The sequence below is a fragment of the Rhodococcus erythropolis NBRC 15567 genome (assembly GCF_001552595.1).
In the GTDB taxonomy this organism is placed as follows: Bacteria; Actinomycetota; Actinomycetes; order Mycobacteriales; family Mycobacteriaceae; genus Rhodococcus_F; species Rhodococcus_F erythropolis.
The window spans coordinates 1,260,477-1,368,266 of the sequence record NZ_BCRM01000001.1 but is presented as its reverse complement, the minus strand read 5'-3'; the positions used below and the strand labels follow the sequence as shown (position 1 = coordinate 1,368,266).

The following is a 107,790-nucleotide window of genomic DNA, read 5'->3' as shown; positions in this document are numbered from 1 at the left end:
CATCAACGGTGAATTCGTCGCCTCGGCCGCGACGGAAACACTCGACCTGATCAACCCCGTGGACGAGAGTGTGGTCGGGCGTACGCCGGTCTCCACCAAGGAAGACGTCGACGCCGCCGTCGAAGCAGCACAGCGCGCATTCGAGACCTGGGGTAAGACGACACCAAGCGTGCGGCAGGCCGCACTCCTCAAACTCGCCGACGCCATCGAAGCGCACAGCGACGAAATCGTCGCAGCCGAAAGCGCCAACACCGGCCAGGCCCACCAGATGATCGCCGACGAAGAGGTCAAGGTCGGAGCCGATCAGATGCGGTTCTTCGCCGGGGCCGCACGACTTCTCGAGGGCAAGGCGGCCGGAGAGTACATGGAGGGTTTCACCTCCTACGTCCGTCGTGAGCCGATCGGCGTCGTCGGTCAGGTCACTCCCTGGAACTACCCGTTCATGATGGCGCTGTGGAAGATCGGGCCCGCCCTCGCGGCCGGCAACACGATCGTCCTCAAGCCCAGCGACACCACACCGGGCAGCACGCTGGTCCTGGCGAAGCTCTCGAAGGGCATCCTGCCGGACGGCGTGTTCAACGTCGTGCTCGGCAACGGCGGAACCGGCGCGACGTTGGTGGAGAACCCGGCCCTCGGTCTCGTCTCGATCACCGGTTCGGTGCGGGCGGGCATCGCTGTCGCCGTGTCCGCAGCGCAGCAACTCAAGCGCGCGCACCTCGAACTGGGCGGCAAAGCGCCGGCGATCGTCTTCAGCGACGTCGACATCGAGAAGACCGCCACCGGCATTGCCGAGGCAGCGTTCTTCAACGGTGGCCAAGATTGCACCGCGGCCACTCGCGTGATCGTTCACGAGTCCATCCACGATCAGCTCGTCGAAGCCCTCGTCCGGAACGCCGAGAAGCTGCGCCCCGGCGCGCCTTCCGATCCTGATGCTTTCTACGGCCCGCTCAACAACATCAACCACTTCAACGCCGTGAGCGACAAGATCGCGAACCTGCCGGCGTCGGCCAAGATCGTTACCGGCGGAAAGCGTTCGGGCGAAACCGGATTCTTCTTCGAGCCGACCGTCATCACCGGCGTCGCGCAATCGGACGACATCGTGCAGGAAGAGACTTTCGGTCCCATCCTCACCGTCCAGAGCTTCTCCGACGAGAAGGAGGCGATCACGCTTGCCAACGACGTTCGGTTCGGCCTGGCCTCGAGCATCTGGACCAAGGATCACGGTGTCACGCAACGCGTCTCCGCCGCTCTCGACTTCGGTGCGGTGTGGATCAACTGCCACATCCCACTCGTTGCCGAGATGCCGCACGGCGGCTTCAAGTACTCCGGCTACGGCAAAGATCTCTCGGCATACGGAGTCGAGGACTACACCCGCCTCAAGCACGTCATGAGTTCGCACGACTGAGTTGCCGCCCCTCTTGCTGTGCGCCTTTATCAACCCCCCGCGGTTAATAAAGGCGCACAGCAGATTCCTCCAATCCGGAAAAGAGCCACCATGCGCCTTATCGTCGGATACCTCGCCACACCCAGCGGTAAAGACGGGCTGGTCCTCGGGGCCCAGCTCGCGCGCAGTCTCGGCGCGCAACTCGACATCTGCATGGTCCTCCCACCGGATCGGACACTGCCGGCCAAGGTTCCCTCGGAAGCCGGCTACGACGACATTCTCGCCGCACGTGCACACGACTGGCTCGCCGAGGCGAAAGCATCGGTGCCCGAGGACATCCAGGTGGAAGTACACCTGAGCTTCCACGAGTCGTTTGCTCAGGGCCTGCTCGACGAGGTTGACCGACTGAGCGCGCTGGCGATCGTGGTGGGAGCTTCCGGCGACGGTCTGCTCGGCCGTCACGCGATAGGTTCGGTCTCGACCGAACTGCTGCACTCCGCCCACGTCCCGGTAGCACTGGCGCCTCGGGGAACGCGGCATTCGGCGGCTACCGCAATACGAGAGGTCACCTGCGCGCTCGGTACCCGCGTCGGCGCCGACGTCGTCTTGAACACCGCCGTACGTACCAGTGAACTGATGCAGGTTCCGCTGCGACTGGTCTCGCTCGTGGCACTCGACCCCCAGAACGATCTGCGCGATCACCGCGACACCGCCGAGTCCGCCAGGGAGCGTGCACGAAATCACGCTCAGGACACGCTTGATATCGCAAGAGCGGCGCTCCCCGCCGAGTTCCCCATCGAGGTCATCATCGCCGACGGTTCAACAGTGGAATCCGCAGTGCGTCAACTCGACTGGCAGGACGGCGACCTCGTGATGGTCGGTTCCAGTCGTCTCGCACAGCCCCGCAAACTCTTCCTGGGCTCCACCGCCGCCAAGATGCTGCGCGTGCTGCCCGTTCCCATGGTCGTAGTGCCCAAGCACGAATTCACCCAGCCGGAGGCACTGTCATGACCAGCACCGAACTGAGTTCCAAAGGCCTCGCCACCGGCAAGATCGGCATGATCTCCGGTGCCGTACTCGGAATCTCCTCCGTGGCACCGGGTTACACCCTGACCGCCAGCATCGGATTGATCGTCGCCGCGGTCGGCCTCAAGATGCCCGCCATCTTCATCGCCGGCTTCATCCCGATGTTCCTCACTGCGTACGCGTACCGTGAACTGAACTCGGACACTCCTGATTGCGGGGCGTCGTTCACGTGGTCCACCAAGGCATTCGGGCCGTACGTCGGTTGGATGTGCGGCTGGGGCATGGTGATCGCCACCATCATCGTGCTCTCGAACCTTGCTGCCATTGCCGTCGACTTCTTCTATCTGTTCATCGCGCGGGTGGTCGACAATCCGTCGATCGCCGATCTGCCGGGCAACAAATTTGTCAATGTCGGCACCACACTCGTCTTCATCGCCCTGGCCACGTGGATAGCGAGTAGAGGAATCACCACCAGCGAGCGCGTGCAGTTCGCGCTCGTCGGCTTCCAGATGGTGCTGCTGGTCGTCTTCGCCGTCGTTGCACTGGTTCACGTTGGCGCCGGCGATGCCCCGGCCGGATTGTCCTTCGACCTGAGTTGGTTCAACCCGTTCAGCGGACTCGCCATCGGTGCGTTTGTCATCGGACTCACCGGATCGATCTTCGCGTTCTGGGGCTGGGATACCTGTCTCACGCTGGGCGAGGAGTCGAAGAACCCCAAGAAGACCCCGGGCCGCGCCGGTTTGCTCTGTGTCGCAACCATTCTCCTGACCTACCTGCTGGTCGCCGTTGCCGCGATGATGTACGCCGGCGTCGGCGAGGAAGGCCTCGGTCTCGGCAATCCCGACAACTCCGAGAACGTCTTCGGCGCTCTGGCCGACCCGGTCCTGGGCAACTGGGGCGGAATGCTCCTCTTCCTCGCAGTCTTCGTCTCTTCCGTTGCGAGCCTGCAGACCACGTTCCTGCCCGCCGCACGAACCATGCTCGCCATGGGCGCATACGGAGCTTTCCCCAAGAAGCTCGCCGAGGTCTCGCCTCGATTCCTGGTGCCGTCGTACGCCACCGTCGTGGCCGGCGCGGTGACGGCAGTGTTCTACAGCGTCGTCACATTCCTCTCCGAAAGTGCGCTGCTCGACACGATCGCCGCACTCGGCATCATGATCTGCTGGTACTACGGCATCACGGCATTCGCGTGCGTGTGGTACTTCCGCAAGACGCTCTTCGAAAGCGTACGAAACTTCGTCTTCCGGCTCGCGTTCCCACTCATCGGTGGTCTCATGCTGCTTGCGGTGTTCGTCATTTCGGTCCAGGAGAGTATGAATCCGGACAACGCCAGCGGAGCATCCATCGGCGGCATCGGCCTGGTCTTCTTCCTCGGCTTCGGAATCCTCATCCTCGGCGCGGTACTGATGATGGTCATGCGAGTGCGCAATCCCGAGTTCTTCGAGGGCAAGACCCTCAACCGCGACACGGAGGCTCTGCGCGACGAGAACGACCTCAGCGTGTCCTAGGAGACAGTAGGTTCGGGGGCCTGCGCGATCAGGCCCGCCATCAATACACGCAAGCCGAATTCGAAGGCGGCGTCGGCACGTTCGGGATTTTTCCCGGATGTTGCCAACGCCGCCTTCATCGCGTCGTTAGCCTCGGGCCCCGACGCCCACTGGACATCTGGCGCCGCCAGATCCAACGCCGAACCGAGAACAAAACTGTCGACGGTTGTGATTGCGTGCAGCGTTTGAGCCGGGTCGAAGCCACCATCGGCGAATGCCTGCGCCAACGCGTTGTACAGGGTGAACGCCACACCGGCCTGCACCGTCTGGGCGGTGAAGAGCGGAATCAGGCGAGGATGTGCTGCGTAGCTTCGCCGGTACTCGGCTGCCAGCGCAGAGACGGTCTCGCTCCAGGATCCCGAGGCCGACTCCACGTCGATTCCCGCCATCAGCTGAGCCCTCATCAGTTCGACGATCTCGGCCCGTCCGGAAACGTGGTTGTAGAGCGACGACGGTCGCACCTTCAGTCGTGCGGCGAGTCCCGGCATGGTGAAGTCGCCGGATTCGTCCACCGACTCGATCGCTGCCTCGGTGATGATCGCCGGTGAGAGCAGTCGTTGCGATGGCCGCGGCATATGTCCTCCTGTAATGATCCACACCGTTCGGGGCGCCGCAAAAAACAATTCCTCGAAAGTCCTTGATCAATCAGCGCTCACCCACCATACTTAACGAATCACATTCGTTTTACGTTGAACGTCGAATACCCGAGCACCGAGGAAACCCCATGCTGACGATCACCGCCCTCACCCCACCCGAGTCTCTGGCCGCGACTACGCCGTCCACGTCCACACCTCTGCGTGTAGGTCTCGTGCAACATCGCTGGCACGAGGACCAAGACGACCTCTACACCGAATTGAGCGAGGGCATTGCGTCCGCAGCGAAGCTGGGCGCTTCCGTGGTCTTTCTTCCGGAGCTGACGCTCAGCCGCTACCCCGCCTCCACCCCGGCCGGCGACAATCCCGGACGCGAAGCGGAAGACCTGCTCACCGGACCCACTCTCGCCTTCGCCGCCAAAGCCGCCGCCGAGAACCAGGTCCTCGTCCACGCATCGCTGTACGAGCGCAGTGAGGCCGAGGACGGACTGGGGTTCAACACCGCGATCCTCGTCTCGCCCGAAGGTGAGCTTCTCGCCAGAACCCGCAAGCTCCACATTCCGGTGACGGCCGGATACTACGAGGACACGTACTTCCGCGGCGGTCCGGCGCAGGACGCATACCCCGTCCACGAGGCACTCGGCGCGAAGTTCGGCCTCCCGACATGCTGGGACGAGTGGTTCCCGGAGGTCGCACGTGCATACTCCCTCGCCGGTGCCCAGGTTCTGGTGTACCCGACGGCGATCGGCTCCGAGCCCGATCACCCGAACTTCGACACCCAACCGCTGTGGCAGCAGGTGATCGTCGGAAACGGTATCGCCAACGGCACCTTCATGGTTGTTCCCAATCGCCACGGCAGTGAAGGTCTCATCACCTTCTACGGTTCTTCCTTCATCTCGGATCCGTACGGACGCATCCTCGTTCAGGCTCCCCGCGACGAATCAGCAGTGCTGGTCGCCGATCTCGATCTTCGGCAACGTGAAGACTGGCTTGCGCTGTTCCCGTTCCTGTCCACTCGCCGACCCGACACCTACTCGGCCCTGACCGCACCGGTGAACACTGCAGGAGCCAACCGATGACCTGGCGCATGCCCGCGGAAAGTGAACCGCACGAACGTACCTGGATGGCGTACCCCAGCGCCGGATACTCCCTCGGCGACACCGCCGAGGAACAGCACGAAGCGCGCTCGACGTGGGCGGCCGTCGCCCACGCCGTCGCCGAATTCGAGCCGGTCACCGTCGTCGTCGATCCCGCCGAAGTCGAAGAAGCACGAAAGTATCTGTCCGAGAAGGTCGACATCGTCGAGGCGCCTCTCAACGACGCGTGGATGCGCGACATCGGGCCGACGTTCGTCCTGTCCGACGAAGGCCGTCTCGGCGGAGTCGACTGGGTGTTCAACGGCTGGGGCGCACAGGGGTGGGCGCAGTGGGACAAGGACTCGAAGATCGGCGCATTTGTCGTCGAACAATCCGGTGCCCAGTTGATCGACTCACCAATCGTCAACGAGGGCGGCGGTATTCAGGTCGACGGTCTCGGCACCGTCTTGGTCACCGAAACCGTCCAACTCGATCCGGGGCGCAATCCCGACCTGACGAAGGCCGACATCGAGGCCGAACTCGCCCGCACGATCGGCGCCAAGCACGTGATCTGGCTTCCCCGCGGGTTGACTCGCGATCAGGAGACCTATGGAACGCGCGGACACGTCGACATCGTCGCTGCCATCTCTTCCCCCGGAGTGGTACTCGTCCATGACCAACGCAATCCGGTGCACCCCGACTACGCCGTCAGCAAGACGATCATCGAGTTGTTCGAAAGCTCGACGGACGTCGGCGGCCGGCCGTGGAAGGTAATTCGGGTGCCTGCACCCGAAATCCTGCGCGACGACGAGGGATTCGTCGACTACAGCTACATCAACCATCTCGTGGTCAACCGTGGAGTGATCGCCTGCAGCTTCGACGATCCTGCCGACGCCGAAGCAGCCCGGATCCTGTCAGCCGCTTACCCCGGACGCACTGTCGTCACCGTCGACGCCAGACCGCTGTTCGAACGTGGCGGCGGCATCCACTGCATCACCCAGCACCAGCCCGCTGAACAAGACTGACGGCGGGAGAATTAACGGCGACCTCGCATGTAGTCACTCACAACGGCTGCGCCGAGGCCGTCCAGGTCCGGCGCGATGACGCGTCCACCCACCCGGTGCGCCATCCGGTCGACCACCCTGGCCAGACCTGGATCCTCACCGAGGCGGAAGAACGTGACCTTGGCGCCCAGCCTGGCCACGGCGTCGAGTGCTCGAACCGTCAAACCGAGGGTTCGCGCACTCGGCGGGTAGTCGAACCTGGCTTCTCCGTCCGCTTCGAGATGAGCCGTCGGCTCACCGTCGGTGACGATCAACACCACCGGCTGCGCATTGGAATGGCGTCGAAGGTGTCTGGCCGCCAACAACAGTGCGTGGTGCAGGTTGGTTCCCTGGTCCCACGCGCCGTCCAAACCGGCGAGCTCCGACGGGCTCAGTACGTGCGCGTGGCGTCCGAAGGCGATCAACTGCAGCTCGTCGCTGCGAAACCTCGTGCTCACCAGATGATTGAGTGCCAGAGCGGTGCGCTTCATCGGCACCCAGCGATCCTCCATCACCATCGAGAACGACGTGTCCACCAACAGAGCCACAGCAGCCTGACTACGCTGTTCGGTTTCGGCCACCTCGACATCGACGACGCTCAGCCGCACCGGCATTCGGCCCGGGTCACGTAGGACGGCGTTGGTGACGGTTCTCGTGACGTCCCACGGTTCGGTGTCCCCGAACTCCCATTCGCGGGAAGCTCCGGTCGGTTCGCCCATCGCACCTGCCCGACGCGTATCGCGTTGACCGGTTCGCGACGACAGTTGCCCGGCGACGTCACGCAGAGCGGTCTGTCCGAGCTGTCGCATGGCTTTGGGCGACAAGCGCCATTGACCGTCTGGTGCGCGATCGAAGAAACCCTGTTCCTGCAAAGCCTTTTCGAGATCGGCCAGAGTGCGAGCATCAGCGGCGGCTTCGTCGCCGAGTTGCCGCGCGAGTAGCTCGGGGTCGATGTCGTCGAGCGCTGCGCCGGCATACTGCTGCGACAGTTGATCTGCCAGCGATTCCAGCTCGGCGATGTCCTGCAGGGCACCGGTCCCCTCACCCAACCCCATTCCGTTGTCGCCGCGGAACTGTTGCGAACCTTCCCAGTCCTCACCCGGCCGAGCCGCCTGAAGGAACTGGTCGAGTTGACTCAGCTCACTCATCAGGCTCGGATCGCCGAACGCCTGCTGCGCCAACGCATCCAACTCGTCACGCTGCTCCTGCGAGAGCGAGTTACGCAATCGTTGTGCGGCCGCCGCGCGCTGCGCCAACGAATCCAGAAGTTCGTCGACGTTGCGCGGGTTGTCCGGGAAATACTGCCCGTGATTGTCCATGAACTCCGCAAACTGCTCCGGAGTGTCGACGCCCCGAGAGTGCGCATCGAGCAGTTGATTCAGATCTGCCAGCATCTGGCGAATCTGCTCACGATCCTCGTCGGTAGCGCCCTCGAGTGCCTGCTTCATTCCCGAGAAGCGTTGATCGAGGACCTCACGTCCGAGCAGATCACGAATCTTCTCGTAATCCGCGCGAGCCTGTTCGCTGCGCCAGTTGTAGTCGGCCAGATCTTGCACGGCCTGAGCTGTCGACGGTGGCAACTCCTCGATCCGCATTTCGTTGAATCGTGCGTCGTCGTCGAGAGCACGTGCCAGTTCTTTGCGCTCTTCGAGCACCGCCTTGTCGAGAAGCTTACGAACCTCGTCGAGCGTTCCGTCGAGATTGTTGCGGCGTAGCAACTCACGTCGACGCCGGTTCGCCTGGGCAGCAAGGTCGTCGAGCCCGCGCATGTCTCGGTTTCCGCGGCGCAGGAGTTCCCGGAGGGCATGGCGCGGCGACGTGCCTGACAACACGTCGTCGCCGATTGCTGCCAAGGCATCGCGCAGATCTACCGGAGGCGCCAGCGGATCGGGACCACCGTCGTACGGCCCGTACCGCGGATTGTGGATCATCACTGCCCCTTACGAATACACCGAGCGGCCGCCCGGGCCTTGATCTTTGGAGATCCGGCGCGCGAGGTAAAGCCCTTCGAGGGCAAGTTCGGCACCGGCAGCACGCTCGCCGTCGGATTGCGCGCCGAGGCGTTCGGCTACTTCGTCCAGGACCTCGAGGTCCGGAAGCTCGTCGAGAAACGCCTTGGCCGTGACAGATTCACCGGTGACGATCGTATTGCCCGTCTCCACAGCAGCAACCAACATCCCGAGGTCGATTCCGCCGAGTCGTATCCGAACCGTATCGGCGGTCGCGCGACGCAGCAGGTGCTCGAGCACCTCCAGTTCCCGTCCCTCTTCACCGGATTCGAACTCGACCTTGCCGCGAAGAACCTCGACCACGGACTCGAGATCGACGGGCCGTGCAACAGGATCGGCCTCGCCGAGCACCGCCGCGCGTCGTACCGCCGCTGCACTGACGGTTTCCGCGCCGGCGACGGCAAATCGTGCCGACACACCCGATCGCTGATCCACCGAGGTGGATTCGCGTAGCAAGCGCGTGAACCTGGCAAGAATTTCGAGAAGGTAGTCAGGCACCTCCGCGGCCAGGTGCGCCTCCTGCTCGATCACCGCGATCTCGCCCGCCAACTCGACGGGGTAGTGGGTGCGGATTTCGGCGCCGAAGCGGTCCTTGAGCGGTGTGATGATGCGCCCGCGGTTGGTGTAGTCCTCAGGATTTGCGCTCGCGACCAGAAGGACGTCCAACGGAAGCCGAAGCGTGTACCCGCGGACCTGGATGTCCCGCTCTTCCATCACGTTGAGCAACGAGACCTGGATGCGCTCGGCGAGGTCGGGAAGCTCGTTGATGGCCACGATTCCGCGATGCGCGCGGGGCACGAGACCGAAGTGAATGGTCTCCGGATCGCCGAGGCTCCTACCCTCGGCCACCTTGACCGGGTCGACGTCTCCGATCAGGTCGGCGACCGAGGTGTCCGGCGTTGCCAGTTTCTCGGAGTACCGCTCGCTGCGGTGTCGCCAGGCGATCGGGAGGTCGTCACCCAGTTCCTTGGCTCGACGTATCGAAGCCGGTGTGATCGGCTCGTACGGGTGCTCCCCCAGTTCCGAGCCTTCGATGACGGGCGTCCACTCGTCGAGCAGGAGCCCGAGAGTGCGAAGCAACCTCGTCTTTCCTTGACCTCGTTCGCCGAGCAGAACCACGTCGTGGCCGGCGATCAGCGCCCGCTCGAGTTGCGGGGCGACCGTGTCCTCGAACCCGACTATCCCGGGCCAGGGGTCACGGCCGTCCCGCAACGCGGCGAGAAGGTTCTCTCGTAGTTCTTCCTTGACACTTCGCTGTACGTGTCCGGAGGCGCGTAGCTCTCCGAGGGTTTTTGCGACAGTCACCACTCCACGCTACGAGTGTTTGCGGGGTTTCGCCTCTCGCCGAGGAAGTTCGGTCGCTCAGCCCTCGATGTTCTCGGGATTCATCCAGATGATTTCCCAGATGTGGCCGTCGGGATCCTGGAAGCTGCGGCTGTACATGAAACCGTGATCCTGCGTCGCGTTTCCTTCGGAACCGCCGGTCGCGAGTGCCTTGTCGACGAGGGCGTCGACGGCCTCACGGGTCTCGGCCGAGAGACCGAGCAGCGCTTCCGTCGACGTCGAGGTGTCGGCGATGCCCTTGGTGGTGAAGGTCTTGAAGAAGGGCTCGGCCAACAGCATCACGACGATGGTGTCACTGATGACCATCGACGACGCATTCTCGTCGGAGAACTGCGTGTTCTTGGAGTATCCGAGGCCCTCGTAGAAGGTGGTGGCCTTGCCGAGGTCCTTGACGGGCAGGTTGAGGAAGAACATCGGCTGCGGGTTTGTCGCCATGAAAGGTCCTTTCCGAGACTTTGCTGTGCGCCCTTATTAACCGCCGGCGGTTAATAAAGGCGCACAGTAGACCTAAACTCCACCCATGGATACCTGGGTGTTGCCCGCCATGCTCGGTCTCGGACTCGCCGCAGCGTCCGGAATGCGAACCTTCCTGCCGCTGCTGATGCTCAGCGCTGCCGTCCACTTCGAACTGTTCGGAATCACCGTCGGCGAGTCGATGCGGTGGGTCGGATCCACCGGCGCGCTGGTGGCATTGGCAATAGCCGCGGTGGTCGAACTGGGTGCCGACCTCATTCCCTTCGTGGACAACGCACTCTCGGTGATCGGGAACGTCACCGGACCCATCGCCGGAGTGATCGCGGCCTGGGCGGCCTTCAGCCATCTCGACCCTGCGATGGCCGCGTTGGCGGGCATCATCGTCGGAGCGCCGACGGCGCTGACATTCAGCGCCGCCCAGACAGGCACTCGCGCGGTCAGTACGGCCACTACCGGTGGACTGGCGAATCCCGTCGTCTCCGTCATCGAGGATGTGCTGACTTTCTTCACCTCCATGATCGCGATGATCTTGCCGCTCCTGATCATTCCGCTGCTCGCCGCACTCTTGTGGTTCAGCTGGCGCGGATGGCGACGTGTCCGGAGTCTGCGCACCGCCTGAACCTGTGGACCTGGTAGACAAGTCGTCATGTCCGACACCGAGATCTCGTTCCAATCCGGCGACGTCACCCTGTACGGGAGTCTTCGCCTGGCAGCCTCACCCGACTCCTCGGCGCCGGCCGCGCTGATTCTGGCCGGCAGTGGCCCCACCGATCGCAACGGCGACAGCGCACTCCTCGAAGGCGACATCGGAACTCTGCGGTTCATCGCGGATCTTCTTGAAAATCAAGGCATTTCAAGCCTACGTTACGACAAGCTCGGCAGCGGCGAAACCGCCCTCGGCGACTACGAGATCGAGGACATCGCCGATCTCGGCTTCAACACATTCGTCGACGCCGCCTCCGACGGACTTGACTACCTCGCCGGACAACCCGGCGTCGATCCCGAGCGCTTGTTCGTCGTCGGACACAGCGACGGCGCCGTCGTCGCGCTGGCACTTGCCACGGCGAAAGAGGGCACAAGAGTCAGCGCCCTCGCACTGCTCGAGCCACTGAGTGTCCGGCTTCTCGATCTACTCACGACGCAGATTCACCGCCAGCTCGACGCCGTCGTCGGCGCCGGACAGTTGCCGGTCGAACTGGCTGACGAACTGCGCGTCGCGCTCGCCGACGCCGTCGAGTCTCTTCGATCCGAGGGCACGGTTCCGGATGATCTACCCGAACCGCTGCAGAACGCGGGACTCGTTCACGCCAATGCCAAGGCACTCGCCGAGGAAGACGCGCTGGACCCGGTTGCGCTCGTAGCGGCGCTGCCGGCAGGCATGCCCGTTCTCACCAGCTGCTCGGACAAGGACATCCAAGTAATTCCCTCCGACGTCGCGGCACTCGACGCCGCGCTCTCACATACCGCGCTGACTTCAGTGCGGATGCGCAACGCCAACTTCGTACTCAAGGACATCGGCGAAGAACAGTCCACCGGGGCCGACTACGTCGCGCCGCTTCCGTACTCGGCAGAGTTCTCGGAGCCCTTCACAGCGTGGGTCCGCTCGTTCTCCAAATGACGTACAGACCGAACGTCCTCTTTTTCGGGTAGAAAGTTCCCTCCGCGAACCATCGCGGAGGGACTTCTGCTTTCTACGCCTGACCTGCAACAAAGGCTCTCTCAATCCAGCGAACCCGGGGACAGAAGTCACCCGGAGTTTACGTTCGCGGCGCTTTTTATTGGTGCGAACCCTCGATCCGTGCTGTACGGTCATCCATTAACCAGCAACGCCACACAGAAAGGAACGGACGTCATGTCGCTACACCCGAACTTTGCATCCGTACCTTCGTGGCGCAGCTGCACCGCAGGCAAGCACATTTTTTCGGCCGCAATGTCGGCCAAGCACATGGGCAACAAGCGCGGTGTACCCCGAGAATGATCCCCAGTTTCACCGGATTCGTTCTCGGGCACCCAGGGCAAACGCCTCGGGTGCCTTTTCTTTTACCTTTCACACGCAGGAGCACCAGATGAAACTTCGAGTCAACCAACTGTCCATCGCGCCGCCGTATGTCGATCTGCCCGGTGACCTCACCGGATACGCCGTCACCCTGGATCTTTCGCACTCCGATGCTGCCCACGAAGCCACCCTCGGCGCACTGATCAGCGAGATCCGCAGTCGCGGAGCCTCACGCGTGGTCATCACCGGCTCACCCCGCGAACTCCAGGGCACCCACAGCAGCGCAGCCTGAAAGAACCGGGCCGGCCTGAATGCAGAACGGGCCCCGAGCTCCCGTTGAGGAGTCGAGGCCCGCTACCGAAGCAGAAAGTCAGTGCGCGAAGTGGCGCGCACCGGTCAGATAAAGAGTGACACCGGCTTCCTTGGCCGCGGCAATCACCTCGTTGTCGCGAACCGAACCACCCGGCTGCACAACAGCCTTGACGCCGGCGTTGAGAAGAACCTGCAGACCGTCGGGGAACGGGAAGAACGCGTCCGAGGCCGCAACCGAACCTACGACGCGGTCACCGGCTCGCTGAACAGCAAGATGCGCTGCATCGACGCGGTTGACCTGGCCCATACCGACGCCGACGGACGCGCCGCCGGAGGCCAGCAGGATCGCGTTTGACTTCACCGATCGGCTGGCACGCCAAGCAAATTCGAGGTCAGCGAGAGTCTCGGCATCTGCAGCCTCACCGTTGGCGAGAGTCCAGTTGGCCGGGTTGTCGCCGTCAGCGTCCAGAACGTCGCGCTGCTGGAGCAAGGTACCGCCAGAGATCGGACGCAGTTCGATTCCGGTAGCGGTCGGAGCCGCAGCCTTCAGAACACGAATGTTCTTCTTACGCTGCAGAACCTCGACAGCCCCGTCTTCGTACGAGGGCGCGATGACAACCTCGGTGAAGATATCGGCGATCTGCTCTGCCAGTTCGACGGTGACCTCACGGTTGGCTGCGATGACACCACCGAAAGCACTGACCGGATCGCAAGCATGCGCCTTGCGGTGAGCGTCGGCAATGTCGGTGCCGATGGCGATGCCACACGGGTTGGCGTGCTTGATGATTGCGACGGCCGGATCAGTGAAGTCGTAAGCTGCACGCCACGCTGCGTCGGAGTCCGTGTAGTTGTTGTACGACATCTCCTTGCCGTGCAACTGCTCCGCCTGAGCCAAACCTGCAGGCGCAGCCGGGTTTTCGTACAACGCAGCATCCTGGTGCGGGTTCTCGCCGTAGCGAAGGACAGCGCTGCGGTTCCAGGTAGCACCGACCCAGGCCGGGAACAGCGAACCGTCCTCGTCAGCTGCGATCGTGCCCGTCATCCAGCTCGCAACAGCGACGTCGTACGACGCAGTGTGCTGGAACGCCTGCGCCGCAAGCACAGTGCGCTCACGCAAGGTGAATCCGCCACCGGCAACGGCAGTCAGGACATCGGCGTAACGAGCCGGATCGACCACGACGGCAACCGACGGATGGTTCTTGGCTGCAGCACGAACCATCGACGGGCCACCGATGTCGATCTGCTCGACGCACTCGTCCGGGCTAGCGCCCGAGGCAACCGTCTCGGTGAAGGGGTACAGGTTCACGACGACCAATTCGAAGGTCGCGATGCCGAGTTCCTCGAGCTGAGCGAGGTGATCCGGCTTGCGGGTATCGGCGAGAACGCCGGCATGGACGCGCGGATGCAGCGTCTTCACGCGGCCTTCGAGGCATTCCGGGAATCCGGTCAGAGCCTCGACCGGCGTCACGGGGATTCCGGCGTCGGCAATCTTCGACGCGGTCGAACCGGTCGAGACCAACTCGACACCGGCCTCGTGCAGGCCCGTGGCCAGCTCGATCAGACCACTCTTGTCGTAGACGCTGACAAGTGCACGGCGCACAGCCTTGCGTTCACTCACTGGGGATCACGGCCTTTCGTCCATCGGAAACCACTCCGCGCGTAGCAACAGCGGCGATGACGTCCGCCAACAACCGTCGCTCCACAATTTTGATGCGTTCATGCAACGAAGACTCGGTGTCGTCGTCATGCACCGGCACAGCTTCCTGCGCCAAGATCGGCCCGGTATCAACTCCGCCGTCGACGAGATGCACCGTGGAACCGGTGACCTTCACGCCGTACGCCAGAGCGTCGGGAACCGCGTGCGCGCCGGGAAAGGCAGGCAGCAACGCGGGATGAGTGTTGATGATTCGGCCGCCGAAACGCGCGAGAAAGCTGGGGCCGAGGATTTTCATGAAACCTGCACTGACCACGAGATCGGGTTCGTGCTCGGCCACCGCTGCTGTCAGCGCCTCGTCCCAGGCGGCACGATTTTCATAAGTCTTGATCGAGACTTTGAAGGACTGGATCTTCGAATCCGCAGCGTGCTCGGCGGCGAGGCAGTCACGATCTACCCCGACGGCAACGATCTCGGCGGGGTATCCCTCGGCGTGCGAAGCCTCGATCAGCGAAGTCAACAGGGTTCCCGCGCCGGAAGCGAGTACGACTACCCGCGCGATCGAGTCGCGAAATTGGACCCCGTCGGGCATTGTCGGCTGCGGATTGTCGGCCGAGGCAGTCAGCGCACTACTCCTGAGAACTGGAAGATGATGCGGCCGGAGTATCGGCCGCATGACAGCCTAGTCGCTGGACTTCTGCGGCTTCGAGGGCAGGTCGGTCTCCGGCTCGGCCCCGGCTGCGGAGTCGGCTGTGGGGTCCGCCTCGGGTGCCGCGACAACCTCGGCGTCGACTACTTCGATCTCGACGGTTTCCTCTGTCACTACCTGCACGGGTTCGCCTGATTCCTCGACGATTTCCGCTTCGACGACCTTGGTGACAACGACCGCAGATTCCTGGGCCAGCACTTCGCCCGAGTTCTCGTCGTCCTCGTCTTCCGGTGTGGCCGCAGCCGTGATCGCAAGTTCGGGCTCGACTGTTCGAGCCGGTTCAGCCGTCGGGGGCGCAACCTCGTCCTTCATGTGTCCGCGGTGTGAGAACCACATCGCGAACAGCGCCGAGACCGTTCCGAACAATCCCAGCCACGCAAAGGTCAGAAGACCGAAGCCCCACCACAGGACCTCGACGGTGCCGAACTGCCCGAGGTCTCCCCCGGCAGCAAGAGCGAGCAGCGCCATGACGACGCCGGCTCCGGCAGCTGCCGTCAGCACTGCGAGCACACTGTCCTGCCCGGCGATGCGTCGAGCGCAATCACGGCCGAGCATCATGCCCACCGCTGCCGGAACGATCAACAACACGGGCCAGATTCCACCGGCGACGCCTTCCGGAATCGCTCCGAGAAGGGGCAAGGGTGGCAGGTCACCGCCGATGTTGCCGAACACGCTGATGGAGACATTGCCGAAATCGGCCGTCGATCCCGTCATCACCGCGGCTGCGCCGACCACGAGGTTCGGCAGATAGAGCAGCGACAACACCGTTAATCCCAGTACGCCGACAAACCCGTTGCCGCGCGCGAGTAGGTCACCGACCGTCGACCACGACACGAGTAGTGACACCACGACGGCCACGGCGCCCGCAGCCAACAGCGCTGCCGACGCAGCCGTTGCCGGTCGAACAGCAGCAGATGCCCACGGCGGAATCTCGGCGACGACCCGATCCCAGTGCGCAGCAGCAACACCGACGGACGCGGCGATCAGGTGAATCCCGGCGACCCAGCCGAAAGCAGCCAACGTGTTGGGGCTAGACAGCGGAATGGCTGCGGAGGCGTCGGCAACCACGGCGAGAGCGATTGCCGTGATAGTCAACGGTCCGGCCACCGCGGCCCCCACCAGGCGGAGGGTGTCGTCACGGGAGTCGGTGTGCACCGCAGTCGACGCGCATCGGCGTGCAACCACCCACATCATGACGGCCGTCGGAAGCAATGGCAGTACACCGAGTTGGACGCCGCTGATAGTCGCCGGCACCTGGTGGATGACCAACCATGTGGTGGCAATGGCGCCGAAGGTTCCGGTCAGGTCGCTGCTCGCCGATACCAAGGTGACCACAACGACAGCCGCGATCAGCAGCATCGTCAGACCCGACGGCCGGAAGGCGACCGTCAGCAGCTTGCGCGCCAGGTCCGGGTTCGGTGCCGGGCGACCGCCGCCGACGCGGCCGCCGCCAGTACGACCACGTCCGGGTCGTGAGGACGCGGGACGGGACCGGGTGCCATCAATCAAAGAACTCATCCCCTCGAGGGTTTCACTCGATAGTGCGCCGCGCACTCAGGCGCGCCGTCGGGCTCACGGAATGTGGCCTCCACCCGCAGCGGGTCGGAGGCCACATTCATGTTCGTGAAACGAAGTAGTACTACTGCTGACGCTCGTCGGGGTTCTGCGAGCCGAAGACCTTGGTCTCGGCCGCGGAATCGCTGCTGCCCTGGTCAGGCTCAGCAGACGGCGTCGGCGCTTCGAAAGTGGGCGGCTCGAAGCCCGTCGGCTGCTCGGTCGAGCCAGTCTGCTGCTGGTTGTACGGCTGGCCGTAACCGCGCGGGGCGGTGAACTGATCCGACGAGTAACTCGGGTTCGGCTGACTCGCGGGCTGCGAGGTCAGCGGATAGTAAGACGACGTCGTCGCGGCCGACGAGTCGGTCTGCGCGGGATTCTGCACCGGGTTCTGACCGTAGGGAGACGCAGTCTGGCCGTAAGGCGGCTGCGAAGCAGTCGGGTCGGCGGGGGCGGCGTGCGCTCCCCCGTATCCCTGCTGCTGCGCCTGCCCGTACTGCGGGTTCTGCTGGTACTGGCCCGGCTGCTGAGCCTGCTGCGGCTGGCCGTACTGAGCCTGTCCGTATCCCTGTGGCTGACCTGGCGCCTGCCCCGGCGCCTGGCCCTGGGGCTGGCCCTGGTGCTGGCCATAGCCCTGCGGCTGACCGTACTGCTGAGCTACCGGACGCGGCGCGGGAGCCTTCAGGATTCCGATCTCGAACAACAACGCGGCGACTGCGACGACCGTCTGCACGAACGAGAGGATCAGCACGATGATCAGACCCCAACCGAGGCTGATGTCGACGTAGTCGCTGGTACCTACGGAGAACGCGGCGAACACCAAAGCGAAGAAACCCGTGAGGGTGAGCGCTGCGGCAATGCCTGCATACGACTGCTTCGGGAGGAGCGATACGCCTGCGACCACACCGCCGGCGAAAACGAATCCGAGGCCGTAGATGCTCGACTCGAAGAAGCTCGAACTGGTGTCCAGACCGCTACCGATGCCGCTGCTGCTTCCACTGATCGACGTGAAAGGCGCAAAACCGAGTAGGAAATTGATCAGGCCGAGTGCCGCGACGGCGATGAGCAGGATGAATCCGAGATTCTTGGTTCCACCGCCCGCTGCCGGCTGATTCGGTGGCCCGAAGCTGGGCCCTTGCGGCGTGAACGTCATGACTTCTCCTCGTAGACGGTCTTCGATGGTTACCAGCGTATGTGTCTCGACTTCGCACGCTAACACCGACAGGAGACAATGGGCAGATGCCCTTCACCCTCGCGCCCGGCGCCGACCATGTCGTCGAAACCGAGGTGAAGCACTCACGATTCATCGCCGCGCTTCGCCGGATCGACGACGCCGAAGCCGCCACGGAGTTCGTCGCGGAGCAGAAGTCGCTGTATCCCGATGCGCGCCATCATTGTTCGGCTTTCGTGATCGGATACGAAGCGAACTCACGCGTCGAGCGTGCACACGACGACGGCGAACCAGGCGGGACAGCTGGGGTGCCGATGCTTCAGGTTCTCAAGTCTCGAGATCTGGTCGATGTGATTGTTGTCGTCACGCGCTACTTCGGCGGAATCAAGCTCGGCGCCGGTGGATTGGTCCGCGCGTATTCGGGAGCCGTCTCGGTTGCTCTCGATTCGGCCGAGCTTGTGGCCAGGGAGAGGATGATCCTGCGCACTTTGGCGATCCGGCACTCAGAGGCCGGTCGGGTGGAAGCGGAACTGAGAGCGCGGGGCGTCTCGGTGCTCGGAACTGCGTATGGATCGAAGGCGGTGATGACGCTCGCCGCCGGTGACGCCGACGATCTCGACTCGATCGTCGCATCCATCACATCCGGTGCCGGGCAGTTGGAACCTGCCGGGTCGATGTGGGTCGATACCACTGTGCGTGGTTAAGGAGTCCGGAGACTCCCTAACCACGCACGGGGGCGAAGCCCCTTACAGGGACTGAAGAATCTCGCGAGCGAGAGCAGCAGTGGCGGACGGCGTCTTGCCGACCTTCACGCCTGCAGCTTCGAGAGCTTCCTGCTTTGCCTGAGCCGTTCCCGAGGAACCGGAGACGATGGCGCCTGCGTGGCCCATGGTCTTGCCTTCGGGAGCGGTGAAGCCAGCCACGTAGCCGACGACCGGCTTGGTGACGTTGGCCTTGATGTAATCGGCTGCACGCTCTTCCGCGTCGCCACCGATTTCACCGATCATCACGATGACCTTGGTCTCGGGATCCTTCTCGAACGCCTCGATGGCGTCGATGTGGGTGGTTCCGATGACCGGGTCGCCGCCGATGCCGATGGCGGTGGAGAAGCCGAAGTCACGGAGTTCGTACATCATCTGGTAGGTCAGGGTGCCCGACTTGGAGACCAGGCCGATGGGGCCGGTGCCTGCAATGTTGGCGGGCGTGATGCCGACGAGGGCCTCACCCGGGGTGATGATGCCGGGGCAGTTCGGTCCGATGATGCGCGTCTTCTTGCCCTTGGACTCGTTGTACGCCCAAGCGTAAGCGGAGTCCTGAACCGGGATGCCCTCGGTGATGACCACGAGGAGCGGGATCTCCGCGTCGATGGCCTCGACGATGGCGTCCTTCGAGAAGGCCGGGGGAACGAATGCGATGGAGACGTCTGCGCCGGTCTCCTTGATTGCCTCTTCGACCGTCGCGAAGACGGGGAGCTCGACAGGGGAACCGTCAGCAGCAACGTGCGAGACCGTGGTGCCGGCCTTGCGAGCGTTGACGCCGCCGACGACCTGGGTGCCGGCCTTGAGCATCAGAGCGGTGTGCTTGGTGCCCTCGCCGCCGGTGATGCCCTGGACGATGACCTTTGAATCCTTGGTGAGGAAGATTGCCATTGTTCTGTGAGTCCCTTACTTCGCTGCGTGAGCGAGTTCGGCGGCCTTGTCGGCGGCCTCGTCCATGGTTGCGACGACCGTGACCAGCGGGTGGTTGGCCTCGGCGAGGATGCGACGACCCTCTTCGACGTTGTTTCCGTCCAGGCGAACGACGAGCGGCTTGTTGGCCTCGTCGCCCAGGGTCTTCAGTGCGCCGACGATGCCGTTGGCAACTGCGTCACACGCGGTGATGCCGCCGAAGACGTTGACGAACACGCTCTTGACCTGTGCGTCGTTCAGGATGACGTCGAGGCCGGCAGCCATGACTGCAGCGGAAGCTCCGCCGCCGATGTCGAGGAAGTTGGCGGGCTTGACGCCACCGTGGTTCTCGCCGGCGTATGCGACGACGTCCAGGGTGGACATGACCAGGCCTGCGCCGTTGCCGATGATTCCGACCTCACCGTCGAGCTTGACGTAGTTGAGGTCGTTTTCCTTGGCCTTGAGCTCGAGGGGATCGGTAGCGTCGCGATCCTCGAATGCCTCGTGGCCGGGCTGACGGAACGCTGCGTTCTCATCGAGGGTGACCTTGCCGTCGAGGGCGAGGATCTGATCGTCAGGCGTGCGAACGAGGGGGTTGACCTCGACGAGGAGTGCGTCCTCGTTGATGAAGACCTCCCACAGCTTCTGGATCGTGACGGCCGCTGCGTCGAGCACCTCTGCGGGCAGCTTTCCTGCCTCGGCGATGCTGCGCGCGAACGCGAGGTCGACGCCCTTGACTGCGTCGACGGGGATCTTGGCGAGAGCGTCGGGGTTCTCCTCGGCGGTGACCTCGATCTCGACGCCACCCTCTACCGAGCACATGGCCAGGTAGGTGCGGTTGGTGCGGTCGAGCAGGAAGGAGATGTAGTACTCCTCGGCAATGTCACTTGCCTCTGCGACCAGCAGCTTCTTGACGACATGGCCCTTGATGTCCAGGCCCAGGATTGCCTCGGCGTTTGCCACTGCGGCATCCACGTCGGGCGAGTACTTGACGCCACCGGCCTTGCCGCGGCCGCCTACCTTGACCTGTGCCTTCACCATCACGGGCTTACCGATTTCTTCGGCAATCTCGCGTGCGCCGGCGACTGTGTCTGTAACACGTCCAGCCGAAGTCGGCACTCCGTGCTTGGCGAAGAGTTCCTTCGCCTGGTATTCGAAGAGATCCATCTGCTCACCGTCTCGTCTGCGTTGTCACCCGCTCGAGGGGTAGGAGCGGGTCTGTTCTGGACTTTAACCAGTTGCCGCGTTCGGTTTGCGCCCGCACTGATGCTATGTGGCCCAAGTCACGCGCAAATGCGCAATGAGGCACGCCTCACCGATCGAGCAAGGTGGCCACACCGAATTTGTCAAGCATCAGTCTCACTGATTCTTGCGCTCGAGAACGCTGCAACGAGAAGCAACACTATGCCCGTGGCCGCTGTGATCGCACCCACCCCCACGGTTGCGTCCGATATGCGCGATGACGTGAGCGGCCACTCACTGACGTACACCAGAGCTGCCACGGCAGATCCGATCAGCAATGCCGCGCCTCGAGCCGGCCGCGCAGACGCTGCGATCACAGCGGCGATCACGACGGTGACGCCGACGAGCAGTTGCCCCCAGACGTCAATTCCCCACGGCCACTCCAGAACTGACGCCGCTGTGTAGGCATCACCCCGATAGAGGGGAAGCGCGGTCCCGATCAGGACTGCGACTGCGCCGATCCCACCGACGAGAAGCACCAGCCCTCTCGAACCGCCGTCTACCGACGTGTCGACGTCTTCACGTTCTGCGCTTCCCGCCAGCCAGACGAGCAGTCCCGTCGCCGCAGCGAGGAGAGCCGCGCCACAAAGAACGAAGGCGCCGGCACCTAACCCGACGCCTGGAACGTCCGTCGCGATGACCGCCGACTGCATGACAGCCGCGACGCCCATCACGACGGTGGTCCACAGCACTCCGACGGCCGGACGCACCACGGCGGCGCGGCCCGGGGCAAACAGGCCCAGCGCGGCGAGGAGCAATACGGCAGCCGCGAGCAGGACAACTCGAGACGACAGCATCGACGGCTCCGGGATTCCATCCGGCAACGACAGGACAGGCAAAGCCGAGCCGACGCCCGCAACAGCCGCAGTGATGATTGCGGCGGTACCGGCAACGCGGTGAAGTCTGTTCACCCGCGCTTGCGCCGCCCGGGACTGAGCCACCATCGCTGCCTTGAGCGCACCCTTTGTTGTCTTCGCAGGCGCGCGGACCACACTTTCAGCGGGAATCGCATCCGTTTCACGCCTGGATGCGAGGTAAGGCGCTGAAACTCCGATCACGACGATGACCACGGCGGCCAGTGCCCCGACCACGGATCCCGAACCGACGCCGATTCGATCGCCGGCCGCGAACCCAGCCATCACCCTGGTTCCACTGACTGCGAGTGCGCCGAGACCGACACCGATCAAGGCGCCGCAGCCCACCGGTAGGGAGATGGACGTCAATGCCGCCGCGACCGCAACGAGCACCGCGACGCCGACCAATCCTGTACCGACGGCAGTGGCCGACGCAGAGTCGACGAGCGGTTTGACCAGAAAGATCGGATCCTGCGAACTGAAGGAAGGACCGAACAGGGAGAGGACGAAAATCACAGCAGCCAGAATCAGCAGCGCTGTCGGCCACGCGCCGATCCGTCCGCCAACCGATCGCCCGTCGAATTCCGCGGCGCGAGCGCTGCCGTATCCGTCCCGTTCCGATTCACGATGGACGGCGACAAGTCCGAGCACCCCGGACAGGACAAGAAGGCAGTGTCCCGCGAGCGCGAGATAAGCGCCAGGACCCGCATCGATCGAACCCGCCGAAATCGGACGGAAAAGGTCCAAGCGGTTTGCATCGATTGCGTCGACGAACAACTGGACGTCGAGAATTGCCGCTCCGAGCGACACCGCCCCGATACCGGCCAGGAGTCCACCGGCCAAGGCGGGCCTGCGGCCCGAGGTGAGCACTGCAACCAACGGCACGATGATCGTGCAGACGGCCGCGAAGAGAGCGGCAGAAGCAAGAGCCCCCGTCGTGTCGACCCCGCGGCCACTCCCGACTCCGACGACGGGACTGGCCGCCACTCCGACGGCACCGAGCAGTCCGATTACCGCCGCGAGTGGCGCCCCGGACTTCACTCCGGGGTCGTCGAAACGCGCCTGCGACGTAGTTCCAGGTGTTGTGGACACTCGATCGACGGTAGTGCCTGAATGGACCGGTGATCCGGTTGTGACACGCGTGATCACGAAACGAGATGATTCGTCCGTTTTGCCCGTATCGACATATTCCCAGGTCAAGCTGTGAGGCACGTCACATAATCGGACAGGTTTCCGCTACGGCTTGCGCCCATCGCAATCATTTCGTTACCGTCAGTCGGTCTAAGTCACGGGCTGATCACGAACTCGAGGAGAGAACCGGCATATGCATCACCGCAGCCAGTTCACCGCTAGTAGGTTCTCGAACTCAGCTCCAGACGAGGTCACGACCACTTATCCAACGCACTCGGCCAGGCGTTACACCGAGACCAAAAGTTCTGAGATCTCTACCGATATGTTCACTCGAAATTCATCCTCCACGTCGTCAGATTCCGACTCTCACGAGTTCGTCGAGTCCGACGTGATCAGCACCCCCACTTACGCCTCTTCCGCACCGACAGTCGATGTCGAATCTCCGGTTCGCCGCAGCGGTGCTCACCGACTCCCCACCCCTCCCTCTGCTCTCAAGGGCCGCGCCGCCGTTCTGGCAGTTGCAGCCGGCGCAGTTGTCGCCGCGGGCCAGGCAGTTGTCAACGACGGTTCCTCTTCCGCCGCCGACCACTCGGAAGTTGCACTCGCCAACGAGTCCTCCGCGATCGGCACCACCGCAGAACCGCAGGCCGCTCAGTTCGCTCCGGCCACCTCCACGGCAGCCACCACCGAGGCCGACGCTCCCCAGGTCCTCAACGTCGCAGCACCGACCGACCTCTCCCAGTTCAGCAACCTGCTTGCCAAGGGCCAGCGTTTCAGTGACGAGCGCGCAGCACGCGAAGCAGCTGCCCGTCGCCCGCTGTTCGTCCTGCCGGCAGTCGGCACGTTCACGTCCAACTTCGGCACCCGCTGGGGCACCCTGCACGCCGGCGTCGACATCGCCGCCCCGATCGGGACGCCCATCGTCGCAGTCGCCGACGGCAAGGTCATCGATTCAGGTCCGGCTTCCGGATTCGGCATGTGGGTACGCCTACAGCACGCAGACGGAACGATCACCGTCTACGGCCACATCGACACGTCCACCGTCACCGTCGGTCAGCAGGTCATGGCCGGCGACCAGATCGCCACTGTCGGCAACCGCGGCTTCTCCACCGGCCCGCACCTTCACTTCGAGGTTCACCTCGCCGGCGAGAACAAGATCGACCCCCTCCCTTGGCTCGCATCACGCGGCATCAGCCTCGGTATCGAGCAGGACTGACCGCAAGCCCAACGCTTCTGACAAAAACTTCCGGCCCGCACCTTTCCAGGTACGGGCCGGAAGTTTTTTGTCTGTCTTCTACAGCTTGACCATCGGCACACCGCCGATGAGCATCAACCGCACCTTGCCCGCGCTACCGAAGTCGATGGTGACCGTCGCGGTGGGTCCGGTGCCCTTGGTTTCCAACACGGTGCCCAGACCGTACTTGTCGTGACTGACGCGGTCACCCGTGGCAAGGACCAGAACGTTGTTGCGGCCACGCGCGGCACCGAAACTGGGAGTCGACGCAGCCTTGCCGGAGCCTCCCCCGTAGTTCTGCCCGCCACCGTATCCCTGGCCGCCCTGGCTGCCGTATCGGCTTCCGCTGCCGTAACCCGGCCTGCCGCTTCCGAATCCACCACCGGTGCCCGGATCCTCACGGCGCCAATTGATCAGGTCCTCCGGGATCTCCTGGATGAACCGCGACGCCGGGTTCTGGATCGGTTGTCCCCAAGCCGAACGCATGATCGCGCGCGTCAGGTACAGGCGCTGCCTGGCACGGGTGATGCCGACGTAAGCGAGTCGACGCTCTTCGGACAGCTCTGCCGGATCACCGAGGGCGCGCATGTGCGGGAACTGCCCGTCCTCCCAACCGGTGACGAAGACGACCGGGAACTCGAGGCCCTTGGCGGTGTGAAGCGTCATCATCGTCACGACGCCGTCGTCGGAGTCCGGCAGTTGATCGGCGTCGGCGACAAGTGATACCCGTTCGAGGAAGGCGGCGAGCGAACCCGGATCGGGTTCGCCTTCACGCATTGCTGCGGTTTCCTCGTCGTCCGGATCGATCAGTCCGGCCGCGTTTCGTGCGTCGGAGCTGAATTCTCTTGCCACGCTGACAAGTTCATTCAAGTTGTCGAGCCGCGCGCCGTCCTGTGGATCGCTGCTGGCCGCAAGCTCGGCGCGGTAGCCGGTTCGCTCGAGCACCGCCTCGGCGACCTCACCGATGTCACCGAGTTCGAAGGGTTCGTCCTCGTCGGCGGCCGGTGTCGGCAGCAGGGCCCGCAGCCCGTCCATCATCTCGAGGAACGACGCGATGGCCTTCTGTGACCGCGTATTGAGCAGCGCCACTTTGCCTTCCGCGCCGTCGCGCAGTGCGGCGGCGAAGCTGATGTTGCGATGCTCGGAGTGCACGGCGACACAGGCTTCGGCTCGATCACCGATACCGCGTCGTGGCGTGTTGAGAATGCGTCGCAGGCTCACAGTGTCGTCTTCGTTGGCGAGGACGCGCAGATACGCGACGATGTCCCGAACTTCCTTGCGCTCGTAGAAGCGAACGCCGCCGACCACCTTGTACGGCACTCCGAGTCGAATGAAGATCTCCTCGAGCGCGCGTGAGGAGTTGTTGGTCCGGTAGAACACCGCGATGTCGGCGAATTTGGTCTCGCCCTGGTCCACCAGCCGATCGATCTCCGAGGCGACAAAAGATGCTTCGTCGTGCTCGTTGTCTGCAACGTAGCCGACGATCAGTTCACCTTCACCCGAATCGGTCCACAGACGCTTTTCACGTCGGCCGGTGTTCTTGGAAATCACGGAGTTGGCCGCAGACAGAATGTTCTGCGTCGAACGGTAGTTCTGTTCGAGAAGGATGGTCCGAGCGTCCGGGTAGTCGCGTTCGAACTCTTCGATGTTGCGGATAGTGGCTCCGCGGAATGCGTAGATCGACTGATCGGCGTCACCGACGACGCACAATTCGGCCGGGGCAACGGCATGGTCGGACTCTCCGGCACCGCCGACCAGTTCACGCACCAGCATGTACTGCGCGTGGTTGGTGTCCTGGTACTCGTCGACGAGCACGTGACGGAAGCGACGGCGGTAGTACTCGGCGATCTGGGGAAACGCCTGGAGAAGCGCAACGGTCTCACCGATGAGATCGTCGAAGTCGAGTGCGTTCGCCGCACGCAACCGCTGTTGGTAATGGCCGTAGACCTTGGCGATCAGTCGCGGCAGTTCGGCCGGATCCTGATCGGCTGTGACAACCGCCTCTTCCGGTCCGACGAGTTCGTTCTTCAGGTTGGAGATGTGAGTGGCGAGAAGCCGCGCGGAGAATCGTTTGGTGTCGAGCTCGAGGTCCTTCGAGATCATCGTCAGCAGTCGACGCGAATCGTCGGAATCGTAGATCGAGAAATTCGAGTTCAAACCGGGCAGGAGCGCCGCCTGTGCTCGCAGGATGCGCACGCAACTGGAGTGGAACGTCGATACCCACATGGCGTTGGCACGCGGTCCGACAAGAGCTGCCACACGCTCGCGCATCTCGGCCGCAGCCTTGTTGGTGAACGTGATGGCCAGGATCTGACCGGGGGTGACACCCCGTTCGGCCAGCAGATAGGCGATGCGACGCGTCAGTACTGCCGTCTTGCCCGAGCCGGCGCCCGCGACGATCAGCAACGGCGAACCGGCATGGACCACGGCCTCGCGCTGTTGCGGGTTGAGACCCTCGAGGAGGGCGTCCGGACCCGCGCCATGTCCCCGCGCGCCGCCCCCGTCGTGCTGGGAATGTCCGTCGTGCTCACCGAGTGCTGGGTACGTGTTCATCGCCTGTCCACGGTACCGGCGTCCACCGACACGGTCGTCAGTGCGTCCACCTGCTGGTAGAGGCACTTGGATTACCTGTGTCGAGCATGGCAAACTGGACGCTATGTTCAGCATTTCCGTTCGCGACAACACGGCCGACCCCGTCGGCCCGCTGTGGCGTTACTTTACGTGCCCCGGACCTCGGTGCACGTGATCTGAACAGCTCACCCGCCCCTGGTCCGAATCGGATCCGGGGCATTTTCGTCAGTGTGCCTGGATCGGTAACGACCCGAGCCGAGACCACGATCCACGCAGTAGGAAGAGGAGACGAATAGCAATGAGCACCCAGGCTGCAGCCCCCAATGGAAATACTGTAAATACTGTAAATACTGCTCCGACAGACGTCGAGATCCCCCAGAGTGAGGCGGAGATCGACGAACTACGGAAAGAAATCGACCGTCTCGACGCCGAGATCCTCGCGGCCATCAAACGCCGCTCCGAGGTCTCCCAGATCATCGGCCGTACCCGGATGGCATCGGGTGGTCCGCGTCTGGTGCACAGCCGAGAGATGAAGGTCCTCGAACGGTTCAACGAGCTGGGCCAGGAAGGCCACACCCTCGCGATGCTGCTCCTGCGCCTGGGCCGCGGACGCCTGGGCCACTAGCGCACACCCAGATCACTTGCGAACGGCTACATCGGATGCCTCTGGCAGTCCCGATGTAGCCGTTCGTGTGTGTATCAGTTCTCGAGCGCGATGTACTTCGTGTTCAGGTATTCCTCGATCCCCTCGGTCCCGCCCTCGCGGCCGAATCCGGATTCCTTCACACCGCCGAACGGCGCTGCCGCGTCCGAGATCACTCCTCGGTTGACGCCGATCATTCCTGATTCCAGTGCATCGGAGACCCGAAGCGCACGGTCGAGATCCCTCGTGAAGATGTACGCAGCCAATCCGAACTCGGTGTCGTTGGCGGCCGCGATGCCTTCGGCTTCGGTGTCGAAGCCGGTGATCGCGGCAACGGGTCCGAACACCTCTTCCTTCAGTATCCGCGCGCTCGCCGGAACGTCGGCCAACACGGTGGCCGGATAGAAGTACCCCTCACCACCTGGCGCTTTACCGCCCAGTCGAACCTTCGCCCCGGCATCCACCGCATCTGCAACCAACTCTGCGACCGTGTCGAGCTGGTTCTGGTTGATCAGCGGGCCGAGCTTCGTCTCCGGGTCGGTACCCGGTCCCATCGTGAACGCCGCCATCTTCTCGGTCAGCTTGGTCGTGAACTCCTCACGCACGGCGTTGGCGACATGGAACCGGTTGGCGGCGGTGCAGGCTTCGCCTCCGTTGCGAAGCTTGGCCAGTACCGCACCCTCGACTGCCTTGTCGACGTCCGCGTCGTCGAACACGACGAAGGGCGCATTGCCACCCAATTCCATCGACGTGCGGAGCAATCGCTTCGCGGACTTCTCCACCAGCATCTTGCCGACGCCGGTGGACCCGGTGAAGGTGAGCTTGCGCAGTCGAGGGTCGTCGATGAGAGGGCCGGTCACTTCACCGGATTTCGATGTCGGCAACACCGAGAGGACTCCGTCGGGCAGCCCTGCTTCGGCCATGAGTTGAGCGAGCAGCAGCATCGTCAACGGGGTCTCCGAGGCGGGCTTGACGATGATCGTGCAGCCGGCGGCCAACGCCGGTCCGATCTTGCGGGTGCCCATCGCCAACGGAAAATTCCAGGGAGTGATGGCCAGACACGGTCCGACCGGCGCCTTGGTGACAAGGATCCGGCCGTTGCCCGCCGGCGCCGGCGTGTAGCGCCCGCCGATGCGAACGGCCTCCTCGCTGAACCACCGGAAGAACTCGGCGCCGTATTTGACCTCGGCACGGCTCTCGGCGAGTGCCTTGCCCATTTCGAGGGTCATCAGCAGCGCCACGTCCTCGGCGCGCTCGGTGATCTTCTCGAAGACGGCTCGCAGAATTTCACCACGCTCGCGCGCAGGTGTGCTCGCCCACTTCGACGAGACGGCCACGGCTTCGTCGAGAGCGCGCAGCGCGTCCGCGGGGCTCGCATCGGCGACGTCGGTCAACGATTTTCCGGTCGCCGGATCCGCCACCGGGAAGGTCGCGTTGTTCTCCGCGGGCACGAACCGGCCGCCGACGAACAACTGGGTGGGAACTGATCGAATGAATTCGAATGTGTCCATGGGTTCCATGATGCTCGTCGGAGCCGCGTCCGTCTGCCCGCCAGCGAGACTCACGCGGAAGTTTCCAGCTTGTGCCACTAAAGTCGATGATCGTGAGCACTGACATCACCGGAACCTCAGCCTGGCAGAAACTGCGCGCTCATTACGCCGACATCGAAGGCGTTCACCTGCGAGAACTCTTCCAGGACGATCCAGCCCGCGGGCGAGAGCTGACGATCGACGCCGGTGATCTTCACATCGACTACAGCAAGCATCGCGTCAGCCGCGAGACTCTCGCGCTACTCGTCGAGCTGGCCCGCGAGGCCGGCGTCGAGGCACGACGCGACGCGATGTTCGCGGGCGATCACATCAACAGCTCGGAAGACCGAGCCGTGCTGCACACAGCACTGCGTCTGCCGAAGGATTCTGCTCTGACCGTCGACGGTCAGGACGTCGTCGCGGACGTTCACGAAGTTCTGGACGCGATGGGCGCTTTCGCGGATCGGGTGCGCAGTGGCGAGTGGACGGGCGCCACCGGCAAGCGCATCCGCACCATCGTCAACATCGGCATCGGCGGTTCCGACCTCGGGCCCGTGATGGTCTATCGCGCGCTACGGCACTACGCGGACGCCGGGATCAGCGTTCGGTTCGTCTCCAACATCGACCCGGTCGACCTGGTCGGGCAGCTCGACGACCTCGATCCGGAGACGACGCTCTTCATCGTCGCGTCCAAGACGTTTTCCACCCTCGAGACGCTCACCAACGCGACGGCGGCAAAGCGTTGGCTGTTCGCCGGTCTGGGCAGCGAAGACGTCTCGGCCGTAGCCAAGCATTTCGTCGCAGTCTCCACCCATGGTGATCGCGTGGCGGAGTTCGGCATCGACACCGCGAACATGTTCGGATTCTGGGATTGGGTCGGCGGGCGCTACTCCGTCGACTCGGCGATCGGACTGTCGGTCATGTGCGCCGTCGGACCCGTTCGTTTTGCCGAATTCCTCGACGGTTTCCACCAGATCGACACGCACTTCCGAAACCAACCGCTCGAGCAGAACGCGCCGGTTCTCCTCGGGCTCATCGGGCTCTGGTACTCCAACTTCTTCGGCGCTCAGTCCCGCGCAGTGCTGCCCTACTCGAACGACCTGTTGCGCTTTCCCGCGTACCTGCAGCAGCTGACCATGGAGTCCAACGGCAAGTCGGTTCGCGCCGACGGCTCACCGGTGACCACGTCCACCGGTGAAATCTTCTGGGGCGAGCCGGGAACCAACGGCCAACACGCGTTCTATCAGCTCCTGCATCAGGGCACGTGGCTCGTGCCCGCCGATTTCATCGGCTTCGCGGAATCCACCGACGATCTGCCGACGGCGGACGGCACCGGATCCATGCACGATCTGCTCATGAGTAACTTCTTCGCTCAGACAAAGGTTCTCGCCTTCGGCAAGACTGCCGAAGAAATCGCTTCAGAGGGCACGGCCCCGGAGTTGGTGCCGCACAAGGTGATGCCAGGCAACCGGCCTTCGAGCACCATCCTGGCCAAGGAATTGACGCCCTCGGTCGTCGGTCAGTTGATCGCACTCTACGAGCACCAGGTATTCGTCGAAGGTGCTGTGTGGGGTGTCAATCCGTTCGATCAGTGGGGCGTCGAACTCGGCAAGACGCAGGCACTGGAACTGGGACCTGCACTCTCCTCCGAAGAGGCACCCGGCGACCTCGGCGACACGTCCACCGACGCACTCGTGCACTGGTACCGCAAGGAGCGCGGACGGGCCTGATTCACGCGGCAGCAGGGCCGAACCAACTCTCCGTCGCGTACACACGTCCGGATCGGTCGACGAGCCGAGCGCGAAGCTCTTGCTGTTCAACCCATTTGATGGCGCTGATACCCCGGATCAACGCTGCTTCGCTCGCTGCGTACGCCCACACCGCGTCGTCCGCTATCACCGAGACTTGCGCCCATTCCGTGGAGGGACGCTCCTGGTTCGGCTCCCAGGAGGGCAGCTCTACCGCCCGCGCCGTCGCCATCGCGGTTCCGTTGATCAGTTCGACTTCCTCGCTGCCCGGCACCGGAATCTGCCAGCCACCGGCCGGTGCATGGCCGGCCGTGGCGATCACGTCGCCGATCCGTACGGCAACACCACATTGCAGTTCGGCAGCCACGATCTGCGCGGCGCGATCGACGGTGTCTGCCTTGGCAACTCCGGTAATGTCGAACGACGCACCCCAGGGCGCGTACACCACGTCGCCGTCGAGCTGTACGTCCTCGAACGTCGGGGTCGGGTGGACCGGAGGGATGGACTCGTCCTCGGAGTAGTTGTCGGCAAGCGGATTGACTGCGCCGCCGGTCATACGGGCCGCCCACAGCGCCGACCGCAAGAGAGCAGACATACGCCGAGTCACTTTGACCGGAGTTCCCTGAGCGAGGTTGACGGCGTGAATCTCGGCGTCGCCCCGGCGAAGGTCGCACACCGCCTCGGTCTCGTCGATGGCAGCTGCGATCAACGCGTGTGCAGTGGGCAGCGCAGCGCCTTCGGTGACATCCACCTCCACGGCGGAATCCCACATCGCCCACTTCTCGACACTGACCATGTCAGTCCTGCCCTTCGAACACACCGCGTTGTAACCAGTATGCGCCGGTCAGCAAGCCCCGTGCCATAAGCCGCTTCCGAGGCCGAGGCACGCATCCTGCAGGAGGAGCAGCGCACGGCAGGGGCTGATGGTAGATCTGTGCGACAGAATTGCCGCCCTCCCTGTGCAAGCCGCGTAGTCCTTCGAAGGGTCCTGACACGCACCCGATGTCGACGGACGTCGACTACTACCGGCGCAGCGGGCTATTCCGATCCGAAAGACGCAGAGGCGACGCTCGACATGTCGTGCCGAGACGCTGCGCCTCGAGCTCGGTCTGCCGCAAAACACGTCCGGGCGACGCTGATTTCACCGCAGGAGATAGCGGCGACTGACGAGAAGCACTGTGTTCCAACGTCGATGACATACCAATCGGCCGCTTTCGACGCGCGCCACTTTCGACAGGTCGACACACCTGCCCGCTCACTCTCGACTGCCGAGAAAAATACGCGCCCATCACTACGCGCGAGCGTCGAGCAGAGCACCGAGAAAGAGTTCCGAACACGCGGCGCGCCAACCGCCGGAGAGAGTGACGTCCGGCGCCCGGCGGCAGCGCTCGCACGTTACAGACAGGGCCACGATGCATCGACGCAGCTACATAGGACCGGCCGAAAGAACCTGCAGCGCAACGGCGTAACCACTGACATTTTGCTTATACGCCACCCGCACGCCCGTTGGCAAAACGAACGGTCAGTACGCGGCGTAAATCACATACTTTACAAAGTCTTTGGAATCTCTCCGCGCCAAATATCCGCAGGTGAAAGGACTTTCGACCGGAGTCCGGAATAACCGTGTCGTCTACTATGTGAAAACTGCGAAGTAGCTGTGACGCTGGGTCACGCTCGAGGGAGGAATTGTGACCGATTCATTCAAGGACCGCTTGAACGCCTTGTACCCGGCCACAGCACCGAGACTCACCAACGCACAAGTTGTGGAAGCCCTTTCACAACGCGGATGCAAGATTTCGACACCGTACCTCTCTCAGCTCCGGAGCGGTGTGCGCACAAATCCGTCAGAGCAAGTCGTTTTGGCATTGGCCGATTACTTCGGCGTAGCAGCAGAGTACTTCTTCGGCCCGACGCCTCGCCAAGATCCCGAACTGATTCCGGAAGAAGACCGTTCGGTTGTCGAAGAGTTCCACGACAGCGAATTGCGTTCTCTGGCTATGAAAGCGGTCGATCTCTCCCCTGAATCGCAGGACCTACTCTCGTCGATTGCGGAGAAACTTCGCTCGTCCGAAGGACTCCCGGCCGTACCTCCGGATTGCAGCACGTACGCCCCACCGTTCACTCGTGACTGATCCAGCGCGAAGATCAGCGAGTCAAGCGGCCCAATAGTGCCGAGGCGGTGACGATTCCGAGCAGCGCTGCCCCGATCAGCACGCCGAAGTCGACGACATAGTTGGTCGGCATTCCGATGAGTAGACCGCGCAGTGCTGACACCTCGTAGCTCAGCGGGTTGATGCGGCTGAGCCACTGAACCCACGTCGGCATGAGTTCGACCGGGTACAGCGCGTTGGACGCAAAGAACAATGGCATGGTGATTGCCTGCCCGATGCCCATCAATCGATCTCGTTTGAGCACGATTCCCGCGATCGCGACCGACAAGCAGGCAAAGAACGCTGAACCCAGGACAACGACCAATACGACCCCGAGCAGTTTGAGCGGGTTCCACGTCATACTCACGCCCAACAGCGCCGCCACGATGACGACCACCATTGCCTGGGCGACTGCGCGGATCCCGGCGGCGAATGCCTTACCTGTCACCAATGCTGCGCGCGGCGTCGGCGTGACCATCAATTTGGTGAGGACTCCCGCGTCACGCTCCCAGATGATCTGGATTCCGTAGAAGATCGCAACAAAAAGAGCGGACTGCGCAATGATGCCGGGCGCGAGAAAGTCGAGATACGGTACGTCGCCAGTCGGGATCGCTCGGATATGACTGAACGTCTGGCCGAAGATCACCAACCAGAGGATCGGCTGGATTGCGCGCGTGACCAATTCAGATCGGTCGTGCCGCAACTTCTGAACTTCCACGAGGCAGAATGTGTAAATTCTCGAGAGCAATCGAGCGAAACCGTTGGTAGTGGGATCAGCCCAAGCGGCGCGCTGTGCGACGGGCACTGCGGACATCGCGGAGACCTCCTGACTTGTCGCCGGTGAGGTCGTCGCCGGTGTAGTGACGGAACACGTCTTCGAGAGTGGCCTCCGGCCCCAGTTCGGCGGCCAACGCGCTCGGCTCGCCCACCGCTCGAAGTTCACCGTGATGCATCAACGCAACACGATCACACAGCTCCTCGGCTTCTTCCATGTAGTGCGTCGTCAGCAGCACAGTCATGCCGTACTGCTTCTGCATCTCCGCCACTCGCTGCCAGACGGATTCGCGGGCAATGGGATCCAGCCCCACCGTCGGTTCGTCGAGTACCAGCAACGACGGTCGGTTCACCAGCGCCTGCGCAAGTTCGAGACGTCGCACCATACCGCCGGAGAAACTCGACGCCAGACGATCACCTGAATCGAGCAGGTCCACCATCTCGAGCGCCTGGTCGACGCGCTCGCGTCGTTCGGACCGCGGAACGTCGTACAGTCGCGCGAACCAGGTCACGTTCTCGCGTGCGGTCAATGCGCTTTCGATCGAGAGCTGTTGTGGCACGTACCCGAGGTAGCGCCGAATGGTCATCGCCTCGGTACGAACTGAGCGACCGAGAATCCGAATATCACCGTCTTGCAGAGGAAGTAACGTGTTGAGCAATCTGATCGTCGTAGTCTTTCCTGCACCGTTGGGACCGAGCAGGCCGAAGCACTCCCCCGCGTTGATGACCAGACTCAGGTTGTCCACCGCGCGGTGGTCGCCGAACTTGTATGTAACCGAGTCGATCTCGACCGCGTGTGCGCCGGGGTCGGGTGAACCTGCCGCTCGGCTCTTCCACCACTGTGTCAGCATCTCACTGCCCCTCACCTTCTGATCCGGCTGCTGCCAGAGCGCTCGCCAATCGCGACAGGGCTGGTAGCGCAGCCTCGATCCTCGCCCTGTCTTCTCCGGTCAGACTCGACAATGCCTGACCGACAATCACACTCCGGCGATCACGCCACACTTCGACGCGGGCGCGCGCCTCGTCCGAGAGGACCAATCGCGCGACGCGTCGATCAGCCTCGTCGGCAACCCGTTCGATCACTCCATCGTCGACGAGCTGCCGAACCAGGGTGGACACCGTGTTTGCCGCGACACCCAATCGCCCGGCAGCCTCAGCCACCGACAGACCCGGGTTGCGCCGTAGCAGCCTGACGAGTTCGATTTGGGCGCCGCCGAGCGGTCGTTCTGCAAACGGTCGCCCCGATGCCTTCCTCGTGCCTCGACGCAATTGCCCGAGCGTCTCCAGGACATCATCCGAAAGCCTGTGATCTGCTCCGATTTCATCCACACCTCACAATAGCTCTGTAACAGAGCTATTGTCGAGGAATCCGGACGCCCGGCGTTTTCAGCTCGTCCGCAACGGGTATCCCCGATTGCTTGTCCCGAGCACTCCCGCCCAGAACGGAGACGTCATGCGCAGACAGTGGTTGTTCGCGACGGTTGCGAGTAGCGCCCTGATCCTCACCGGTTGCTCGCCCGACGCCCTCGATTCCGGGGACAGCGCAGACAACGTCACTGCCATTGCGACGTCGCTGTCGCCACCCGCCGCCGCTGATGCACCCCTGCTGAAGACCGCCGACTCCCCACTCGGGACGATCGCCGTCGACGGCGAAGGCATGACCGTCTACGTCTACAACCCGGACGAGGAGAACTCACAAGCCGGGTCGTGCGACGAAGCGTGCCTGCGTTACTGGCCGGCGGTCACCTCGGTCACGGATTCGCCGATCGTCGAAGGAATCGACGCCGTCATCGACACTGTCGACGGGCCTGAAGGATCTTTCCAGATCACCGTCAACGGCAAGCCCGTCTATCGGTACCTCGACGACAAGGTTCCCGGAGACATGCTCGGACAGAGCGTCGGCAGCCTGTGGTGGATGATCGACGCCGCCGGAAACCCCGTGTTCAAGACTGAGTAACCCTCAGTTGTACGGCTGCCGCGCGGTTTCGGGGTCGCCGTACGTGATTGCCCGTTCCCGACGCGTTTTCGACGCCAGGGTTGCGCCCCAGTTCAGCACCGTGCTGGCGCGATTGCGGAACCCCGCGAGGAACGCGATGTGGATGATTCCCCATGACACCCATCCGATGAACCCGGACAACTGGACCGGCCCTGCCTGAAGCAACGCGTGGCGTCGCGAAATGTAGGCCGCGGTTCCAAGATCGCGGTACTTGAACGGTTTTCGGCTGGGCACTCCGTTTTCCACGGTTGCAGCGATCCGGGCACCGGCGTGCCGACCACCCTGCATCGCGACCTCGGCCACCCCGGCAAGTTTGTCCCGCGACATGAGGTCGCCCACCACGTAGACGTTCGGGTGGCCGGGAACGGTCAGATCGGCTTCCACCTCGATGCGGCCACCGCCGACCTGCTTCACACCCAGCGCCGTGGCCAGTGCCTCGGCGAACGGCACTGCTTCGACGCCCGCGGTCCACAGAATCGTGCGGGTCTCGTACTGCCGCTTCTCTTTTGTCTTCTTGTCCGTCGTCTCGATGCTGGTCTCGCACACGTCGGTGACGTGCACGCCGAGGTGAGTCTCGACGCCGATCCCGTCGAGAGTACGTTTGGCGGCGGCCGAGAGCTTGCGACTGAACGAAGGGAGCACCCGATCGTCGCCGTGGAAAAGCAGTACCCTTGCCTCGTCCGGGTCGATGGACCGGAACTCGTTTGTGAGCGCGTGCATTGCCAATTCGCGGATCTGTCCGGCTAATTCGACGCCGGTGGGTCCGCCGCCCGCCACGGCGAATGTCAGCCACGGTCGACGTTCTTCCGCTGTCGGGAGCGATTCGGCCATCTCGAACGCAGCAATGAGACTGCGTCTGATCGCCAAAGCGTCGTCGAGGGTTTTCATGCCGGGCGCCCATTTGATGAACTCGTCCTGACCGTGGTACGACTGGCGCATTCCAGCCGCCACGATCAGGTAGTCGTACGGCAATTCGAAGGTCGACCCGTCGAAGCGACTGGCAGTCAGTATTCCGGCGTCCGCGTCCACCGACTTGGCCTCGCCCAGAACGACGTTCGTGTTCTTGTTGTCCTCGAGCAGATGACGCAACGGACTTGCGATCTGCCCTTCGGAGAGCAGACCCGTGGCGCACTGGTAGAGCAGTGGCTGGAAGACGTGGCTGGTCCCTCGGTCGATCAGAACCACCTCGACGTCGGCCTTCTTGAGTCGTCTCGCTGCGTACAGTCCACCGAAGCCGCCACCGACGATCACTACTCGGGGCTTACCGTTCGAGATGTGGATGCTCATCAGACAAACCTCGCTGTCACGGAGTTGGGCAGGAATCGTAGGGCCGCATCTATCCCTTGCCACTTGAGGCCGGGTAGCGCCGCTCGGGTGGTTTCCTTCTCGATGGCGTCGACCATGGCACTGACGCCTTCGTCCAAACTGGCCATGAGCGCTGCGTCGTCGCCGGCGCCGGCGGACATGTCGGTCTTGATGAAGCCCGGCAGCAGGGTGGTGACGCGAATAGGTGTGCGCGCCAACTCGATACTGAGCGCCTCACCCAGAGCCGCTACCCCGGCCTTGCTTGCCGAATAGGCCGCTTTTGGCCCTGGCAGCCCCCGATCGGCGCTGATCGAGGACACGAGAACGAGGTGTCCGGCGTCCTGCGCGCGGAATATCTCGAGCGCAGCTTCACACTGCGACAGCGCGCCGACAAAATTCGTCTGCGCTGTTGCAAGATTCGCGTGCGCTTTTCCGGTTCCGATCTTGGCGCCCTTGCCGAGCCCGGCGTTCACGATCACCCGGTCCAGGCCACCCAACTCGTCGCGCAGCTCACCGAAAACCCGGACGACGGAATCGTGTTCGGTCACATCGAGTTCGCGCACTGCGACGCTGATCGACGGGTACTGCGCCACCAGCTCCCCACGCAGCGTGTCGAGACGATCCGTCTGCCGGGCACACAACGCGAGGTCGCGACCGGCCGCGGCGAATCTCCTGGCCATCTCCTCGCCCAGACCAGAACTGGCACCGGTGATCAAAATCTTCTGCCGCGTCATGGGTGCAACTGTAACCATCTTCGAGTTCTCGTACCCGGCGGTAACCGAGCGAACTCGGACCGATCCGACATACCGTGGAGCCATGACCGACGAATTCGATGTCATCGTGATCGGCGGTGGGCCCGCCGGCGAGAACGCCGCCGCGTACGCCATCGCCGGAAGTAATCGCACCGCCGCAATCGTGGAACACGAACTGGTCGGCGGTGAATGCTCGTATTGGGCCTGTATGCCCAGCAAGGCGCTACTGCGCCCGGGGCAGGTCCTCGAGGCGGCCGACGCCTTGCCCGGGATCCCGGCCGGACCGCTGGACGTCGAGGCCGTCCTGAAACGGCGCGACTCGTTCACCCACGACCACGACGATTCGTCCCAGGTCGACTGGGCCACCTCCGCGGGCATCACCGTGATCAAAGGCCACGGGGTGATCGACGGCGAGCGCGCTGTGACCGTCGACGGGACCCGTAAGCTCCGCGCCCGCCAAGCCGTTGTACTCGCCACTGGCACAACTGCCACTGTCCCGAAGACGCCGGGGTTGCGTGAAGCACTCCCGTGGACGTCGCGCGATGCGACCAATCTCCACGAGGTTCCGTCGCGGGTGGCGGTCATCGGCGGCGGAGTCGTCGCAACGGAGTGCGCAACGTGGTTGTCGTCGTTCGGCGCTCACGTGACACTGCTCGTGAGAGGCGATGCTCTGTTGAAATCGGCAGAACCGTTTGCCGGAACGATGGTTGCCGAAGCACTCGGCGCCCGCGGCGTCGACGTTCGACTGAGCACCGCCGTCAACTCGGTGTCGCGACCCGACGCCAAGGACACCGGTGAGGGCCACATCCACGGTGGACCCGTCAGGATCGAGACCTCTTCCGGTGTGATCGAGGTCGACGAGGTCATCGTCGCGGCGGGCCGCGGGCCGACATCTGCCGATCTCGGCTTGTCCGTCATCGGCCTCGAGGACGGCAAGTACGTCACCACTGACGATCACCTCTGTGCCCAAGGTGAGTGGCTCTACGCCGTCGGCGACATCAACGGCCGCTCTCCCCTCACCCACATGGGCAAGTATCAGGCGAGAGTCTGCGGAGACGTCATCGCCGCGCGGGCCGAGAGCCGCGGACTCAGGGGACCTCGGTACACGGCGTCGGCGGACAACGGACAGGTCCCCCAGGTGGTGTTCACCTCACCCGAAATCGCGTGGGTGGGACGCACCGAGAAGAAAGCTCGCGACGACGGCTACGACGTCGAAGTCGTGGAGATCGAACTGGCCGTCGCAGGATCCTCGCTGTTGCGCGACGACTACTCCGGGCGCGCGAAGTTGGTCATCGACAAGGCCACCGACGTGATCCTCGGCGCTACTTTTGCCGGGCCCGAAGTGTCCGAACTGGTGCACGCGGCGACAATCGCGGTCGTCGGCGCCGTCCCACTCGAAACTCTCTGGCATGCGGTGCCCTCGTATCCGACGGTCAGTGAGGTCTGGCTTCGATTGCTGGAGGCTCGCCGCTGACGCGATCCCGAAGTACGTATAGTCGCGACATGGCGTCCGACATACTTGTGACCACGGCCGACGGCACCCTACGCGGCCGCCGGGTGGGAAAACTTCGTGCCTGGCGCGGAATTCCCTACGCCCGGCCGCCGGTCGGAACACTGCGTCTGACGCGGCCACAGCCGGTCACACCATGGACCGGAGAACGCGACGCGACCAGGTTCGGCGACGCCTCGGTCCAGCACAAGAAGGGGCTGCTGCTTTCGCCCGGGAAGTACCAGCCGAGCAGCGAGGACTGTCTGACACTCAACGTGCTCGCTCCAGCGAACGCCGGTAACACCCCGCTTCCGGTCATGGTCTTCATCCACGGTGGGGCAAACACCATCGGGACTTCGGCTACCGGCTTGTACTCCGGTGTGTCCCTCGTCGAACGCGGCGACATCGTTTACGTCTCGATCAACTACCGCCTCGGTGCTCTGGGGTACCTCGATTTCACGCCCTTCTCCACGGCCGAGCGGGCATTCGATTCCAACCTCGGACTGCGCGATCAGGTCGCGGCCCTGCAATGGGTGCAGCGCAATATCGCTGCCTTCGGTGGGGATCCTGAAAAAGTCACGATCTTCGGTGAATCCGCCGGAGCCACTGCCGTCACCACCTTGATGGCTACTCCGGCTGCCAAGGGACTGTTCGCTGGTGCGATCGCCGAGAGTTCGGCTCCTGATCTGGTCTCGAGCACGCAGCGATCGCACGCCTGGGGTGCGCGTTTCGTCGAGATCCTCAATTCCGGTCTACCACCCGCGAAGGCTTTGACCTCGGCGACTGCCGTCGAATTGGGCCGAGCAGGCAGCAGACTCGGTGCCGAGGTACTGGCGAACACGCCTGGACTACATCCCTTCGGTCCGGTCGTCGACGGCGACTTCCTGCCGCGCTCCCCCTTGGACGCATTCAATGAAGGATCGGCACACCAGGTTCCGATGATCATCGGCACCAACAGACGGGAGGGAACGCTGTTCCCGAAGGTGCTCGACGCACTCCCGACCAACCCGTCGCGCATCGACACCATGTTCGCTCTCACCGATCCCGAGGCCGGAAAGCGCATCCTCGCAACCTATCCCGGCTATCCCGACGAGCAGTCCGCGATCGACGTCGGTGGAGACGTCACGTTCTGGCACCCTTCAGTGGAGTTGATGCAGGCTCACGCACAATCGGCGCCGACGTACGCCTACCGATTCGACTTTGCGCCGACGATGATGCGTTGGCTCGGCCTCGACGCCACTCACGGTTTCGAGATGTTCGCGGTCTTCGGTATCGGCGACACCCTTGTCGGGCGCGGCCTCACCCTTCCCGGCGGTCGGCGCGGACTGCGCGCAGTCACCGAATCTGTTCAGGGACACTGGCTTCACTTCGCCAAGCACGGCTCGCCGCGTGGGTCGTGGCCGCGTTACGACGCGCAGGAGCGTAGGAGCATGATCTTCGACGAGATCGTCCGCGTCGAGAACGATCCCAGACGTGAACAACGCTTGGCCTGGTCGGGATACAGCGGTTACCGTAGCCACGGCACCGACATCTCCCTACCGTGACGAGCCCCCTCGAGATCACTCTCGATTCCGGGGTCGTACGCGGGCGCCTCGATCGAGGACTGCGCACCTGGCGAGCAATCCCCTACGCAGCGGCCCCGACCGGCCGCTCGAGATTTCGCACACCACAGCCGGTCGAGGCTTGGAATGGTGTCCGCCCGGCGGAAGCATTCGGCTCTCCGTCTCCGCAGCGCAAGAGCAACTTCGACGAGAACTCACTCTTCGTCAATGTCGTGGCCCCGCAGGTACCGTCGGATTCGTTGCGACCGGTCATGGTCTTCATTCACGGCGGCGCGTACAACGGCGGGAATCCGTCGACGCCCATGTACCGCGGAACGAGCCTGGTCGAACGTGGCGACATCGTCTACGTCTCGATCCAATATCGTCTCGGCGCCTTGGGCTACCTCGATTTCAGTGAGTATTCCACTGCTGAACAATCATTCGACACGAACCTCGGATTGCGCGATCAGATCGCCGCGCTGACGTGGGTCCAGCGCAACATCGCCTCCTTCGGTGGCGACCCGAACGCCGTCACCGTCTTCGGTGAATCGTCCGGCGCCAACGCTGTCACCACTCTGATGGCAACGCCCGCGGCCCGAGGGTTGTTCGCTCGGGCCATTGCTCAAAGTCCGCCGGCTGCTTCGGCATACGGAAAGGATCGAGCGCAGCGATGGGCGCGCGAGTTCCTCGAGATCGCAGACGCACCGGAAACCGATCCTGCCTCGTGGCTGCGCTCCGCTTCGGTGAAGGAACTGGTCGACGCCGGCGAAGAACTTGCGCGACGCGGCGCGGACGAAGAACCCGGAACACGGGCATTCGCCCCTGTAGTGGGTGACGACATTCTTCCCGAACACCCGCTCGACGTGTTCGCCGCCGGACGGGCCCACCCCGTTCCGCTGCTCGTCGGTTCGAATCTCCATGAGGGGCGGATCTTTCCGCGCGTTCTCGACATCTTGCCTACCAACCCGGTTCGGATCGAGAAGATGTTCTCCCACACCACCCCTGAAGTGAAAGCACGTGCGCTCGCGGCGTATCCCACGTATCCGCATCGTTTCGCTGCCGCCGATCTCGGCGGCGACATCACCTTCTGGGAACCGGCAATACTGTGCGCACAGGGCCATTGCCAGGTAGCTCCTACCTACAGTTACCGCTACGATTTTGCGCCTCGCCTGCTCAGACTCATCGGCATGGGCGCTACCCATGCCACCGAATTGCTTGCGGTCTTCGGCCGTTCGGATGCACTCACCGCGGCCTTGACCGCGGTCGGTGGACGTCGCGGACTGGCCGCGGTGACCTCCACCGTGCAGCGCCACTGGATCCATTTCGCCCGACACGGAGTGCCGGACCAGGATTGGCCCGCCTACTCCGTCCCGGAGCGGCAAACGATGATCTTCGACGAGACGTCCAGAGTGGAGAACGACCCGATGGGTGAGCGTCGACGCGCCTGGATCGGCTACGAGCACCGACGCTGAAGCCCGGTCAGAAGAACTGGCCTTTCACGAAACCTGCGAGCAGGACCGCGAATCCGCCCACCTCACCGAGAATCAGCAGGAACATTCCGAGGTGCAGGGGCGGACCGGCGGACTCGAACTGATTGTCGGTGTCCTTGATCGCACCGTGAGCGATGTAGCTGAAAATCGCTGCGAGAAAGAAGAACACGACCACTGCGGCACTGGTCAGGTTGATCCACGTCGGCCACGCACTGAGTTCGACGAACACCGCGATCAGCAGCGTCGCAAACGAGTACATCAGGGCAGCGCGGTGGGCGATGTCGACATACGGATGGGCGAGGTGATTGTCCGAGGTGGCCATCTGCCGGTACTTCCAGATTCCCAGGCACAGGGAGAGAAGGAAGATCAGACCGGCCGCGAGCAGCGTCAGTGTCGTGTCGATCCCCAGGGTCATCTGCTCACCCCGCAGTGCGCTTCCAGTGAGTCACCGCTGGGTGATCCAGTCGAAGGCTTGTCGTAGACGACAACCAGCACCACCGCACGATCTGCCGACACCGATCGCATCCGGTGTGGCGTATTCGCGTCGAAATACAGGCTGTCGCCGGCGTCGAGGTGCATCGTCTGTCCGGGGATTTCGAATTCTACGGATCCGGAGTGCACGAACACGAACTCCTCTCCCGTGTGGTCCATGAACTTGGGACCCATCACCGACGCCGGATGAACCACGAACGGCTGCATGGCCTTTCCGACCATGGAGGGAGCGATCGGATCGTAGACGGAAGACTGCACGGAGGAAGCCGGGTCGATCACGCGGTCCTTGGCGCGCACGATCGTCATGGCATTGCCCTCCATACTGTCCGAGAACAGTTGTCCCACATCGGCATCGAGCACCCGTGCAATTTTGAGCGCCACCGCGATCGACGGGGTACTGATACCCCGCTCGACCTTCGAGAGATAGCTCTTCGTCAGACCGGTCTGCTCGGCCAGGCCCTCGAGCGTCAGACCGGCGCGACGCCGATGTGTTCGCAAAAACGCTGCCATTCGGTTCCCCTCACGAGACTTTGTGTCATCACACTACCAACACATTGACCTGCGACGATCAGCGACGCTCGTACTGAGGGTTGCACATTTCCGTCCTATATGACACTTTGTGTCCTATAGGTGACTGAATGTCATTGATTCCGGGCCCGAGAAAGGCACACCCCATGACCGACACGATGCATGCGAGCAAGCAAGAACTCATGGCCACCGCCGAGACGAAGATGCTCACCGAAGTAACCACAGGTAGTTGGACACTTCGACAGAAGATCGCACTGACATGCCGCGCGCTGTCGGACGCCGGCCACGATTCCGGTCTCGCCGGCCAGATCTCCGCCCGCGGCGTGCAGCCTGGCACGTTTGTCACCCAGCGACTCGGCCTCGGGTTCGACGAGATCACCGAGGACAACCTCCTGCTCGTCAACGAGGATCTCGAAGTCCTCGACGGGGAGGGCATGCCGAACCCCGCCAACAGGTTCCACAGTTGGATCTACCGCGCCCGACCCGACGTCAACTGCATCGTCCACACACACCCACTGCACGCGACGGCGTTGTCGATGCTCGAGATTCCCCTCGTCGTCTCCCAAATGGACATCGCGCCCCTCTACGACGACTGCGCATTTCTCGCCGACTGGCCCGGAGTTCCCGTGGGAAACGAAGAGGGCGAGATCATTTCGGCTGCCCTCGGCGACAAGCGGGCAATTCTGCTCGCCCACCACGGCCAACTCGTCGTCGGCAACACGGTCGAAGAAGCATGCTCCCTCGGGCATCTGATCGAGCGGGCCGCGCGGCTGCAGTTGCTGGCGATGGCTGCCGGCGACATCAAGCCGCTACCGCCTCGCCTGGCGAAGGAGGCTCACGATTGGACACTGACCCCTCGGCGCAGCGAGGCGAACTTCGCGTACTACGCCCGTCGGGCTCTCCGCAATCATCCCGACGCACTGACCAACTGAATTTCGTTTCCCACCAACAGAACAGAGAACCCCATGAGCAGAACAATCAAGGGAATCGTCGCCTACCCCATCACCCCGTTCGACCGGGACACCGGAGCATTCGATCCCAAGCCGCTACACACGCTCCTCGACAGCATGATCAGCAGTGGTGTCGACGCGATAGCCCCACTCGGCAGCACCGGCGAGAGCGCCTATCTCGACGACGCCGAATGGGAGTCGGTCGCCCGGGAAACTGTCGACTACGTCGACCGACGAGTCCCCACCGTCGTCGGAGTGTCGGATCTGACGACGGCGGGAGCACTCCGCCGAGCATCGATCGCGGCAGACGCCGGTGCCGACGCAATGATGATCCTCCCCACGTCGTACTGGCATCTGGGTGAGCAGGAGATTCGTGAACACGTCAGTGCGGTCGCCGATTCCGTCGACATTCCCACGATGATCTACAACAATCCCGCGACCACAGGGATCGACATGTCGCCGGAGTTTCTCGTCGACCTCGTCTCCACCGTCGACGGCATCACGATGATCAAGGAATCCACCGGCGACATCACCCGCATGAACCGCATCAACGAACTGAGCGGTGGCACGGTTCCCTTCTTCAACGGCAGCAATCCTCTTGCACTGCAATCTTTCTCTGCCGGTGCAAGCGGATGGTGCACGGCAGCCCCGTGTCTGGCCCCCGAACAGGTGGTGCACTTCTGGCGTCTACTCGAATCCGGTGATCGGTCGGGTGCCGCCGCTGTGTTCGAACAAATCGAGCCACTACTGAAGGTCCTCGTCAGTCGCGGACTGCCGTCGACGGTCAAAGCCGGGATGGAATTTCTCGGCGTCGACGCCGGCCTTCCCCGCCGGCCCCTGCTGCCCCTCGACGACAACACCAGAACAGCTTTGTCCGACGCTCTGTCGGTGGCTCGCGGTGTAATCGTCGCGTCGTGACCTGACGTGGGAGTGGGTTCCGGCAAGATGGGATGCACACCGACCGAAGGAGGGGCACCATGTCCGTAGATTCACGGTCAGCGAGGATCGCCGTCACCGGCGCTACCGGTCATATCGGCGGACTGGTGGCCCGGTCGTTGGCCGACGCCGGTGTCCCGCAGCGGCTGATCGCGCGTTCGGTCAACCGATTACCGCAGCTCCCCGGTGCCGATTCGGCCCAGACCACGTACGGGGATCAGGAGAGCGCTCTCGCGGCTCTGGCCGGAATCGACACCCTCTTCATGGTCTCGGCGGCCGAAAGCGCAGATCGCCTGGATCAGCACCGCACCTTCATCGACGCCGCAGCGGAGGCCGGGGTCAGGCACATCGTCTACACGTCTTTCCTCGGTGCCGCTCCGGACGCGACGTTCACGCTCGCTCGCGATCACTGGATCACCGAAGAACATATCCGCGCTTCCGGACTCGCATTCACCTTCCTGCGCGACAGCTTCTACCTCGATTTCCTACCCGCTCTCGCCGGTGAAGACGGTGTGATCCGCGGACCCGCAGGTGACGGTCTTGTCGGCGCGGTAGCGCGGTCCGACATTGCTGCCGTCGCCGTGTCGGTTCTGCAGGATCTGGATTCTCATGTCGGACAGACGTACAACCTGACCGGACGCGAGGCACTGACGCTCTCCGAGGCCGCGAGCATCATCACCGAGGTCACCGGCAAGCGGACCACGTACGTCGAGGAAACGCTCGAGGAAGCCTACGAGTCGCGGGCGTCGTACAACGCACCCGATTGGGAGCTCGATGCTTGGGTGTCGACGTACACCGCAATCGCGCAGGGTGAATTGGCGATGATCACGAGCACCGTGGAGGACCTTGTCGGCCGGCCTGCGCTCACGCTGCGTGAATTCCTCACAGCAGAAACCGCCTGATGCCACCACGCAAAGCAACCACGGCACGCAAGGCTGCCGCAAAGAAGGCTGCACCGAAGAAGGCTGCTCCCAAGAAGAGTGCAACCAAAAAGACCGCCGCAAAGAAGACTGTCGCAAAGAAACGATCACGCGCTGTGATGCCCGACGTTCCGACAGCCGCTCCGGGCGAACGAGTCTGGCTTCTCGACGTACCCTTTCGGACGCCGGCGCCTGGTGCGCAGTTCGTCAAGAAATGGAAGAGCTACGCGTGGGTCGGCACGGAGTTGCCTGTAGAACTCGCTCCGTTCAAGGCACTCCCCTTCTCGTATCAGCAGTGGGTCGAGGACGACATCAATGACAGCACCGGCGAACGCCCGGTTGCTGCACCCAAAATTCCTCGGCCCGAGCAGGTTTCGGGGGCTGCGGCCGTCGTCGACGCTGCTCGGGCCGGCAAACGCGGATTTCTGTTGGCAGACAATGCCGGCCTGGGTAAGACGCTGATCGCAGTGATGTCGGCCAAGACGATTGCCGAGGAACGCGGCGAAACCAACATCCTCGTCCTCGTCGATCGACCCGCACAGATCACCATTCCGCATTGGCGCTATTCCATCGCCTCGGTGGGCGACGGCGGATTCCGCTGGCTGATCATGTCGCCTGACCAATTGAAGAAGCTGATCGCGCGAAACGGCCGTCCCAAGTACACCTTCGGTGTGGTGATCGCGGACGAGGCCCAGCTGTACAGCAACGACACACAGCGCACAGCTGCCTTCGAGAAGGTTGCGCGCTTTTCCAATTCACACGAGCAAGCGCCGTTCGTCCTGTCCGTGACAGCAACACCGGGACATACGCCGGCAGATCAGCGTTACCTGGCGCCGCTTTTTGCGCAGCTGCATTCAGAACCTTCGGAGTACTGGTCCGACCTGGGTGCCAGGCTTGTCGAGTCCGGCCTTCCGCTGGACAAGTCCTACGGGAAGTGGACGTGGAGCGCAGAGGCGAAGGAATCAGCGACCCTGCAATCCCAGGCGCTCGAGACCGTGCGTGGATGGATGTCGAACAGCAAACCGCCCTTGATGATTCATCGACCGACTCCGTGGGGACCCGTTCCGCTCGACGGTATGCCGATCGACCTCACCCATGCCCAGCGCGCCGAGTACGAGACCGAGTGGGCCGAGTACGCCTACGAAATGGGATTGGCCCGCAAGAGCCGCAACATCGCGCGGGGCCGTGCGCTTGTTCTGCGCTATCGACAGAAGGCGGGCATGATCCGCGCCGAATCGACGGCCCAGTGGGCGCAGGCGCAGGTCAAGGCAGGCAAACAGGTGTTGGTGGCCGTCGAATTCGTCTCCACGGCAGGCGATCCATTGGTCGAGATGATCGAAGACTCCGGGATCTCGGTCGCAAAGCTGTTCGGCGCGGTGCCGGACAAGGAGGGTCAACGTCTGCGGTTTCAACGCGGGGATGCACCGGTCATCGTCTTCAATGTCACGACCTCGATCTCGCTCCACGCCAACGAAGCACTCCCCGACGGCACTCACGCGTCCTCGTTGCCACGGACGGGGATCTTTCATCAACCGCGATACTCAGGGATCGCGGCAGAACAGACATTCGGTCGGTCACACCGCGACTACCAGACGTGTCCATGGGTCATACCCTTCGGCGTGGGCACCAAGGAAGAGGACGTCGCCACGGTCATGTTGCGCAATCTCAATTCGGTCACAGGTCTGAAAGGTGGTGATCGATCCGGTCTGCGGTCGCTGTCCGAACTGCTCGGCGTCGAGTGGCTAGAGCCCGATGTCTTGACCACGGAGGCTTGACCTCGGAGTCTTGACCACGGCGGCTTGACCACGGGGGCTTGACCACGGGGGCTTGACCTTCCAATGGCCGTCCAACGCGCGCACACGAACGGTTTCGGAGGTATGCCCCAATTCCACTCCACCAAAACCGAATTCGGCTGACCGCTTCATTCCTTTCGGGACCTTGGGACTCAGGTATCTGTGACCTGACGTGGCAGACTCTTTCGAGTCGAGGTGCACCAGCCTCGAAACAGTGCCGAGAAACCGAGGGGTCCTATGCGCAATATCTACCGGTCATTGATGCGCAATGTCGGCCATACACAATGGTTCTCGGATCTCGGCAAGGATCTGGTTCCGCTCGATCGAGCAGTGCAGAGAGTGTCGGGCGGCAAGCTCTCACTCGTCGGCGAGAACACCGTGACACAGCTACTGCTCACCACCACTGGCCGCAAGACCGGCCGTTCTCGCACCACACCACTCCTGTACGCACCCGACGGCGATGCGTTTGTCGTCGTCGGATCCAACTGGGGGCAGGATACGCATCCAGCGTGGACACTCAATTTGATGGCAAATCCCACCGCAATCGTGACAGTGAAGGGCGTCGAAATACCGGTCGGTGCGAGTCTGGCGGAGGGCGCCACGCGTAAGAAGCTGTGGAAGCTCGCGACCACCACGTGGCCACCGTACGAAACCTACGCCGATCGAGCATTCGGGCGCCAGATCCGCGTATTTCGACTCCAACCTGTCAAATAGCTGCTGCCGGGCGCAGGATGGGAAGGACCACCCTGCCGATCTCAGGAGCATTCGCGAATGTCCACAGCACTGACTCACGCAGAAGACACACAGATCACAGCTTCCAACGGGCGGATCGCACTGGAGCCGAACCCCCGCCGCGTTCGAGCATTCTTCGCTGGTCACGCCGTCGCGGACACCACTCGTTCGGTGTACCTTTTCGAACGCGGCCGCCTGCCGATGTACTACATCCCTCGCGCGGACGTTCGCACCGAATTCCTCGTCCCGACGTCGACGACCACCCATTGCCCATGGAAAGGTGACGCCACCTATTGGACGATCGAGATCGGGGATCGCCGGGCCGAGGACGCCGTCTGGTCCTACCCTGAACAGTTCGACGGTTCCCTGGACCTGAGTGAGTACGTCGCGTTCTACTGGGATCGCATGGACGCCTGGTACGAGGAGGATCAACAGGTCTTTGTCCACGCCCGCGATCCATACGTACGTATCGACGCACTCCCCTCGTCCCGACACGTCCAGGTTTTTGTCGGCGACGTACTGGTCGCCGAGACGACACGACCCAGACTGCTGTTCGAAACCGGACTGCCCACGCGGTACTACATTCCGAGAATCGACGTTCGCAGCGAGTACTTTGTGCCGTCCCCGACCACCACGGCCTGCCCGTACAAGGGCACTGCGTCGTATCTGTCCTTCACCGGCACAACCGAACTCGCACCGATCGCGGATCTGGCGTGGTTCTATCCGTTCACCACCGCCGAAGCGTCCGGGATCGACAACCACGTGTCGTTCTATCCCGAACGCGTCGGCAAGATCTTGGTGGACGGTACCGAAATCTGACAGGCGCCGAAATCTGACAGGTGCGGGGATCCGAGAAGGTGCGGGTGCCTATCCCACCGAGACAAGGGATTCCGGGATTCGCAGTTCAGCCTTTTCCAGCCGGCGATCGTGCATCCACACCAACGCCGTTGCAACGGAGAAGACCAACCCGGCGATGCATACTCCGTTCCAGCCGTACGACTTCCACACCATCGACCCCACAGCCGAGCCCACGGCGGCACCCACGAAGTAGGTGGTCATGTACACCGAGTTCACACGCGAACGCGCTTCGGGGACAAGGGCGTAGATCACGTTCTGGTTGCTGACGTGCACTCCCTGCAGCGCGAGGTCGGCAAGAACGATGGCAACAAGAAACCACACTATATGCGTGGCACCGGAGGCAAAGGGAAGCCACGACACCAACAGAATCGCGATAGCTCCGCCCGTCGCCACCTGACCCAGTCCCCGATCGGCCAGTCTGCCCGCCACGGTCGCCATCAACGCTCCCGCCACGCCGAGTAGTCCGACCAGGCCGATTTGAGTATCGCTGTAGCCGAATTCGCCGGAGAGAAGAAAGGCCATTGTCGTGAAGACTGTGCTGACGGCAGCAAAAGCCAGCCCGCCCATGGCCGATCGAGTTCTCAGGCGCGGCAAGGTCGCAGCCAACTTCCCTACCGACGCGAGCGTCGCCCCGTAGCTTGCCTTCGGTCGATCGGCGGAATCGGAAGGCAGAGATCGCCACAATGCCACGGCCATCACCACCATCAGAACCGCCGCAACCTTGTAGACCGTCGACCAACCTCCCAGTCCGGAGAGCACGCCGGCAACACTGCGCGCCAACAGGATTCCGATCAGCAGTCCACTCATGATCGTTCCGACCACCCGACCGGACCGCTCAGGTTCGGCCAGTGAGGCGGCAAACGGAATCAGCACCTGGGCAGCAACCGAAAAGACCCCTGCCACTGCGATTCCCACGGCAAGCGTGGCAAAGTTGGGCGCAAATCCGCTGACCGCTTGACCGGTAGCCGCCAGCAGCATGAGCCCTACCGTCAGCTTGCGTCGGTCGACCATGTCGCCTACCGGAACCAGAAGTATCAATCCGAGTGCATACGCGACCTGTGCGATGGTCACCGTCGCGGCCGCTGCGGAGGCCGAGACGTTCAAGTGGTCCGAGATGGAATCGAGGAGTGGCTGATTGAAGTAGTTACCGCCCGCGCACAGACCCGTCGCTGCAGCCATCAGCAGCACTATCGGTAGTCCGAGCCTCGGACGCGCGTCGCTTGAAATCATGTCGTCAAGCATGACCGCCCACACCGACGTGCGTCCAATAGATAGATATGCATGATCTATCTCCAGAAGCGATAGATTGGTGCAATGGAACTACGTCACATCCGCTACGCCCTGGCAGTCGCGGAAGACAGACACTTCAGCCGTGCTGCCGCGCGGTTGCACGTTTCACAGTCCGCGTTGAGTGCCCAGATCAGAGACCTCGAAAAGGAACTGGGAGTCGAATTGTTCAACCGCAACAGTCGAAACGTCGGCCTGACTGCTGCCGGGGAGGTTTTTGTCGCCCGCTCCCGTGAGGTGCTCGGCGCCGTGTCGAGACTGGTCAGTGATGTCTCGGCACGGAGCAACGAGCAAGTGCGGCTGACGGTCGGCACCATCACCTCGGCGGGGCGCGTCGACGTCGGTCGTGCGCTGGCAGATCTGACACGCCGCCACCCTGCAATCAACATCACCGCGCGACCGTACGGCAGTGAAGTAGTTATCGAAGGAGTCCGGTCCGGCGCAATCGACGTCGGCATCGTCGGATTGGCCGCAGGTCGCTTACCCAAGAGCTTTGCCGCCGCACCGTTGTGGAGTGAACCCACCGCAGCGTTTGTTGCTCCCGACCATCCCTTTGCCCAGGCCTCGTCGATCAGACTCGAAGACCTACGGGATCACACTCTCGTGGACTTCGCCTCCGGCAGCGAGGCCCGTGTCCAAACCGACCAAGCCTTCGCCGAATCACAGGTCCCACGCGGAAAAACGCTCGAAGCCAACTCGGTGGACCTGATCTGTTCACTGACCGCCAACGGCCTGGGTGTCGGTTTGCTCCCCCAGTCCATGAGCGCCCTACATCCCGAACTGGTCTGTATTCCGATCACCGATGCCCCGCATCGGATCGTCCACGCAATTACCGAACCCACCCATTCGTCGGCGCTGGCCCGTGAATTCGTCGAACTACTCGCGGCGCAGTTCGCTACTTGAGCAGTTTCGACATTCGCCTGTCCGCCAACGGCTTACCGCCTGTCTGGCACGTCGCACAGTATTGAAAAGAACGCTCCGCGAACGACACCTCGCGTACGACGTCACCGCACACCGGACAGGGAAGTCCGGTGCGCGCATGTACTCGCATTCCCGAGCGTTTCTCACCTTTGAGCCGGGCCGCGTCCTGACCTTCCGAACGCTCGATCGCGTCGGCCAGCGTGGACCGCATCACGGCATACAGCGTCGAAATCTGCTCCGGCGTCAGCCTCGACGAGGTCGCGAAGGGCGAAAGTTTCGCGGTGTGGAGGATCTCGTCCGAGTAGGCGTTCCCGATGCCGGCGATCAGCGACTGATCGACTATCGAGTTCTTGATCCGCGCCGACGTCCCGCCCAGAATCTCTGCGAACTCAGCTTCTGTCACAGCCATCGCGTCCGGCCCCAACCGGGCGATGCCCGGAACCTCCTGCGGATCGTTCACCACCCACACGGCGAGGCGTTTCTTGGTGCCGGCTTCGGTGAGATCGAATGCCGGCGTCAACCCTTCAGGTGTGAAGAAATGAACGCGCAGCGCCAACGGCCCCTTCCCCGGCTTCGGCGGCGTTGGCGACGGATTATCGAGCCACCGCATCCAACCGGCACGGGAGAGATGCGTGACCAACCACAACCCGTCGCAATCCAGAGCCAGATGTTTCCCGAAGCGGGCGGCGCCCGTGACGTCACGCCCTTGCAAAGCCGTGATCGGCGGATCGAAGGTCTTGAGCACACTCAATGCAGCGATATCGACGCGTCCCACTACTGCGCCGACCGCGTGCTGACGAAGGAACCCTGCCAGCGCTTCCACCTCGGGTAGTTCAGGCATGGCATCAGACTAACGCCGACCACGGACACTCACCGTGTGCTCAGTCCGTTTCGGTCAGCAGAACCACCGAGTGTCCACCGCGCGCCTTCGCTGCGTACATCGCGCGATCTGCACGTCGCAGCAAAGTGGGATAGGCGATGAGTGCATCGTCCGGCGATTCGAAAGGACCTGCGACCTTCGCGATTCCGACGCTCAGGGCGACCTCGGAATGGTCGGGAGCAGTGACCGTTGATCGCTGAAGTTCTTGTTCGAGTCGATCGACCGAGCGTTGATCGCCCGAATCGACGATGATGAACTCGTCGCCGCCGATCCGTGCGATCAAGGCCGCCGGGCCGGCGCATTCGACCAGTCTCGATCCGACCTTCTCGATCACAGCGTCCCCGACTGTGTGCCCATATTCGTCGTTGATGGTCTTGAATCGATCGATGTCGACAGCGGCGACAACGACAAGCGCCGAATTCGCGTACGACCGCTCCAGTAGCAGTCGCACCTCGTCGGCCAGTCCCCTCCTGTTGAGTAGTCCGGTCAGTGGGTCCAACTGCGAATTCAGCGCATCGGTGCCGAGGATGGAGAAGATGAACTGACAGGCAAAGGGGATCACGTAGATCGCCGCGCCGACGAGAACTGTCAAAGCGATCAGAACCGGAACATCCGAATAGTTCTCGACAACGGAAATGCGCGTCACAATGCCGATGACTACGACGAATACCCACAGCATGTGAAGGCTCTGTATTCGAGCATTGTGGAAGAACGCGATGTATCCGCCGATCACCGAGAACATCACGGCATGTGCCAGTGCCGCAAGTGGATTGGAATACAACAGCATTGCGGCCGCTATTCCCACTTCCGAATAGAGCACAAAGGCGTATGACCAGGAACGGGAGAGGTTGCGCCTCGTCGAGAGGGCGACGGCCATCATCACGGTTATGACGATGATGACTGCGTTCGCGGTGCGCGCGTGCGGAGTGGTCGGTCCCTGTGGACTGAAGCGAGTCAAGAACATGATCACGGTGACCAGCACCAACGAGCAGACGACAAGAAACCGCGAGGCGACGGTCAACCCTTTGTCCGCGAGATAGCGATTGAAGGTGTCGAATTGGTCCGGACGCCGATACCAATCGACAAGTTGAGAAGAGATCAGCCGGAATGCGGGGCCGGAGAGCGGTCGTTGAGACGCGACGGCGTCCGAACGCTCCACACTCTCGGCAGATTCCATAGGGTCAGGGTAATCCAGTCAACTCCCCGCAATCAGACAATTCTCACTGTTTGCCGTCCCACATCACAACTCGATCGCCGCCGGCGGCCTTCGCGCGGTACATCGAGGCGTCTGCTACTCGAAACAGTTCCGTCAATTCCTCGTCGGAAATGATCGAAGACCATTCGGCAGAGGTGATCGCGACTCCGACGCTGGTCGTCACCGCCGGATCACGATCGTCGATTCGGAGGTGCCTTCGTAGATTGTCCTCGAATGCGGGCGCTGCATCGACGTCGATCGTGTCCACCAAGACGAACTCGTCCCCACCGAATCTGGCGAAGAGCGCCTTCTCGCCGCCGCACCACCGCAGTCGATCAGCAATCTGACGAAGTACGAGATCGCCTTCCTCGTGCCCCCGCGAGTCGTTGACGCTCTTGAAGGAATCGACATCGACGATCGCGACGACATACGACGACTTGCTCGACGCGTGCCCCGTTGCCCCCATTTCGACAACAGCTCGCTGCAGCCCGCGCCGATTCAGAAGGCCGGTCAACGGATCCACATCCGAACTGTCCGCGTCGGAGCCGAGAAGTGAGAGGACGAACTGGCAGGCGAACGGGATGACCACGATCCCGGTGGCGATGATCAGACACAGTGCGGTGGCCAACGCAGGATCCGCGTAGACCGCGACCTTTCGTCCGACCACTGCCAGAACCACGATGGACAGGGCGATGTGAATCGCCTGGAGTCTCGCGTTGTGAAAATACGCGATGTAACCACCGATCAGTATCAAGAGCACGCACTGGATCAACCCGATGAAGGGGTCGTTGTTCAAGAACACACCGACAAATACGCCGACCTCGCAGTAGGCGACAAAAAAGTACGACCACCGACGCGTGATTTCGGGCAGAAGGCAGAAGAGCACGATCACCGCGACCGTGACTCCGATGATGACGGCGTTGACGACGCTGGTGACGTGGTTGTGCACGCCCGCGTCGCTGAAGCGCAGCAGAGTCATCGCAACGATGACCGTCGTCAGGGAACCGATGACCAGCAATCGGACGGCTAGCTCCAGGCCCTTCGTGGCGAGGTATCGATTGAAACTGTCGAATTGATCAGGACGCCGATACCACTGAACGAGAAGGTCGAAAGCCGACTTCACAGCTGATTTTTCACGGCCACGCGGCGCGGGCAGAATCGACTGCAGTCGGTCCTGCCCGAACGATGTCATGCGCAGATCATAGGTGCGCAGACCGTCGTTCGGGATCAAGAGCGCAGGATCGAGGCCGCGAATCCGCGGTCGGTGTCAGCGCCGAACGAGGTACGTGTCCATGATCCAACCGTGCTTCTCGCGCAGCTCCGCCCGGCGCGCGACGATCCGATCTTCGACGTCGCGCAGGTTGCCGGAAATCAACTCCTCGTCCGCGGTTCCGAGGTATGCCCCCCACCAGATTTCGGCATGGGCTTCGGCCACCTGAGTGAAGGTGCAATGCGCGTCGAGCATGACGACGGCGTTGTCCACGCCGTCGGGCAATCCCTCGGCCAGTTTGCGGCCGGTCGTGATGTGGATGGGTTCGCCGATTCGGTTGAGGACGATTCGGTGCTGTGCAGCCAACGACTGCACGCTGGTGATTCCCGGGATGACGGAGTAGTCGAACGTCACTTTCCCGCGAGCGAGCACGCGCTCGACGATCCGCAGAGTGCTGTCGTAGAGGGAGGGATCACCCCAGACGAGAATCGCTCCGACGCCAGGTTCGGCCGCGAATTCCGCTTCGAATTTCGCGGCCCGACGCTCGTGCCAGTCCTCGACAACCCCCTCGTAATCGGTCGGGGTTCGGTCCCGCGGCGGGTCCGTGATCTCGACCACCTTGTAGTCGAGGTGAACGTGCTCGTCGAGGATGCCGGTTCGCAAGTCGACCAGAGCCTGCTTCTCGTCACCCTTTCCGATGATGAAGAACGTATCGGCCCTGTTCATAGCCTTGATCGCCTGAACCGTCACCTGGTCGGGATCACCCGCACCGATACCGATCACCAAGAGTTCGCGCATGTGCCGAGGCTATATTGCCGTGCGCCTTTATTAACCGCGGGAGGTTAATAAAGGCGCACGGCAAGGCAGGCCCTAGACTGATTCCCGTGACTGTCTCCACTGCTTACGAAGACCTCCTCCGGCTCGTCATGGAGACGGGTACCGCCAAATCCGATCGAACCGGAACCGGCACCCGCAGCATCTTCGGTCACCAGATGCGTTTCGATCTTGCCGACGGCTTTCCGCTCGTCACCACCAAGAAGGTCCACCTCAAGTCGATCGTCAACGAGCTCCTGTGGTTCCTGCGCGGCGACTCCAACGTGGCGTGGCTGCACGAGCACGGCGTCTCCATCTGGGACGAGTGGGCCGACGAGAACGGCGAACTCGGCCCCGTCTACGGCGTCCAGTGGCGTAGCTGGCCCACCCCTTCGGGCGAGCACATCGACCAGATCACGCAGACCGTCGAGACCCTGCGCTCCAACCCCGATTCGCGGCGAATCATCGTCTCGGCGTGGAACGTCGCCGACATTCCGCAGATGGCGCTGGCTCCATGCCACGCGTTCTTCCAGTTCTACGTCGCCGACGGAAAGCTCTCCTGCCAGCTGTACCAGCGCAGCGCCGACATGTTCCTCGGCGTTCCGTTCAACATCGCCAGCTACGCGCTGCTCACCCACATGATGGCCCAGCAGGCCGGACTCGAGGTCGGCGAGTTCGTCTGGACCGGCGGTGACTGCCACATCTACGACAACCACGTCGACCAGGTCACCGAGCAGCTCGGTCGCGAGCCCCTTCCGTTGCCGACCCTGAAGCTGAACAAACGCGACTCCATTTTCGACTACACCTTCGAGGACGTCGAGATCGTCGATTATCAGCACCACCCCGCGATCAAAGCGCCGGTAGCGGTCTGACGATGACCGATCGCACAGTCACCCTCATCTGGGCGCAGGCCCACGACGGCGTCATCGGCGTCGACAACACGATCCCGTGGCGCGTGTCCGAGGACATGGCTTACTTCAAACGCGTCACCATGGGACATCCGGTGATCATGGGACGGCGCACCTGGGATTCCATTCCACTGAAGTTCCGGCCGTTCAGCGGGCGTCGGAACATCGTCGTGACGCGCGATCCGCAATGGCAAGCCGAAGGCGCCGAGGTAGTCCACAGGCTGGACGACGCCTTGGCGTTGCCGGACGGTGACGTATTTGTCGTCGGAGGCGGGCAAATTTATTCGGCTGCACTGCCATTCGCGACGCATCTCCTGGTGACCGAGGTCGACCTCGACATCGCCGGTGATGCCTTTGCTCCCGAGATCGGCCCCGAATGGAACCTGAAGTCCGACGAGCCCTGGCAGACCTCGGAGAAGAGCGGGCTGCGCTTCCGCTGGCTGGAATACACGCGCTGACCGACTTCCGCCGATAACGAGGCACCTCGCGAGTGAGTCGGTCATACTCCAAGAACGACATTCACCGCTTCCGAGAGGTCTTCGATGGACAAGAAGTCACTGACCGCTCTCGCTCGTCAACAGTTGAAACTGGCGGGCTCGGCGACCAGCGGTCGCAGTTCACAAACCGTCTACGGCGGCCACCAGCGCAGCCTGCGACAGACGGTGATCGCCCTGAGCGCCGGCAAGAGCCTCGCCGAACACGACAGTCCGGGCGAAGCCACACTGTTGGTCCTGAGCGGGAAGCTGAATCTTGTGTGTGGGAGCGACCAGTGGAAAGGATCCACCGGTGATTTCCTCACCGTGCCGGCCGACCGCCACAGCGTCGAAGCGCTCGAAGACGTTGCATTTCTGCTCACCGTCGCCATGAAGGGTTGAAGTCGGTACCGTCTTCCGGGTGAGCGAAACCGTGATCGAAGTGTCCATCGTCGCAGCCCCGTCCGTTCTGTGGCCCGCCCTGCGCGACCCGTCGCTGATTCGTCGTTGGTTCGGCTGGGAGTACGACGGTCTCGACGACGAAATCGCCCAGATCTACTCCACCGCTGAGGCCGATCCCGAGGCACTGACGCTGAAACTCGGAAACGGTGACCGCTTCTCACTTCTCGAACAAGACGGCAAGACGGTCGTCCGCATCGATCGGCCGGCCAAATCTGCCGACGACGACTGGTACGACGACATCACCGAGGGATGGACGACGTTCCTCCAGTTGCTCAGATTCGCAGTGGAGCACCACGGACTCGCTGAGCGAAGAACCGTCTATCTCGACGGCCTGCTGCTCCCTGGCGAGAATGCGGCAACCGTCCTCGGGCTCACCGAAATCGAATTGGAAGCGGGAAGTCGATACGCGGCGACAATCGCTCCCGGCGACTATTTCGAAGGCGTCGTCGACTACGTCACCGATCACCAATTCGGGTTGACAGTCGAAGATCTCGGCCCTGGTCTACTCTCTGTCGCGACCCAGTCGGTGACTCCGCAGCGCCCAGACGGAGGCATGTCCATCCTGCTGACCACCTACGACCTGAGCGATGACGAGTTCGACGAAATCAAGCATCACTGGTCGTCGTGGTGGGAAGGTCGCCGTCAGGAGGGCTGACGTCCCGCGAGGCGATATGCTTCGACCATGGTCGAAGCATCGGGTCACAGTCCGGCACGCACGTTCGGCGAGTTGCTCGACCGCCTGGGCGATTCCAATGCAGACATACCGACACTCCACCGTCTGCTCGAGGCGGTCCTGGTGGTCGGTTCCGGTCTGGATCTCGACCTGACACTCCAACGGATCATCACCTCTGCGACAACGGTTCTGGATTGCCGCTACGGCGCCCTGGGGGTTGCGGCGCCGGGGGGCGGGCTCTCGGAATTCGTGTACGAGGGAATCTCCGGGTCCCAACGCGCGACCATGGGACATTTCCCCGAAGGTCATGGCGTTCTGGGTGTTCTGATGAATCACCCGCAAACTTTGCGTGTGGCGCATCTCGGCGACCATCCCGAATCGGTGGGATTCCCCGCGAATCATCCACCGATGGAGAGTTTCCTCGGGGCGCCGATCATGATGCGAGGAAAGGTGTTCGGAAGCATCTACCTGACTGAGAAGCGAGGAAAAGCCGAGTTCACCCAAGAAGACGAGGTCATCCTCGAGGCCCTCGCCATCGCAGCCGGCATCGCTGTGGAAAACGCCCGGCTGTTCGAGCAGTCACGAACTCGTGAAAGATGGCTCACCGCAACATCTGCCATTCGCTCGCGGTTGCTGGCCGGTGACTCGCTCGAGGACGGCCTGCAACTTCTTGCCAGTCGCGTTCGGGACCTGACCGGCGTCGACGACGTGATCGTGGTGATCTGCGAGAACGGATACGCACAGGTTCACGCTGCGGCCAGCGCCCGAACAACGTCACGTGGAGTCAGAATTCCAGCGACGACCTATCCGTTCGACGTGGTGCGGAGCACTCGAAAGCTACAGGTACTCACCGCTTTAGGTGCACTCACCGAACTGGTGCCGTCGGCCGGAAGTGCGGTCGTGGCACCGATGTGCGTCGCCTCGGGTGTAGTCGGCGCGGTCATCGTGGCGTCGAACTCGACCAACACGCACTGGGATCACGACGAACTGACCCGAATCGAGTCGATGGCCGAACTCGGCTCCGTTGCAATCGAGTTCGACGAGAAACAAAAGGCGCAACGCCTGTTGTCGGTTCTCGCGGACCGCGACCGCATCGCACGAGACCTGCACGACAACGTCATCCAGCGACTGTTCGCGAGCGGAATGAGCCTGCAGAGCACGCTTCCGGACGAGACCCTCCCGGAGTCGGCGCGCGCGATTGTCAAACGATCCCTCGAACAGCTCGACAAGACAGTCCGCGAGATTCGGACAACCATCTTCGATCTGCAGACTCCCACAGCCACCGATTCGTCGAGCCTGCGCCGACGCCTCCTCGATGTCATCGGCGACGCCACCGCACAGTCCGCCGTGACCCCCAGCGTCCAATTCTCCGGCGCCATCGACACTCTGGTGAATCCCGGGATCCACCAGCACGCCGAAGCTGTGCTGCGTGAGGGGCTGAGCAACGTCCTTCGGCATGCACACGCACACCACATCACCATCGCAGTCACCGCGGACGTCGAATTTGCGATCACGATCGAGGACGACGGCGTCGGACTCCCCTCCGACTTCCACAAGAGTGGACTTCACAATCTCGAGCGCCGTGCCGAACATTGCGGCGGTACGTGCACGATCGTCAACCACGATCCGAGCGGTGCACGCCTGCTCTGGCGAGTACCGCTCGGGCGCACCAACTCGAATCGACCGAAGTCCGGTCGGTAGACCTATCGACTGCCGCTGCGGATTTCGGTGGCCAGCACCGCAGCCTGAGTACGACGCTGCATGCCCAGCTTCGAGAGCAGACGCGTCACGTAGTTCTTGACGGTCTTGCGAGGAACAATCGCGCGCCGATCTCCCGGTTGGTGAGTCCCTCTCCGATGAGGTCGAAGACTGCTCGCTCCTGATCGGAAAGTTCGGCCAACGGATCAGCGGTGCGGTCGCTACGGATCCGCTGCATCAGCGCCTCCGTCGCCCGACTGTCGAGCAGTGAACCGCCGCGCCCGACTGTGCGGACCGCAGCAACCAGATCGGTTCCGAGAATCTGTTTGAGGACAAATCCCGAAGCGCCCGCCATGATCGCGTCGAGTAGTGCCTCGTCGTCCGCGTACGACGTGAGCATCAGGCAGCGCAGGTTGGGCAGCATCGAGCGCAGTTCGCGGCACAGTTCGACGCCGTTGCCGTCCGGCAGCCGTACGTCCAGAACCGCGACGTCGGCATTGCTCTGCGGTACCGCAGCCAATGCTTCTCCCACGGATGCGGCCTCACCCACCACCACGAAGTCTTCGACCCCGCCGAGTAGGTCGAACAATCCGCGTCTGACGATCTCGTGATCGTCGACCAGGAATATCCGCGTTGTCATCGAACCCCTCCAAAAGACATCTCACGTCGAACGGTACCGGAGACGGTGGACTCAAAAGTCATTGAATGCATTCTCTTCACTTGTTGACGTGCCGAACGATGAGAACCGGGCAATCCGCAGTATGGAGCAGTGCCCGACTAGTCGATCCGAGGAGCATTCCCGCGAATCCGCCGCGCCCGCGACTGCCGACGACGATCAATTGCGCCGTCTCCGCGTATTCACTGAGAACGCGGACCGGACGGTCACGCGCGACGACTCTCTCGACGACGACGTCTGGGTAGCGCTCGGTGAAACCAGCCAATTGCTCGGCAAGGACAACTTCCTCACCTGTCTGGATGCTGCTCCACAGTGGATCGTCGGGGGTGGCGCCCAGGGAGGGCTGCACGCTCACATCGCTCCACACGTTGACCGCGATCAATGTTGCACCCCGAGCGGATGCCTGTTCGAAAGCATGCTCGACTGCCTCGATGCTGCTTTCGGATCCATCGACACCGACGACGACAGGACCTTCGGTCGGCGGTCGACCATCAAGCGTCCGGCCCCGGACTACCGCCACCGGAGATTCGCCGTGCGAGACGACCGACACCGTCGCGGAACCGACGACCAATCCGGTGAATTCACCATGCCCGCGGGGCCCGAGCGCAATGATGTACGCGCCCTTGGACAATTCGATCAGGCGATCGGAGACGCTGCCGTCGAGTAGTTCGGTGACGATCTCGAGGTCGTCGTCGATGCTTTGTCGCGCGAGGATCTGCGCGCTGTCCAGACGAGCGGTGGCTGTGCGGCGAAGTTCGTCCTTGAAGCTCTCGGCGAGGTACGGCTCGGAGTAGTAGAAAGCGGGGATGTGCACCACCGTCGCGATGTGCAGCGGACGACCGAGCGCCACCGCCGTTCGAGCGGCCCAGACGACAGCCGACGACGCCGATTCCGAGCCGTCCACTGCCACGACTACGGGTTTGGTTGCACTCATGTTCGTCCCTCCACGATCGACCAGAGAATCTCTTCGCCCTCACACTATTGCCCAATGACGGCAAAAAGGATTCATCAGCCGACGCGAGTCCCGAATCGGACATTCGGAGTTCGGGTGGACTGCGGCAACGGCCCCGCCAACATCCCTTTCGGGCGTCAACGAGGCCACCGGTGCCGGATTCGCACGCAAACCCTGGCTACTCGATCCACGTTAGGCGAAGAACCCGACCGGTCAGAAGTGAAAAAAGTCCCATATGAAAGCGCCGAAAATCGGGTTTCGTGCGCAAGAGATCCCGAATCACCCGCTCTGCTGTGCGCCTTTATTAACCGCCGGCGGTTAATAAAGGCGCACGGCAGGGTCAGTCACAAATCTTGCGGAACTTCTCGATCAGCTGAACACGGCCGTTGCGATCGGCCGCCAACGGCGTGACGTTGAGCGTCGTGACGCCAGCTTCGGCGAAGGCTGCGACGCGTTCCTTGACGTAGCTCTCGGGACCGATCAACGACACGGCGCGAACCAGCTCGTCCGGGACCGCTGCTGCGGCCTCGTCCTTCTTGCCCGCGAGGTAGAGATCCTGAATCTTCTCGGCGGCCTCTTCGTAGCCGTATCGCACCGCGAGGTCGTTGTAGAAGTTCTTGCCCTTGGCGCCCATACCGCCGATGTAGAGCGCAAGGCTCGGGCGTACCCAGTCGAGCATGTGGTCGACGTCGTCACCGATGGCCAGGGCCGGCGACGCGTACACCTGAAGCTCGCCGAGGCTCGGATCGCGCTTGGCCTTGCCCTTCGCAATCGGCTCGCCCCATACGCTTGCTGCCTTTTCCGGATGGAAGAAGATGGGTTCCCAGCCTTCGGCGATCTCAGCCGTCAGCTCGACGTTCTTGGGTCCGAGCGAAGCGATCAGGATCGGGATGCGCTCACGCACAGGATGATTGATCAGCTTGAGCGGCTTGCCCAGTCCGGTGCCCTTCTCGGCAGGGAGCGGAACCTGGTAGTACTTGCCCTGGTATTCGACCTTCTCGCGGCGCCACACCTGACGGCAGATCTCGACGACCTCACGCGTGCGTCCCAACGGAGCGTCGTACTTGACGCCGTGGAATCCCTCGATCACCTGCGGTCCGGAAGCACCCAGGCCCATAACGAAGCGACCGTTGGAGACGAAGTCCAGGCCCGCTGCCGTCATGGCGGTCAACGAGGGCGTACGGGTGTAGATCTGGAAGATTCCCGAAGCGAGTTCGATGGTGGACGTCTTGGCCGCCAGGTAACCGAGCTGGCTGACCGCGTCGAAGGAATACGCTTCCGGAACGAAGGCGATGTCCAGGCCCGCCTTCTCCAGGTCACCGACCTCTTCGACGGTTTCGGCGAACCCGCCGCTGTAGTTCAAACCCATACCGATACGCACGTTGTAACCCCAATCCAGACGATTGCCGCCGTGTGCGACGCGCACACAGCCTTGGTACTCCCATCGAACACTTAACTCACATCGAACACTACGGAACATGAGTCCGCATTCATGTGACTACCCCGTTCGTATTCGATGACCGAAACGAACGGGGTAGCGGGAGAACCTGGAGAGGTCAGGATTCTTCGGGGCGAACCACCATGACGGGGCACTTGGCCGAAGCGATCAGGGTATTGCTGGTCGAGCCGAGGAGCATGCCACGGAATCCGCCACGGCCACGGCTGCCGACTACAACAAGCTGCGCTTTTGCCGACCAGTCCAGCAGCCGTCCTCGTGGGTTGTCGAGGTATACCTCGCGCCGGACCTTCACGTCCGGGTACTGCTCGGACCAACCGGCCAAGCTCTCGCTGAGTACTGCGTGCTCTTCCTCTTCGAGAGACTGCGGGGCAAGCGCAGCTGCCCTCGGGTCTTCGAATGCCGCGCTACCGAGGTCACTCCACACGTGCAGCGCCACCAACTCGGCACCGCGGAACGCTGCTTCCTCGAATGCCGCGCCCACTGCTTGCGCGCTGAGCGCACTGCCGTCGACGCCGACCACGACGGGTCCCTCCGAAGGCACTGCGCCGTCGCGGTCCCGCACGACGATGACCGGGCACTTGCCGTGACTGGCAACACCGACCGCTGTATTGCCGAGAACTGCCGTCGCCGCCTTGCCTGAAGCGGACGCTCCGACAACGACCCGCCTGGCCTGCGCCGAACTCTCGATCAACCACTGAGTTGCGCTGCCGATGGCGATTTCGGTGTGAACTTCGAGTTTCGGATCGATCTCATGGGCGAATTGTTCCGCCTCTGCCAAGATCGCTTTTCCCGCCTCTTCGACCCATTCGTACACCCCACCCGCGTCGACGTACGGTCCGCCGAAACCGTAAGGCGCGAAGTCGAGAGCATGGATGATGTCGAGTCGCAATTCGCGCTGGGCGGCGATCTTCGCGGCCTCGCGGAGCGCAGTGGACGCAGTGTCCGAACCCTCGACTCCGACAACAACACTGTTATGTTCGCGTGAACTCATGTGCCCACCTTCCTGAAGAAGTAACCGAGCCACTTTCACTCTAACCATCCCACTTGTCCGGCTTTTTTGGGGTCGCCCCCTCTTCATTTCGGGGACTTAGGTCCCCGAAACTGTTGACGGATAGGAGAATTAGCAGAGCAATCAGGACCAGGTGTGAACAGGATCTCCCGCCCGCATGTTCTCGACGTAACCGCGGAGCATTCCGGTGAGCGCAGTCGAGCGGTCCGCGCCCGAAGCCTCCGCGCGCGCCACGTGCTCTCGTTGCCAGGCGGCACCGGTCTGCCGATTCAGGCACCGCCCCTCGATGACGCCGAGATACCGATCGCGGGCCGCGGCGGACAATCCGAAGTCCGCCAAACCCTCGTCCGCCAACGGCAGCAGCCTTCGCAGGACCAACTCGTCGGCACCGACCCAACCGATCTCCGGCCAGTACAAGGTTGCGTCGAGTCCGTACTTGGCGCCGATGTGCAGGTTCTCTTCTGCCGCATGGAACGACATGTGCGACCACAGTGGCCGCTCCGCGTTCACCAGCGCCCGAACTGTGCCGTAGTAGAAGGCCGCATTGGCCATGATGTCGACGACAGTCGGTCCGGCCGGCAGCACTCGATTCTCGATACGCAAGTGCGGCTTGCCATCCGAGCAGTCGTACACCGGACGATTCCAGCGATAGACCGTGCCGTTGTGCATCTGAAGCTCGCTCAACTCCGGAACCCCGCCCGCCGCGAGCACTTCCAGTGGATCGATGTCCGACACGTCAGGCAGCAGGGCCGGGAAGTACCGCGAGTTCTCTTCGAACAAGTCGAGCACTGAGTGGATCCACCGCTCACCGAACCACACCCGCGGCCGCACACCTTGGTTCTTCAGCTCGAAAGTTCTTGTGTCCGTGGCCTGCTCGAAGATCGGGATGCGCGATTCGTGCCAGAGTGCCTTGCCTGCCAGGAAAGGAGAATTAGCCGCCAACGCCACCTGTACGCCGGCCAGACACTGCGCGGCATTCCAATGCGCGGCAAACTCTTCCGGCGCAACGCGAAGATGCAACTGCATGGACGTACATGCCGCCTCCGGGACTACCGAATTGGTATCGGCCCGAAGAATTTCCACGTCGCTGCCAGGTAGCGCGACACCTTCGACGTCGAGTTCGATGTCCTCGCCTCGAGCGGTGAAAATTTGCTCGTTGAGCAATTCATAGCGCGGGTTCGCGGTGATCCACTCTCGATCGAGATGCTCGAGTTGCAGAGTCGGCAGCATCCCGATCATCACCATCTCGGCGTCGTGCGCATGGATGCGCGCGTCTGCGACGTCGAGGGAGGCGCGCAGTTTCTTTTCCAATTCGAAAGTTGCATCACCGGTGAGTGGGCCGGGTTCAACGTTCATCTCGACGTTGAACTGTCCGAGCTCGGTTTGGAAAACCGCGGCGTCGTCGATGGATTCGAGCACTTCACGGTTGGACATCGCAGGAGCCATGTCCCCGTTCACCAGGTTGAATTCGATCTCCATACCCAGCAGCGGCGCCGGCTTGTCGACGGCGTCTCGGAAGTCACCACCGTCGAGCATCTGCTTCATGGCGTCGACGCATGACCGCACTTTCTTGCGAAAGAGCCTACGGTCCGCCCGCGTGAATTCTCGCGCCGTGACTTCTGCACCCATCGTGCATTCCCCCTTCGACGATCAACGTCACTGAAGGCTATCCGGCCGGTGTCACCGACAAACGAGAACTGCGGTGGCACCGGGAAGAATTTCCCGACGCCACCGCAGGTCTCCGAAAGTTTCTCTTACGAGTTGTCTACCCAGGTGACAGCCACGCCGCGAGCCTGCAGCCACGCTGCGGGATCGACCTTTGCGCCGTTCTCGGCAACCTCGAAGTGCAGGTGCGGGCCGGTGGACTGTCCACGGTTACCCACTGTGGCGATCTGCTGGCCAGCATTGACGCGCTGGCCGACGTTGACCTGATAGTCGTTGACATGGCCGTACGTGGTGACCGTGCCGTCGTCGTGCTGGACGCGAACCCAGAGGCCGAAACCTGACGCCGGGCCGGCGTCGATGACCTGGCCGTCGGCTGCGGCCAGGATCGGCGTACCGATCGGAGCCGCGATGTCGAGACCACCGTGGTGCGCTCCCCAGCGCGAACCGAAGGTAGAGGTCAGCGTTCCGGACACCGGCTGCACGGTGCGAGCAGAGGTGCCGGGGTTGATCCCCGCGAGGAACTGCTGTGCCTGCGTGTTGAGATCGGCAGCAAAATCGGGAAGCTCGGGAATGTCGAGAGCGGGAAGTGCCGCCAATTCAGCCGGAACGACAACGCCCTCGGGGAGCAGACCCTGCGGGATTTCGATGCCGGCGATGGTCTGTGTTGCCGGCGCCGCAGCAGCGGTTCCTGCACCCATCTGGCCTGCACCGACGAGGAGTGCACCGGTAGCCGCAGCTACGACACCCGCCTTGACACCGGCACCAGGGCCAGCCGACGGGGTGCGGTGGCGGCCGCTTGCTGCCTCGGGATCGATCTCGAAGACAACATCGTCATTGCCCGTGCGGTGGTGGTTTCCCACAGTGTGTACTCCGTCAGTCGTCGGCGTGCAGCGTCCTTCTGATGAAGCCCGCTCCTCTGTCTGCCGAAGAATGTAACAGTTTGATCAAGGCGGCCGCCACCGTTACCCGATCTTGACCAAAACTATTTCTCGCCGTTCTGTCGGCTGGCGTCCAGTTCTGACTTGAATGCGTCGTATCGTGCCCGGTGAGCGGGTCGGCGACGAATGATCGCCCACGCGATACCCAGAACCACGAACCAGATCGGTGTGACGACAAGTGCCTGCAGGGTGTCGTCCTTGGTTGTCAGCGCCCAGAGGATGAAGACGAAGAACGCGAGCACGACCCAGCACATCACGATGCCGCCGGGCATCTTGAACTTCGACGCCTCGTGCAGGTGCGGACGACGCTTCCGGTACACCATGTAGCTCGCCAGAATGATCGTCCACACGAACATGAACAGCAGCGCCGAGATGGTCGTGACGACGGTGAAGGCCTCGATCACGGAATCGCCCGAGAACAGCAGGATCAGCGACGCCAGCAAGAAGATGCAGGAAAACATCAGGGCGTTCGCGGGGACCTTGCGCGAGTTCAGCTTGCCGAGGGCCCGCGGTGCGTCGCCCTCCTGTGCAAGGCCGAACACCATGCGCGAGGTGGAGTAGATACCCGAGTTGGCCGAAGACGCAGCGGAGGTCAGCACGACGAAGTTGATGACAGATGCAGCGATGCCGAGGCCGGCGAGTGTGAACATGGCGACGAACGGACTCTTGTCTGCGCTGATTTCGCGCCACGGAGTCACCGCGATGATCACGGTCAGTGCAACGACGTAGAACAGCAGGACACGAATGGGGATGGAGTTGATGGCCTTCGGCAGGTTCTTCTCCGGGTCCTTCGCCTCGGCGGCGGTGGTGCCGACCAGTTCGATGCCCACGAAGGCGAACACGGCGATCTGGAAGCCGGCCACGAAGCCCATGAATCCGGTCGGGAACATGCCGCCGTCGTTCCAGAGGTTGTCGATACCCGAGGTGGCACCGTTCGGCGCCGTGAACCCGGAGACGACCATGACGATGCCGACGATGATCAGGCTGACGATGGCGACTACAGTAAACAGAGGCACTCCGTCAACGTGCGGCCCCCGATCCGGAGCCGAGAAGGGACATCATCGTGAGGTCCAACAACATTCACGCAGTCGACAGCGGCGGGGGCCCAGACGTCAGGGACTACAGCCCGGTCGACGCTCTCGTCGCCAAGCAGGAAATCTACGAGGTTCTGGCTCGTTTCCTCCGAGCCGCAGACCGCGGCGACGTCGAGGACGCCAGGCGGTGTTATCTGCCCGGCGCAACCGAAGACCACGGGGGTGTCTTCACCGGCACCGCCGACGACTACATCGACCACATCGCCGGGGCCATCACCCACCCACGATCGCTGACCACCCACGCAATGACCAACGTCTTGGTCGAACTCGACGGGGATACAGCACACGTCGAGTCGTACGTGCTTGCCTTCGCACGAATCAAGACCTCGGACGGCATAGCCGACACACTCACCGCGGCGCGCCTGATCGACCGCTTCGGTTTCGAGGACGGCAGGTGGGGAATCCGCCACCGCGCACTGCGGTGGGACTGGAACCACGACATGGCCACAGCCGAAGGCTGGATCTTCGGGATGCTCGCGCCTGAAACGTCATTGAAGAAGAGCAAGAAATTCCCCGACGACCTCATCTACACCCGACAGACACAGGAGAACTCATGACAACCTTTCGCGGAACTCCGGTCGAGGGTGCGACCGTCCTCGTCACCGGCGCCAATCGAGGCCTCGGGTTGGCCTTCGTCCAACAGGCGAAGTTGATGGGCGCAGCCAAAATCTATGCGGGGGTGAGAAATCCCGACGAGGTGCCGGCCGAGCTCCGAGCCACCGGTGCGCACATCGTCGAACTCGACGTCACCGATCCAGGACTCGTCGACACTGCCGCCGGGGCGTGCGGTGACACCTCGGTCGTCGTCAACAACGCCGGGCTGTTCACCGGGAATCGGCTGATCGAGGCCGACGACCGAGAGGCCGCTCGCGCCGAGATGGAGGTCAACTACTTCGGACCGCTGACGATGATCCGAGCCTTCGCGCCGGTCCTCGCCGCCCGCGGCGGTGGATCGATAGTCAACGTCTTGTCAGTCGCCGCAATCGCACCAACCGCCTTCATGGGCGGCTATTCACCGGCCAAGGCGGCTGCTCTGTCGCTCGGCGGCATCGCCCGTGCCGAACTCGAACCGCACGGCATCACCGTCACCTCGTTGATCGTCGGCAGTGTCGACACCCGCATGGCTTCACACGTGCAGGGCCACAAGGAAAATCCCCTCGACATCGCCGCGACCGGACTCGCCGCCATGCAACGCGGCGAGTGGACGTGCGACACCGATTTCATGGCAATCGACGCCCGTGCGCGTCTGGCTCGAGACCCGATTCGGTACGAACGCGGACTGGGCAAGCTCCTCTTCGCCGGCGAACTGACCACTCGATCATGAGCGATCCGATTCGTGTTGCCCAGTGGGCGACCGGCGCCATCGGCAAGACCGCGCTTCGCGGAATCATCGATCGTCCCGACCTCGAGTTGGTCGGCCTGTACGTCTACAGCGACGCCAAGGCCGGGCGCGATGCCGGCGACATAGCCAGACGCGCACCGACGGGCGTGATCGCCACACGAGACGTGGACGAGATCATCCGCTCGCGCCCCCAGGTTCTCATCCACAGTCCGCGTTTGCAGATTCCGTACGAACGCCACGACGACGATTTGTGCCGTCTGCTTCGCGCCGGGATCAACGTGATCACGACGGCCGGGCAGCACTTCCCCCGCGCACACGGTACCGAGCGCGAGCACATGTTCGCCCAAGCATGTAAGGAAGGCGATTCGACGCTCTTCGGTGTCGGAGTGAGCCCGGGCGTCATCGGTGAGCGATTGGCGTTGGCTCTGACGGGAACATCGATCGAACTGGACCGCATCACGATCGACGAGGTGCTCGACGCTCGCGGCATGCCTGACCCCGACTTCGCATTCACCGTCATGGGAATGGGTTCGCCCCCGGAGGAACTGGACGGAACCGGGCCGTTGCCCTCGCTGTACGCGTCGCTGTATCTGGAGACCATCGCGTTCATGTGCGAACGTCTGGGGATCACCTACGACGAGGTCGTATCCGATCACAGGGTCGTTGCGGCGCGAACGGATCTCGACGTGGCCGCCGGACGCATCGCCGCCGGAACCGTCGGAACCACCGAATGGCGCTGGCACGCAATGGTCGACGGAAAGCAGTTCCTCACTCTGGCCATCATCTGGACCATGGAACCCGATCGTGAGGAATACGCGGGGCGCGATCAGTGGGAAGTCCATCTGTACGGCAAACCCGAGATCGTGATGACCGTCAATCTCGTCGAACCACAAGATCCGAACAGCCGGACAACCGCCGGTCAGTTCATCACTGCGGGCCCGGCACTACGCGCCGTCGAGCATGTACTCGCTGCTCCCACCGGCATTTTCGAACCCCCTGTCTTTGCCCCCTTCAGATTGGAGCATTCAGCATGACCACTCAGCCGACGGCCGTAGGTTCGACTGCCACCCGTGAACCCGCCACCCGCGAACCTTCTGTGAACGCGCTCCTACCCGATGGTCGCCCCGTGCAGAATCTCGAAGACTTGCTGCGCAGCCGGGCGATTGCCAGTCCGGAGAGCACCGCCGTCATCTCCGATGACGGCCGTACCAGTTTCCGCGAGCTGGACATCGAAGCAAATCGTGTCGCGAATGCACTTCTGCGCGATGGTGTTCGAACAGGTGACCGGGTGGCGTACATCGGCGCCAATGCACCGTCTTTCCTCTCCATCCTGTACGGATCTTCGAAGATGGGCTCGATTCTGACGGCCGTCAACAATCGGCTGGCACCGGGCGAGGTCGACTACATCCTGAGCAACAGCGAGCCGACCGTCGTCGTACTCGGAGCAGGCGATGAGGGCCTCTCCGACGTCGCCGCGGCGGTCGGTAGTGTCCGGACCGTCGTCACGGTGGACGGTTCTGCAAACTCGGTCTCGTGGAGCGACTGGCTCTCCGGTGTCGGGGACGACGACCCAGGAGTGTCACGCCTTCCCGACGATACCGCGCTGATCTTCTACTCGTCGGGAACCACCGGTCACCCCAAAGGAATCGAACTCACCGGCGCGAACCTCGGCCGCGCCCTCGCGACCATGTATCACCTGCTCGATCTCGACACCAATTCCGTGGCCATGTGCCCGGTCCCGTTCTTCCATGTGGCGGGGCTGGGTCTCGCTCTCGTCACGACGCTCGGCGGTGGCGCTCTACTTCTCAAGACCATCGCCGGTCCGCTGGAGCTGGTGGCGCTGATGCAGGAGTACCGGGTGACTCATGCGGTCGCTGTTCCCGCGGTGATCAGCGTCCTCACCTCTCTTCCTGCTGTGCGTGAGGCGGATTGGAGTGCCCTGCAGTTCCTGGTCTACGGAGCGGCGCCCATGCCGCTACCCCTGTTACAGGACGCCACCAAGGTTTTCGGATGCAGCTTCCTGCAGGCCTACGGACTCACCGAGTCGACTGGCGGCGTCACCATGCTGACCCCCGAAGATCATCGGGCGACCGACGAGTCGACCGCGCATCGGTTGAAGTCCGTCGGGCAACCGATGTTCGGCGTACCCATCCGCATCGTCGATCCCGTGACGCTCGAAGACGTCCCGGTCGGTACCCGCGGCGAGGTGGTCATCGGCGGCGCTCATGTCATGAGGCGCTACTGGCGCAACGAGGCAGCCACTGCGGCCACCATGTTGGACGGCGACTGGCTCCGAACAGGAGACGGCGGATCGTTCGACGAGGACGGGTATCTCTACCTCCACGACCGCCTCAAGGACATGATCGTCTCCGGCGGTGAGAACGTCTATCCCGCCGAGGTGGAGAGCGTTCTCTCCGGCCACCCCGGCATTCGGGAGGTCGCGGTAGTCGGCGTTCACTCCGATCGGTGGGGTGAGACTCCCATTGCGGTGGTCGTTCGTTCCGGCGATTCGGCTGTCACCGAAGCGGAGATCATCGAGTGGTCACGCGAGCGACTGGCACACTTCAAGTGCCCCAGTGCAGTTCAGTTCATCGAGGAACTGCCACGCAACGCGAGTGGGAAGCTTCTCAAGACTCGTTTGCGACAGGACTTCGCTTGAGTCCATGACAAGAATTCGGGGCCGGTCGCTTTGAGCGATCGGCCCCGATTTCTGTCGTTCGATGTGAAGCTCGCTCAGCCTGGGTGAATCCGGAATTCGACGCCGCCGACGATCAGGCCGGGCTCGACGGTGTTCGCTCCGATCGACGCCGCCAGATCGACCGCACTGAGCATCGACCGCTCGCCCGGAACGAACGACACGGCGCGCGACCCCAGCGCAATCGAGAGTGATTGCGCCGAATCCAGTTTCTTGCCGAACACTTCGGCCCACAGCGCCGCCGTCTTGGCCGGATCGGGAGAGGACACGTCGACGCCGAGAATGTCGTCGACCCGTGGATCGAGGGAAACCTCCTTCTCCGTCTGGTCCCAGAACCACTCTTCGGCGTCGGGAATCTCGTCGAGTTCTACGAGCAGTCCGAGATCACCGGGATGAAGTTGGACGATCCGGTGACCGTAGGCCTCGAGATCTGCCACCGTCCGAACATCGGCCGCAGCTGCACGTTCCAGATAGGGCTCGATGTTCGAAACCTGGATCGAGAGTGCATAGCCGCCCTCCCCTCCGCCCTTGCGGATCCATCTCGCCAGCGAGACCGTCTCGTCGAGCGGTGCGACGATCTCGAGAAATGCCTGCGGCCCGACGGCCAAGGTCTCGTCGGCCAAACCGATGTCTTCGAGCAGTGGATCTGCGAATCCTGGTGCCAGATTCAACGCTTCACGTAATTGTTGACCGGTCTTGTCCAGGTCTCGTGCACCGATCACCACCTGCCGCAGGATCTCCCACGTGCCCGCGTCGTGCGTGCCCGTCACAGTCCGACCGCTTCGGCTGCGGTGTCGGCACTCTGCCAGCGTCGGAGCTCGGCACCCGGCGCCCACGTCGAGTGGGTGCCACTCGAAATCCGTTCGGGAAGGCGAAGTTTGCACAATGGTCCGTCTCCGACGCGGGCAGCGTCGAAGATCAGGCAGAAGGACGCGTCCTCGTTCATGTCGGTGGTCAACGTGATGAGATAGCCGTCGTCTTCGGCGGTACCACCCACGCGTGGTGCCATCGAGGTCTCGCTTCCATACACGCCGTCACCGAAGGAGAATCGTTCCTCGTTCCCCGTCAGCAGGTCGTGTTTGACCAAGCCGTCGAACAGGAACCACGACGGCTTACCAGAAGCCGCATAGGCGTATCGGTACTTCTCACCCGCGAAATTGCCGTTCATCATGCCGAATTCGGTGATCGAGTCACTGAGTTGCTCTTCACGCGTGGCTCCGGTGACCAGGTTCAAACGCCAGCGGTGAAGCCGGGTCTGCATGCGATCGAGAGCGAGGAAACGGAAGGCGCGCTCCCACTGATTGCCCATACCGTTGTCCGACGGCTCCGGATCACCCTGGTAGAAACCGTCCAGAACAATCTCGTCCCCCTCTTCGTAGGCGTTCACGAAGTGCAGGACGTAGGTCGGATCGGCCTCGAACCACTTGATGTCAGAGGTGTTTCCGCGGCGTGGGATGACTCCGAGACGGAGCGGGATATCGGGATGGAAATTCGCGACGTGCGCGCCCTTCTCCAGTAGAACCGGATCCCAGAACAAGGGGCAGTCGTTGAGGATCGCGTAGTTCTCCGTGAAGGCCATGTCGTGTGGCAACCGCGGACCGGGAAGCGGGACGTCGACGTAGTGGACCAACTCGTTGGCCGAGTCCACGACGCCGTAGTGCATGTACGGCGCTTCCTTGCTGTAGTTGAAGAACAGCATTTCTCCGGTCTTGTCGTCCACCTTCGGATGCGCGGACACACCCCATTCGAAGGGGAACTTGCCGTTCCAGCTTTCCTTTCCGAGTGTCTCCGCCGACATCGGATCGAGACGATACAGATCTCCGCACTGGTAGAAGCTGGTGAGAGCAGTCCCCCGGTGAACGACGACGTCGGTGCTGGACGCGTCCTTCATCCGGGTGCGCGCACCCTTGCCCCCCTCGGGGCGACTGAGTTTGGGAGACTCGGCGAGTCCGGCCCACAAGGCGCCGCCGGCATCCTGCTCGGCCGCCAACCCGTCAGTCCGTACGAATCGATTGCGGTAGAACGACTCTCCGTCACGAAAGCCCACGATGTGAATCATTCCGTCGCCGTCGAAGGGATGATAAGCCTTCATCGAGGGATGGAGCGGATTCTCGGTGTTGCGCAGGTAGACACCGTCGAGGTCTTTCGGAACCTCACCGAATACGACTTCGAGGTTGTCCGCTTTGAACTCGGTGGTCTGGGGTTGCCACGGGCCGGTGCGATACGGGTGATCGTCATCGGCGGGAAGGGTGGACAACAACTTGCCTACGATTTCGACGTCCATGGAATTCTCTTTTCGACTGATGGGGAAAGGCTGGGCTGCACTTTCAGGAAACTGCGTCGACGACAAAACTGACGGTGGTGGCCGTGCTTCCACCGAAGTTGAGCGTCGCAAAGCGGCTCGCACCCTCGACTTGGAAACCGCCGGCCTTTCCCGTCACCTGATGGGCCGCGTCGAGAAGCATTCGAACACCACTGGCACCCACCGGATGACCACCGCCGATCAGACCGCCGCTGGGGTTGATCGGTAGCTTGCCGCCCATGGCGATGTCACCACTCTCGATGGCTTTCCACGACTCGCCGGGCGCGGTCAGACCGATGTGGTCGATCGCGAGATACTCACTCGCCGTGAAACAATCATGTGTTTCGATCCCGTCTATCCCGGCCAGGTCGACTCCGGCCCGGGAGAAGGCACCCATCACCGCATCCCGAACGTGTGGCATCACGTAGGGATTATCGGCGTCGCGGGCCAGCTTCTGCTCGAGACCTAAACCAACAGTCCGGTGACCCCAGCCCGCGATCTGGGCCAGCGGAGTCGCCGCAGCACCCGGGTGCTCACGGAGGTACTTGTCCGTCACCAGCACAACCCCGGCGCCACCGTCGGTCACCTGGCTGCAATCGAATCGTCGAACACCGCCTTCCACAACAGGATTGGTGGCGTCGTCGCCGCCTGCATTCCCGAGCAGATCGGGTACCGCCCAACCGCGTGTCTGTGCATTGGGGTTGTTCTTCGCGTTCGCGAAATTGATCTGCGAGATCGCGCGAAGGTGAGATTCGTCGATCCCGTAGCGCCGCCCGTACTCCTTCGAAACACGATCGAACATGTACGGCCACATGAATTTTGCTTCCTGACCTTCGTGTCCGACCCAGGCTGCAGCGCCCAGATGTCCGGCCGCGTCATCACCCGGAACCGTCTTCTCCAGTTCGATACCCATCACCAGAGCCGCGTCGTAGTTGCCGGCGCGCAGGTCTGCCATCGCCGCAAGTACAGCGATACTGCCCGATGCGCACGCCGCCTCGTGCCGGGACGAGGGCACACCCCATAGATCTGGATGCACGGTGGCGGGCATCGCACCCAGCTGACCTTGGCCGGCAAACAATTGACCGAAGGCATTACCGACGTGGATCACCTCGATGTCGGCGGCAGGAACCTTCGCCGCGGCCAGGGTGTGGTTCACCACCTCTTCGGCAAGGTTCGCGAAATCGAGTTCCTCACGGGTGAAGTTCCGTGCGAAGTCGGATTGGTACCCGCCGAGAATCCAAATGTTCGAAACAGTCATGACCTCTCCCCTTGCCGATCCGGCATCGGTGACGTCACCGAGATACCCGTGCATCGGCGGTTGTAATTTCATCGCAACCGTACTACAACTAGCAGAGTAACTCTACTAATTGAAGGGTTGAAAATGACTGATGCTTTTGTCCTCGACTACGTGCGCACACCGCGCGGCCGAGCATCGACGCGAGGTGCCCTCCACGAACACAGCCCAGTCGATCTTGTCGTCCACCTGGCCAAGGCTTTGCAGGGTCGAACGAACCTCGCCGCAGAACAGATCGACGACGTCGTTCTCGGTTGCGCATCGCAGGTGGACGAGCAGGGCGCGAACATCGCGAGAACTGCCGCACTCCTTGCCGGTTGGGGCGATTCCGTTCCCGGCGCGACCCTCAATCGTTTCTGCGCATCCGGCGTCGACGCAGTCGGCCAGAGCGCAGCCCGCATTCGCAGCGACGACGTCTCCCTCGTCGTGGCCGGTGGCGTCGAAAGCGTCTCCCGCACTCCGATGTTCAGTGATCGCGGACCGCTGTGGATCGACCCGGCAACCATCGCGCAGATCGGCTCCATCCATATGGGTGTTGCCGCCGACTTGAATGCCACGATCGAGGGGTACTCCCGCGACGAGTTGGATGCGTACGGCGTCGAAACCCAGCACAAGGCTGCCGAGGCCTGGCGCAACGGCGCATTCGAGCGGTCCGTTGTGCCCGTTCCCGGCAGAAATGGTGAAGCCGGAATCGCGCACGACGAACTGGTCAGGGCAGAGACGACGGCAGAGGGACTCGCCGCGCTGCCTCCGGCCTTCGAAGGGCTCGGCGCCGCCGGTCAGGATGCACTCGCGCTCGCCGCCTACCCTGAGGTCGGCAAGATCGAACACCTGCACACCGTCGGATCCTCTCCCGCCATGGCCGACGGCGCAGCACTACTACTCCTCGGATCCGAGAAAGCCGCGGCCAGAGCCGGCCTGACCCCTCGCGCACGGATCATCGGATCCGCCTCGACTTCGGTGAATCCGGTTCTCATGCTCACTGCGGGCCAGAGCGCCGTGGAGGCAGTCATCGCTCGAGCCGGGCTTCGTCCACAGGACATCGACGTGTTCGAGTTCGCAGAGGCCTTCTCCGCGCTCTGCCTACGGTTCCGCCGCGATCTTGACGCCGGGCCGGACCGCATGAACCCCAACGGAGGCACGATGGCGATGGGCCATGCATTCGGCGCCACCGGAGCAATTCTCGTCGGCGCGTGTGTCGACGAACTGGTACGGAGCGACGGACGCTACGGTGTGGCCGCGGTCAGCGGCGCCGCCGGTGTCGGAGTCGCGGTGCTCGTCGAACGGATCGCCTCGTGACCGCCAGTTCACTCTCGGGCCGCGTTGCCGTCGTCACGGGAGGGGGTAAGGGCCTCGGCCGTGCCGTCGCACTGCATCTCGCGAGCCGAGGGGTCACGGTGATCGTCAACAACCGAAATCGCACACTCGACGCGAGCGGCCGGGGCCCTGCAGATCAGGTCGTCGACGAAATCCTCGAAGCCGGTGGCCACGCCGTCGCCAACCACGACGACGTCACCGACCCCGAGGTCGGCCGAAAGTTGGTGGACGACGCTCTCACTCGGTTCGGACGACTCGACTTCTGCATCACCAGTGCCGCGGTCAGCGGTCCACAGATGCTCCATCGCACCACCGCCGAGAACCTCAGCACCGTCATCACGACAAACGTCGTCGGGACCGCGCTGGTTGCCGCTGAAGCCTCCCGAGTCATGCGCGAAGCCGGATTCGGGCGCATCGTGATGATTGCCTCGACCGCAGGACTGCACGGCGAACCCACCGTGTCCGCCTACGCCGCCAGTAAGGGTGCCGTCATCGCACTGGGCCGCACCGCGGCCGGCGAAGGTTCGAGTCGCAATGTGTTCACCAATGTCGTACTGCCCTATGCCACTACGCAGATGACCGAGTCCGGAATGGACCCACGATTCATCGACATCATGGGGGCCGACCTGGTAGCCCCGGTGGTCACTGCCCTCGTCGATCCCGAGTCCACGACCAACGGGCAGGTGATCGTCACGGCAGGTAACGGAGTGCGTTCGGCCGACGCCGTCGAGGGCTCGACCGAATTCTTGCCCACCACCACAGAACTCGATGCCAAAGCGCTCGACGCACTGCTCGTGACCAGCCGGCTCGGCACTCATCACACCTATCCGAGCGCACAGGAAGCCTTCGCGGACTTCGCTTCCGAACTGCTCGACCACCACAATCAGAAAGCGCGCGCATGACCGACATCCCATTGGGCGACCTTGCACTGAACTTCGGTGTGAGCGCACTCGCCGTGCTCGTCTTCATCGCAGTCGTGATGGCCGTAGCCATCCGGATGAACAATCACTCGATCATCGACATCTGTTGGGGGCCTGGCTTCGCCGTCGTCGCCGTCGTCTCGTACCTGACGTCCATCGGATCGGACGGCAACGATCTACGTCGCCTCGTGGTGCTGGCACTGACCGTGGTGTGGGGAATGCGACTCGGCCTCTACATCGGCTTCCGAAACCGTGGGCACGGGCAGGACAAGCGCTACACTGCCCTGCTCAAACATCAACAGGGACCGCTGGTTCCGTTCCTGATTCGCAAAATCTACGGCCTCCAGGGCGTTCTCATTCTCGTGGTGTCGCTGCCGGTCCAGTACGCGATGTACGAGTTTCGCGCCCTCGGAGTCCTCGGCGCGATCGGCATCGCAGTCTGGACCGTCGGCTTCGTCTTCGAATCGGTTGGTGACTACCAACTTTCCCGCTTCAAGGCAGATCCGGCCAATTCGGGAATGGTGATGGATCGTGGACTCTGGGCCTGGACCCGGCATCCCAACTACTTCGGCGACGCATGTGTCTGGGTCGGACTGTTCATCCTCGCGCTTGGTGATCCATTGGCGCTGATCACGATCGTCTCGCCGATCGTCATGATCAAACTACTGGTGAGCTACAGCGGTAAGGCCTTGCTCGAACGAGGCATGCGCAAGAGCAAAGGCCAGGCCTACGACGACTACGTCGCCCGGACCAGTGGCTTCTTTCCCCGTCCGCCCCGTCCGGCACGAAACCACGCGTCGTGAGCGCCCCCACGAGTGGTCTCGCTGACGTCTTCGATCTGGAATCGACCGGCCAGGACCGGTGGCAAGGGTCGAACGACGGTGTTCGGCTACCTCAGTTGTTCGGCGGCCAACTGGTCGCCCAGTCGATTCTCGCAGCCGGGCACACGGTTACCGACGGCAAAGCGATCAGTTCCGTCCACACGCACTTCCTTCGCCCGGGGTCGACGAATCGCGCGACCGAGTTCTCGGTAGATCGTCTTCGGGACGGAAAACGCCTGTCCACCAGAGGCGTCGACGTCCACCAGGACGGACGACTCGTCTGCCGTTCGACGGTATCAGCCTCCTCGATCGACGAGGGCATCACTCACAGTCGAGCCGTACCCGCCGCGCTCCCGCCCGCTGAGTGCGTGACGTTGCAGGAGTTGGCCGAGGCAGACGGCGGGCTGGGCGAGGTGTGGGAGGAGTTCTCCGCCATCGAGATTCGTGTGTCCCCCCTCGATTCGCAGTCCCCCACGACGCATTCGGCGGCGCCTCCGCGCAACATCTGGATGCGTTCGGCTCAGCGACTGAGCGACGATCCGCTGATTCACGTCGCTGCTCTCGCCTATGCCAGTGATCTGATGCTGATGGCAACCGCGCTGACTCCGCACGGCTACGACATCGGGCAGGAGCACTCGCTCGATACGGATTGGACGGGCGTGTCCCTCGATCACACGATGTGGTTTCAGCGTCCCGTGCGAGCGGACGAGTGGCTCCTCTTCGAGCATTCGACACCCACTGCTCATGCCGGCAGAGCAGTCGTGAATGCCGCGGTCTTCGATCAGTCCGGACTCCAGATCTGCCAGATCACCCAGGAAGCGTTACTCATTGCCCGTATCGAGTGATTCCCGACTCTTTCTGCAGACCACTCGGTACGGTCTCGCGGTGCCGCAGGGTTCGCGGCCTATGATTTCTGGGTGGTACGAGTGAATGCAACCGGATCTTCGGCGTCGGCCGGATCTCCGACACCCACGCCGTCGGTGGGCGTCACCGAGTTGCCTGCGGGCGGACCCAACGCACTGGCGGTCACGCTCGGGCTACTGGGAGACGAGTGGAACCTCTGGATTCTGCGGTTCGCCCTTTTGGGGTCGCGTCGATACAACGACTGGCTGGCTCTCGGGGGAATCTCCAACTCGGTGCTGTCCTCACGGTTGGCAGTCCTGACGGCCGGCGGAATGCTCGAGCGCCGGGAGTACCAGCAGAACCCGCCGAGGCACGAATACTCGGTCACTCGCAAAGGCCAGTCGATCTGGCCGGTCCTCATCACCATGTGGTCGTGGGAGAAGCAGTGGGCACCGAATGAAACCGCGCCACTACCGCCACTACGGCACAGCACCTGCGGAAACGACTTCACTCCGATCCTGCGTTGCAAGGAGTGCGGCGAGGACGTCGACGTGCGATCCCTGGACTCCCAAATGGGGCCGAGTGGGGACTTCTCACGCAGTGTGCCCGAAGCAACGTCGAGGCGCCGCTCCACCAAGTCCGAACGCCGACCGGAAATCCTGGCTCACACGATGGAACTCGTCGGCAATCGCTGGTCGGCAGCGATCATCGGGGCAGCTTTCCGAGGTGCCCGTCGTTACGGAGAGTTCGCCGAGATCACCGGTGCGCCGCCGGCAATCGTCGCCGATCGGTTGAAGCACCTCACCGAGATCGGTGTGATGGAAACGCGGCCGCTTCCGGATCGCCCACAGTGGTCGGAGTATCGACTCACCGACAAGGGAACCGCGTACTTCCCCGTCGTGATGTGCATGATCTCGTGGGGTCAGCGCTGGTTCAGATCCGCGGACGGTCCGGACATCGTTCTCCATCACAAGGCGTGTGGAAAGCGGTTCGAAGCAAGGCTGGGTTGTAGTGCGTGTGGTGAGGAACTGAGGTCTTCGGACATCGAGGCGATCGACCTCACCACCTCGGTGCACGTGCCGGGGCCCGGCTGGTCCTGAGATCCCCACTCAGCCGGCAGTGCGGATCCGGTCGAAGCTCCGGCCTCGGTGTTCGAGCGGCAGTCTGTCCCCTCGCCCGAACAATTTGTTGCGCAGCGTCCCCGCTTCGTAGTCGCTCTGGTAGGCGCCCCTCCTCGTCAGCTCCGGAATCACATGCTCCACAATGTCTTCGAAGGTTCCAGGAGTCACCGCGTACGCGAGATTGAAGCCGTCGACGTCGGTCTCGGCGACCCACTCCTGCAACTCGTCGGCGACCTCCTCGCCGGAACCGACGACGATCGGGCCCAGCCCGCCGATACCCGCCCACTCCGCGATGTCTCCCACCGTCCACTCGCCGCCCTTCTCGTCCGCCTGACGAAACGATGCGACCGCGGATTGAATGGCGTTGCTCTCGACGTTCCCGATCGGCTCGTCCGCTCGGTATCCGGAGAGATCAATTCCCATCCACCCCGAGGTGAAAACGAGTGCGCCTTCACTACTCGCGTAGCTGCGGTAGTCCTCGAGCTTCGCCTGGGCCAACTCGGGGGTTCGGTCGGTGATGATCGTCAACAGTGTGTAGATGCGGGCCGAGTACGGATCGCGCCCGACCTTCGTCAGTTCGTTTCGGATTCGGGCAACGGTGTCTTTGAGAATCGCCTTTGTCGGTGCACCCACAAAGATCGCCTCGGCATTCTCGGCGGCGAACCGAACCCCGCGTGGCGACGCGCCGGCCTGGAAGATGACCGGCGTCCGCTGCGGAGAAGGTTCGGAGATGTGGATGCCCGGAACCGTGAAGTGCTTGCCTTCGTGCTCGATCGGATGAACCTTGGAGGGGTCCGTGTAGACCCCGGTGGTTCTGTCACGCACCACCGCGTCGTCTTCCCACGACGTTTCCCACAACTTGTAGAGGACTTCGAGGTACTCGTCCGCGTGGTCGTAGCGATCGTCGTGCTGGAGTTGGTCGTCCTCGCCCATGTTCCGTGCGGCCGACGGGAGGTATCCGGTGACCACGTTCCACCCGATTCGCCCGTTCGTCAGGTGGTCGAGGGTGCTCAAGCGCCGAGCAAACGGGTACGGATGCTCGAAAGCTGTACCTGCGGTGATACCGAAGCCCAAGTGCTCGGTCACGGCAGCCATCGCCGACGCCAGCAGTAGCGGGTCCGAGACCGGTACCTGCGCGCCCTGCCGCAGCGCTGCGTCGTGATTGCCGCCGTACACGTCGTATGTTCCCAACACATCGGCCAGGAACAGCCCGTCGAATCGTCCACGTTCGAGGAGCTTCGCCAATTCCGTCCAGTACCTCAGATCCGTGTACCTGGACGACTGGTCCTCCGGGTGACGCCACAGACCTGGCGATTGGTGGGCGACGCAGTTCATGGCAAAGGCGTTGAAGCGGATTCTGCGGGTCATTCCCGCACCATGCCGTGCCTGCACCGCAGTGACCACCATTGCGATCAGTGCGATCGGTTCGGCTCCTGCTTGCACCCGGCGATACCGTCGACTTCGCGACCTCGTCGGCGGGCCGCTACACTGACTAGCGCAGCTGTGACGCCCGAGGCTTCGTGCCGACAGGTCGAGCGGATGCAACAGTAGTATCGGGAAGCGAAAACCCCGGCAGCACAGGGTTTTCAGCGCTTGCCGGTACGCTCCCCGCCCTCGTAGCTCAGGGGATAGAGCATTCCTCTCCTAAAGGAAGGGTCGCAGGTTCGAATCCTGCCGAGGGCACCAGGTGGGACTCTCCCCACATCGGCGCGACCAACGTGCCATTCTTGAATTCATGACGACGCCTCACTCCACGGCAACTCCACCGAAGAACATGTCTTTGATCCCGGGTGGGACGTACTGGATGGGCTCCGAAGACTTCTATCCGGAAGAACGCCCAGTTCACCAGGTCACCGTCGACGGATTCTGGATGGACACGACGGCGGTGACAGTCGCCGAGTTCCGACGCTTCGTGAAGGCAACCGGCCACGTCACCACTGCTGAAATCGCCCCGGATGCCGCCGACTATCCCGACGCCGATCCAGCCCTCCTCGTCCCGGGATCGTTGGTCTTCAATTCGCCACCCGGCCCGGTTTCACTCGACGACTACACCCGGTGGTGGTCGTTCACTCCCGGCGCCGATTGGCGCCATCCCGAGGGCTCCGACAGCAACATCGGGGGACGTGAACGGCACCCCGTCACCCACGTGTCGTACTTCGACGCCCAGGCCTACGCCGCGTGGGCCGGCAAGGAACTCCCGACCGAGGCCGAGTGGGAGTTTGCCGCCCGCGGCGGACTCGATCGCCAGGCCTACGTGTGGGGCGATCACGACTCTCCGGGCGGGCGGCCCGGTGGCAACGTATGGCAGGGCCAGTTCCCCTGGGAGAACCTGCTCGAGGACGGGTACGAGCGCACCGCTCCGGTCGGAAAGTTCCGGCCCAACGGCTACGGACTGTTCGACATGGCCGGGAACGTGTGGGAATGGACGGCCGATCACTACACGTCCGACCACGCCCACAGTTCCAAGAACGTCGCGCCGGCCTCGTCGTGCTGCATTCCTCGCAATCCCCGCGCGGAGTTCGCCACCGAGGCCTTGGCCGGCGAACCCTACGCACGACGGGTGATCAAGGGCGGCTCACATCTGTGTGCACCGAACTACTGCTTGCGATACCGCCCTGCCGCGCGGCAGGGCGAATCCGAGGAGTCCTCGACCTGCCACGTCGGCTTCCGGTGCATCATCCGCATTCCGCAGGAGTAGATCAGAAGGGCACGTCCCCCAGGATGGCCACCCGCTCCATGACGCGGCGATGCGGGAAGTAGTCGCTCGCAGCGTAGTGCTGGGTGGCCCGGTTGTCCCAGAAGGCAATGGAATTCGGCGCCCACTTGAAGCGGCACTGAAAGTCCGGGACCTTGACCTGCGCGAACAGCAGGTTGAGCAGATCGTTGCCTTCGACAGGATCCATATCCGGAATGTGGGTGGTGAAGAGGCTGTTGACGAACAGCGTCTTCCGCCCGGTCTCCGGATGCTTACGCACCATCGGATGCAGAACCGGCGGGTACTGCTCCTTCATCTGCTCCAACTTCTCCGGGCTCATGCCGCGTCCGAAGGACGGCACAAAATCGTGGATGGCGTCCTTGCCGTCGATCAAGTCCTTGATCTCGTCGGGGAGGCAGTCGAAGGCGTTACCCATATCGGCCCAGAGCGTGTCACCACCGGCAGGCGGTACGTCGATCGCCCGAAGTACTGAACCAAGCGGCGGCGTCTTCGTCCAGGTGACGTCGACGTGCCAGATGTTCTCCGTTCCTGGACTGTCCTCTCCGCGTTCGAATCTGACGACTGCCGGGACCTCTCCCTGCGGGAGAAGTGGATGAACCTCGAGTTCACCCCAATGGGCCGCGAAGTCACGATGATTCAAGCTCGAAATCGGCTGGTCCCGAAAGAACACGACCTTCCATTCGAGGAGGGCCCGGCGCACGTCCTCGATCTGCTCCTCCGACGGATCACGCAAGTCGATATCGCTGATCTCGGCACCGATGAACGGTGTGACGGGTGTCAGAGTGAACCGCTCGTACGGCCTCGATTCAACGCCTTCCGGATTGCGCCTCATTCCGCGTGGTCCGAATTCGATTGTGTGATTGCCGATTTGGACTGTTCGTGATGATGTAAGGGTAGCCATCGAATGACTCCGTCCTGTCGTGTCGTGTCGCGGGGTCACACGTCAGTCGACGCGTGCACCCACTTTGCTCGTGTGCGTTTGTGTGCGCTTTGGGGCGCGGTCAGTGCTCCTACCGCGAGATCGACCAGATGATCCACCGTCGTATCGAAATCTGCCTGAACAACGGGGTTTTCGTCTTCGCGGCGCTGCTCGAAGATTGCCAGAGCGGAGACGCTCATGTTGAACGTCAGATCGATCCGTTCAACCGCGACGCGGCGGGGCAGATGCGGCAACGCCCGCGTCAACCTGCCGACTACCTCGTTGATTCCTTCACTGACCTCGCGAAACTCAGCACTCTGTGTATCTACTGACGGTGAAATTCTCGCGATGAACCGCGCATAGTTGGACCCGTCGACCGTCGCCATGAAATCGGCCAGCGGGTACAGGAAGGCTTCGACCAAAGCACGGACCAGATCGGTCCGCCCACTGGCGTCGACGTCGTCCAGATACGTCAGTCGCGCGGCATTGATCTGATCCATCCGATGCCGGAATACGGCCAGCACCAGACCGTCTCGCCCACCGAAGTGATACTGAACTGCAGAGTTGTTGCGCTGCCCGGCCGCAGTCGCCACGTCCCGCATGGATACTTCGTGAATACCGTGCTCGGCGAACATCCGCTCGGCGACGGCGATCATGGCGTTCTTGGCATCCAACGAGGCGGGCATATACCGACCATATAAGTCACTGACTTAATTCCGCAAGACCCACCCCTGTGCGCGGTTAGGGAGTGCAGGGACTCCTTAACCACTCACAGGGGTGATTGTCCCAGTCAGCGAGACCTACGCCGCCAACTGAATTCCGATCGATACTATCCAAATTAAGACGACTGCTTAATCGACCCCGGTTTTGCACACGCCAAGGAGCCTGCTGGTGAATCGCCATTCCATCCCGATCATTCCCGAGACGCCGAACGTCGCGGCCGCCGTGTACTACCCCGATCAGAATCCCCCGTACACCCGCCCGGAACCGCTTCGCCCGCCGGTCGGGGCCCCGAACGTGCTGCTGATCATGATCGACGACGTCGGATTCGGCGCACCCTCCGCGTTCGGTGGCCCGTGCCGCACGCCCACCGCCGAGCGTTTGGCCGAAACCGGCGTGAAATACAGCCGATTCCACACCACGGCTCTGTGCTCGCCGACGCGTGCCGCCACACTGACCGGGCGCAACCACCACAGTGTCGGTATGGGTGTCATCTCCGAAATGGCCAACGCGGCACCGGGATACAACGGGACCCGTCCCGCCTCTGCCGCCACGGTCGCACGCGTCCTGCAGGGAAACGGCTATGCGACGGGCGCTTTCGGCAAGATGCACCAGACCCCGACGTGGGAGACCACCGCTGCCGGGCCGTTCGATCGGTGGCCGGTCCGTGAGGGTTTCGACAAATTCTACGGTTTTCTCGGTGCCGAGTCCGATCAGTTCACCCCGGTTCTCTACGAGGACTTCACAATGGTCGACTTACCCAAGACGCCACAGGAGGGTTACCACCTGTCCGAAGATCTCGTCGACCACGCGATCGAATGGGTCGAGGGTGTCAACACGATGGACCCCGACAAGCCGTGGTTCTGCTACCTCCCCTTCGGCGCGTGCCACGCTCCACTCCAGGTCCCGGACCGCTACCTGGACAAGTACGTCGGCGAATTCGATCACGGGTGGGATCGCCAACGTGAGATCACCCTCCAAAAGCAGAAGGAACTGGGCGTCGTCGCTCCTGACACCGAGTTGGCCCCGTGGGCTCCGGGGCTCCCGCACTGGGACGAACTCGACGACGACCAGAAGAAGGTCTCGGCCCGTTTGATGGAGTTGTACGCGGCATTTCTCGAGCACACCGACGACGAGGTAGGCAGGCTCGTCGACCGGTTGCAGGAAATGGGTGTACTCGACAACACTCTGGTGCTCTACATGCTGGGTGACAACGGCGCCTCCGCCGAGGGCGGCATGGAGGGCTCGTTCAATTACCTCGCCGGCCTCAACGGTTACAAGAGTGCGACATCCGACGTACTGGCACGCTACGACGAATTGGGGACCGAAACCAGCTACCCGCACTATCCGGCGTCGTGGGCTCTGGCTCTCGACACCCCGTACCAGTGGGCCAAGCAGGTTGCGTCCCACTACGGCGGTACCCGAAACGGTCTGATCGCCCACTGGCCCAAGGGGATCGACAAGCCAGGAATCAGGGAGCAGTGGCATCACTGCGTCGACATCACGCCGACAATCCTGGAAGCTGCCGGTATTCCGGCACCGACCAGCGTCGACGGGGTCACCCAGAAACCGATGGAAGGCGTGGCGATGAACTACACCTTCGCCGAGCCCGACGCCGAAGAGCGCCACACCACACAGTATTTCGAGATCTTCGGCAACCGCGGAATCTACGATCACGGTTGGACCGCAGTCACGGCCCACCGCGCACCCTGGCTGATGGCCACTCACGGCCTCGAGCTCACACCGATGAGCGAAGACCGTTGGGAGCTGTACGACACCTCGGTCGACTGGTCGCAGGCCCGCGATCTCGCGGACGAGCATCCCGAGATCCTGGCCCGGCTCAAGGAAAAGTTCCTCGTCGAGGCGGCCAAATATCAGGTGTTGCCGCTGGACGACAGAACGGTCGGTCGCCACGCCACCGCGGAATCACGACCCCCGCATCCGATGATGGGCCGCAAGACCCTCACGCTGTACCCACACATGAACGGTCTGGTCGAGAAAGCCGCGCCGACGTTCTTCAACCGCTCGTACACGCTGACCGCGAGTCTGGGTAGCGTCGCCGACGGCATGCTGGTCAGCCTCGGCGGCCGGTTCGGCGGATTCGCTTTGTACATACTCGATTCCGTCCCCGTCTACTGCTACAACTTCAGCGGCGGTGGTCGGACCTTCGTGCGTGGGCGCAACCCGCTGGCACCCGATGCGCGCGAGGTGTCCGTCCACTTCGAGTACGACGGCGGCGGAATCGGCAAGGGTGGAACCGCAACCCTGAGCGTCGACGACGAGGTGGTCTCCGAGGGCCGGATCGAGAAGACCACTCGGGCGATCTTCAGCATGAACGAACAGCTCGACGTCGGCATCAACCGGGGAAGCCCGGTCGCGGAAGAGTTCGCGGACAAGGGCACGTTCCGCTACGGCGGCAAACTCAACAGCGTGACGATCGACTTACGCTCCACCCGCGACGTAGTGTCCGCGGAGGAACGGGAGAAAATCTCACTCGCCGTGCACTGATCGAACAGGCGACGCTCGCCGATTGTGCAGCCTCGCGCGATATCTGCCGTGCGGCTGCACAATCGCCCTGCGTCTATCCGACCGTGTACATCTGCAGGCACGGCCCCACCGGGCGAGCTTCCAGGATGTCGCGCGCCTTCTCACGCGCAGCGTTGAACTCCCAGGGCGCAGTGGTACCCGGCACTCCGAATCGATATCTGCTCAAGGCACATGAACGCTGCGGTTCCGGTAGACGATCCAAGGCAGGTACCGCGTCGACAGAGAGCCCGTGCAAGTAGGAAACGTCGATGCTCTTGCCGCCCTCGAACCGCTCCACGTTCTTTTGCGCGATGTACGCATCGGGGTTGAACACCGCGAAGGCCAGCAGCGCGACGGCCGAAGTGGCGAGAACAGCTGTGGGCAGCCACTTCCCGGACATCCGAATACCTGCGACGAGCAACAACACGAACACGAAGCCAAGAAGCAGCTCTGTCGCGAAGACGCTGACCCGGAGCACCGTGAAACCGTACTGATTCTCGTACAACCACATCCGGTGCACAGCGGACGCCACGATCACCAGGCTGAAGACACACAGGGCACCCAACAGTCCGCGGGCAAGACGCCTCGATCCAGCGTCGCGGCGGTCGATGTACCGCACTGCGACGGCGATGACGAGCAGCGTCAGCACGGTAACCGCCATGAGCTGCCAGAAACCCTCACGCGCGTAGTCCGCGTAGGTCAGTCCATCGGTCACCTGTACGTGCTCGTCTCCCCCGAACAGCGTCTTCGTCTGTACTGCAACAAAACCGAGGAACAGCACGTTGAGTACTCCGAGCGGGACCGCCCACTCCCACATCGGCAACGGCGTCGCCGGCGCAGGTGCAAACGCGTCCACCGTCGGCGTTCTGCGACGCAGGTACACCGCAACCAGCGTGCCGAACGCCATCACCACGCCGGCAAAGATCCGTGCCCCCGGGTTCGACACCGAGATGGCAGGAGCGAAGCCGCCGAAGATCTTCGCGAACTCCGGATCCGCACTCACGAACAAAGATCCGAAAATCAGCAGGAGAAGAATCGACACTGCGCTCACGACGACAACTCGCGCCGCCGGCACCCGCGGAGCGGAGCGGGTAGCAAGTTTTCGACGACGAACGAAGTTGACCGTACGGTGGGGTGCCCGCCAGGGAGCGAACATTCCCAGAAGTATTCCGGTCCACGTCCGCCCGCCGATCAGAGTCCACGTGAACAGAACCCACGCAGCTACGACGCAGAGGAACACCAACCACTCCGCACCGCGAACGGCGGCAACGCCCAGAAGTGCGAGCATCCCCATCGCGGCGGCCCACTGCGTCGTAGACATCCGCGGCGGCGTCAGAATCCCGAACACGATCACCACGCCGACACCGACGATCACGTACGCGATACTCACGAACCCTGGATCGAGCATCAGGGCCGCCAGCGCCCCAACGCCGCTCGCGCCGACGAGCATCGAGCGGGTGGCCATCGACGTGCGATCGGGACGCCAGAACCGGCTGGGTCGCTTGGGTTTTGCAACCGGTATCGGCGCTTTCGGCGGAATGATTATTGGAGCGCTCATGTGATCTCCCATGTTTCGGGTTCAAATTTCGGGTTCGGAACTACAGGCGAATGTCTGATGAAGGCATGCGCCATCGCGAGATCTCTCGATCTCGTTGGAAACTTTGATTCAGCTCTGCGGCAGCACTACTCGAATGCAGCAGCCAGACGGGGCATCGACGACGGCGATCCTGCCGTCATGTAATTCGACCGCCCACTTCGCGATCGCGAGGCCGAGCCCGGTACCCCCGTCGGTCGATCCGCCGCGGATGAAGCGGTCGAACACTCGCTCACGGGCTTGTGGCTCGATGCCGGGGCCGTCGTCGTGGACATCGAGCACCAACTCCCCTGCACTGCCGGTACGCACTCGGATGACAACTTTCGTGTCGACGTTCCCGTGCTGAACCGCGTTGTCCACCAGGTTGGTCACCACCTGATGGAGGCGATCCGGATCGGCTACCACGGACAATTTCGGAGGCTTGACGTCTATCTCGATGTCGCCCGCACTCACACTCGACAGCTCACGTAGGAACGGCTCGACCTCGAAACGGCGGCGCTTCAACGGCATGGCGCCACCCTCGAGTTTCGAGAGGTCGAGAAGGTCGGCCACCAGCGCTCCCAGTCGTTCCGTCTGCCGCAACGCCGATTTCATCATCGCCGGATCCGGTTCTTCGACACCGTCGACGACGTTTTCGAGCATGGCTTGCAAAGCGGTGATGGGCGTCCGTAATTCGTGGGAGACGTTGCCGATCAACTCGCGGCGGTACCGGTCGTCGGCCCCGAGGTCCTCGGCCATCCGATTGAACGCATGGGCGAGTTCGCCTACTTCGTCGCGGGAAGTCGCTCGTACCCGCCGCGAATAATCGCCGCGCGCCATCGCCTTCGCCGCGGCTGTCATCTCGCGAAGCGGTGACGTCATTCCGTGTGCGAGCACTTGTGTAACTCCGAGAGCGACAACCAACGCCGTCAGGAGAGCAAAACGAAATGGTTGTTGCGACGTCAGCCAGAAACCGCCCGCGGCGAACAACAGCGCTGCGACAACCAGGAGGCCGACCTTCACTTTGAACGATCGCATCGGGTCCAGCGGCCGCGGCCACCGTGCAAAGAGTCGGTCGACGCCGCTCATCGCGGCACGTCCCAGGCGTACCCGACGCCGTGAACGGTCCGGATCACGGAAGGTCCGAGCTTGCGTCGTAGAGCCTTGACGTGGCTGTCGACGGTCCGACTACCCGCTCCCTCACCCCAGCCCCAGATCTCCTCGAGCAGCGACTCCCGCGGGATCGCCGCTCGCGGCCGCTCCGCCAGGTAGGCGATGAGATCGAATTCGGTGCGAGTCAGGTGGACTTCCTGCGTATCACGACGCACTCGACGTTCGGTCAGGTCGATCACGACGTCGCCGAACTCGAGCAAGTCGGCCACCGGGCGAGCAGCGTGCTCCGCACGATCAGCGCGCCGAAGCAATGCCTGAACACGGGCGACGAGGACACGCATGCTGAACGGCTTGCTCAGATAATCGTCGGCCCCGACGCCGAGACCGATCAGCATGTCGGTTTCATCGGCACGAGCGGTCAACATCAGCACGGGCACCGGGCGCACGGCCTGGATGCGGCGGCAAACTTCGAGGCCGTCGAATCCCGGCATCATCACGTCGAGCACCACTAGGTCGGCATCCATCTGCTCGCAGCGGGTCACAGCGCTGGGGCCGTCAAATGCCAACTCGACGTCGTAGCCCTCGGCACGCAGCCTCGCTGCGATGGACTCGCAGATACTGACCTCGTCGTCGACCACGAGCACTCTTCGCTGACTCATGGAACTGACTGTATTCGGCCCTCGTGGATGAACCTGGGAGGACTTGTGAAGGTTCTGTGCAGGTTCTAGAACCTGCGGATGTTGTTGATCGGCAGATCCGCCAGCGGCGTCAGTCCGGTCGGAACACCAACTCCGTAGGCGTTGAACACCATTCCGAATCCGGCGTAGATGCCGACGTGCGTCGCACCGGGGTAGAAGGTGATGACGTCGCCGGGCGCGAGGGCCCACCGAGGAACCGGCTGTCCGACGTTGGCCTGCTGTTGGCTGGTCCGTGGCAAATTCACTCCGGCCTGCCGAAACGCCCATTGCACCAGCCCGGAGCAGTCCCACGAGTTCGGCCCGACTCCGCCCCATTGGTAGGGCTTTCCGGTCTGAGTGCTCGCTGCTGCCAGCGCGATCAGGCCTGCCGGACTCGGAATGGGGAGGGCGGCTGATCCGCTGCTGATGCTTCCTGCGCTTCCCAGGCTGCCGGAGCTCCCGCTACTGCCACCGCTACCGCTACCGAGGCTTCCCGGGTCGGCCGAGGCGGGGGCAGCGGAGAGCAACAGGACGCTTCCGGTCAGCAGAGCAGCGACCGTTCCCGTGCGGAGTGTCGACTTCTTCATGCATCCGTCCTTCGTGGGAGTCGTTTCGGCGCGCGGCAGCGCACCTCGATAGCCGTGAACTGGTAAGACACGTGAAAACAAACACTTCGTTCGGATGTTAACGGCGTAGACGTGGTGTTCGGACAGGAATCATTGATCCCATTTGTCGGTTTTCGACAAACAGGCCTTACGTCCCGGCCTGGCAAAGATCAGGGAATGATCGGGGATTTCCTGGATCCGTCGGAGCCAGCGGATCCCTAGATTCGAAATCATGCACTCATACCTCCTTGTCGCCGCGGTCATCATCGGAGCCACCACGGCGCTGATCGGTTGCTCGACGCTCCAGCGCGCAGTGGAGATTCAATCGGATCTCGACGGACTCACCAGGTCGGGTGTCGTCGGGTCGATCGCAACACTCGACGACGGCACCACGACGGCTGTCATGACCAGCGGCGTACCCAATCGGACCAACGGCGATTCGATCGGCAAGAATGATCGGGTCCGGATCGGAAGTGTGACAAAGACATTCACCGCTTCACTCGTCCTGCAGTTGGTGGCCGAAGGCAAGGTCGACCTCGACGCACCGATCGAGCAGTACCTCCCGGGCCTACTGCACGGCAGTGACATGGACGGCAGTGGCACAGATGGCAGTGGCACAGATGGCAGCGCAATCACCGTGCGGCAACTGCTGCAACATCGCAGCGGCCTACCCGAGTTCGCCGGAGAACCCGGCGCCGACGAATGGATTGCCGCAAACGAGGACCGAACGCTGACGCCGTCCGCCGCGGTCGCCATCGCCCTCGGCAAACCGGCGCAATTCGTCCCCGGAACGTCGTTCGTCTACACCAACACCAACTACATCGTTCTCGGAATGCTCGTCGAATCGGTGACCGGCCGCAGCTACGCCGACGAACTTCAGTCTCGGATACTCGACCCGCTGGACCTGGAAGACACGTACCTCCCGGCGGCCGGTGAGCGCGACATCAGGGGCGATCACCTGACGGGCTATCAGGATCTCGATGGTGGCCTGACCGACGTTTCCCGCACGGAACCGTCGATCCCCTGGTCTGCCGGAGCGATGGTCTCGACGGGCACAGACCTGAACGCCTTCTGGCGTGCGCTACTCGACGGGCAGGTGGTGCCGGCCGAGCAGCTTGCCGAGATGACCACCCCTCAGGTCGGCGCCACCGAAGCCGAGGGGCTCGGGTACGGGATGGGCGTCGGCGCCACCGAACTTCCCTGCGGCGTCACCTATACCGGCCACAGTGGCGGGATCTACGGGTACTACACGCTGTCCGGTGCGACGCCGGATCGTGCGTTCACCGTGACGCTGACGTCGACGCCGAAGGACCAGCCGGACACCGTCGCGATACTCTCGCACGCGCTCTGCCCCTGACGCTGTTACCAGTACTGATGACGCTGCCCGTCAGTATCCGCGACGAAGATGACCGCGTCGGCGCCGTCCAACTCCGAAGGTTTCAGCGGCAGATGCCCTGGCAGGATCGCTTCTCCCGCGGTGATCGACGGGCCGAGCGCGGCTCGCAGGGCCGGAGTCGAGAACAGGGCACGCCGACCGGTCGCATCGGCCAACGCTCCCTGAAGCGTGCCCGGATCACTGTCGGGGTTGGCGTCGGTTGCCAAAAATACGTAACGCTCCCCGAGGAGAAGTCCGACAAGTGAGCCGGCGCTCCCCCAACTGACCACGTTGCCGTTGACCGGCATGTCGGACGGCATTCGCAAGAGATGGGCATTGTGTGCGAACAGCAGGCTCGGCCCGCGTCGCTGCTCCTGGGCGATGACCGCCAGCAGGTTCTCGGCCATCATCTCGGCACGCAGACTGAGCAGTGTTCCAATGCGATCAGGAGCGGAACTCGCCATCGCGGAGTGATACCGCAAGAGCCCCAGAGCGGTGCGTGAATGTGCAAGGGCCAGGTCGTACCCGGCAGGGTCGGCGGGTCGCAGCACTGGTGCGGCGCGCCGAAGGACGCTGCCGAGGTCGTCCGCAATGATGCGCAGGGCGCGAGCATGATCGGAGTTGCCGACGGACGCAGCCGGATCGAACATCGCCGCCGGGTTGGTCCAGTCGGCGTCCTGCCCCAGGAAGAGGTCGGCGTCGTCGAGAGATTGTGGCCGCAACGCGGCGGGCAGGAAGTCACCTGCCGCAGACAGTGCGCGGCGCGGGCTCGGTGCACCGGAGTACTCCACCGGAGCGTCGAAGCCGTAGAAGCGAACTCGGTCAGCCGGAGCGCGGCCGTCGTTGTACTCGCGTAGCCATTCGACGAGTTCGCGGTTTCCCGGTACCGCACCGAATCCGTGGCTGAAGCCTGTGGCGAGCACCTTCTCGATGTCCGCCTCTCCCCCGTTCACGTACTCGTCGACAAGCAATGCCGCAAAGACATCTGTTTCGAGCACGATCGACCGATATCCTCGTTCGACCAATTGGCCGAGAAGTTCGTTGCGCAGCAACGGAAAAGCCTTGATCCCATGAGTCGGCTCGCCGAGAGCGAGCAGAGCCGGCACCTCGGTTCGTGCTGCGAGCACTTCGTCGACGGCACGACCAAGACTTGCCGCGTCTTCGAGTTGGCGGCCGAACTCACTCAGCGCTGGGGCAGTGGACATGATCATCCCTTTCGAAGGTGGACTGTCTTCGACAGTATCGTTGAAGATTCGAGTGAAACTTTTACAACAATTACCTGGGGTATACCGTGAAAAGCCTCAATCGGAGGTGATCAGTGCGGCCCATCGACCTTGCCCGTGAACACGGGTTGTCCGCACAGGCGATCCGCAATTACGACGACGCCGGCGTCCTTCCTCCGGCCGAGCGCAGCAACTCCGGCTACCGGCGATACACCCCAGTGCACGCGCAGGCCCTGCGCACTTTCCTCGCATTGCGCGGCGGTCACGGGCACCAGCGGGCCACGGAAATCATGCGTGCGACCAACCAGGGCGACACCGAGTCCGCCTACCGCCTGATCGACAGTGCACACGTGACACTGCTCGCCGAGCGAGGAACTCGCACCGAGGTAGCCGCAACGCTGGGGACTCTGTCCACCATGGCACCGGCGCTGGTCCACGGTCCAGCGCTGACAGTGGGTGAGCTCGCGCGCCGTCTCGGCGTTCACCCGGCGACACTGCGCACGTGGGAAGAGCACGGCATCCTGCACCCCGAGCGCGAACGAGCAACGGGTTATCGCGAATACGGTCCGGAGTGTGTGCGCGACGCCGAGATCGCGCGGCAGCTGCGGCGCGGCGGCTACCGACTGCCGCAAGTCGCCCAGTTTCTCGATTCGCTGCGCGAGGCCGGCGGAGCGGACTCATTGGCAGCGTTCCTCGAATCCTGGCAAGACCGGCTGGCCACACGCAGTCGCAACCTTCTCGCCGGCGCGGCTCAGCTCGATGCCTATCTCACGATGCTGGATCAGACCTCGCCTGGTTGCCGATCAGCAAACGGTTGAGGCGTCAGTTCACAAGCCGCGCAAGGCTCCTCACCATCTCACCGACGGTGTCGGTCGACGGCCACGGGAATTCCGGGAGATCGGCCCGCAACATCACCTGTCCGTGCAGCGAAGTCCAGATCGATACCGCATCGACAAAAGTGTCTGTGCTGGCCGACCTCCCAGCGGCGACGCACGCGTCAAGGTTGGTCACCAGCGTGTTGAAGGCGGCCAGTCCTCGCGTATCCGATTGTGGTGACCGACCTTTCGGCCTGGACCACCCGAACAAGACCCGATACCGAGCGGGCTCGGAAATGCCGAACTCGACGTATGCCGAGCACCCGGCATACAGACCCTCGACCGGGTCGGGGTGTGCGGAAACGGCGTCGGCCACGGCGAGATGCAACTGCTCCAGCGATTCGGAGACCACCGCTTCGACAATGGCATCGCGATCGGAAAAGTGTCCGTAGATAGATGGTGCGGATATCCCGACTTCGCGAGCGACCGATCGGAGCGTCACCGCCTGATCCGATCCGGTGCGGGCGATGAGCGTCGCCGCTGCGGCGACGATCTCTCCGCGGAGCCGTGCGCCGCTTCCTCTCGGATTTCGGGCGCGAGTACTCCGAGAACCACTCGTCCCAGTTTCATCGGCATCTTCGGAAACATCACTCACCCGACAAACTTTACACATGTAAGGCGAGGGGGTACGTTCTCATCACTAAACATTCGTAAGGTTACATTCGTAAGGACATGATGAATTCCCTCGAACCCACTGACCGGCGACGATGGGCAGCACTGGGCGCCCTCTGCACATCCCTCGTCGTAGTCACGATCGACAACACCATCCTCAACACCGCTATCCCGACCCTTGCCCGCGAACTGCGGGCGACCACCGTCGACCTGCAATGGATCACCAACGCATACACATTGGCGTTCGCCGCCTTGCTCATCACGGCAGGTGGACTCGGCGCGAGATTCGGTCACCGTCGGATACTTCTGACCGGCCTCACCTTGTTCGCCCTCGGGTCAGCCTTCGCTGCCCTCTCTCACACGTCGTTGCAGCTGATCGGCTGGAGAACAGTGATGGGGGCAGCCGCCGCACTGGTCATGCCGGCGACGCTGTCACTTGTCGTCTCGATGTTCGCCCCGCACGAGAGAGGCCGGGCGATAGGAATCTGGTCTGCAACCGCCGGACTGGGAATCGCGATCGGCCCCGTGGCCGGTGGCGTACTTCTCGAACATTTCAGTTGGGGAAGCGTCTTCTGGATAAACGTCCCACTGGTCGCCGTTGTGATAGCCGCGACGGTTTCTCTTGTGCCCTCAGCAGGAGGAATGGTCAAGGGTTCCTTCGACATCCCCGGACTCCTGTTGTCCGCCGGCGGACTGGCTTTGATCGTGGATGCCCTCACCCAAGCAAGCCTTCGCGGATGGTCGTCGCCCATCACGGTGCTGGAGATCGTCAGCGCAACAGCACTTCTCGCCGGGTTCGTCTGGTGGGAGCTGCGGGCCCCGGCGCCGATGACAGACGTGCGCATCTTCACCAGCCGAGTGTTCAGCATCTCCAATGCCATCTTGGCCGCAACGTTCTTCGCCTTGTTCGGTGTTCTCTTCACGTACACGCAATACCTCCAATTCGTTCGCGGTTACGGTCCATTGGTTGCCGGCGTCGGTGCAGTTCCGTTTGCACTGGTGATGGCGGCTGTCGCCTCCAGCAGCGATCGTGTGGTGGGCCGACTCGGGGTGCGCAGTTCGATCGCGGGCGGCCTCGCGGTCATGTCCGTGGGACTGTTGGTCGTGTCGATCGCCGCGGGTAGGTACGCACCGTTCGTGGTCCTGGCTGCGATCATGGCACTGGTTGGCGCCGGGATGGGGCTGGTCATGGCTCCGGCAACAACTGCGTCGATGTCGTCGGTTGCGCCCCAGCAGGCTGCGATGGCAAGTTCGATCAACAGTGTCGTACGGGAATTGGGTGGAGTTCTGGGCGTCGCCGTCGTCGGGACAGTCGTAGCAACGGTTTTCCGGTCCCGCTTCGAACCCGGAGTCGGCACTTCCACAGTCGATCTGGCGCAGATCCACGCCGACGCTCCCCCGGTGAGCACTGTGGCCGAAGCAGCGAATCAGGCTTACACTTCGGCGATGTGCATGGGAATCCAGATCTGTGCCGCAGCAGCGTTCCTCGGTGCGTTAGCCGTTATTGCCTTGTTTCCCGCACCACGTCGCCCGGCTTCTTGTCCTCCCGCAGACCCCGCCAACTCGGATGGCGAAGGCGTCCGGTCGCCGTCCAATCCATGAACCGCGCCTCACCGACGAGTTCAGGCCTCACCCACACCGCACCCTTGCGGTCGTCTGCTGGAAGTTCCTCCTCGAACGGACTTTCCTTCTGACGCAACGGTTCCAGCACCGCAAGCAGTGACTCCAAATCACGATCACTGAAGCCTGTACCGACGCGCCCCACGTAGGTCAATCCATCCTCACCCGGAATTCCCATGAGCAGCGCCCCGATCCCCTGCGCTCGATTGCCCTGCCCGGTGCGCCACCCACCGATCACCACCTCTTGGCTGCGCCAGTTCTTCACCTTGATCCAACTCGACCCCCGCCGCCCTGGAAGGTAGACCGATGCACGACGTTTGGCGACAATCCCTTCCCACCCGGCATCGGTACTCACCTCCAAGGCGTTCTCCGCCGTGCCCTCGATCTGCGGTGGTACCTCGAGCTCACCGACCTTGCCCGCCAACGCATTCAACACGGTGCGGCGATCCGAATAGGACTTCCGCAGCAAAGACACTCCGTCGAGGTACAGAAGATCGAAGGCCAGGAACACCGGTTCCCCACCTCGCTGGAGGAGGCCGAAATCTGTAACTCCCGCGTCGTTGTACGCCACCACCTCACCGTCGAGAACCACGTCATGACCGTCCAGCACCTCGGCCAAACCGGCAAGGGCTGGATAGTCCCGGGTCTTGTCGTTACCCGCGCGACTGCGAAGCGACATTGTGCCCGAATGATATTCGAGAATCACTCGAATCCCGTCCCACTTTCCTTCGAAGGCCCACTCCTGCGGGTCGAGACCTTCGAGCGTTCCAGCGGTGGCAAGCATCGGCTCGAGATTCTTGGGAAACTCCGTTCCGAAACTCGCGTTCTGATCCTTCATCAGATGCATCAACCACTGATCACCCTTTGTCCGGATCAGCGCGAAGCGTCCCTGCACCCGCTCCCCACTCAAGCGCACGATCACCTCGTCTTCACGCCACTTCTCGGTCTCGTATGTCCCGGAATCCCAGATCGTCATCGAACCGCCGCCGTACTCCCCCTTCGGAATCGTGCCCGAGAACGTGGCGTATTCGAGCGGATGATCCTCGGTGTGCACGGCCAACCGATTTTCTCCGGCACTGGTCGGCACACCCTTCGGGACTGCCCAGGACACGAGCACACCATCCCGCTCGAGACGAACGTCGTAATGCAATCGTCTGGCGTGATGTTCTTGAATCACAAAGGTATTGCCCGCTGTCTCCTTGTCCACTGCAGCAGGGATCGGCTCCGGAGTCCGGTCGGCCGACCTCTTGTTGCGGTAGTGCGTCAACGTATCGGCTACAGCCGCCGAGACCGGCGGATCCAGATCGCCCAGCAGATCACCGTCGGATTCGACGCGCTCCAGAACCTCGTCGAACAGCAGGTGGCGCAGTTTCGGATCGTCGAGTTCGTCCCAACTGCGCGGCGCGGCAACATAGGGTTGATCGCGACCGCGCATCGAATACGGCGCAATGGTGGTCTTGGCTGCGTTGTTCTGACTCCAGTCAACGAAGATCTTGCCTGCCCGGACATTTCGCGCCATCGTCGCGGTGACGAGATCCGGGTGAAGCTTCTCGAGCCCGGTGGCGATCTGCTTGGCGACAGTCGACGCACCACTGCCGTCCAAGGCTCGATCCAGTGGAACGTAGAGGTGGATTCCCTTGCTACCACTGGTTACCGGATAGGCCGTCCACCCCAGAGTTGCGACCAGATCTCGAATCGACCTCGCCACCTCGGCGCACTCGGCCAATCCGACGCCTTCGCCCGGGTCGAGATCGAATACCAGTCGTGTCGCCGGACCACGCTCGGAACCGTCGAATCGCCATTGGGGAACGTGTAATTCGAGTGCCGCCTGTTGCCCCAGCCACGCCAGGGATGCAACGGAATCGAAAATCGGGTAAGTGACGACGCGATCAGAATGTTGCAGCGACGCACGCGTGAGCCACTGCGGGGCAGACGACGCCAGGTTCTTCTCGAAGAAGGACTGACCGTCCACACCGTTGGGCCAACGCTTACGAGTACCAGGTCTACCGACGACATGCGGAAGCATGACTGCGGCGATACGGGTGTAGTAGTCGATGACTTCGGCCTTCGTGGTGCCGCTCTCGGGGTAGAGAATCTTGCCCAGATTGGTCACGGACACGGTTGTGCCGTCGAGAGTGATCTGACCCCGATCCGTCGTTGCCATTTCCTCATTGTGCTGGATAGCGCTGTGTCTGGATAGCGCTGCGTCTGGCAGTAGAAATCTGATGGATCGGAAACCTGCCGCTGTGCCAGGCCACGGGCAAGACTGGATTCTCGATGGGAGAGGAGACCACGATGACAGTTCGCAGTTCCGTGGAGCCGTTGGTGGACAACAACTGGCGGATGTTCGCCACCTGTAAAACAGTGGACCCGGCGGTGTTCTATTCGCCGGGTGAAGAGCGTGGACGCAATCGGGCTGCACGGGAGAGTTCCGCGAAGCAGGTGTGCTTCCGCTGCCCGGTCATTCGGGACTGCCTGACCTTTGCACTCGAGACCGCTGAACCGCACGGAGTCTGGGGTGGGACGACACCGTCGGAGCGCCTTGCACTGCGACGCTCAGCTGCGTGAACTCCGCTCACACGAGACCCCCGTCACGTCCAGACCGGACAAACAGGCAAGATGGCCTAGTGCCTATGACACGACGCGCAGTTGCCGTGACCGCGATCTTCGCTTCCTCGATCTTGTTGGGCTCGTGTTCGTCGCAGCCGGAGGCACCTGCGGCAGCAGACACCACCACCACGGTTCCCGAGGCGTTCACCAAACTTCCCTCGACCACCGCAGTGGACAAGTGCGGACCCCAGAGCGGGACCACCCTCGAAGACGGTGTCCTGACCATCGCCACTGACTCACCGGCGTACGCGCCGTGGTTCGTCGACAACGATCCGTCGAACGGCAAAGGCCTCGAGGGTGCGGTGGCCCGGGCGGTCGTCGACAAGCTCGGGTACAACACCGACCAGGTTCGCTTCACCACTGTCGCCTTCAACGACGCATTGAAACCAGGCCCCAAGGATTTCGACTTCGACGTCAATCAGTTCACGATTTCCGGGGATCGCCGCGCGAACGTCGACTTCAGCTCGCCGTATTACGCAGTGGCGCAGTCGGTGATCGCCTCACGCGGAAGCAATGCCGCCGGTGCAAAGAATCTTGCGGATCTGGCCGGCTACCGTTTGGGCGCTCAGACCGGTTCCACCAGCCTCGCGGCGATCACCGACACGATTGTTCCGACCACTGCGCCACGCGAGTTCGCGACCACGGACGACGCGAAAGCTGCGCTGGCCGCGGGCGAGATCGACGCATTGGTCGTCGACATCCCGACCGGATTTCACATCACCGAGAACGAACTGCCCGGGTCGGTCATCGTGGGTCAGTTTCCGCGGCCCAACGCAGTCACCGAATTCTTCGGTTTGGTGCTCGAGAAGAACAGTCCGCTGACCGAGTGCGTCTCCGCGGCCGTCGATGCGCTCTACGCCGACGGAACCCTCGAGAAGCTCGCAACCGAATGGATCACCGACAGCGCCGACGCACCCGTTCTCGAGTAGTTCAGCCGGCGCGCCCACTGATCGCGCCGACGAAGACCTTCGGGATGTCTGCCGGTGTCGGAGCGAAGTGACTGTTACCGCCGGTGAGAGTCGAAATCTGCTCGAGCACATCGGTATCGGCATCATCGGTGACACCGATGGTGATGATCGGTACCGGCCGCGTCGGGTCCTGCTCGCGAGTCAGGGTGTCGAGAAGTTCCTGCAGGGCGATACCCGACGGATCGTCGTTGGCACCGTCGGTAAGCAGAATCACCGAATTGATCGAGGCCGGATCGTAGGACTGTTGCATGGACCGATACGCGGCGAGAACGCTGTCGTACAAACCTGTTCCGCCGCCGACGATCGAAGAGAGGTTGTCGATCCGAGACAGCAGTTTGCTCCGATGATCCGTGCCACCTTCAGTTGCATCCATACGGGCGACAGGTTCGAGTTCGCGGTAGTCCGTCCCGTCACCGAGGTCTACGGAGAACGCCCAGAGACCCAATTGTGCGTTGGCAGGAAACATTCGGATCGCGATGTCACCGGCCTGCGCCGTCGCGGCCATTCGAGTGACCCCGTCCTGCATGTAGTCCATGGACCCCGAGACGTCGACAACTGCCAGCGCGCGGGAAGGCCTGGACAGAATCTCGTACCGCGCAAGCGCTTTGGTGACCACAGACGGATCGGACGGCACCAGCGAGCCAACCTGTCCCACTCCACCGGCGACCGGTGGGGCCTGATCCGCGCCGCGGAACCCGAGGCCGGCAAGTACGGAACGCCCGGTGTCCGATGCCAGCGCTGCCGCCAGCAGTTTGCCGGCGTCGTCCGCCGCCGACGAGTCTGCACCCACACTTGCCATCGGGTAGTCCATGAAGACCGAACCGGACGACGGTACCGACGCGGTGAGTCGACTGTCCGCATGTGCGGCGAGATAAGCCTCGAAGGTCTGCTCGGTAGTCACCGCGGTTCCACCGGACGCGTCCACGGTTTGGATGCGCCCGGTCGAACCGGTTTCCTTCAGATTTCCGTACTGCGCTTGTGCCACCGGGACCAGGGCTGCCGAGATGGATGTGAGGTCCCCGCCCCGCGACTGGGTCTCGGCAAAGGCCGCCACGATCGGCGCGCTGGAGACGGCACTGGTCAGGGGATCGCCGATGTGCAGCGATGGAGCGCCGAGGACATCCGTCCATGCGCCGGGTGCCTCGGCATCCGGCGCCGAGACGGCGACAACCGGGGTGGAGGCGACCGAGTTACTGATCCGGCGAATCTCCTGCCCGCTCGCCGAAACCTTGTCCAGCCATTCGCTCGAATCAGGGATCCACAGTGCGGGCGCCGTACCGTCGGCGATCGCCGCGACGGTGAGCACGGGATCTTGCGGCGTCACGCTGAGCGAGCTGCATCCGAGATCCGCGGCGGGGATGGCAGCGGCGACAGCTTCGAGTCCCGAGGCGATCGACGGATCGGCCGCCACGGTCACGGTTTCCGGGTTGTCACAGTTGGTTGCCGTCGCAGCTGCAGCGGCGCCCTCACCGAGTTCTCCCTTGTCGCTGACGCTTTTGAACGTCACGGCAAATGCTGCGGTTCCACCGACTGCAACTACCGCCAAGAGTCCGATCAGAACCTGCACGGATCGAGGCATGGACGCAGGTGGTGCGCCGTACCCATGACGAGACGACATTGATCGAATCCTTTCCGGCGGGACCCGCATCAATAACCAACTGATGCCCGGTTTATCCCGCCGAAAAGAATCCTAACTCATGTTAGCGGTGAAGTAGCTCTATGTGGAAATCTCTACAACCTAGGTGTAGATCTGGACAAACTGGGCCAGTGACTTCTCCACATCGCCTTTGAGCGCCCGCGCCACACTCGAACCGATCGGGCCGAACAAGGGCGCGCCGCCCAACTCGACTGTCAGCGCGAGTTCCGATCCGTCACCCTTTGCCTTCACGTCGAGTTCGAGACCGAGCTTGACCCCGCCCTTGCCGTCTCCCTTGAGCGAGATCGCCTTCGGGACGTCGTACTTCTTGATGGTCCACCGAACGCGGTTGCGCAGGCCTTTCACGGTCACGACCGAGCTGATCTCGGTGCCGACACCCAATTGCTCGGGAAGTTCACTGCGCCATCCGTCGTGAACCACGAGCCAGTTTTCGTAGCCGCTGAGATCGGAGGCCTTGTCCCACACTTCTTGAGGAGGAAGCGGAACGTCGATTTTCACTGTGAGCTTTGCCATGGCAGAACAATAAGCCCCGTGCGCCTTTTCCGTAACCAGAGGTACCAGAAAGACGCACGGGGCTTTGCCCCTCTTAGTGGCTGACGGCCTTTTCGACGCCGACGCCGGTGAGGGAGCGAACTTCCATCTCCGCCTGCTTTGCCGGATCTTCGATCTTGTTGCGTCCGATGTACGTACCGACGATGCCGAGGACGAATGCCAGCGGGATCGAGACGATGCCGGGGTTCGAGAGCGGGAACCAGGCGAAGTCGGAGTTCGGGAACATCGACGACGGCTTGCCCGACACTGCCGGGGAGAACACGATCAGCGTCAAGCAGCTGACCAAACCGCCGTAGATGCTGAAGAGCGCACCGGTGGTGTTGAACTTCTTCCAGAACAGCGAGTACAGCAGGGTGGGTAGGTTCGCCGAGGCCGCCACTGCGAAGGCGAGGGCCACCAGGAAGGCGATGTTCTGCCCCATCGCCATGATGCCGAGAACGATGGAGACGAGTCCGATGACCACGACGGTGATTCGAGAAACTCGAACCTGCTGCTCCTCGGTTGCGTTGCCGCGCTTGATGACACTGGCGTAGATGTCGTGAGCGAACGACGCCGAAGCAGTGATCGCGAGACCGGCAACGACGGCGAGGATGGTCGCGAACGCCACCGCGGAGATGATGCCGAGGAAGATGGTGCCACCGAGCTCGAAGGCGAGCAACGGAGCGGCCGCGTTCTCTTTACCGGGTGCTGCCAAGATCTTGTCCGGTCCGACCATGCTGGCCGCGCCGTAACCGAGAACCAGTGTGAACAGGTAGAAGGCACCGATGAGCGCGATCGCCCAGGTCACCGAGCGGCGAGCTTCCTTGGCAGTGGGCACCGTGTAGAAGCGCATCAGCACGTGCGGCAGGCCCGCAGTGCCGAGCACCAAAGCGATTCCGAGAGAGATGAAGTCGAGCTTCGTCATTCCGGAAAGACCGTACTTGGCACCGGGTCCGAGGATGTCTCGTCCCTGCACACCCTTGGTGGTGGAACTGTTGACCATGTCCTGCGCATTGGCGAGCAACTGAGAGAAGTTGCCGCGCACTGCCCACAGAACGAGTACGAACATGATTCCGGCTCCGGCAACCAGCAGAACTGCCTTGACCATCTGTACGTAGGTGGTGCCCTTCATGCCGCCGACCAAGACGTACACGATCATCAGCACACCCACGATCGCGACGACGATCGACTGTCCCACCTTGCCGTCGATGTTGAGCAGCAGGGCGACAAGTCCACCGGCGCCGGCCATCTGGGCAAGAAGGTAGAAGAGGGAAACGGCCAGGGTGGACAGGGCTGCCGCCATGCGCACCGGACGCTGCTTGAGCCTGAAGCTCAGGACGTCGGCCATCGTGAATCTGCCGGTGTTCCTGAGCAATTCGGCGACCAGAAGCAACGCAACCAACCAGGCGACAAGGAATCCGATGGAGTACAGGAAGCCGTCGTAGCCGTACACGGCGATCGCACCTGCGATACCGAGGAACGATGCCGCCGAGAGGTAGTCGCCGGCGATGGCGAACCCGTTCTGCGGGCCGGTGAACTGCCCACCGCCGGTGTAGAAGTCGGACGCCTTCTTGGTGGTCCGGCTGGCGCGGATGACCAGCGTCATGGTCACGACGACAAACGCGAGGAAGATCGCGATGTTGAAGGCGGGGTTTCCTACGTCCGTTCCGGACGCGGCGAGTGTGGTGATCACTGTGCGGGACCTTCCAGTTCTTCACGGATGGCGGCGGAGCGGGGATCGAGCTCACGACCGGCGAACTTCACGTACCACGCGGTGATGGCGAAGGTCGTGACGAACTGCCCGAGGCCGAGGATGATGCCGAGATTGATGTTGCCGAGGACCTTGGTGGCCATGAAGTCGTGGGCATAGGTAGCCAGGACGACGTACACCGCATACCAGAGCAGGAAGAATGCAGTGATGGGGAAAACGAACTTGCGCAGACGCGTTCGGAGTTCCTGGAATTCGGGACTCGCTTGCATGTCTATGAATGCCTGGGCATCCGGGGTACGTCGCTCTTGCGGCGACCCCTCACTGATTTCTGCTGTGGACACTGCCGGCTCCTCGCCTCGCGTGTGAAGTGAACTACGCACAGACGTTAGTGAGATCGGAGTCACATGAAGACGCTGTGGCGCCAGTCACACGGTGAGCAGTCGCGCGCTGCGCCGAACGGTCAGGCAGGCGCGACCAACGGCAGAGGGTTCGGGCGGTGAAAGTCAGGGTTGGCGGAGATCGTCTTCGCGATCGGAGCCCATTCCGAGCCGTTCCGGGGCGTGCATCCGCGTGAAGATTCGCGCAATATCTGCCGGTATCTGCTTCGACGACACCTTGCTCACGACGATCATCGTGAGGAACGCCAGCGGCACGCTCACCGCGGCCGGGAACGCGAAAATGGCTGCCGGCCAGCCACCGAGGACGTCCTCCGACAAACCACCCAGGACGGCGACAGTGGCGGCAGTGCCCGCAACACATCCACCGACCACCATCCCCGCCCCCGCGCCGACGGCAGTCAGACCGCGCCACCAGATACCCAACACCAGCAGTGGGCAGAGCGTCGACGCGGCGACCGCGAACACCAACCCGACGGTTCTCGAGAGGTCGACCGACACCACCGCCAGCGACAGCACGAGCGGAACGAGCCCGGCCAGGAGCGCTGCAATACGGAAGTCTCGAACTCGTCCGCGGAGAACATCGGTACTGACGACGCCCGCGATGCTGACGAGCAATCCGGACGACGTCGACAAGAAGGCGGCAATGGCACCTGACGCGACGAGGGCTGCCAGCAGTTGTCCGCCCCACCCCGAGAACACCGAACCCGGCAGCAGCAACACCGCGGCGTCGGAGGTGCCCGTGATCAGAAGTTGCGGAACGTACAGGCGAGCGAAGACGCCGAGGAGGGTCGGAAACAGGTAGAACACGCTGACCAGACCGACAACTGCAAGCGAGGTCAGACGAGCGGCCCGGCCGTCGGGGTTGGTGTAGAACCGGACGAGAACGTGAGGCAGGCCGAGCGTTCCGAGGAAGGTCGCGAGCATCAGCGAGTACACCTGATACATCGGGTGCGGCCCGCCGAAACCCCAACCCGGGGTGATCCAATCCGAGTTCTGCGCGGGCGCTCCGGCGACGACGGGAACCGCGGCTCCCGCGTCGAGAACCATGGACATGCCTTCACCGAGGGTGTGCTCCCCCGGGCCCAGTGTCACGGTTCCTTCGACCACTCGCCCGTCGACTGTGCCGCCGCTGACCGTCACCGGCTCGGATACCTGGACGACGACGTCGGTGGTGATGTCGACGGTCGTCGCAGTGGTGACCGTCGGCGGCATCGACGCGCCTACGTCGTGATGATCGCCGAAGAAGTAGAAGGTCAGTGCCACAGCGGGAATCGCGACGGCAGTCAGTTTCAGCCAGTACTGGAAGGCCTGAACGAAGGTGATCGAGCGCATCCCGCCGCCGACGACGTTGGCGATGACGATGACCCCGACAGCAACGCCGCCGATCCAGCTGGGAACCCCGAGCAGAATGTTGAGCGTCAGTCCCGCGCCTTGGAACTGTGGAATCAGATACAGGATGCACACCATCGCGACGACGAGCATTGCGAGCTTGCGCAATCGCGGTGAGCCGAGACGGAATTCGGCGAAATCGGGGACGGTGTATGCACCGGAACGCCGAAGCGGTGCTGCGACGAACAGCAGCAGGGCGAGGTATCCGGCGGTGAATCCGATGGGATACCAGAGGGCGTCGGCGCCGTATTTCGCGACCAGCCCGGCCACGCCGAGAAACGAAGCAGCGGAGAGGTACTCACCGGAGATGGCTGTCGCATTCCACCGCGCGCTGACGGTTCTGGACGCGACGAGAAAGTCCGAGGTGGTACGAGCGAGCCGAACGCCGTAGATTCCGATAGCCACGGTTGCCACGGCCGCCGCAACGATGCCGAGCACCGTCAGCACCGGGATAGGTTGTCCTCCCACAGCGCCGCGCTCAGTCGTCCACGATGTCGTTGAAGTCCTGCTCGTTTCGCTCCGCCCGACGCACGAACACCCAGCCGGTGGTCAACAGCAAGGGATACACGGCGCCGCCCATCACGAGCCACGGCAACCGGATGCCCAGGACTGCGACCTCCGACAGTGTCGGGAAGAGATGCGTCAGAAGCGGTACTGCACACAGGAGCCCGGCTGCGACGACGGCAAGGCGAATCGCCAGCCCCAACTGCGCGCGAACGAGACCGCGGATCATGGCGTCGCCGACTTCGGTCTGTTCCTGCACCTCCACCCGCGTACGGACGATCCGTGCGCCACTACGTTGCGCCAACACAACGCGCTCACGCTGCGGAGGATCGGACTGCGACGTCACCGTGACAACCAGCTCTGCTTGGGCGCACGAACCAGTCGATCCTTGAGTTCACGGGTGTGTCTGCGGCTGACCGGAAGTTCGACGGGAGGCTTGTCTCCGTGCGGGCGCAGACAGACCACCAATCCGCTGCCTACTGTGCGGATGCCGGTGACCAGCGCCAAAGACACCAGGTAGGAGCGGTGCACGCGCAAGAAGCCTGCGTCGGCCCAGCGTGATTCGAGTGTCGAGATCGGGATGCGTACCAGGTGCGACTTCCCGGCGGTGTGCAAACGCGCGTAGTCCCCGTCGGCTTCCACCCACTCCACCGAGGAGCGTTGAACGAGCGTCGTAACGCCGCCCAGTTCCACCGGGATCACCTCGTCGGTGGACGCAGCTTCGGGCTTGTTCTCGCTCTTGGTGCGCCCGGCCAACCCCACGATCCGTTGAACGGCCTGAGCGAGACGCTCCTCGCGGAGCGGTTTGAGTAGGTAGTCGACGGCACCGAGGTCGAAGGCATCAACAGCTCGATCGTCGTGCGCTGTCACGAACACCACGGGTGGTGGCGTCGCGAAATTGGAGAGGATGCCGGCCAGTTCGAGACCGTCGAGTCCGGGCATGTTGATGTCGAGAAATACCGCGTCGATGCTTCCACCGCGCAGTATCCGCAACGCAGTCGTCGCATCCGATGCCGTGTGAACGTGCGCCACCGAGTCCTCGGCGCGCAGCAAGAAGGCCAGCTCGTCGAGGGCTGGTTTCTCGTCGTCGACGGCAAGGACGGTCAGCTGGGCATCAGTGTCAGTCTCGTTCACAACAGGTCCATGTTCCCACGACGGTTTCAGCCTGATCATCGAAGGCGAGAATCAGACGTGAATACCCTGCTTGAACTTGGGAACACGCATGCTGACCTTCGTACCGGCACCCGGCGCTGTCTCCACCACGAGTCCGTAGTCGTTGCCGA

97 protein-coding genes, 1 tRNA gene and 2 pseudogenes (1 of these 100 cut by a window edge) are annotated in these 107,790 nt (G+C 62.9%); 46 read left to right on the top strand and 54 right to left on the bottom strand.

Features of this window, described 5'->3' with window-relative positions:
- Position 1 precedes the first annotated feature (1 nt).
- The 3 genes from RE4_RS06590 to RE4_RS06580 all read left to right on the top strand — a co-directional run bounded on the left by RE4_RS06590 (position 2) and on the right by RE4_RS06580 (position 3,918).
- Positions 2 to 1,405 carry a gamma-aminobutyraldehyde dehydrogenase gene (locus RE4_RS06590; RefSeq protein ID WP_060938224.1) on the top strand — a complete coding sequence of 468 codons (1,404 nt, stop codon included), beginning with the start codon at positions 2 to 4 and terminating at the stop codon, positions 1,403 to 1,405.
- Between the two features lie 90 nt (positions 1,406 to 1,495).
- Positions 1,496 to 2,395: a universal stress protein gene (locus tag RE4_RS06585; protein ID WP_020970346.1), complete on the top strand. Its 900-nt coding sequence runs from the start codon at positions 1,496 to 1,498 to the stop codon at positions 2,393 to 2,395.
- On the top strand, positions 2,392 to 3,918 hold the full coding sequence (locus RE4_RS06580; RefSeq protein WP_007727566.1) for an APC family permease: 1,527 nt from the start codon (positions 2,392 to 2,394) through the stop codon (positions 3,916 to 3,918). Before RE4_RS06585 ends, RE4_RS06580 begins: the two co-directional genes overlap by 4 nt.
- Here RE4_RS06580 and RE4_RS06575 read toward each other — a convergent pair.
- Entirely contained in the window at positions 3,915 to 4,532 is a 618-nt protein-coding gene (locus RE4_RS06575; protein ID WP_019744741.1) for a TetR/AcrR family transcriptional regulator C-terminal domain-containing protein, read from the bottom strand. The genes RE4_RS06580 and RE4_RS06575 overlap by 4 nt on opposite strands.
- A 149-nt stretch (positions 4,533 to 4,681) precedes the next feature.
- Between RE4_RS06575 and RE4_RS06570 the strand changes: the two genes are divergently transcribed.
- Positions 4,682 to 5,629 (top strand): nitrilase-related carbon-nitrogen hydrolase, encoded by a 948-nt coding sequence (locus RE4_RS06570; RefSeq protein WP_041815132.1) that lies wholly within the window; start codon positions 4,682 to 4,684, stop codon positions 5,627 to 5,629.
- Complete coding sequence (locus RE4_RS06565) at positions 5,626 to 6,651, top strand: agmatine deiminase family protein (protein ID WP_020908638.1); 1,026 nt, start codon at positions 5,626 to 5,628, stop codon at positions 6,649 to 6,651. Before RE4_RS06570 ends, RE4_RS06565 begins: the two co-directional genes overlap by 4 nt.
- An 11-nt stretch (positions 6,652 to 6,662) precedes the next feature.
- Here RE4_RS06565 and RE4_RS06560 read toward each other — a convergent pair whose 3' ends face one another.
- Genes RE4_RS06560 through RE4_RS06550 form a run of 3 tightly spaced genes read right to left on the bottom strand, consistent with a single transcriptional unit; the run spans position 6,663 to position 10,457 of the window.
- Positions 6,663 to 8,600 (bottom strand): vWA domain-containing protein, encoded by a 1,938-nt coding sequence (locus tag RE4_RS06560; protein ID WP_060938223.1) that lies wholly within the window; start codon positions 8,598 to 8,600, stop codon positions 6,663 to 6,665.
- A gap of 9 nt (positions 8,601 to 8,609) precedes the next feature.
- Positions 8,610 to 9,986, bottom strand: a complete 1,377-nt coding sequence (locus RE4_RS06555) for an ATP-binding protein (protein ID WP_127160012.1) — start codon at positions 9,984 to 9,986, stop codon at positions 8,610 to 8,612.
- 54 nt (positions 9,987 to 10,040) lie between these two features.
- Positions 10,041 to 10,457 carry a VOC family protein gene (locus RE4_RS06550; RefSeq protein ID WP_007727590.1) on the bottom strand — a complete coding sequence of 139 codons (417 nt, stop codon included), beginning with the start codon at positions 10,455 to 10,457 and terminating at the stop codon, positions 10,041 to 10,043.
- Positions 10,458 to 10,542: 85 nt separating this feature from the next.
- Here RE4_RS06550 and RE4_RS06545 point away from each other — a divergent pair, with 85 nt between their 5' ends.
- From RE4_RS06545 to RE4_RS06535, 3 genes are all read left to right on the top strand, one after another.
- Entirely contained in the window at positions 10,543 to 11,115 is a 573-nt protein-coding gene (locus tag RE4_RS06545; protein ID WP_060938222.1) for a DUF4126 domain-containing protein, read from the top strand.
- Between the two features lie 27 nt (positions 11,116 to 11,142).
- On the top strand, positions 11,143 to 12,114 hold the full coding sequence (locus RE4_RS06540; protein WP_060938221.1) for an alpha/beta hydrolase family protein: 972 nt from the start codon (positions 11,143 to 11,145) through the stop codon (positions 12,112 to 12,114).
- Between the two features lie 448 nt (positions 12,115 to 12,562).
- On the top strand, positions 12,563 to 12,784 hold the full coding sequence (locus tag RE4_RS06535; protein ID WP_003946391.1) for a hypothetical protein: 222 nt from the start codon (positions 12,563 to 12,565) through the stop codon (positions 12,782 to 12,784).
- Positions 12,785 to 12,862: 78 nt separating this feature from the next.
- Here the strand turns inward: RE4_RS06535 and purH are convergent, their stop codons facing one another.
- The 4 genes from purH to RE4_RS06515 all read right to left on the bottom strand — a co-directional run bounded on the left by purH (position 12,863) and on the right by RE4_RS06515 (position 17,874).
- On the bottom strand, positions 12,863 to 14,422 hold the full coding sequence (gene purH, locus RE4_RS06530; RefSeq protein WP_020908644.1) for a bifunctional phosphoribosylaminoimidazolecarboxamide formyltransferase/IMP cyclohydrolase: 1,560 nt from the start codon (positions 14,420 to 14,422) through the stop codon (positions 12,863 to 12,865).
- On the bottom strand, positions 14,415 to 15,134 hold the full coding sequence (gene purN, locus RE4_RS06525) for a phosphoribosylglycinamide formyltransferase (RefSeq protein WP_078377377.1): 720 nt from the start codon (positions 15,132 to 15,134) through the stop codon (positions 14,415 to 14,417). Before purN ends, purH begins: the two co-directional genes overlap by 8 nt.
- A 6-nt stretch (positions 15,135 to 15,140) precedes the next feature.
- Entirely contained in the window at positions 15,141 to 16,685 is a 1,545-nt protein-coding gene (locus RE4_RS06520; RefSeq protein WP_081098309.1) for a cell division protein PerM, read from the bottom strand.
- A gap of 121 nt (positions 16,686 to 16,806) precedes the next feature.
- Positions 16,807 to 17,874, bottom strand: a complete 1,068-nt coding sequence (locus tag RE4_RS06515) for a DUF5336 domain-containing protein (RefSeq protein WP_060938220.1) — start codon at positions 17,872 to 17,874, stop codon at positions 16,807 to 16,809.
- Positions 17,875 to 17,960: 86 nt separating this feature from the next.
- On the opposite strand from RE4_RS06515, the gene RE4_RS06510 reads away from it, so the two are divergent.
- Complete coding sequence (locus tag RE4_RS06510; protein WP_060938219.1) at positions 17,961 to 18,596, top strand: IMPACT family protein; 636 nt, start codon at positions 17,961 to 17,963, stop codon at positions 18,594 to 18,596.
- 42 nt (positions 18,597 to 18,638) lie between these two features.
- On the opposite strand, the gene sucD is transcribed toward RE4_RS06510, so the two are convergent.
- The 3 genes from sucD to RE4_RS06495 all read right to left on the bottom strand — a co-directional run bounded on the left by sucD (position 18,639) and on the right by RE4_RS06495 (position 22,747).
- Positions 18,639 to 19,541: a succinate--CoA ligase subunit alpha gene (gene sucD, locus RE4_RS06505; RefSeq protein ID WP_003946432.1), complete on the bottom strand. Its 903-nt coding sequence runs from the start codon at positions 19,539 to 19,541 to the stop codon at positions 18,639 to 18,641.
- Between the two features lie 15 nt (positions 19,542 to 19,556).
- Positions 19,557 to 20,726: an ADP-forming succinate--CoA ligase subunit beta gene (gene sucC, locus RE4_RS06500; protein WP_019744753.1), complete on the bottom strand. Its 1,170-nt coding sequence runs from the start codon at positions 20,724 to 20,726 to the stop codon at positions 19,557 to 19,559.
- 179 nt (positions 20,727 to 20,905) lie between these two features.
- On the bottom strand, positions 20,906 to 22,747 hold the full coding sequence (locus RE4_RS06495) for a hypothetical protein (protein ID WP_238076524.1): 1,842 nt from the start codon (positions 22,745 to 22,747) through the stop codon (positions 20,906 to 20,908).
- A gap of 232 nt (positions 22,748 to 22,979) precedes the next feature.
- Here RE4_RS06495 and RE4_RS06490 point away from each other — a divergent pair, with 232 nt between their 5' ends.
- A complete protein-coding gene (locus RE4_RS06490; protein WP_020970357.1) occupies positions 22,980 to 24,002 on the top strand; it encodes a M23 family metallopeptidase in 1,023 nt (340 codons plus the stop codon).
- A gap of 78 nt (positions 24,003 to 24,080) precedes the next feature.
- Here RE4_RS06490 and pcrA read toward each other — a convergent pair whose 3' ends face one another.
- The gene (pcrA, locus tag RE4_RS06485; RefSeq protein WP_060938217.1) at positions 24,081 to 26,573 is read right to left on the bottom strand and encodes a DNA helicase PcrA; all 2,493 of its coding nucleotides are present in this window, start codon (positions 26,571 to 26,573) and stop codon (positions 24,081 to 24,083) included.
- Between the two features lie 316 nt (positions 26,574 to 26,889).
- Here pcrA and RE4_RS06480 point away from each other — a divergent pair, with 316 nt between their 5' ends.
- On the top strand, positions 26,890 to 27,216 hold the full coding sequence (locus RE4_RS06480) for a chorismate mutase (protein WP_019744757.1): 327 nt from the start codon (positions 26,890 to 26,892) through the stop codon (positions 27,214 to 27,216).
- Between the two features lie 74 nt (positions 27,217 to 27,290).
- On the opposite strand, the gene RE4_RS06475 is transcribed toward RE4_RS06480, so the two are convergent.
- Positions 27,291 to 28,745 carry an NAD-dependent succinate-semialdehyde dehydrogenase gene (locus RE4_RS06475; protein WP_024487185.1) on the bottom strand — a complete coding sequence of 485 codons (1,455 nt, stop codon included), beginning with the start codon at positions 28,743 to 28,745 and terminating at the stop codon, positions 27,291 to 27,293.
- A gap of 92 nt (positions 28,746 to 28,837) precedes the next feature.
- Between RE4_RS06475 and pgi the strand changes: the two genes are divergently transcribed.
- The gene (pgi, locus tag RE4_RS06470) at positions 28,838 to 30,493 is read left to right on the top strand and encodes a glucose-6-phosphate isomerase (RefSeq protein ID WP_021345178.1); all 1,656 of its coding nucleotides are present in this window, start codon (positions 28,838 to 28,840) and stop codon (positions 30,491 to 30,493) included.
- 1 nt (position 30,494) lies between these two features.
- Here the strand turns inward: pgi and RE4_RS06465 are convergent, their stop codons facing one another.
- On the bottom strand, positions 30,495 to 31,307 hold the full coding sequence (locus RE4_RS06465; protein WP_020970361.1) for an FAD:protein FMN transferase: 813 nt from the start codon (positions 31,305 to 31,307) through the stop codon (positions 30,495 to 30,497).
- An 892-nt stretch (positions 31,308 to 32,199) separates the two neighbouring features.
- Between RE4_RS06465 and RE4_RS06460 the strand changes: the two genes are divergently transcribed.
- Positions 32,200 to 32,643: a helix-turn-helix domain-containing protein gene (locus RE4_RS06460; RefSeq protein WP_019744761.1), complete on the top strand. Its 444-nt coding sequence runs from the start codon at positions 32,200 to 32,202 to the stop codon at positions 32,641 to 32,643.
- Between the two features lie 13 nt (positions 32,644 to 32,656).
- On the opposite strand, the gene RE4_RS06455 is transcribed toward RE4_RS06460, so the two are convergent.
- The 3 genes from RE4_RS06455 to RE4_RS06445 are packed head-to-tail and all read right to left on the bottom strand — an operon-like array spanning position 32,657 to position 34,764.
- Positions 32,657 to 33,475 (bottom strand): ABC transporter permease, encoded by an 819-nt coding sequence (locus RE4_RS06455; RefSeq protein WP_019744762.1) that lies wholly within the window; start codon positions 33,473 to 33,475, stop codon positions 32,657 to 32,659.
- Positions 33,435 to 34,286 (bottom strand): ABC transporter ATP-binding protein, encoded by an 852-nt coding sequence (locus RE4_RS06450; protein ID WP_021332293.1) that lies wholly within the window; start codon positions 34,284 to 34,286, stop codon positions 33,435 to 33,437. The genes RE4_RS06455 and RE4_RS06450 overlap by 41 nt, the downstream gene beginning before the upstream one ends.
- A 1-nt stretch (position 34,287) precedes the next feature.
- On the bottom strand, positions 34,288 to 34,764 hold the full coding sequence (locus tag RE4_RS06445) for a MarR family winged helix-turn-helix transcriptional regulator (protein ID WP_020908655.1): 477 nt from the start codon (positions 34,762 to 34,764) through the stop codon (positions 34,288 to 34,290).
- Positions 34,765 to 34,888: 124 nt separating this feature from the next.
- Here RE4_RS06445 and RE4_RS06440 point away from each other — a divergent pair, with 124 nt between their 5' ends.
- Entirely contained in the window at positions 34,889 to 35,392 is a 504-nt protein-coding gene (locus RE4_RS06440; protein ID WP_019744765.1) for a COG4315 family predicted lipoprotein, read from the top strand.
- Positions 35,393 to 35,395: 3 nt separating this feature from the next.
- Here RE4_RS06440 and RE4_RS06435 read toward each other — a convergent pair whose 3' ends face one another.
- Complete coding sequence (locus RE4_RS06435; RefSeq protein ID WP_003946361.1) at positions 35,396 to 36,718, bottom strand: NAD(P)/FAD-dependent oxidoreductase; 1,323 nt, start codon at positions 36,716 to 36,718, stop codon at positions 35,396 to 35,398.
- Complete coding sequence (locus RE4_RS06430; RefSeq protein ID WP_060938216.1) at positions 36,718 to 37,470, bottom strand: SDR family oxidoreductase; 753 nt, start codon at positions 37,468 to 37,470, stop codon at positions 36,718 to 36,720. The genes RE4_RS06435 and RE4_RS06430 overlap by 1 nt, the downstream gene beginning before the upstream one ends.
- Before the next feature lie 82 nt (positions 37,471 to 37,552).
- Here RE4_RS06430 and RE4_RS06425 point away from each other — a divergent pair, with 82 nt between their 5' ends.
- From RE4_RS06425 to RE4_RS06415, 3 genes are read left to right on the top strand one after another with little or no spacing between them, the layout of a single operon-like run.
- Entirely contained in the window at positions 37,553 to 38,962 is a 1,410-nt protein-coding gene (locus tag RE4_RS06425) for a dihydrolipoyl dehydrogenase family protein (RefSeq protein WP_060938279.1), read from the top strand.
- Between the two features lie 29 nt (positions 38,963 to 38,991).
- On the top strand, positions 38,992 to 40,521 hold the full coding sequence (locus RE4_RS06420) for a carboxylesterase/lipase family protein (RefSeq protein ID WP_060938215.1): 1,530 nt from the start codon (positions 38,992 to 38,994) through the stop codon (positions 40,519 to 40,521).
- A complete protein-coding gene (locus tag RE4_RS06415) occupies positions 40,518 to 41,990 on the top strand; it encodes a carboxylesterase/lipase family protein (RefSeq protein WP_060938214.1) in 1,473 nt (490 codons plus the stop codon). Before RE4_RS06420 ends, RE4_RS06415 begins: the two co-directional genes overlap by 4 nt.
- A gap of 7 nt (positions 41,991 to 41,997) precedes the next feature.
- On the opposite strand, the gene RE4_RS06410 is transcribed toward RE4_RS06415, so the two are convergent.
- Positions 41,998 to 42,423: a hypothetical protein gene (locus tag RE4_RS06410; RefSeq protein ID WP_060938213.1), complete on the bottom strand. Its 426-nt coding sequence runs from the start codon at positions 42,421 to 42,423 to the stop codon at positions 41,998 to 42,000.
- Positions 42,420 to 43,010 carry a helix-turn-helix domain-containing protein gene (locus tag RE4_RS06405; protein ID WP_019744771.1) on the bottom strand — a complete coding sequence of 197 codons (591 nt, stop codon included), beginning with the start codon at positions 43,008 to 43,010 and terminating at the stop codon, positions 42,420 to 42,422. The genes RE4_RS06410 and RE4_RS06405 overlap by 4 nt, the downstream gene beginning before the upstream one ends.
- Positions 43,011 to 43,174: 164 nt before the next feature.
- Here RE4_RS06405 and RE4_RS06400 point away from each other — a divergent pair, with 164 nt between their 5' ends.
- The 6 genes from RE4_RS06400 (at position 43,175) to RE4_RS06375 (ending at position 49,178) form a co-directional block, all read left to right on the top strand.
- A complete protein-coding gene (locus tag RE4_RS06400; RefSeq protein WP_060938212.1) occupies positions 43,175 to 43,960 on the top strand; it encodes an aldolase in 786 nt (261 codons plus the stop codon).
- A 33-nt stretch (positions 43,961 to 43,993) separates the two neighbouring features.
- Complete coding sequence (locus tag RE4_RS06395) at positions 43,994 to 44,896, top strand: dihydrodipicolinate synthase family protein (protein ID WP_060938211.1); 903 nt, start codon at positions 43,994 to 43,996, stop codon at positions 44,894 to 44,896.
- 59 nt (positions 44,897 to 44,955) lie between these two features.
- A complete protein-coding gene (locus RE4_RS06390) occupies positions 44,956 to 45,816 on the top strand; it encodes an SDR family oxidoreductase (protein WP_060938210.1) in 861 nt (286 codons plus the stop codon).
- A complete protein-coding gene (locus RE4_RS06385; protein ID WP_046378999.1) occupies positions 45,816 to 47,609 on the top strand; it encodes a DEAD/DEAH box helicase family protein in 1,794 nt (597 codons plus the stop codon). Before RE4_RS06390 ends, RE4_RS06385 begins: the two co-directional genes overlap by 1 nt.
- 255 nt (positions 47,610 to 47,864) lie before the next feature.
- Positions 47,865 to 48,341 (top strand): nitroreductase/quinone reductase family protein, encoded by a 477-nt coding sequence (locus RE4_RS06380; protein WP_019744776.1) that lies wholly within the window; start codon positions 47,865 to 47,867, stop codon positions 48,339 to 48,341.
- A 57-nt stretch (positions 48,342 to 48,398) separates the two neighbouring features.
- A complete protein-coding gene (locus tag RE4_RS06375; protein ID WP_060938209.1) occupies positions 48,399 to 49,178 on the top strand; it encodes a DUF427 domain-containing protein in 780 nt (259 codons plus the stop codon).
- A gap of 48 nt (positions 49,179 to 49,226) precedes the next feature.
- Here the strand turns inward: RE4_RS06375 and RE4_RS06370 are convergent, their stop codons facing one another.
- Complete coding sequence (locus RE4_RS06370) at positions 49,227 to 50,459, bottom strand: MFS transporter (RefSeq protein WP_060938208.1); 1,233 nt, start codon at positions 50,457 to 50,459, stop codon at positions 49,227 to 49,229.
- Between the two features lie 72 nt (positions 50,460 to 50,531).
- On the opposite strand from RE4_RS06370, the gene RE4_RS06365 reads away from it, so the two are divergent.
- The gene (locus tag RE4_RS06365) at positions 50,532 to 51,407 is read left to right on the top strand and encodes a LysR family transcriptional regulator (RefSeq protein WP_019744779.1); all 876 of its coding nucleotides are present in this window, start codon (positions 50,532 to 50,534) and stop codon (positions 51,405 to 51,407) included.
- Here RE4_RS06365 and RE4_RS06360 read toward each other — a convergent pair.
- From RE4_RS06360 to cobF, 4 genes are all read right to left on the bottom strand, one after another.
- A complete protein-coding gene (locus RE4_RS06360) occupies positions 51,400 to 52,266 on the bottom strand; it encodes an Fpg/Nei family DNA glycosylase (RefSeq protein ID WP_019744780.1) in 867 nt (288 codons plus the stop codon). The two genes, RE4_RS06365 and RE4_RS06360, sit on opposite strands and share 8 nt — an antisense overlap.
- Before the next feature lie 40 nt (positions 52,267 to 52,306).
- Positions 52,307 to 53,482, bottom strand: coding sequence for a GGDEF domain-containing protein (locus RE4_RS06355; RefSeq protein ID WP_019744781.1), 1,176 nt, complete (start codon positions 53,480 to 53,482; stop codon positions 52,307 to 52,309).
- Positions 53,483 to 53,525: 43 nt separating this feature from the next.
- The gene (locus RE4_RS06350) at positions 53,526 to 54,692 is read right to left on the bottom strand and encodes a GGDEF domain-containing protein (RefSeq protein ID WP_238076529.1); all 1,167 of its coding nucleotides are present in this window, start codon (positions 54,690 to 54,692) and stop codon (positions 53,526 to 53,528) included.
- A 75-nt stretch (positions 54,693 to 54,767) separates the two neighbouring features.
- The gene (gene cobF / locus RE4_RS06345) at positions 54,768 to 55,508 is read right to left on the bottom strand and encodes a precorrin-6A synthase (deacetylating) (protein WP_060938206.1); all 741 of its coding nucleotides are present in this window, start codon (positions 55,506 to 55,508) and stop codon (positions 54,768 to 54,770) included.
- Positions 55,509 to 55,594: 86 nt separating this feature from the next.
- Here cobF and RE4_RS06340 point away from each other — a divergent pair, with 86 nt between their 5' ends.
- The 5 genes from RE4_RS06340 (at position 55,595) to RE4_RS06320 (ending at position 59,740) form a co-directional block, all read left to right on the top strand.
- On the top strand, positions 55,595 to 56,395 hold the full coding sequence (locus RE4_RS06340; protein ID WP_021332281.1) for a thymidylate synthase: 801 nt from the start codon (positions 55,595 to 55,597) through the stop codon (positions 56,393 to 56,395).
- 2 nt (positions 56,396 to 56,397) lie between these two features.
- On the top strand, positions 56,398 to 56,889 hold the full coding sequence (locus RE4_RS06335) for a dihydrofolate reductase (protein ID WP_019744784.1): 492 nt from the start codon (positions 56,398 to 56,400) through the stop codon (positions 56,887 to 56,889).
- 84 nt (positions 56,890 to 56,973) lie between these two features.
- Positions 56,974 to 57,306 carry a cupin domain-containing protein gene (locus RE4_RS06330; protein WP_003946336.1) on the top strand — a complete coding sequence of 111 codons (333 nt, stop codon included), beginning with the start codon at positions 56,974 to 56,976 and terminating at the stop codon, positions 57,304 to 57,306.
- A 19-nt stretch (positions 57,307 to 57,325) separates the two neighbouring features.
- Entirely contained in the window at positions 57,326 to 58,021 is a 696-nt protein-coding gene (locus RE4_RS06325; RefSeq protein ID WP_060938205.1) for a hypothetical protein, read from the top strand.
- A 27-nt stretch (positions 58,022 to 58,048) separates the two neighbouring features.
- Positions 58,049 to 59,740 (top strand): sensor histidine kinase, encoded by a 1,692-nt coding sequence (locus tag RE4_RS06320; RefSeq protein ID WP_060938204.1) that lies wholly within the window; start codon positions 58,049 to 58,051, stop codon positions 59,738 to 59,740.
- Positions 59,741 to 59,742: 2 nt separating this feature from the next.
- Here RE4_RS06320 and RE4_RS06315 read toward each other — a convergent pair.
- From RE4_RS06315 to RE4_RS06285, 7 genes and pseudogenes are all read right to left on the bottom strand, one after another.
- Positions 59,743 to 60,377 (bottom strand): annotated as a pseudogene (locus RE4_RS06315) (response regulator transcription factor).
- 76 nt (positions 60,378 to 60,453) lie between these two features.
- Positions 60,454 to 61,347 (bottom strand): universal stress protein, encoded by an 894-nt coding sequence (locus RE4_RS06310; RefSeq protein ID WP_003946389.1) that lies wholly within the window; start codon positions 61,345 to 61,347, stop codon positions 60,454 to 60,456.
- A 358-nt stretch (positions 61,348 to 61,705) separates the two neighbouring features.
- Complete coding sequence (locus tag RE4_RS06305; RefSeq protein WP_007727670.1) at positions 61,706 to 62,746, bottom strand: LLM class F420-dependent oxidoreductase; 1,041 nt, start codon at positions 62,744 to 62,746, stop codon at positions 61,706 to 61,708.
- A 175-nt stretch (positions 62,747 to 62,921) separates the two neighbouring features.
- Positions 62,922 to 63,815 (bottom strand): universal stress protein, encoded by an 894-nt coding sequence (locus RE4_RS06300; RefSeq protein ID WP_019744789.1) that lies wholly within the window; start codon positions 63,813 to 63,815, stop codon positions 62,922 to 62,924.
- Between the two features lie 141 nt (positions 63,816 to 63,956).
- A complete protein-coding gene (locus RE4_RS06295) occupies positions 63,957 to 65,462 on the bottom strand; it encodes a glutamate-cysteine ligase family protein (RefSeq protein WP_021345194.1) in 1,506 nt (501 codons plus the stop codon).
- Positions 65,463 to 65,587: 125 nt separating this feature from the next.
- Positions 65,588 to 66,358, bottom strand: a complete 771-nt coding sequence (locus RE4_RS06290; RefSeq protein WP_003946431.1) for a M23 family metallopeptidase — start codon at positions 66,356 to 66,358, stop codon at positions 65,588 to 65,590.
- A 122-nt stretch (positions 66,359 to 66,480) separates the two neighbouring features.
- Positions 66,481 to 67,446: pseudogene (locus tag RE4_RS06285) on the bottom strand (amino acid permease); the annotation flags it as partial.
- A gap of 53 nt (positions 67,447 to 67,499) precedes the next feature.
- Between RE4_RS06285 and RE4_RS06280 the strand changes: the two are divergent.
- From RE4_RS06280 to RE4_RS06265, 4 genes are read left to right on the top strand one after another with little or no spacing between them, the layout of a single operon-like run.
- Positions 67,500 to 68,087, top strand: coding sequence for a nuclear transport factor 2 family protein (locus RE4_RS06280; protein WP_019744806.1), 588 nt, complete (start codon positions 67,500 to 67,502; stop codon positions 68,085 to 68,087).
- A complete protein-coding gene (locus tag RE4_RS06275; RefSeq protein WP_021332267.1) occupies positions 68,084 to 68,854 on the top strand; it encodes an SDR family oxidoreductase in 771 nt (256 codons plus the stop codon). Before RE4_RS06280 ends, RE4_RS06275 begins: the two co-directional genes overlap by 4 nt.
- A complete protein-coding gene (locus RE4_RS06270; RefSeq protein WP_019744808.1) occupies positions 68,851 to 69,906 on the top strand; it encodes an NAD(P)H-dependent amine dehydrogenase family protein in 1,056 nt (351 codons plus the stop codon). Before RE4_RS06275 ends, RE4_RS06270 begins: the two co-directional genes overlap by 4 nt.
- Positions 69,903 to 71,531, top strand: coding sequence for a long-chain-fatty-acid--CoA ligase (locus RE4_RS06265; protein WP_081098308.1), 1,629 nt, complete (start codon positions 69,903 to 69,905; stop codon positions 71,529 to 71,531). Before RE4_RS06270 ends, RE4_RS06265 begins: the two co-directional genes overlap by 4 nt.
- Before the next feature lie 74 nt (positions 71,532 to 71,605).
- On the opposite strand, the gene RE4_RS06260 is transcribed toward RE4_RS06265, so the two are convergent.
- From RE4_RS06260 to RE4_RS06250, 3 genes are read right to left on the bottom strand one after another with little or no spacing between them, the layout of a single operon-like run.
- Positions 71,606 to 72,337: a VOC family protein gene (locus tag RE4_RS06260; protein WP_060938203.1), complete on the bottom strand. Its 732-nt coding sequence runs from the start codon at positions 72,335 to 72,337 to the stop codon at positions 71,606 to 71,608.
- A complete protein-coding gene (locus tag RE4_RS06255; protein ID WP_060938202.1) occupies positions 72,334 to 73,851 on the bottom strand; it encodes a carotenoid oxygenase family protein in 1,518 nt (505 codons plus the stop codon). The genes RE4_RS06260 and RE4_RS06255 overlap by 4 nt, the downstream gene beginning before the upstream one ends.
- A 43-nt stretch (positions 73,852 to 73,894) precedes the next feature.
- Positions 73,895 to 75,127, bottom strand: coding sequence for an acetyl-CoA acetyltransferase (locus tag RE4_RS06250; protein ID WP_060938277.1), 1,233 nt, complete (start codon positions 75,125 to 75,127; stop codon positions 73,895 to 73,897).
- Between the two features lie 123 nt (positions 75,128 to 75,250).
- Between RE4_RS06250 and RE4_RS06245 the strand changes: the two genes are divergently transcribed.
- The 5 genes from RE4_RS06245 (at position 75,251) to RE4_RS06225 (ending at position 80,164) form a co-directional block, all read left to right on the top strand.
- A complete protein-coding gene (locus RE4_RS06245; protein WP_047890093.1) occupies positions 75,251 to 76,462 on the top strand; it encodes an acetyl-CoA C-acyltransferase in 1,212 nt (403 codons plus the stop codon).
- Positions 76,459 to 77,382, top strand: a complete 924-nt coding sequence (locus RE4_RS06240; protein WP_060938201.1) for an SDR family NAD(P)-dependent oxidoreductase — start codon at positions 76,459 to 76,461, stop codon at positions 77,380 to 77,382. Before RE4_RS06245 ends, RE4_RS06240 begins: the two co-directional genes overlap by 4 nt.
- The gene (locus tag RE4_RS06235) at positions 77,379 to 78,203 is read left to right on the top strand and encodes a DUF1295 domain-containing protein (RefSeq protein WP_060938200.1); all 825 of its coding nucleotides are present in this window, start codon (positions 77,379 to 77,381) and stop codon (positions 78,201 to 78,203) included. The genes RE4_RS06240 and RE4_RS06235 overlap by 4 nt, the downstream gene beginning before the upstream one ends.
- Positions 78,200 to 79,066, top strand: a complete 867-nt coding sequence (locus tag RE4_RS06230) for an acyl-CoA thioesterase (RefSeq protein ID WP_021332262.1) — start codon at positions 78,200 to 78,202, stop codon at positions 79,064 to 79,066. Before RE4_RS06235 ends, RE4_RS06230 begins: the two co-directional genes overlap by 4 nt.
- Before the next feature lie 81 nt (positions 79,067 to 79,147).
- Positions 79,148 to 80,164, top strand: coding sequence for a winged helix-turn-helix transcriptional regulator (locus RE4_RS06225; RefSeq protein WP_080945706.1), 1,017 nt, complete (start codon positions 79,148 to 79,150; stop codon positions 80,162 to 80,164).
- A gap of 9 nt (positions 80,165 to 80,173) precedes the next feature.
- Here RE4_RS06225 and RE4_RS06220 read toward each other — a convergent pair whose 3' ends face one another.
- On the bottom strand, positions 80,174 to 81,553 hold the full coding sequence (locus RE4_RS06220; RefSeq protein WP_167343333.1) for an LLM class flavin-dependent oxidoreductase: 1,380 nt from the start codon (positions 81,551 to 81,553) through the stop codon (positions 80,174 to 80,176).
- Positions 81,554 to 81,795: 242 nt separating this feature from the next.
- Between RE4_RS06220 and RE4_RS06215 the strand changes: the two genes are divergently transcribed.
- Positions 81,796 to 81,871 (top strand) — tRNA-Arg (locus RE4_RS06215).
- A gap of 49 nt (positions 81,872 to 81,920) precedes the next feature.
- Positions 81,921 to 82,883, top strand: coding sequence for a formylglycine-generating enzyme family protein (locus tag RE4_RS06210; protein WP_060938199.1), 963 nt, complete (start codon positions 81,921 to 81,923; stop codon positions 82,881 to 82,883).
- A gap of 1 nt (position 82,884) precedes the next feature.
- Here RE4_RS06210 and RE4_RS06205 read toward each other — a convergent pair whose 3' ends face one another.
- Positions 82,885 to 83,802: a TauD/TfdA dioxygenase family protein gene (locus tag RE4_RS06205; RefSeq protein ID WP_020970412.1), complete on the bottom strand. Its 918-nt coding sequence runs from the start codon at positions 83,800 to 83,802 to the stop codon at positions 82,885 to 82,887.
- 35 nt (positions 83,803 to 83,837) lie between these two features.
- Positions 83,838 to 84,506, bottom strand: coding sequence for a TetR family transcriptional regulator (locus tag RE4_RS06200; RefSeq protein ID WP_020970413.1), 669 nt, complete (start codon positions 84,504 to 84,506; stop codon positions 83,838 to 83,840).
- A gap of 205 nt (positions 84,507 to 84,711) precedes the next feature.
- Between RE4_RS06200 and RE4_RS06195 the strand changes: the two genes are divergently transcribed.
- Positions 84,712 to 87,048: an arylsulfatase gene (locus RE4_RS06195; RefSeq protein ID WP_060938198.1), complete on the top strand. Its 2,337-nt coding sequence runs from the start codon at positions 84,712 to 84,714 to the stop codon at positions 87,046 to 87,048.
- A 73-nt stretch (positions 87,049 to 87,121) separates the two neighbouring features.
- Here the strand turns inward: RE4_RS06195 and RE4_RS06190 are convergent, their stop codons facing one another.
- The 4 genes from RE4_RS06190 to RE4_RS06175 form a co-directional block, all read right to left on the bottom strand.
- Positions 87,122 to 88,624 (bottom strand): DUF4153 domain-containing protein, encoded by a 1,503-nt coding sequence (locus RE4_RS06190; RefSeq protein ID WP_169801334.1) that lies wholly within the window; start codon positions 88,622 to 88,624, stop codon positions 87,122 to 87,124.
- 108 nt (positions 88,625 to 88,732) lie between these two features.
- Positions 88,733 to 89,728: a HAMP domain-containing sensor histidine kinase gene (locus RE4_RS06185; RefSeq protein WP_020908707.1), complete on the bottom strand. Its 996-nt coding sequence runs from the start codon at positions 89,726 to 89,728 to the stop codon at positions 88,733 to 88,735.
- The gene (locus RE4_RS06180; RefSeq protein ID WP_020908708.1) at positions 89,725 to 90,411 is read right to left on the bottom strand and encodes a response regulator transcription factor; all 687 of its coding nucleotides are present in this window, start codon (positions 90,409 to 90,411) and stop codon (positions 89,725 to 89,727) included. Before RE4_RS06180 ends, RE4_RS06185 begins: the two co-directional genes overlap by 4 nt.
- A 65-nt stretch (positions 90,412 to 90,476) precedes the next feature.
- Positions 90,477 to 91,016, bottom strand: coding sequence for an NlpC/P60 family protein (locus RE4_RS06175; RefSeq protein ID WP_060938196.1), 540 nt, complete (start codon positions 91,014 to 91,016; stop codon positions 90,477 to 90,479).
- Positions 91,017 to 91,266: 250 nt separating this feature from the next.
- Between RE4_RS06175 and RE4_RS06170 the strand changes: the two genes are divergently transcribed.
- Positions 91,267 to 92,391, top strand: coding sequence for a serine hydrolase domain-containing protein (locus tag RE4_RS06170; protein WP_060938195.1), 1,125 nt, complete (start codon positions 91,267 to 91,269; stop codon positions 92,389 to 92,391).
- Between the two features lie 5 nt (positions 92,392 to 92,396).
- Here the strand turns inward: RE4_RS06170 and RE4_RS06165 are convergent, their stop codons facing one another.
- Positions 92,397 to 93,620: an erythromycin esterase family protein gene (locus RE4_RS06165; protein WP_081098307.1), complete on the bottom strand. Its 1,224-nt coding sequence runs from the start codon at positions 93,618 to 93,620 to the stop codon at positions 92,397 to 92,399.
- A 107-nt stretch (positions 93,621 to 93,727) separates the two neighbouring features.
- Between RE4_RS06165 and RE4_RS06160 the strand changes: the two genes are divergently transcribed.
- Positions 93,728 to 94,450, top strand: coding sequence for a TioE family transcriptional regulator (locus tag RE4_RS06160; RefSeq protein ID WP_060938194.1), 723 nt, complete (start codon positions 93,728 to 93,730; stop codon positions 94,448 to 94,450).
- A 4-nt stretch (positions 94,451 to 94,454) separates the two neighbouring features.
- Here the strand turns inward: RE4_RS06160 and RE4_RS06155 are convergent, their stop codons facing one another.
- Positions 94,455 to 95,102 carry a TetR/AcrR family transcriptional regulator gene (locus RE4_RS06155; RefSeq protein WP_060938193.1) on the bottom strand — a complete coding sequence of 216 codons (648 nt, stop codon included), beginning with the start codon at positions 95,100 to 95,102 and terminating at the stop codon, positions 94,455 to 94,457.
- 77 nt (positions 95,103 to 95,179) lie between these two features.
- On the opposite strand from RE4_RS06155, the gene RE4_RS30605 reads away from it, so the two are divergent.
- On the top strand, positions 95,180 to 96,721 hold the full coding sequence (locus RE4_RS30605; RefSeq protein WP_081098306.1) for an MFS transporter: 1,542 nt from the start codon (positions 95,180 to 95,182) through the stop codon (positions 96,719 to 96,721).
- Here RE4_RS30605 and RE4_RS06135 read toward each other — a convergent pair.
- A complete protein-coding gene (locus tag RE4_RS06135) occupies positions 96,621 to 98,903 on the bottom strand; it encodes an ATP-dependent DNA ligase (protein WP_060938191.1) in 2,283 nt (760 codons plus the stop codon). The genes RE4_RS30605 and RE4_RS06135 overlap by 101 nt on opposite strands.
- A gap of 131 nt (positions 98,904 to 99,034) precedes the next feature.
- On the opposite strand from RE4_RS06135, the gene RE4_RS06130 reads away from it, so the two are divergent.
- On the top strand, positions 99,035 to 99,307 hold the full coding sequence (locus RE4_RS06130; protein ID WP_019744832.1) for a WhiB family transcriptional regulator: 273 nt from the start codon (positions 99,035 to 99,037) through the stop codon (positions 99,305 to 99,307).
- A 65-nt stretch (positions 99,308 to 99,372) separates the two neighbouring features.
- Positions 99,373 to 100,278, top strand: coding sequence for an ABC transporter substrate-binding protein (locus RE4_RS06125; protein ID WP_060938190.1), 906 nt, complete (start codon positions 99,373 to 99,375; stop codon positions 100,276 to 100,278).
- Between the two features lies 1 nt (position 100,279).
- On the opposite strand, the gene RE4_RS06120 is transcribed toward RE4_RS06125, so the two are convergent.
- The 8 genes from RE4_RS06120 to RE4_RS06085 all read right to left on the bottom strand — a co-directional run.
- On the bottom strand, positions 100,280 to 101,935 hold the full coding sequence (locus tag RE4_RS06120) for a substrate-binding domain-containing protein (protein WP_060938189.1): 1,656 nt from the start codon (positions 101,933 to 101,935) through the stop codon (positions 100,280 to 100,282).
- A 120-nt stretch (positions 101,936 to 102,055) separates the two neighbouring features.
- Positions 102,056 to 102,487 carry a type II toxin-antitoxin system Rv0910 family toxin gene (locus RE4_RS06115; RefSeq protein WP_003939735.1) on the bottom strand — a complete coding sequence of 144 codons (432 nt, stop codon included), beginning with the start codon at positions 102,485 to 102,487 and terminating at the stop codon, positions 102,056 to 102,058.
- A 73-nt stretch (positions 102,488 to 102,560) separates the two neighbouring features.
- A complete protein-coding gene (locus RE4_RS06110; RefSeq protein ID WP_003939876.1) occupies positions 102,561 to 104,198 on the bottom strand; it encodes a monocarboxylic acid transporter in 1,638 nt (545 codons plus the stop codon).
- Positions 104,195 to 104,557 (bottom strand): DUF485 domain-containing protein, encoded by a 363-nt coding sequence (locus tag RE4_RS06105; protein WP_003939976.1) that lies wholly within the window; start codon positions 104,555 to 104,557, stop codon positions 104,195 to 104,197. Before RE4_RS06105 ends, RE4_RS06110 begins: the two co-directional genes overlap by 4 nt.
- Positions 104,558 to 104,719: 162 nt before the next feature.
- The gene (locus tag RE4_RS06100) at positions 104,720 to 106,471 is read right to left on the bottom strand and encodes a sodium/solute symporter (protein ID WP_019744836.1); all 1,752 of its coding nucleotides are present in this window, start codon (positions 106,469 to 106,471) and stop codon (positions 104,720 to 104,722) included.
- Between the two features lie 10 nt (positions 106,472 to 106,481).
- Positions 106,482 to 106,853 carry a membrane protein gene (locus tag RE4_RS06095; RefSeq protein ID WP_003939880.1) on the bottom strand — a complete coding sequence of 124 codons (372 nt, stop codon included), beginning with the start codon at positions 106,851 to 106,853 and terminating at the stop codon, positions 106,482 to 106,484.
- On the bottom strand, positions 106,850 to 107,641 hold the full coding sequence (locus RE4_RS06090; RefSeq protein ID WP_060938188.1) for a LytR/AlgR family response regulator transcription factor: 792 nt from the start codon (positions 107,639 to 107,641) through the stop codon (positions 106,850 to 106,852). The genes RE4_RS06095 and RE4_RS06090 overlap by 4 nt, the downstream gene beginning before the upstream one ends.
- Before the next feature lie 51 nt (positions 107,642 to 107,692).
- A protein-coding gene (locus RE4_RS06085) for a sensor histidine kinase (protein ID WP_019744838.1) crosses the window boundary here: on the bottom strand, positions 107,693 to 107,790 show its end. Its footprint extends 1,120 nt past the window's final position; the window shows 98 of its 1,218 coding nt (coding positions 1,121–1,218); its start codon lies off the right edge, out of view — the gene reads right to left on this strand; its stop codon occupies positions 107,693 to 107,695.

Bases quoted from the DNA above. Each gene is read 5' to 3' on its own strand.
- RE4_RS06585 (WP_020970346.1), top strand. From the start codon at position 1,496: ATGCGCCTTATCGTCGGATACCTCGCCACACCCAGCGGTAAAGACGGG.
- RE4_RS06580 (WP_007727566.1), top strand. From the start codon at position 2,392: ATGACCAGCACCGAACTGAGTTCCAAAGGCCTCGCCACCGGCAAGATC.
- RE4_RS06575 (WP_019744741.1), bottom strand. From the start codon at position 4,532: ATGCCGCGGCCATCGCAACGACTGCTCTCACCGGCGATCATCACCGAG.
- RE4_RS06570 (WP_041815132.1), top strand. From the start codon at position 4,682: ATGCTGACGATCACCGCCCTCACCCCACCCGAGTCTCTGGCCGCGACT.
- RE4_RS06565 (WP_020908638.1), top strand. From the start codon at position 5,626: ATGACCTGGCGCATGCCCGCGGAAAGTGAACCGCACGAACGTACCTGG.
- RE4_RS06560 (WP_060938223.1), bottom strand. From the start codon at position 8,600: ATGATCCACAATCCGCGGTACGGGCCGTACGACGGTGGTCCCGATCCG.
- RE4_RS06550 (WP_007727590.1), bottom strand. From the start codon at position 10,457: ATGGCGACAAACCCGCAGCCGATGTTCTTCCTCAACCTGCCCGTCAAG.
- RE4_RS06545 (WP_060938222.1), top strand. From the start codon at position 10,543: ATGGATACCTGGGTGTTGCCCGCCATGCTCGGTCTCGGACTCGCCGCA.
- RE4_RS06540 (WP_060938221.1), top strand. From the start codon at position 11,143: ATGTCCGACACCGAGATCTCGTTCCAATCCGGCGACGTCACCCTGTAC.
- RE4_RS06535 (WP_003946391.1), top strand. From the start codon at position 12,563: ATGAAACTTCGAGTCAACCAACTGTCCATCGCGCCGCCGTATGTCGAT.
- purN (WP_078377377.1), bottom strand. From the start codon at position 15,134: ATGCGGCCGATACTCCGGCCGCATCATCTTCCAGTTCTCAGGAGTAGT.
- RE4_RS06520 (WP_081098309.1), bottom strand. From the start codon at position 16,685: ATGAGTTCTTTGATTGATGGCACCCGGTCCCGTCCCGCGTCCTCACGA.
- RE4_RS06515 (WP_060938220.1), bottom strand. From the start codon at position 17,874: ATGACGTTCACGCCGCAAGGGCCCAGCTTCGGGCCACCGAATCAGCCG.
- RE4_RS06510 (WP_060938219.1), top strand. From the start codon at position 17,961: ATGCCCTTCACCCTCGCGCCCGGCGCCGACCATGTCGTCGAAACCGAG.
- sucD (WP_003946432.1), bottom strand. From the start codon at position 19,541: ATGGCAATCTTCCTCACCAAGGATTCAAAGGTCATCGTCCAGGGCATC.
- sucC (WP_019744753.1), bottom strand. From the start codon at position 20,726: ATGGATCTCTTCGAATACCAGGCGAAGGAACTCTTCGCCAAGCACGGA.
- RE4_RS06490 (WP_020970357.1), top strand. From the start codon at position 22,980: ATGCATCACCGCAGCCAGTTCACCGCTAGTAGGTTCTCGAACTCAGCT.
- pcrA (WP_060938217.1), bottom strand. From the start codon at position 26,573: ATGAACACGTACCCAGCACTCGGTGAGCACGACGGACATTCCCAGCAC.
- RE4_RS06480 (WP_019744757.1), top strand. From the start codon at position 26,890: ATGAGCACCCAGGCTGCAGCCCCCAATGGAAATACTGTAAATACTGTA.
- RE4_RS06475 (WP_024487185.1), bottom strand. From the start codon at position 28,745: ATGGACACATTCGAATTCATTCGATCAGTTCCCACCCAGTTGTTCGTC.
- RE4_RS06465 (WP_020970361.1), bottom strand. From the start codon at position 31,307: ATGGTCAGTGTCGAGAAGTGGGCGATGTGGGATTCCGCCGTGGAGGTG.
- RE4_RS06455 (WP_019744762.1), bottom strand. From the start codon at position 33,475: ATGTCCGCAGTGCCCGTCGCACAGCGCGCCGCTTGGGCTGATCCCACT.
- RE4_RS06450 (WP_021332293.1), bottom strand. From the start codon at position 34,286: ATGCTGACACAGTGGTGGAAGAGCCGAGCGGCAGGTTCACCCGACCCC.
- RE4_RS06440 (WP_019744765.1), top strand. From the start codon at position 34,889: ATGCGCAGACAGTGGTTGTTCGCGACGGTTGCGAGTAGCGCCCTGATC.
- RE4_RS06435 (WP_003946361.1), bottom strand. From the start codon at position 36,718: ATGAGCATCCACATCTCGAACGGTAAGCCCCGAGTAGTGATCGTCGGT.
- RE4_RS06430 (WP_060938216.1), bottom strand. From the start codon at position 37,470: ATGACGCGGCAGAAGATTTTGATCACCGGTGCCAGTTCTGGTCTGGGC.
- RE4_RS06425 (WP_060938279.1), top strand. From the start codon at position 37,553: ATGACCGACGAATTCGATGTCATCGTGATCGGCGGTGGGCCCGCCGGC.
- RE4_RS06420 (WP_060938215.1), top strand. From the start codon at position 38,992: ATGGCGTCCGACATACTTGTGACCACGGCCGACGGCACCCTACGCGGC.
- RE4_RS06410 (WP_060938213.1), bottom strand. From the start codon at position 42,423: ATGACCCTGGGGATCGACACGACACTGACGCTGCTCGCGGCCGGTCTG.
- RE4_RS06405 (WP_019744771.1), bottom strand. From the start codon at position 43,010: ATGGCAGCGTTTTTGCGAACACATCGGCGTCGCGCCGGTCTGACGCTC.
- RE4_RS06400 (WP_060938212.1), top strand. From the start codon at position 43,175: ATGACCGACACGATGCATGCGAGCAAGCAAGAACTCATGGCCACCGCC.
- RE4_RS06395 (WP_060938211.1), top strand. From the start codon at position 43,994: ATGAGCAGAACAATCAAGGGAATCGTCGCCTACCCCATCACCCCGTTC.
- RE4_RS06390 (WP_060938210.1), top strand. From the start codon at position 44,956: ATGTCCGTAGATTCACGGTCAGCGAGGATCGCCGTCACCGGCGCTACC.
- RE4_RS06385 (WP_046378999.1), top strand. From the start codon at position 45,816: ATGCCACCACGCAAAGCAACCACGGCACGCAAGGCTGCCGCAAAGAAG.
- RE4_RS06380 (WP_019744776.1), top strand. From the start codon at position 47,865: ATGCGCAATATCTACCGGTCATTGATGCGCAATGTCGGCCATACACAA.
- RE4_RS06375 (WP_060938209.1), top strand. From the start codon at position 48,399: ATGTCCACAGCACTGACTCACGCAGAAGACACACAGATCACAGCTTCC.
- RE4_RS06370 (WP_060938208.1), bottom strand. From the start codon at position 50,459: ATGCTTGACGACATGATTTCAAGCGACGCGCGTCCGAGGCTCGGACTA.
- RE4_RS06365 (WP_019744779.1), top strand. From the start codon at position 50,532: ATGGAACTACGTCACATCCGCTACGCCCTGGCAGTCGCGGAAGACAGA.
- RE4_RS06360 (WP_019744780.1), bottom strand. From the start codon at position 52,266: ATGCCTGAACTACCCGAGGTGGAAGCGCTGGCAGGGTTCCTTCGTCAG.
- RE4_RS06355 (WP_019744781.1), bottom strand. From the start codon at position 53,482: ATGGAATCTGCCGAGAGTGTGGAGCGTTCGGACGCCGTCGCGTCTCAA.
- RE4_RS06350 (WP_238076529.1), bottom strand. From the start codon at position 54,692: ATGACATCGTTCGGGCAGGACCGACTGCAGTCGATTCTGCCCGCGCCG.
- cobF (WP_060938206.1), bottom strand. From the start codon at position 55,508: ATGCGCGAACTCTTGGTGATCGGTATCGGTGCGGGTGATCCCGACCAG.
- RE4_RS06335 (WP_019744784.1), top strand. From the start codon at position 56,398: ATGACCGATCGCACAGTCACCCTCATCTGGGCGCAGGCCCACGACGGC.
- RE4_RS06330 (WP_003946336.1), top strand. From the start codon at position 56,974: ATGGACAAGAAGTCACTGACCGCTCTCGCTCGTCAACAGTTGAAACTG.
- RE4_RS06320 (WP_060938204.1), top strand. From the start codon at position 58,049: ATGGTCGAAGCATCGGGTCACAGTCCGGCACGCACGTTCGGCGAGTTG.
- RE4_RS06310 (WP_003946389.1), bottom strand. From the start codon at position 61,347: ATGAGTGCAACCAAACCCGTAGTCGTGGCAGTGGACGGCTCGGAATCG.
- RE4_RS06300 (WP_019744789.1), bottom strand. From the start codon at position 63,815: ATGAGTTCACGCGAACATAACAGTGTTGTTGTCGGAGTCGAGGGTTCG.
- RE4_RS06295 (WP_021345194.1), bottom strand. From the start codon at position 65,462: ATGGGTGCAGAAGTCACGGCGCGAGAATTCACGCGGGCGGACCGTAGG.
- RE4_RS06275 (WP_021332267.1), top strand. From the start codon at position 68,084: ATGACAACCTTTCGCGGAACTCCGGTCGAGGGTGCGACCGTCCTCGTC.
- RE4_RS06270 (WP_019744808.1), top strand. From the start codon at position 68,851: ATGAGCGATCCGATTCGTGTTGCCCAGTGGGCGACCGGCGCCATCGGC.
- RE4_RS06265 (WP_081098308.1), top strand. From the start codon at position 69,903: ATGACCACTCAGCCGACGGCCGTAGGTTCGACTGCCACCCGTGAACCC.
- RE4_RS06255 (WP_060938202.1), bottom strand. From the start codon at position 73,851: ATGGACGTCGAAATCGTAGGCAAGTTGTTGTCCACCCTTCCCGCCGAT.
- RE4_RS06250 (WP_060938277.1), bottom strand. From the start codon at position 75,127: ATGACTGTTTCGAACATTTGGATTCTCGGCGGGTACCAATCCGACTTC.
- RE4_RS06245 (WP_047890093.1), top strand. From the start codon at position 75,251: ATGACTGATGCTTTTGTCCTCGACTACGTGCGCACACCGCGCGGCCGA.
- RE4_RS06235 (WP_060938200.1), top strand. From the start codon at position 77,379: ATGACCGACATCCCATTGGGCGACCTTGCACTGAACTTCGGTGTGAGC.
- RE4_RS06220 (WP_167343333.1), bottom strand. From the start codon at position 81,553: ATGACCCGCAGAATCCGCTTCAACGCCTTTGCCATGAACTGCGTCGCC.
- RE4_RS06210 (WP_060938199.1), top strand. From the start codon at position 81,921: ATGACGACGCCTCACTCCACGGCAACTCCACCGAAGAACATGTCTTTG.
- RE4_RS06205 (WP_020970412.1), bottom strand. From the start codon at position 83,802: ATGGCTACCCTTACATCATCACGAACAGTCCAAATCGGCAATCACACA.
- RE4_RS06200 (WP_020970413.1), bottom strand. From the start codon at position 84,506: ATGCCCGCCTCGTTGGATGCCAAGAACGCCATGATCGCCGTCGCCGAG.
- RE4_RS06190 (WP_169801334.1), bottom strand. From the start codon at position 88,624: ATGAGCGCTCCAATAATCATTCCGCCGAAAGCGCCGATACCGGTTGCA.
- RE4_RS06185 (WP_020908707.1), bottom strand. From the start codon at position 89,728: ATGAGCGGCGTCGACCGACTCTTTGCACGGTGGCCGCGGCCGCTGGAC.
- RE4_RS06180 (WP_020908708.1), bottom strand. From the start codon at position 90,411: ATGAGTCAGCGAAGAGTGCTCGTGGTCGACGACGAGGTCAGTATCTGC.
- RE4_RS06175 (WP_060938196.1), bottom strand. From the start codon at position 91,016: ATGAAGAAGTCGACACTCCGCACGGGAACGGTCGCTGCTCTGCTGACC.
- RE4_RS06170 (WP_060938195.1), top strand. From the start codon at position 91,267: ATGCACTCATACCTCCTTGTCGCCGCGGTCATCATCGGAGCCACCACG.
- RE4_RS06165 (WP_081098307.1), bottom strand. From the start codon at position 93,620: ATGATCATGTCCACTGCCCCAGCGCTGAGTGAGTTCGGCCGCCAACTC.
- RE4_RS30605 (WP_081098306.1), top strand. From the start codon at position 95,180: ATGATGAATTCCCTCGAACCCACTGACCGGCGACGATGGGCAGCACTG.
- RE4_RS06135 (WP_060938191.1), bottom strand. From the start codon at position 98,903: ATGGCAACGACGGATCGGGGTCAGATCACTCTCGACGGCACAACCGTG.
- RE4_RS06130 (WP_019744832.1), top strand. From the start codon at position 99,035: ATGACAGTTCGCAGTTCCGTGGAGCCGTTGGTGGACAACAACTGGCGG.
- RE4_RS06125 (WP_060938190.1), top strand. From the start codon at position 99,373: ATGACACGACGCGCAGTTGCCGTGACCGCGATCTTCGCTTCCTCGATC.
- RE4_RS06120 (WP_060938189.1), bottom strand. From the start codon at position 101,935: ATGTCGTCTCGTCATGGGTACGGCGCACCACCTGCGTCCATGCCTCGA.
- RE4_RS06115 (WP_003939735.1), bottom strand. From the start codon at position 102,487: ATGGCAAAGCTCACAGTGAAAATCGACGTTCCGCTTCCTCCTCAAGAA.